Raw genomic sequence first — 115,343 nt, forward strand, 5'->3', positions numbered from 1 at the left:
TGTACGTTGTGGGTCGAAAAATTACCAGTTGTTTCTTTTTGGCCATCTCAGCCAAAAAGCAATCAAATAAACTCTGCGTCCTTTGCGTCTCTGCGGTGAGTACAAAGTTTAAATATCGATAGAATTCATTCAGCCCTGAAACGCTTCAGCCTTCAGCCTAACGACCTGTTTTCCTTCACCGCCCAGCCTGTCCCGCATCGCGGGGCTTCGCTCGAGGCGCAGAGAGCGCAAAGAGGGTTAATTTCTTAATTTCTGAGGGGGAAATTAAATGAAAAAACATGAATTAAACCGATACCATTCATCCAGTGCTAAATACCTAATGCCTAAAGCCTAAAAGCCTGTTATTTGCCACGGACTGATTAGCTGATAGCTGACAGGCTTTTGAATCATAGAATCGATAACATTTTGTTATCTTATGATGTTTTATCAATTATCGATTGGATGAATGTTTCAAGGTCTTTAATGTCCTTTTGGGCAACTTGATGAATCAAATTCAGGTTCAGCTTTCCGTATTCGTGAACAATCAAGTTTCTCAGGCCTATGGCTTTTACCATTTTTTCAGACAGATCGTTTTCCAGCAATCCATTCTCTTCGAGCATGTAAAACATTTCATTGCTGCTGCCGGGAACGCCATAGCCTTCATCGCTCACAATATGGGCGGCAATGTCGATGCAGTTCTGGATTGCCATCTGGAGATTGAAAATGACGATTTCCTGGCAATCGATATCGGATATAAAGGCCTCGACGTCGACATCTAGTTTTTCTTTGATCCTTTTGCAATGACGTTTAACAGTGCTGGCTTTTGCATAAATCAGTTCTTTGTCAACCATGGTGACCTTCCTCTATGATTTTACGGCGAAATCCAGATTGGGTCATTTTCAAGTAATAGCCAAAATCTGATATCATGGCATAACGATTCATCCTGAATCGCCTGAATGCGTCTTCGTCATTAATACAAATAACAATGCCCTTGCTGAAAACCTGTTTGAGAAGCAACTCGCCGGCGGTGTTCAATACCACCGTATGAACTTCTTTTCGAAGCAGCCGTCCCAAACCAGTCATGTATTGGCTTTGCAATTCGAATGCCTGCTGTAAAAAGCGGTGACGCAGAACGATACCCACATCTACATCGCTGTAGTGTCGCTCTTTTCCGCTGGCATGGGACCCGTAGAGGTAAATGGCGACAACCTCTTCACGGCTTTTGAAGTAGGAACCGATTTTTTCCTGAAGATCGGTCATTGATTTTTTTTCACCGCCCGCGTCGCTCGAGGCGCAGAGAGCGCAAAGAGGGTTAATTTTTAATTTCTGAGGGGGAAATTAAATGAAAGAACTTTAAAAACGGATTGTTCCTTATTTTCGCGCAAAGCCCGCATAAAAGTCGGCATCTCTGCGTTCTTTGCGTCTCTGCGGTGAGTACAAGGTTTAAAAATATCGATAGAATTCATTCAGCCCTAAAACGCTTCAGCTTTCAGCCGAACGACCTGTTTTCCTTCACCGCCCAGCCTGTCCCGCATCGCGGGGCTTCGCTCGAGACGCGGAGAACGCTGAGGTTTTGGGACACGGACCCAAAAGACTAATTTTGAATTAATGGGCCGATAACAACCTTCATTCACAACTTACAATTCATCGTTAAAAATAGGCCGTTACTCATTCTCGACCCAATTTTCAATCTTTAATCCATTCACCCGGCCGAATTCCCTTTGATTGTTGGTAACCAATGTCAGGTTCAGGCTCAGGGCATGGGCAGCGATAAACAGGTCATTGCCTCCAATGATCAGGCCTCTTTTTTCCAAGTCAGAACGGACATCACCGTATGCCATGGCAGCATCCTTATCAAAAGGTAAGACGTCGATAAGCTCACTCAATGCGTTTAACCGCCTGAGGTTTGCTTCTACATGCTGGCTTTTTTTGGCCCCGTTGATTAATTCGGCAAAAGTGATGACGGACATAACAACCATGCCGGGCTGGACCTTTTCGAGTCGTTTCAAGACAGAGATTGGTTTGCGTTTAATCGTGTAAATGCAAATATCCGTGTCCAGCATGACCGTCATAGGGGTTCCCGGTCTTGAATTGATGGTTGACAACGCCCTTGAACCATGAAGTCATCAGACATTTCGGTTAGCAGTTCGAAGGCTCTTGCCAGATTCTGCGGTTTGCGCTTTAAAATAATTTCATCACCCCGACGAAAAATCTGCACCTCCGAAGAATCAAACTGATAGGCCTTGGGTAGCCGAACCGCCTGGGAATTGCCGCTCCTGAATATTTTTGCGGTATCCATCTGTGCCTCCTGACGCCGAGCGCCTAAGTATATACATAATTGTATATACTTTTCGGGGGTTGTCAATTATTAATCAATCTCAATTTCCTTAATTTAAAATTCACAATTCATCATTCAAAATTGCTCTCTCTGCGTCTCTCTGCGGTGAATAAAATCGATAGAATTCATCCAACCCCAATAGCCTTCAGCCTATGGCCTAAAAACCTTTTTTTTGCCACCGACACACACTGACCTACAAGGACGAGTTCAGGGTAGCCTGCGGCTGAAAAAAACCGATAGAATTCATCCAGTGCTAAAAACCTAACGCCTACAGCCTTCTACCTGCTTCTATCGAAGCATGCCCACATTGACATCCGACTATAATCTGATTATTATAGCAATAATTATCAGAATTATGGAGGTTAATAATGATTCGTTCGACAGACTATCTTTCGGCAACGACCCTTTCAAAAAAAACATCAGCCACCTTAGACGCCCTTGCAAATGGGGATACGGATAAACTAATAATTTTGAAAAACAATACCCCAAAAGCCGTGCTGCTCTCCATGGAAAGCTACGAGGCCATGGAGCAAGAAATGGAAGACCTTCGGCTAATGGCTCTGGCCATGGCCCGGCTGGATAGCTTTAATGAGAAAAAGGCTTTGTCTCATGACTTCATTCTGGAAAAATTCGGCGCATGACATGGTCCATTCTCTATCATCATGGCGTTGAAGAGGATCTTGAGAGCATTGGTCCGTCTGCCGCACGACGCGTCGTGAAGGCCATCGATACAAAACTGACCGAACAGCCAATGCAGTTTGGGGCTCCTTTGTCGGGGAATCTTTCCGATTTCCGCAAACTGCGTGTCGGAGACTATCGCGTGGTTTATCAGGTGCATGAAAAAAGAGTTTTGGTTTACGTATTGGCAGTCGGTCCCCGGAGGGACAAGGAAATTTATCGCATGGCGGTTAAACGAAAATAAACGGAAGTTTTGGCGATAGGTCATAGGCAATAGGCTATTGGTTTGAAGAAAACCGAAATATCCATCCAGTCCTAATATCCTTCAGCCTACAGCCTAGCAACCTGCTTTTCTCCCATAGCTCCGCATGGCCAATTACATGGGTTTGGAAATGGTATAGATGACCTCGCATTCGGACAAGGATGAATGCAGGCCACATGCCAAAATATAACAATTTAAATATCATATGATTATGAAACCTTAATGATGGCATGCGTGTTATTCCGCTTTTTGGATGTTTGCCATGCCAAGAAAATGACGCAAATGGTTTAAAGTGCTGTCTGATTTTAAACTTTCTAAAAAAAATTAAAAAATAGAATCAGTGACTTTCTCTGCGGCTCTGGGAAAAATTATTTCATCTCGCTCACTTCGTTAGAGGGCGCTGAGGCGCGGAGGGGGTTTGATTTCTGAGAGGGAAATCAAACAAAATAGGATTCTATCGGTTTTAGGTCTTTTGGGCGAAGCCCGTTAAAAACGTCCTCTTTGTGTGCTCTGCGCCTCCGCAAAAAACATTATTTTTATCTCGCTCACTTCGTTAGAGGGCGCTGAGGCGCGGAGGGGGTTTGATTTCTGAGGGGAAAATCAAACATAAAAGGTATATATCCGTTTTAAGATCTTTTCGGGCGAAGCCCGTTAAAAACGTCCTCTTTGTGTGCTCTGCGCCTCCGCAAAAAACATTATTTTTATCTCGCCCGCTGCGCTCGAGGGCGCTGAGGCGCGGAGGGGGTTTGATTTCTGAGAGGGAAATCAAACAAAATAGGATTCTATCGGTTTTAGGTCTTTTGGGCGAAGCCCGTTAAAAAACGTCCTCTTTGTGTGCTCTGCGCCTCCGCGAGAAACATTATTTTTATCTCGCCCGCTGCGCTCGAGGCCGCAGAGACGCTGAGGGGTTGATTTCTGAGAGGGAAATCAAACAAAATAGGATTCTATCCGTTTTAAATCTTTTTGGGCGAAGCCCTTAAAACATGACTTTCCCTGTGAGCTCTGCGACTCTGCGTGAAACTTGTTTTTATTTTTGATTTACGATTCTGGAGATGCCTTCTTTTAACAATGTTTCATTAAAGTTGATCAATAGCCCGAGGGGTTTTCCGGATAATCGCAAATAGGTCAGCAATTGCTTTTTGTGCACCGACTTGACCATTTCAACGGACTTCAGTTCCACAACGATAGTTTTTTCTACAAGTATATCAATTCTGAAACCATCGTCTGTAATGATCTGATCTCGATAAACAACAGGCAACGGAACTTCTGTTTCGCATTTTAAGCCAAGAGCATCGAGTTCTATTGCCATGCATTTTTGATATACCGACTCCAACAACCCTGGCCCTAAAGCACTGTGTACGTTAATTGCCGCTTTGATGACTTGTGATGAAAGGGCATTGAGTTCAGTCATATTAGGCATTTATCTGAGCATAGCCCGCAAAAAAATCCCCTCTGTGTGCTCTGCGACTCTGCGAGAGACAATTTTTTATCTCGCCCGCTGCGCTCGAGGACTCAGAGACGCGGAGGGGTTGATTTCTGAGAGGGAAATCAAACAAAATAGGATTCTATCGGTTTTAGATCTTTTGGGCGTAGCCCGTTAAAAAACGTCCTCTTTGTGTGCTCTGCGACTCTGCGAGAGACATTTTTTCATCTCACCCGCTTCGCTCGAGGGCGCTGAGGCGCGGAGGGGGTTTGATTTCTGAGGGGAAAATCAAACATAAAAGGTATATATCCGTTTTAGATCTTTTGGGCGTAGCCCTTAAAAAAACGTCCTCTCTGTGTGCTCTGCGACTCTGCGAGAGACATTTTTTTATCTCGCCCGCTGCGCTCGAGGGCGCTGAGGCGCGGAGGGGGTTTGATTTCTGAGGGGAAAATCAAACATAAAAGGTATATATCCGTTTTAGATCTTTTGGGCGTAGCCCTTAAAAAAACGTCCTCTCTGTGTGCTCTGCGACTCTGCGGTGAAAAATTTTAAACAACCGTTCCGGTCAACCTTGCCATTGGCATTTTTAGGAAGCGCCCTGACGAAGCGCAATTCAGCCGGCATTTTATATTTGGGGAGCATCGACGCGCAATTTTCCATGATCGCCTCCGGAGAGGTATCGCCGTTCAGCGGCACGACCAGGGCGGCCAGCCGTTTACCAAGCAGGTCGTCATCGACACCCACCACCGACGCCTCAACGGCCAGTCCGGTGGCCAGCAGGGCGTCTTCTACCTCCTGGGGATTGATGCGGTGTCCGCCGACCTTGATCAGGTTGTCCTTGCGGCCTTGCAGAAAGATAAAGCCGTCCGCGTCCTTAAACCCAACATCACCGGTATGATATCCGTTTCCGTCCAGGGCTTGTGACGAGGCTGCCGGATCCCGCCAATATCCCTGCATGATATTGGGCCCACTGGCGACCACTTCGCCTTTGGCCCCCTGGGGTAATTCAAAGCCCTGATCGTCGAGGATTTTAACCGTCACGCCGGGGATGCCTTTGCCGATCGAATCGATTTTCTGCTCGAAGCGGTCGGGATCCAGCCAGGTCAGGCGGGCCGAGGCCTCGGTAGCACCGTACATGATGCAGATTCGGGTGTGACCGGGCAGCGTTTCCCGCAGGGCTGTCTTGACTGACCGGGCCATGTGGCCGCCGGCCTGGGTCACCATGCGCAGATGGCTGAGTCGCGGCCTGCTTTTTTTCAATGGCGATCGGTGCAGCAGGTAGGCGTAAGTGGACGGCACGCCGGAAAAAACGGTCACCCTTTCTTCGATCATCTGGTTGATCACCGTTGCCGGAAAGGCAAATTTATTGTTGATCACCAACGTTCCACCGGCAGCGACGATGGTGTTGAGCAGGGATTTGCCCATGACATAAAAGAACGGCAGCACCACCATCTGGATGTCGCTGTCTGTCAATTGCAGGTATTCGCAGATGGAATGGGTATTGGCGACAATGTTGCCGTGGGTGAGCATGACGCCTTTGGGTTTTCCGGTGGAGCCGGAGGTGTAAATGATGCTTCCCAAGTCAGAACTTGATACAGAAACAGCTTCCAACTCAATATCGTTACTGTTTGTTGGTTGTGGGTTGTTGGTTGTGGGTTGAATTGGTTCGTTGCGTTTGTTGAGTTCCTGGATTGCAGATTCTGAATTCTGACTTCTGAATTCTGAATTCTTGTTCCAATTATTGTTTGATTGGTTTGTGGTTTGTGGTTTGTGGTTTGTGGTTTGCTGAAATGAATAAACGTCTATTCCACAATTATCCCAATCAAATTTAGGATTGTGGATGATCAGGGTATCCAGGTTGGGGACACTGAGATCAGATGCCTGGAGCAGGCGTTCAAAACGTGCTGATGTAATAATTGCGGCGGGTTCGAGTTCGGCCAGCAATGGGATAAGACCATCGGGCTTGAGATCGGTGCCGAGCGGCACGGCGACGGCACCGGCTTTGAGGATGCCGTAGTAGGCGGTGACGTACTCGACACTGTTTTCCATCAGGATGACCACCCGGTCGCCCTTTTCTACACGCCGGCCCACGAGGAACGAGGCCAGTCGATCGGAATCCTTGTTCACCTGCCGGTAGGTGGCACGGGTCTTCTCGTGGATAATGGCCACCTTGTCGGGGTGACGGGCTGCGGAATTCTCTAAGAAATGATGGATTAGATTATTTTCCATTCACATACACAGGAATCAATCTCTCGCCCGCTACGCTCGAGAGCACAGAGGCGCTGAGTTGGGTTTGATTTCTGAGTGGGAAATCAAACAGGAAAGAATTTAAATCGTTTAAGAGCTCTTCGGGCGTAGCCAGCAAAAATGACCTTCTCTGTGATCTCTGCGACTCTGCGAGAAACATTTTTTTATCTCGCCCACTGCGTTCGAGGGCACAGAGACGCGGAGGGGATTTGATTTCTGAGTGGGAAATCAAAAATATTAGGATTTAGGCCGTTTAGATCTTCCGGGCGAAGCCCGTAAAAAACGTCCTCTCTGTGTGCTCTGCGTCTCTGCGAGAGGCTTCTTTTTTAAGCCATTTTTTGTTCTAAATAGGCAGTGACATTGTTGATGGAATCGAGGTTTTCAGGAATCAGTTCTTCGTCATCTACCTGAATTTCATAAGTCTCTTCGAGGAAGGTGACCAACTCGAGGACACCGGTGGAATCGATGATGCCCTCCTCCAGAAACGACGTGTCGTCCTTCAGGCCGTTGGCGTTGCCGAAGAGGAAGTTTTCGATGATGAATTCTCTGATTTTGCTTTGTACATCTGCCATTTGTTAGATCCCTTTTCGTTCAAAGTGTATAGTTGTTCATTTTCGTTTATCTCGCCCGCTGCGCTCGAGGGCGCAGAGGCGCTGAGGGATTTGATTTCTGAGACGGAAATCAAATGAAGAACATCGGAAATGTTATCTGTATCTGCTTTTTGGGCGGAGCCCACTAAAAACTATTGTTCCTCTCTGGGTGCTCTGCGTCTCTGCGAGAGGCATGATCGTTTTATCTCGCCCGCTACGCTCAAGTTTGATGAGGCGTGGAGCTGGTTTGATTTCTGAGGAGAAAATCAAACATAAAAGGAATGGATCCGTTTCTGATCTTTTCGGGCGAAGCCCGTAAAACATGACTTTCTCTGCGAAAAACTTGTTTTTATCTTTGATTTACGATTCTGGTTATGCCTTCTTTTAACAATGTTTCATTAAAGTTAATCAGCAAACCAAGTGGTTTTCCGGATATTCGCAAATAAGTCAGCAACTGCTTTTTGTGCACCGATTTGACCATTTCAACGGACTTAAGTTCAACGATAATGGTATTTTCAACAAGTATATCAATTCGGTGGCCATCATCGGTAATCTCTTGATCCCGATAAGTGATTGGTAGCGGGACTTCTGTTTCGTTTTTTAAGTTCATGGCATCAAGTTCTATTGCCATACACTTTTGATATACCGACTCCAACAACCCTGGCCCTAAAGCACTGTGTACGTTAATTGCCGCTTTGATGACTTGTGATGAAAGGGCATTGAGTTCAGTCATATTAGGTATTTATCTGGGCGAAGCCCGTAATAAACGTCCTCTCTGTGATCTCTGCGTCTCTGCGAGAAACATTTTTTATCTCTCGCCCGCTGCGCTCGAGGCCACAGAGACGCGGAGGGGTTGATTTCTGTAAAGCGAAATCAAACGAAAAGGAATGAAGTCCGTTTTAGATCTTTCGGGTGAAGCCCGCAAAAAACGTCCTCTTTGCGTGCTCTGCGACTCTGTGAAAAACACATTTTTTTATCTCGCCCGCTACGCTCGAGGCCACAGAGACGCGGAGGGGTTGATTTCTGAGTGGGAAATCAAAAAAAAACAGGATTCTATCCGTTTTAGATCTTTTCGGGCATAGCCCGTTTAAACACATCCTCTCTGTGTGCTCTGCGACTCTGCGAGAGACATTTTTTTCATCTCGCCCGCTGCGCTCGAGGGCTCAGAGACGCGGAGGGGATTTGATTTCTGAGTGGGAAATCAAAAATATTAGGATTTAGGCCGTTTTAGATCTTCCGGGCGAAGCCCGCAAAAAACGTCCTCTCTGTGTGCTCTGCGTCTCGAGCGAAGCGGGCGGTGAACCCTTATTTTATCTCTGGCACCTCTTCGATCAGTTGCGGTGATAAGTGCAGATACCGCGTCGTTGTGCGCTTGGTATCGATATCATCGTACACCCGCTGGACCTGATCCGGCGTCAGTCCTAATGTCTCGGCAATATCTGCTGGGCTGTAGCCATTGTTTTTGCCATACAGGCACAGGTCCATCCGGTCGTAGGGCAGTGAAAAATAGAACTCATCCTGCCCCTGGGGCATGGAATAGGTGTCTGTAGTCGGCGGCCGGTTGCGGATTTTCTCGGGCACCCCCAGGTAGGCGGCCATCTGGTAAACCTGGGTTTTGTAAAGGTGGGCAATGGGTTTGATGTCGGCGGCGCCGTCGCCGAGTTTGACAAAAAAACCCTGGTCGTACTCCAGGCGGTTGGGCGTGCCCACGACGGCATAATTGAACCGATCCGCGTAATAGTACTCGTACATCTTGCGCGTGCGCTGCTTGAAATTGGTGGCGGCAACGATTTCCAGGTAGGCCTTCAACGGCAGCCGCTTCTGTACCTGCGTGCCGTCCGGCTTCTGGGCAACAATGGAAAACAGGTTGAAGCCCTTGGATTCCATCACGTTGGGGATCACGATCTTGGACTTCCAACCGTCGCCGTATTCGGGAATGGCCTGGCGAACCGCATCGTCGTATCGCTGATAAAACCCCACGGCCTGAAGCACCCCGGAAATGTCTTCGTGAAACCATTTGACACCGAAGGTGTCGGCAACCGACTTGCTGAGATCAAGGGTCTCGTCCGAAGAATGCCGCTCGGGCATCAACAGGGTGACCACCCGGTCGGGCCCCAATGCCCTGGCTGCCAGGCCCACGGACACGCTGCTGTCGATCCCCCCGGACAAGGCGACAACCAACCCGCGGCGTTTGAGCTGTTTGGTCATCAGGGTCCGGATCTGACCACAGATCTTGTCCGCCTCTTTTTCCGTATCAAGATTCAAGATGCCTTTTGAAAAGGGTTGTTTCACGCTTGATTCCTTATCGTGGTGTGGGTTGATTGTTGATTGTCGAGGGTTGATTGTTGTGGGTCGTTTGCTGAAAAAAGGCGTCAAGTCGGATGCTTCTGTAAAATCGGTAGAATTCATACAGCCCTAAAACGCTTCAGCCTACAGCCTTCTACCTGCTTTTCTTCACCGCCCAGTTTATCCCGAGAATCGGGGTATGCCGGAAGAGAATTATACGGCAGGCGATGGGCCAGGGGCGATAGGCAATGGGTATCTGGCTATAATTGCTAACCTCAGTTTTTTTTTGATCGGGCCTTTATCAGGCTGCCGAGCATCCTTCCTATTGTGACAGCTTTTTCATCAAAATCTTGAAAACCGTCCTCCTTCAGATAATCAATCTGGTTCGCAATATCCAATTGGGTCCTTAATTCTGCAAGCGACCCCTTGGCCATGTAAAAAAATCGGATCGCATCCTTATCTGTATCACGTTCATCACCCTCGGCAATATTGCTTGGCACACTCACAGCCGACCGTCTCAATTGATCGGTCAAACCATAATCCCTTTTAAAACTACCATGTGTGGTAATCTTATAGACGTCAATTGCCAGATCTCTGGCTTTTTGCCACACAAATAGTTCTTTAAATCCCTTCCCCATTCTGTCGCTTATAGCCTCATACCAATTGCCTATTGCCCATCGCCTATAGCCTATAGCCAGATATTATCTTTCATTTAACACCGGCTGCCTTCCAATACTGATGTAAGAGAAGCCCATATCCTTCATGAAGGATCGCGAAAAGAGGTTTCTTCCATCGAAAATGACCGGTTCCTTGAGCATCTTTTTTATTCGGTTGAAATCCGGGTTGCGAAACTGGTTCCAATCGGTCACCACGGCAAGGGCATCGGCGCCATCGACGGGGTCGTACTGGTTGTCCATTACGGTCACCGAGGCATTGTCCTGAAGGATCTTTCTGGCATTGCCACCGGCCACGGGGTCGTAGGCCTTGACAGTCATCCCGGCATCGGTGAGGGATTGAATGACATCCAGGGCCGCCGACTCGCGCATGTCGTCGGTGTTGGCCTTGAAGGCCAGTCCCCACAAGGCGATGGTTTTACCTTCGACACCGCCCTTTTCCTGAAAGTGTTTTTTGATTTTTTCCGCCAGCATGCCTTTCTGGCGATTGTTGACCGCGTCCACGGCTTCCACAAGGCTTGGGGTACATCCATAGGCTTTGGCCGTATCGATCAGTGCGCGCACATCTTTTGGGAAGCAGGATCCGCCATAGCCCACCCCCGGATAAATAAAGTGGTATCCGATGCGCCGGTCGGAGCCGATGCCGGCGCGCACCTCCCGCACATCCGCACCCACCGTTTCACAGATATTGGCCACCTCGTTCATGAAGGAGATCTTGGTGGCCAGCATGCAGTTGGCAGCGTACTTGGTCATCTCGGCACTGCGGATGCCCATGACGATCATCTTGTCCCGGCTTCGGGCAAAGGGGGCATAGAGCGTTTCCAGTAGCTTGGCGGTCCTCACGTTATCCGTGCCCACGATCACGCGATCCGGCTTCAAAAAGTCGTTGACGGCATCTCCCTCCTTGAGAAACTCCGGATTCGAGACCACATCGAATTCAACGGTTACGCCTCTTTGTTTGACCTGTGACTGGATAATCTCATTGACCCGGTCGGCCGTGCCCACCGGCACAGTCGACTTGTTGATGATGATCTTGTAGTCGGAAATAAGCCGGCCGATCTGGGTGGCCACCTCGTCCACATAGGACAGGTCGCACGATCCATCCGGGTTTGACGGGGTTCCCACACAGCTGAAGACAAACAGGGCTTCATCCATGCCCTCTGCCAGATCGGTACTGAAGCGCAACCGCCCTTCTTCGACATTGCGGGCGACCAGGGGCTCCAGTCCGGGTTCAAAGATATGAATGTTGCCGGCCTTCAAATTATCGATGATGTCCGGGTTGACATCGATGCAGACCACATCGTTTCCCATTTCCGCAAGGCATGCGGCGGCTACGAGGCCGACGTAACCGGTTCCGACGATACAGATGTTCATGGAAAATCCTCTGGATTTTAGCCTATTAGGCTGTAGGAGGTTAGGCTGTAGCAACAGAGAGGCTGCAGGTTTTTAGACTGTAGGCTTTTAGATAGTAGACTATAGGGTTGTAGCCTATTTAGCTTGGGTTTTTTCGTAGTGATCGGATTAATCCACCGAGAACTTTTTGTGCCTCTATCATTTTATCCTCAATTCTCGATGAAATAGATTTATTAACGTATCCTAATCGATTGGCTAACCCAAATTGGTAGTGTAACTCTCTGAGAGAACCGAAAGCTATTTCAAGGAAACGAAGATATTCGACTTGGCTCTCACGAGCACAGCCCTCGACAATATTAGAAGGCACCGAAACAGCCGCTCTACGCATCTGGAATGTCAATCCATAAATTTCCTCTTTAGGAAAGTTACGTGTTGCTCGATAAATCTCAATAGCCAACTCGTCAGCGAGGTCAAACGCTCGGAGTTTTGTATGATCCCTCAATCCCTCAATACCCCTCCTACAGCCTAAATCCCTTCAGCCTTAATCCTATAGCCTACAGTCTCTCTTTTGCTACAGCCTTTCAATTGCTATCGCCTCCACATACTCCCCACACGTCACAAACCGGCAATCCCTGAAATCGCTTAGCATGCGCTCGATCTTACTTGCCGTGGATGCCAGGTTGACATAATGGCGGAATTTCAACAACGTCGGGGCGTTCTCGACCCGTGGCTGCCCGGGGTCGATTTCCCACGGGTGGAGGTAGAAACTGTAGGTGCCATCCATTTTTAAGATGCGCTGAATTCCTTTTCTGAAAACCAAATAAGGGATCAACCTGAAATAGCCGCCGCCGCCGAAGGGGAAAACGACAGGCTGTAGGCTATGGGCTATAGGCTTTAGGCAAAGGTTGCTGACTGGGATTTCGTAGAAACCATCCGATATCCGGAAAGCGATGCCTGCTTTACGGTACCCGCAGGTGGAAAGTTTGCCGTACCGGCCGTGTTTATCGAAGGAGTTGTAGCTGGCATCGTACAGGTAGCCGGCGTCTTCGATGACCTTGAGGATGTCGTTGTTGATCGAGAAACTGGGGGCCCGGTAGCCCTGAACCGGGCCGCCGATGATATCTTCGAGACGTTCCTTGCTATCGGTGAGATCTTTTTTCAGCGATTCGGCGCTCTCAGCGGTGCACAGGTGATGGTTGTTACCATGGGAGGCGACTTCGTGCCCACGCGAATGGATCTCACGGATCAGGCCGGGAAGCTTTTTGGCAATCCATCCAAGAACAAAAAAAGTGGCATGGACCGAGGGTTCATGGGGTGAATTGGTTTGTTGTTTTGATTCGTTAAAAACGTTGTCTGCGCCAGTTTCCCATTTTTCGGATTCTGACTCCTGACTCCTGACTCCTGAATTCTTGGTCCAAATATTGGTTACCCTTGAATCCCTGGATCCTTGAATCCTTGAACCCTCTTTACCCTCGTCCAACAGATCCAGCAGCCGATGGGTGTTTCTTTCCACCCTCAGTTCCCGTTCATTCCAGGTATCGAACGGAATCGACGTCTTGAAGTTTTCCACCTGGAACCAGTCTTCCACGTCGACGGTGAGAAGGAAACATTTTTGGGATTTGGCAGTCAATATGGGAATCCGGAATTCATAAACAACGTCTAATGATTTTGCACCGCAGAGACTTGATGTTGTTTGTTGGTTAAATTGGTTCTATTGGTTGATTGGTTTTCAGCCACGATCCTTACGCAACAACTATCTTTAAACCACAGCAATAAGGTATAGGGTTGTATAAGTAACAAGAAAAGAGATGATAGCAATACGTTCTGATGTTTCACCTAACACTTACTACCTTCCACCTACCACCTAAAACCGATACGGCTGAGGCGGGGCAAGCGTAAACATCAGCGATGCCCGATTTTCCACATAATCGTCCACATCAATAGACGAATCGACCATCCGGTAGGTGTATCCGGCCCTCATACTCAGCCAGCGCAGCAGTTGAAACGACAGACCGCAACCGGCCCGGAGGACATCCTCGCTTCTACTGGGCGTCGTGCTGAGGTAATCACGATTGCCGTAAACGCCTTCCACATCTCCTGTCAGCCGCTGCGTGAAGGCATAATCCGCGGAAAGTCCGGCTTCATAGTACTCGTAGACACCCAGATTTTCAGCTGTTACGGAGGTATAGTTGTATCCCCCTTCACCGGTAAAGCTGATGGACCCGCGCTGGAACCGTTTCGTGAGACTGATGTTGACCGGCGTCACCGACTCGCTGTCCCCATCATCCACGTCCAGATAAACATAATGAAGCCCCGCACTCAGATCCATGGTCGGGCCGATCGCGTAATCGATGCCCACAGCGCCGTCGTATACGTCGTAATCCACCTCGCTGTCCTCATCAGCCCGGTGCAGGGTCTGCTCATAGGCCAAATAACCGGTCAGGCGAGGATTAAAACGGTGGTTTCCCCGGAGGCGGCCGACAATTTCAGAGTAGTCGTCCACCCCATCATCGTAGCGGCCTTGATAGTAGTCCGCCCCGGCATCCAGCCCCCATCGTACATTGAACCAGTATGTCGCACCGGCACCGCCGCCATAATACTGACTGTCTTCAATGGTCGGGTCATCGTTTTCCAAAGAGCTGTACAGCCCCTCCGCGTACAGGGTATTGTCCGCACCGAACTGATGGTCGATCCTGGCGCTGGTGGAATTGCGCGTGTAGGGATTGCGGCTGCGCCGGATGGTCAAATCATCGTTATCGATCGGATCTTCGGTGTACAGAAAGGCATGGGTCAGGGACAACCGCGTATTGCGGCCGGACTGCCACCACCCGTCCGCCGTCGCGGCATGGCTCCAGTATGCATCATACGAATCGTCGTAGTAATCGACATGGGAAGCATCATAGCTCAGGGCCAAGCCCGCCGTTCTGCCGGAAAGATCGATGGTAATACCTGGCGTAATCGTAGTGATGGTGTCGGATTCCGTATCTGCGAAATCATCTGAAACGAGCCGCACGTTATCGGTGTATTCGACGCCGGCGCTCAACCGCGGCGTGATTTCCATCGCTGCATGCAGATAGGTCGTTGAGCAAAGCGACAAGGCCACTGCCAACACAATTCCGGATGTCTTTTTCATCGCAGCTTTTCCTTTGCATTGATTGTTGTGTGTTGTTTAACCTACAATTTATAATTTAGGTTTTTAGGCTGAAGCTGTTTAGGATGAAATGATGTCGTGCCGATTTTAGGTTTTTTATCTCGCCCACTTCGTTAGAGAGCGCAGAGGCGCGGAGTTGGATTTGATTTCTGAGAGGGAAATCAAACAAAATAGAATTGGATCTTTTTTTCTGTTCCTGGGCGCAGCCCAATTAAAAACTCGGTTTCTCTGTGATCTCTGCGACTCTGCGAGAGACATTTTTTTATCTCGCCCACTTCGTTAGAGAGCGCAGAGGCGCGGAGTTGGATTTGATTTCTGAGAGGGAAATCAAACAAAATAGAATTGGATCTTTTTTTCTGTTCCTGGGCGCAGCCCAATTAAAAACTCGGTTTCTCTGTGATCTCTGCGACTCTGCGAGAGACATTTTTTTATCTCGCCCACTTCGTTAGAGAGCGCAGAGGCGCGGAGTTGGATTTGATTTCTGAGAGGGAAATCAAACAAAATAGAATTGGATCTTTTTTTCTGTTCCTGGGCGCAGCCCACTTAAAAACTTGGTCTCTCTGTGATCTCTGCGACTCTGCGAGAGACATTTTTTTATCTCGCCCACTTCATTAGAGAGCGCAGAGGCGCGGAGTTGGATTTGATTTCTGAGAGGAAAATCAAACAAAATAAAATTGGATCTTTTTTTCTGTTCCTGGGCGCAGCCCACTTAAAAACTCGGTCTCTCTGTGATCTCTGCGACTCTGCGAGAGACATTTTTTTATCTCGCCCACTTCGTTAGAGAGCGCAGAGGCGCGGAGTTGGATTTGATTTCTGAGAGGAAAATCAAACAAAATAGAATTGGATCTTTTTTTCTGTTCCTGGGCGCAGCCCACTTAAAAACTTGGTCTCTCTGTGATCTCTGCGACTCTGCGAGAGACATTTTTTTATCTCGCCCACTTCGTTAGAGAGCGCAGAGGCGCGGAGTTGGATTTGATTTCTGAGAGGAAAATCAAACAAAATAGAATTGGATCTTTTTTTCTGTTCCTGGGCGCAGCCCACTTAAAAACTTGGTCTCTCTGTGATCTCTGCGACTCTGCGAGAGACATTTTTTGTCTTCCGCCTGCCTTCCTGCTTCTACGGCACAACAATGGTATCGTCGGCCTTGATTTCTACATTCTGGCTGAAATCCTTGCCTTTGACGATATCCTTGTAGTCAATCCGAATGACGGTTTCCTTGCCCTGATTGCGGCGAAAAAGGATGATCTCTTTCTTTGATGCCCATTCGGTAAACCCTCCGGCAAGCGTGAAGGCCTGGAGAACGGTCAGGTTCTTCGTGAGCGGGTATTCTCCCGTATTGACCACCTCGCCGAGAATATAAAACCGTTTGCTTGCCGCACTGCGAACGGTAACCGTCACATGCGGTTCGGCAACGAACTCCTTCAACCCGGCCTGAATGTCCAGCTTTAACTGGGTGGGTGTTTTCCCGGCGGCCATGACATCATCCAACAGGGGAAAGGATATGTTCCCGTCCAGCCTGACGATGATCTCCTCCCTGGAAAAATCAGGTTCTTTCCAGGTGACGATCTCGAGGATGTCCCCGTTGCCGATGAGATAAGATTGGGGTGGCGATTGGGAGAAGCAGAGTTGGGGGAGCGTGAGTATAAATATGGCAATCACGAATGTTAATCTTAGCATTTTGCGCATATTAATCTCCAACATTAATTTTGAATTTTTAGTTTTGAATTTTGAATTGCGGATGCTGGCCGTCTAATAGTGAAAGAATACTTAACCGGCACCTCGGCCTTTTGATGTTTTTACAATGGATGTGATGATGCGAATTATTTCCTCAGATTCATTGAGACGTTCCAAAATACAGCTAACATTTCCTAATTTTGTATCCCTTAAGAGTCTTAGCCAATAGTTCGTTTCCCGTGCCTCTTTCGATGCGATGGACATCTTGGATATGAAATCCTTGCGACTCTGGGCAGCAAGGGCCTCTTCCACATTGGCCCCGATACTGGTTCCGGAACGCACGATCTGTTTTGAAAGAACGAATTCGTTTTGTTTTAGCAACTCCTTGTACAAATGAACAATCTGGATAGCAAAGAGATATGATTTATCCTTGATTATATTCGGTTTTTCATTCATTGGATGCTTGAATCAGGCTCGACCCTCAATTCAAAATTCAAAATTATCAATTCAAAATTGATTACGATAGTAATCTTGGTACCATTCCACAAACTTCCCGATCCCATCCGGCACGGACGTCTCCGGCTTAAACCCCACATCATGGATCAGGTCGTCGACATCCGCATAGGTGGCGGGAACATCTCCGGGCTGAAGGTCCATGAAATTTTTTACCGCCTCTTTGCCCAGTGCCGTTTCGATGGCCTGGATGAAATCCATCAGTTCAACCGGGTTGTTGTTCCCGATGTTGTAGATCTTGTACTTGGCGTATGATGTTCCCGGATCCGGAGCGTCGCCGGTCCACTTCGGGTTGGGATCAGGAATATTTTCCATGACCCGAACCACCCCTTCGACGATATCGTCGATGTAGGTGAAGTCTCGCTTCATTTTTCCATGATTGAACACATCGATGGGTTTGCCTTCGAGAATGGCCCTGGTGAAGAGGAACAGGGCCATATCCGGTCGCCCCCAGGGGCCGTAAACCGTGAAAAACCGCAGCCCGGTACAGGGCAGGTCGAACAGATGGCTGTAAGTGTGGGCCATCAGCTCATTGGACTTTTTTGACGCCGCATACAGGGACACCGGGTGGTCCACGTTGTGGTGAACGGAAAAGGGCATGTTGGTGTTGGCCCCGTAAACCGAACTGGAGGAGGCAAATACGAGATGCTTGACGTCATGATACCGGCAGCATTCCAGAATATTGACGAATCCGACCAGGTTCGATTCGACATAGGCCTGCGGATTGGTCAGTGAGTACCGCACCCCCGCCTGAGCTGCCAGGTTGACAACCACATCCACACGGTTTTCCTTGAAAATCTGTTCCAGCCCCTCTCTGTCCGCCAGATCGGTTTTATAAAAGCTGAACAGGGGGTAGGCTTTCAGTATGTTCAGCCGCTCCTGCTTGAGCTGCGGATCATAGTAATCGTTGAGATTGTCTACCCCGAGAACATGGTGCCCGGCATCGAGAAGTCTTTTTGAAAGGTGGAAGCCGATGAAACCGGCGGCGCCGGTGATTAATGCGCACTGGTAATTGAATTGCATGGGGAAACCTTCAGTTTAAATAGTTGAATTGGCTGATGATAAGAAATGGTTATGATAATTTTGAATTTTTAGTTTTGAATTTTGAATTGTGGATGATGGCCGTTTAATAGTCGAAAAAAGCTAAGCGACAGTGAACATTTACAATCCATCATTCAAAATGCAAAATCTTCAATTCAAAATTGCTTTTCGCTACCTTCATTCAAAATGCAAAATCATCAATTCAAAATTGGATCGGCCATCGGCCGATCCACATAGCTCCGCCTGGTGGCATACAAGACCGAAATCTTGTTAACCACTTGTTAATATGTTTTTTTATATAACCGAGAGACAAAAACCGGAGTCTAATCTAATAGTTTTTAATGCACAATTTTTAATTGTGAGTTGCGGATCAAAAACAGTGTCTGATTACTTTCTTATTAATTCAAAATTTAAAATTATCAATTCAAAATTGCCCTACCTTGCCCCTTCTCCGAACAACACCGTCTTCACCGTACGCATAATCACCATCATGTCCATCAGGATGGACATGTTCTTGATGTAAAACAGGTCGTAATTCAGCTTCTCCTTGGCGTCTTCGACTGAGGCGCCGTAGGGGTAGCTGACCTGAGCCCATCCGGTGACACCGGGCTTGACCGAGAATCGCTCCGCATAGTAGGGAATCGCCTCTTCCAGTTCCTTGACGAAAAACTCCCGTTCAGGCCGCGGACCGACAAAACTCATTTCGCCTTTAATTACATTGAACAGCTGGGGGAACTCATCGATTCGCCACTTGCGGATGAACTTACCAATCCGCGTTACCCGGCTGTCGTTGGACTGGGCCCAGACCGGTCCGCTTTTCTTTTCCGCATCCTGGACCATGGATCGGAACTTGTGGACCATGTATGGTTTACGGTCCTCGCCCACGCGTTCCTGGGAAAAGAACACCGGCCCCTTCGAATCCAGCTTGATCAGGATGGCCACTGCAATCAGCACAGGTGCCAGCAGAATCAGCATGATGAAGGACAGAATCAAATCGCCGGTTCTTTTTAATACTTTCCGCAGCCAGGATTTTCTGAATCCTTCCGAGAAGATAAGCCAGCTGGGGTTGATTTTCTCGACAATCAATTTGCCGGTAAGCATCTCGTAAAAGCTGGTACCCTCTATGACCTCGATACCGTCAACACGGCACTGCAGCAGTTGCCGGATGGGAAAACCCTGCCGCCGCTCCTCGATGGCGACGACGATTTTGTCGATATTCAATGCCTTCGCGTTTTTACACAGATCGCTATAATCATTTCTGCAGATATTGACCGGCGTCTGGACCAGACACTCGCCATCGTACTCTTTTCCGTTAACGACAGCCGCCACCCGATAACCGCAATCCTTTTTGTCGAGTATCTCTTTGGCGATGTTCTTGGCCAGGTCACCGGATCCCAGCAGGACGATCTTCTTGTCGAAGAGTCCATGGTTAAGGACATGGGTGTAAGCTATCCGCCAGATCACGATGAAGCCCACGACAAAACAGATGCTGACGATGAATATTCCCCTGCCGATAATGCACACAGGGAATAAAAAATACACCAGAGCAAGGAATATCGCCGAGGCTCCCAGGGCCTGAAGCAGACGGATTAACAGTTCCTGATAGGAATTCGTCACGTTCAGATCATAAAGGTCATTATAATAAAGGCATAGCTGACAGACTGAAGCGATCAGGAGTGTCTTCAATACCAGCGCCTGGCTGTTAACAATAAATTCATTGCCGATGAGCAGCCAGCTGGCAATGATGACCGATAAGAATATGAACAGCCCCTCGCCGACGACAAAGAGTGCGTTTCGAACCGGATAGTATTGTTTGAAAAGTCGGAGCATAAGTGGAAAACTAATTTTGAATTTTTAGTTTTTAATGTTGAATTATAATCGGCACAAAAACCTTGATTAATAATTAATCATTCAACATTCAAAATTGATTTTTCTAATATTTTTTATACTTCTTATACTTCCCGTACCCATACCGTTCCGTGGTCGGTATCCGGTAGCCATTCATGACCACGCCGAGCACCTTCTCCCGGCCCAGTTGCTCCAACAGGTCCTTGATTGTATCTTTTGGTGTCACTCCGTATCTGACGACCAGAATAATTCCGTCGATGTATTTGGCCAATGCAGTGGTTTCCGCCGTCAACTGGGGCGGCGGTGAATCGACGATAATGTAGCGGTCGCTGTATCGGTTTTTAGCCTCTTTGAGCAGCTCCTTCATGGCCTGGCTGGACAACAGTTCCGATGGATTCTGCGGCGTCGGCCCGCCCGGCAGGATGGTCAGTTTGTCGACCACCGTTTTCTTGAGCAGGGATTCCAATGGCTTGTTATGGGCCAGATAGTCGCTCAGGCCCGCCACTCCCAGGCTGAACCCGAAACGCGAATGAATGCTCGGCCGTCTCATATCGCAGTCCATCAGAAGCACATGTTCTTCGATCCCCTGGGCAATGCTGATGGCAAGATTGGCAGCCACAAAGGACTTGCCGTCTCCCGGGATTGCGCTGGTCACCATGATGGACCGGGGCGGTTCTCCGGTCTTGGGAAAAAGGATGTTGGTTCGTAAAATTTTAAAGATTTCGGCCTCGACACTGGACGGGTCATGGTAGGTCACCAGGTGCGGATCGATCCGTCCGGCAGCATTCGGTTCCATCCCGGCAACGGTCGCGGGTGTTATGACCTTTATTGAATTGCCGCCAGCCTGATCGTCGACAGGTGTTGATCGGACGGCAGGCGCAACTTTCAGGCCCTTTGAACGTCCTGATTTTTCAAGGGCGTCGTGAATTTTTCCCATAAAAAGTCCTAACCATTTACAAGTTTTCTAACCAGTTCAAGCGTCGGCTCCACCCCTTTTTGGGTCAGGGCTGCAAAGCCGGCAAAAAGGATGAACGACATGAATCCGAAAGCGGTACAGGAGGCGTATTCAAACCGCCTGAGGATGCGGGATTTTCGGCTGATAATCTGGGGAACCGTACACAGCACCGGCAATTCCAAATCCTCTTCGATGTCCTCCGGGCGCTTGAAAGAGCTGTCCATATATTCCAGGAGAAAAATGATGCCGCCGCCAATGGCCAGTCCCGCACCGACAACCATGATGAACAGTTTCTGCATATCCGGTTTAACCGGTTTTTGCGGCATTTTGGCCGGGTCCAGGATTCTGAATTGTTCGCCTTTTTGTTTGCGTTCCATGTTTACCGCAATCTCTGCCTCCAGTTTTCGGGCAAGCAATGAATCATAGGTGGTCTGGATGTTCTGATAGTCCCTTCTCAGGGAAAGCAGTTCCTGTTCCCTTTTCGGGGTGTTTTCTACCCGCTTCTGATAGGTGCTGATTTGGCGTTTCGTATCTTCCACATCTGCCTGGAGCCGCCTCATTTCCTGGGTGATTTCTGCGTACTGGGTGCGATATTCAGGCGAAAGCGACACCGGTTGACGCCTTTCAGAATCAATTGTGGGGACATCACCGGGTTCGCTCTGCGCATCCGCTTGAGCCTGTTTTTCCATCTCAGCGATCCGCGCCTTCAACCGCACCACATCCGGGTGCCGCGCGGTATACCGGCTGAGAAGGCTTTCCAGCTGGGCTCTCATCTGGTCCACATCATTGGTCTCCTGCTGGCTGTCCTGACCGATGATAACCGTAGTGGATTGATCCCTCGACGTCGCCGCTTCGTTCTGCAACGTGACCAGCCGGATCTTGGCTTCACTGAGGTTTTGCTGGCTCTCACCCAGGTGTTCCTGCAAGCGGTCAAGGATTCTGAGGTTCGAATCCAACTGTTCAGGCAGTTCGCCCATATAAGATTCGCGGTAACGCTTCAACTGGGCTTCAACTTCTTCCAGACGGTGTTTCATGCTCTGGAGTTCCGCATCCAGAAAATCACTCGTACCGACCGCCTGGGCTTCCCGCACCCTCAGATTCTCATCGATGAAATAAGAGGCAAGCGCATTGGTCACTTTCATTACCGTTTGCGGGCTTTTACCCTGGAAGGTCAGCGAAAAGGAGTCCGTTCCGCGTCGCCTGTCGCTGGAGACATTGACCGATATTCTTTTTCGAAGGTTGTTGACCTTGTCCTCCATGTACATGGAGCTGCTGTCCGGATCTGTAAACAGCTTGAATTCAGTGATGATGTTTTCAAGGTTGGTCCGGCTCAACACCTGCTGGGACAAGGTGCTGATCCGTTCACTGGGGTCCGATTCCACAATGGACTGCACATAATTTTGCGGAACCCGCTGGGGTTGAATCAAAATCAGCGTGCTGGCTTCAAAAATTTTAGGAAGCGTTATTGACAGATAGATACCCGCAACCATGGCCAGCGCAAACGGAATCATAACGATCCAGCGGCGTTTGATGACCAGGTCGATGATATATTTGGGATCCATGGGTATGGGTTGGGAGGCCATATGTTTTTCCTTGAAAAACAATTTTGAATTCTAAATTTTTAATTATGAATTAAGGCATTTTATCGTTTTGAGATAGACAGAATACATTAATTCAAAATTCATCATTCAAAATTAAAAATTGGTTCGTTAATAGTCGGGGTGTTACCTGTTTAATTTTAAGGCTATTCGATCCACTTCATCAAACCAACTGGTATTCCTTCACCTTGTTCAGCATCGATTTGTAGCTGATATTCAGCAACCCTGCCGCTTTTTTGCAATTGCCGTTGGTTTGCGCCAGGGCCGCCTTTAAAAATTTTTTCTCGACCTGGATGACATATCGGTTTTTAGCCATCTTTAGCGAGACACCCCGGTTCTTCTCCAAAAAATCGTGGACTTCATCCGTATCGATGAGGCAATGGTGCAAAGGGTTGCCATCTCTTTTCATACCGGCATTGGCCATAAAGGGCGGCAAACTGGACCAACTGGTTTTGTCGGTAACCAGCAGATCCTGAACGGTGCGTTTAAGTTCGGACACGTTGCCCGGCCAGTGGTAACCCGTAAAAGATTCCACGATTTCATCCGGCAGCCGGAAGATACCGCCATTGAACCGGATGCCGTATCGGGCGGCAAAATACTCGGCCAAGGCACGTATATCCGCCGAATGTCCTCTGAGTGCCGGAACCGTCACTTTCAACACACTCAACCGATGGTAGAGGTCTTTTCTGAATGCGCCCTTTTCGGCCAGCGATTCAAGATCGCTTCCGGCAAGCGTTACAAATGGGGCGAAACCGTTGGCCTTCCTTTCGCAAATCCCATTCCCGTTGAACGTCTCCATGACCGACAACAATTGTGATTGAAGCGGCAATGGCAAATTTTCAATGTTTTCGATCACACGGACGCGGCCGCTTGCCGCATCGGGAGTGGCGGCGTCACCCCACGCGCATGTTTTTTGAATCCACTGCCCTGAAAGCTGACTGGCGTCAATAAAATCAATGGGCGCTGCTTTGGCAGCGGAACAACGATGGACCGCTCTGGCCATCAGCCGTTTGCCAACCCCTCGCTCCCCCTGAATAAGCACCGGATCTTTGGCCTGCCCGAGCAGAGGCAACTCCCGCATGATTTTTCTGCGTTCCGCCGATCCGGCAACCAAAACAGGGTGGTCACAAGCCTGTTTCGTGGCAGCCAGCAGTGAGATAGTATCCTGAAATGATTGGTCATCGGCAGGATAGCGTAAAAAAAACAGATTTACCAGCCAGTTGTTGTGGATGAAAGCTTCCACTTCTCTTTTTTTTGAAAGAACGATAACGGGAATATTTTTTCTGATTGCCTTGGCAACATTCACAAAATCCGATGCGATGTCGAAACAATCCGATCTTAACACTGCAAAAGATGGGCGGATATGATAAATATTTTCCAGGCACACCCATTTATCCCTGAAACAAATCGGCAACACACCGCAGAGTGAAAGACGATTGCGGATATCGTCCCTCCCTGTCTGGTCTTTATCCAGAACCACCGCGGTTGTTGGCAGCATTTTAATAATTCGCTTTTATTTAAAAAAATTAATGTTAGTTAAAAAAGACCATCCAGATTACCCGGCCGAAAGCCAGTTTCAACTTAAAAAACCGCTCTGACAGAAAATTCGAAAGCCTAACATTCAAATGAAGTGCCAAAAAATGCAGCCTTTTGAGATTAATGGTTTTTTTGTTATTAAAATTTTTATATGGCTGTTTTTAAACATTTTTTATTGTTTCGGGAGGAATATCCGAAAAGGCGGTTCGACGTATCTGTTTTTCAAAGATCCGTGAGAAAGTGGACTTGTATTACATATTATGAAAACTTTTTCCACTTTTGAAATAAAATTTATGAAAAAAATAGAAAAGCGCCTTGATGTCTTGATATCGGCAGGGAGAGGAGATTATTGAGGGAAAAATATTTATGGATTCGTAAAAACAGCGACTTTAAAGGAAGCGATAATCAAAAAAAGTCGTTTTTCGTTGGAGCCGCTTCCCTATCCGCGATGCAATGGGATAATCGCGGCTGGAAGCCGCTCCTACGCCTTTGATGTCAGACTTCAAACTCCTGGATTCTGGATTCTGCCCCCTCGCCCCTCGCCCCTCGCCCCTCGCCCCTCGCCCCTCGCCCCTCGCCCCTCCAACCTCCAACCTCCAACCTCCTCAATTCTGAAACAACGAAAAACAAAAATGGCCTTTCTCGGGTGAAAATGTGGTAAAAACTTGCCATTTCCCATGCATTCATATATAGCAGGGATCAATTAGGAAATTATCCTTCCCTATCTTTTCGAAAAACATAAGAGGCTGAAATGAAAAAGCCTTATAAACTTTTAATCATTGATGACGCCGAAGAAATCCTTACTGCGTTGACGAATTTTTTCACACAGAAAAAATACCACGTCACCTCTGCGGCCAACGGCCTGGAGGGGTTGAAACATATTGAAGCCGAAGATGCCGATTTCGACCTGATCATAACCGATCTGGTGCTGCCAAACATCAGCGGGGTGGCCATCATATCCATCGTGAAAAAAAGATTTCCGGATACACCGGTGATTGCCATCACCGGCTGGGGGGAGCACCCGGAGTCGCTGGCCAAAGAGGCCCATGCCGATTATGTGCTGGAGAAGCCGTTTAAACTGCCTGAGCTGGAACAACTGGTCAAGAAACTGATGAATCAATGAGTGACAAGTCAAAATCAAAAATGGGTCCACCCATTGTCGGTGTAAGCAAAAACATCGAGCGGGTTCGCGAACTGATTGAGCATGTGGCGCACACCGGGTTGAACACGGTTGTTTTTGGGGAAAGCGGCGTGGGCAAGGAGGTCGTTGCCCAGAACCTGTACCAGAAATCACCCCGCCTGGGTAAGCCTTTCATCAAGATCAACTGTGCCGCGCTGCCGGAAGGCCTGCTTGAAAGCGAGCTTTTCGGCTACGAGCGCGGCGCCTTCACCGGTGCGGAGCAACGGAAAAAAGGCAAGTTTCAGCTGGCCCACAGCGGGGTGCTGCTTCTGGATGAAATTGGCGACATGTCCCTTCCCCTCCAGGCAAAATTGCTGCACGTGCTGCAAAGCGGTGGTGAATTTTCACCGTTGGGGTCCGAAAAAGAGGTCCGGGCCGACACCTGGGTGATCGCCGCAACCAATCACGATCTTAAAAAGGATATCGAAGACGGAAAATTTCGGGAAGATCTCTATTACCGGCTCAATATCATTAAAACCTAAACGAGGCGATTTTGGTTTTGAACAGAAGTATTCTGGTAAAACATGGTAGAGAAATCGGGTTCTGCTGAGAATTTGATACTATTTCTGCAGACAAGCTATCCTGACCGAATTTGTTGTGGTCATATGCGCATTTTAGCCTGTTTTAGCGCACACCTCTCCACCGGTTTTACTCCAAATTTTATTTTCCCTGCGGGTTATTCGATAACCGGCGCTTTGCGGCACCGTTCAAACAACTCCGGCAAGCGTAGGTTTTCCAGGCAGGTCCTAGTCACCTTTAAGACCGTTTGCTCACTGTGGAAAACGATTTTACCGGCGATATCGATCAGCCGTCTACGCACCGTGGAGGCATAGGAACCAATCGATAATACCGGCGCACTGACATCTTCTTTAAACGACTCGAGCAGAAAATGACCGACCAGCATCATATAATACCAGGCTGCATTGGGGGCGAATCGTTTGAAAGGCAGTTGTTCGTGACCGAAATCCTTCAACGCCCGGTTGGCCAATTCGTCGCTGCCGCGTTCATGATAGCAGGCGACGAGCCCATTGGTGGTCAGATATTCCACCGCTCCGGCGTTTTCCAGCATACCGTCGATCGCCTGACCTTGACCGATGTTGGTGACGATGATGGTGTCAGGCCGAAATCCCGGAAGGTAAAGCTGTTTGCTGTTATCGTGCATCAACCGACAAAAAATCGCGCGGCGGAATTGTTTCCAGTTGCCTTGCCGGATACCGAACTCGGCGTATTTCCAGGCTTTCTTCTTTCCGGATTCGAACCGTTTCCATTTGGACGCATCCCAGTTGTCCGCCATTTGCTTGATGTCTTTATACACTTTGCCGCCGCAGACATAACCGACATGAAGCCTTTCGCAAAGCTCGAAGATTTTCTGGTCGAAAAACCCGCTGTCCATGCGGATGATAATCGGCACATCCCCACGGTAGTCGCATCTGATTTTAAGAACCATGTGCCGGATCATATTCAGGACCGTATCGCCATGATTGGAATGTTTGTCCCCACTGCGAAACACCGCATCGACAATCAAACGTCCCCAATTCATTTGCAGGGGTTGAAAGCCCTTTTTCTTCTTGTAGGTGGGCTTCACGCCGTGCCGGCATTTTGCATCGTCATTGTCCATGACCATCGTATCGATACCCAATTCGATCACATCGGGTTGCGTAATCCGCAGACGCCAGATGAAAAGGGCCTGCAAAAGGCGCCGGAACAAAAACACGCGAGTCCAGGCGAATGCTTTGAAAAAACGTTTGATTTGATGAGAAGAGGCCATGTCTTCAGTTGGCGTCTCTATGCTGCCGGCATAGCCCTCATCGCGAGAAATCTGGTCGAAATATGCCAGGCGCCGACTGGTCCCATCGGCGAAAAAGCAGAGCACTTGTTTGAAAAGTTCTGTAATGGCAAGGCCTTTTCGGTTCTTGCGGATGGATCCAAACCAGCGGTCGAACCAGCCAAAAACCTGAATGCCGTGCATATACGCCACGAACAGGGCCAGCCCGGCTCTTCCGGTCAACCGGTCGGACGTCGTTTCGATGCGTTGGATTTTGAGTTCACTTTGTCGGTAGTTTTTGCTATGCTTACTCATAGAGTCCTTTACCTATTGGGTGTGTTTACGCTTGTTGTAAACATGGTGGTTTTTAACAAGTATTATAACACATTATCCAATTTTAGAGGACTCTTTTTTTGTGAAAATCGCGTATTTTAGGTAAAATCTATCTGGCACCGCTGCGGGACCGGCCCGAGGATATTCCGCCGCTCATTGAGTTCTACATCAAAGAATACACGTCCATGCTCAACAACCGGCACCTCGAAAAACCGGGCGCCAAGGTGATCGACCGACTGTGCCAGTACAGTTGGCCGGGCAACGTCCGTGAGCTTCAAAACGTCCTCAAACGAATGCTGGTGTTAGGGGATTGCGACCAGATCACGGACGAGCTGTTCAACAGCGAACGGCTCGCTCCGTCCGACAACGGTCAAACGGATGAACTGAACCACAATGCATCGCTGGTCAAGATACTTGACCTGCAGGGTAAAAACTCACCGGACAACCAGACCTTTTCACTGAAAACGGCAAAAAAGAATGCGGTGGAGATGGTTGAACGGGAAATTATTTCGCACGTCCTCGACCGAACCGACTGGAACCGGAGCAAGGCATCCAAGATACTGAAAATCAGCTACAAGACACTGCTTTATAAAATCAGTGACCTGGGTATTATTCCACCGGGAAAATGATGGTGAAGGATTCGAGGATTCATGGGGTCGGGGGTTTCTCCTTCAGTGACCTTATCGTAAAAGAATTCAGAAGTCAGAAGCCAGGATTCAGCACAAAGGATTCGCCTTCTGCTCAGGTCTTGATTTAAAGGTGACGGAGCGCAGTGACATCCTTTTTTTATTCTGGCTCCTGGATTCTGGATTCTGACTCCTTAATTAAAAATTCAACCTTTTCCCTTTCACCCCCATCACCACCCTGAATCCCAAACCCGGGCCGTAAAGTTCGGGATCGAAACGAAATCGCCGGCTGCAGCGTGCGCTCCACGCAGCCAGATGCCAGCTGCCCCCGCGAATCACACCCGGTCTGTCCCGCCGCTGGTGCATACCGGGTCCTTTCTACCATGACGCCGGTAGGCTTCGGGATGGTAGATAGCCCGGCACCACTCCCACACGTTTCCACTCATGTCGTACAGCCCCAAACCATTGGGTGCCCTGCGGCCCACCGGTGCGGTTCCCCCGGTGCTGTTGTCCTCGAAACAGGCCACCGCCGCCGGGTCCTTTCCGCCGGCATACAATTCGTCCCGTCCGCCGCTGCGGGCGGCATATTCCCACTGCGCTTCCGAGGGCAGGTCGAAATGCACGCCGTGGTCCGCGGCTGCGTTGATTTTTTCAATAAATGCATGCACATCGGCCAGGGTCACCTGTTCCACCGGATGGTCGTCCCCGGCAACATTGGACGGATTCTCCGCCATCAGACATTTCCATTGGGCCTGGGTCACCGGGCAAGTGGCCATAAAAAAATCTGATAGCATCACCTCATGGACCGGTTTTTCATCCTCGACGCCTTGGTTGAACGTATCCCCCATTGAATTTGATATCATTCAATTCCATGGTATGGTCACGCCTCATTTTTTACTCGATTGGCTGCAGGTTCAACCCATTGCCGTATCATCTATACCATATTCACAGCCCCACCGAAGCTGTTGAACATCGGGTAATGATAATTATCATTGAATTATCCGGTGAACTGATCAACACCGGGAACACCAACAACCCCATCGAGACCCGAAAGGGTCACGAATGCATATAAATACCGGAGGATAACGCCATGGCTGACAAAAAAGACCATCGTAAAGACTGTGTCGACGCATGTGACAAGAAGTTCATCGAGTGTGTGGAAAACGGGCGGCAGGACTGCCTGGATCGATTTGGAAGTTGTTCTTCTGCCTGCAAGATATGACCCGGCTTCGCGGGAGGTTGATAGACGGCAGGCTGTGGGCTGTAGGCTATTAGCATCAAAATAAAATCATCCTGCTGTTTCTCTCTGTGTGCTCTGCGACTCTGCGAGAGATTGTTTTTTATCAAACGACCAAGCGAAGCGATCGCCGCATTCGACGTTCGATGTTCATAAAAATACCGATTGAACGTCTCGCCGGACCGGCCCGAACCTCTTCGGGTCGCTCGGGCATAGCCCGAGGTTTAATTTACTGCAATCAGCGAAAAACGTCGCCTGAATAAAGGCGGCGTTTTTTTTTGGCACACGGAGAAAAGGACCCTGCCCCCAAAAGAACCAAGCATTGTTTTGCCCTTGAAAAGGGAGGCAGGCACCTGGTTGATTGTCACTCAAGCAAAAAGAATTCAGAAGTCAGCGGTACCGCCAACCGCTGGCCGGTTTGAACACCGATGAAACGCTCTGTCGGATACGTCTCTACGTGTCCGTCCTGACCTTCACCGGGAACGGTTTGACAGGCGAATGCCCAATATCGAACAAGGAACCGCAGAATGATGAAGGAAGGAATGCTGTCCTTTATAATTGATATCGTGAAACAATACCTTCCCTGGATATTCGACATTGGATATTCTTCGGTTTGATTTTACATCCGTATTGCAGACCGGGTTGCGCTGCAGCGCCTTACCTGACAAATTGAAAGAGAGGAAGTTTCATAAACGGAGTAATGAGCCAATGGCGAATCCTTCTTCTGGATGCTGAATTCTGGCTCCTGGATTCTTCTTTTCCCATGCCTTCAGGCACAGCCATCGGCCCTTGACCTGGTCAAAAGGGTTCGCTTTTTCAGGCACAATAAAGTCAATCTGGCAGAAGACGATGATTGAAAACGTTCCCTCGCCCCTTTGGGGAGAGGGACAGGGTGAGGGGAATCAGATGGCGATCATGTTGAGAATCCGTTTCAATATCGCCTCGGTTTCCGTCAGCACTTCATGGTTCCAGAACCGCATGACCCTGTACCCCTTGGATTCAAGATAAGCGGTGCGAACCTCATCTTTTTCAGCCTGCAACCGATGCTGCCCGCCGTCCACTTCAATCACAAGTTGACGATCAATACAGACAAAGTCACAGATATAGGGGCCGACTGGGTGCGGCCGCCGGAACTTGCAGCCCGCGAGCGACCGATTGCGCAGAAGCTGCCACAGGCGGCGTTCAGCGTCCGTTTGTGTTTTACGAAGTTGTCTGGCGTTGTTTTTAGTTGAGTTCATTGCCTTTTTAATATCACCCCTCACCCCGGCCCTCTCCCCTCAAGGGGCGAGGGAGCGATACCAGCATCCCCGCAATTTTTACGAGGGCATCAGTTTTAATCTCCCTTCAACAACCCACCGGACCAGCCAACACAACCAATTCAACCAACCGACGCTTCTCATTCGACCACCTGACGGCAGCCGGTTTCGCGCGTGAACAGGAGCAAAATGAATGAAACCGCGATCCAGGCCAGCATCAATGAAAAACCGCTGTGGTAGGCGGCGACGCTGTATACGCGAACACCATCCGCTAAAGTTCCCGACCACATCCGGTCCAGCACCAGCCCGACAGCCGGCTGCAGGGCCATGGGCCCCGTCATCACCCCCATGTTGATCACGCCCGCTACCGTTCCCGACAAATGGGCGGGTACCGATTCCTTTGCGAAAGCGAAGCTGATTATCATGCATCCCGATGAAAATCCGGTGATCAGCATGACCGGGATCAGCATCGTCAGGGGGATGTCGGTTGCCAGAAGGATGACTGCCCAGCCGGCCACCGAAACCCCGCAGCCGGTCAGGTAAAGCGTTTTACGGTTGCCCATCCGATCGGACAGCCACCCGAAAAAAGGACCGCCGACCGCCCAGGCAACCAGCAGGGCCGACGTCAGGGTGGAAGCCGTGGCGGTCGACAGCCCATGGAGCGTAGTCAGATAGGGCACCCCCCACAGTCCGGAAAAGGTGAGTACGCACCCCACAATCCCACCCGGAATGACGAACAGCAGCCAGGTGTTGCGGTAGGCAAGCACCTGAGCGATCCCACCGACCATACCGGTTTCGGGCCGTGACGCCGAAACCGCCCCGACCGTTGACAGATCGCGATATCCCTTTTCCCGGGGCGTGTCCCTGACAAAAATCCAGGTACCGGTTCCGACGACCAGGGTGGCGACCGCAGAGAAGAGGACGACGCTGCGCCAGCCATACAGGTCCACCAGGCAGCGCAGCGGCGGTCCGGCGGATACGGCCCCGACAATGCCGAAAAAAAGCGCCAGCCCCGATACCAGCGCAAAGCGGCGGGGCGGGAACCAGTTGCCGGCCAATTTGAGAATCCCGACGAAGGCGACGGCAACCGACCCGCCAATCAGCAGCCGTCCGGCAGCCGCCCAGGCGATGTCCGGCGCCATGGCAAACATCACGGCGCCCACGGCGGCGACCATGCTTCCCAGGGTGAGCAGCCGGCGCGGTCCCCACCGGTCCGCGAGGATGCCCGTGGGAATCTGCATGGCCACATAACTGTAGAAATAAAATGCAGACAGGTTGCCCAGCGCAGCGGCACTGATCTGGAAGTCGCGCATCAACTCGCTGACGATCACCGCGGGTGCCACCCGGTGAAAGAATCCCAGCAGATAGAAGACCGCACCAAAGCTCCAGACAAACAGGCCGGCGGCCATGGAGGGGGGCACAGCGTCCTGCGGGTTTTGGGGGGTTGCTGGGTTCATTGAGTTTGTCGGGCTGGTTGGGTTGGCTTGGTTATAATTCTGAATTTTTAGTTTTGAATTTTTAATTGTTGAGCGGTTTCCCTTCCTAAATTCAAAATTAATCATTCAACATTCAAAATTACCCTCCCCTCCGGCACCCCGTCCGCTGAAATACGCGCAATCGCCACCTGCTGAAAGGTATTGAAAAATTCATCCGGTCCATCGATGTGCACGGGGATATAGTTTTCCGAAAAACCTTTCAGGCGTCCATCATTCCTGTCCCGGGCCTCTTCCACCAGCACCGATACCGTTCGGCCGACATGGCGCCCGTAAAAATGGCGGCGCTTGTCCGCTCCCAGCCGCCGCATCGCTTCGCACCGCTTTTTAATCACCGGCGAGGGGATCTGGTCTTTAAAGGTGAATGCCGGGGTCCCTTCCCGTGCCGAAAAGGGAAACACGTGCAGATAGGCTACGGGCAGCGAGCGGATCAGGCCAAGGGTGTTTTCAAATGCCTCATCCGTTTCGCCGGGGAAACCGATGAGGGTGTCCACCCCAATAGCGGCATCGGGCACCCGGCCGACGATGGAAAGGACCAGGTCCTTGAAAAAATCCCGGGTATAGGGCCGGTGCATCCGTTTTAAAATGCCGTCGTCACCGCTTTGAAGGGAGATATGAAAGTGGGGACAGAGCCGGCCGCGGACATCACCCTCCGTTGTTGCCAGACCGATAATATCGTCGGACAGCTCCGCCGGTTCGATGGAACTGACACGAACCCGGTCGATGGCACCGGCATCCCGGATTCGGCACAGCAGATCATACAACCCGGCCGCCGGTTTCAAATCCTGGCCGTAGCAGCCGATATGGATGCCGGTCAGCACCACCTCCCGGTACCCCAGCCGCCCCAGTTGTTCGATCTGCGCCAGGACCCGGTCCATGGGCAGGCTGCGGCTCCTTCCGCGTGCATGGGGCACGATGCAATAGGTGCAAAAGGCGTTGCAGCCGTCCTGAATCTTGAGGAACGGGCGGGTACGGCCGCCATGGGCGATTCCGGGCAACAGGTCGAACTGATCGACACCGGCGATGTCCGGACAAACGGCCGGCACAGCCTTTACCGGATGTTCAGGCAACCCGGAAAGAATCTGCCGGGGAATATCGCACTTGTCACGATTGCCGACAATCAGATCCACGCCGTCGATGGCGGCCAGCTCCGCCGGGGCAGTCTGGGCATGGCAGCCGGTGACCACGATGCGGGCCCCGGGATTGGCACGGATGGCCTGACGAACCGCCTGGCGGCTCTGCATGGCGGCTTTTCGTGTCACCGTGCAGGTATTGACAATGACCACGTCGGCCTGGCCGCCGTCACCGGAGGCGAAACCCTGGTCCGACGCCAGCAACGCGTTGCGAATGGCCTCCGACTCGCACTGGTTGACCTTGCAGCCAAGGGTTCGAATAAGGATTTTTTTCATAATTTATTATGTAGCATGGTATTTTGGACCAGGTCAGAAGTCGTAAATCAGCAAACTAATTTTGAATTTTTAGTTTTGAATTTTAAATTATTAAACGATATCTGTACCTTAATTAAAAATTTATAATTCAACATTCAAAATTATATATCTTCAGCCCAAACCGCTATTCAGCGGCAATCCACCCACCACCCAGCACCTCATCCCCCCGGTAAAAAACAGCCCCCTGCCCCGGTGTCACGGCCGCCTGGGGCTGATCGAACCGAACCACGGCGCCATCCCGTCCATCAGGCGACACGGCCGCGGCCACGGCCCGGTGACGGTATCGGATGCGTACATGGGCACGGAAGGCCTCCTCGGGTGCCCTGGCAATCCAGTTGATATCCCTGACCCGGCAGCTGTTGGTAGCCAGTTCATCCCTGGTTCCCACCACCAGGCGGTTTTGCCGGGCGTCGATTCGAACCACGTACCAGGCCTGGCTGGCCGGGCAGTTGATGCCCCGACGCTGGCCCACGGTATAGCGGTGCAGTCCGTGGTGGGTTCCGATCCGGTGACCGGCCGTGTCCACAATATCCCCCGCCTGCGGGCGAACCCCGCCGGCCTGAATCAGAAAATCGGCATAGGTGACATCCTTGATGAAGCAGACATCCTGGCTCTCTTTACGGGAGACCGGCTGCAGCCCTTTTTCGGCCGCCAGGGCCCTGACCCGGTCTTTGGTCCAGGTCCCCAAGGGAAAACAGGCCCGGGCCAGCTGGTCCTGCGTCAGGCGGGAGAGAAAATAGGATTGGTCCTTGCTTTCGTCAATGCCCCGGCGCAGCCGATACCGTCCCTGCCGATCTGCGTCCACCCGCGCATAATGACCGGTGGCCAGATGCGAGGCACCCAATTGACGCGCCTTTTCCAGCAGAACGCCAAATTTGATCAAAGGGTTGCACACCAGGCACGGATTAGGCGTTTCTCCGTCCTGATAGGCGGCAGCAAAATAATCAACGACCATTGTTTTGAACTGGGATTTCAGATCGATAACGGCGACCGGGATGTCCAGCGGCCTGAAAACCGCCTGGATCTCTTCGGATCCCGGTCCGGCGGGTTTTTCGAAACCGGTGAGGAAATGGATGCCGAAGACTTCGACCCCCTGCCGTTGGACCAGGTCGGCGCAAACCAGAGAATCGATGCCCCCGGAAACGGCAATGGCAACGGGCCCTGTCATTCAAAAAACAGTTGATCGGTGGGACGCACTTCCATGGCCCGGGGCGGGCAAGCGGTGACGCACAATTCGCAGACGCTGCACTTCTGCTGGTCGAATTCCACTTCCATCTCCGGTCGTTTGACGGACAGGGCGCCGGTGGGACACACGGCGGTACAGGATCCGCAGTGGGTGCATTTACTTTCGTTTCGCTTGATTTCCCGGGAGGCGTTCTGCACGTCCACCCCCTGGCGCTTCAGGTAGTTGACCCCCTCTTTGAAGTTCTTCCTGCTGCCGGAGACCTCCAGCACCATGAAGCCCTCCTTGCGGGGAAGAATCCCGGCATTGAGGATGTTGAACATCAGATCGTATTCCCGGGCCAGGCTGCAGACCAGCGGTTTCTGAACTTCCGTAACGGGAAACCGCAGTTTGAGTATTTTCGAATACACCGATCGTCTCCGTATATGTGCGTGGCGGTCCACTGAAATAAGGGGCGCTCACGCGTGTTCCAACCAAGAATATTTACTTTTTCCCTCAGGCTGTGTAATCTAATTTTTTAAAGATACGAAGTCAACCTTGATGAACGCCCATAAGGCTGTATTTCAGACGGTTTCGTAAAAAGCCCGTGATCAGGACTTGCAGCCCGCGGCAGCGAAAGCGTTTCCCGTCGCAGACGACGGGTTAGCCGAGCGCACGATAATAGATCATCATCCTTGCGGCAAACATTCATGTTCCATCCCGAAAAATGAGGTGGACTTAAGGGACTCCGCAGTGACGTGGGATAAAGCATAACGCAGATATCGGGTTTTTTCGGAACCGTCAATGAACCGCTTCGCATACCGCACCACCGGACTGGCCATAAAAACCATCGCCGGTCTGACCCGTGCACGCCTGAACATCCACGGCATGGAGAACATTCCGCACGGCCCCACCATTTTCGTCGTCAACCACTTCACCCGGATCGAAACCTTCCTGTTGCCCTACCACCTGCACCGGCTGACCGGAACACCAGTGTGGGCCCTGGCTGCGGCAGAGTTGTTTGTGGGTAAATTCGGGCGGTACCTCGAACAACTGGGCGCTGTTTCGACCCAGCAACCGGACCGTGACCGGTTGATGGTCAAAACCCTGCTCACGGCCGAGGCCTGCTGGATCGTTTTTCCCGAAGGCCGGATGGTCAAAAACAAAAAAATCATGGAGAAGGGCCGCTTCATGATCTCCTACGCCGGCGGCAAACACCCGCCCCACACCGGGGCCGCCACCCTGGCCCTGCGGACGGAATTTTACCGCCAGCGCATCGCAGGCCTGGCCCACAGCAACCCCGGGGAGGCCCGGCGACTGGCCGGCCTGTTCAAACTGCCCTCCGTGGACAGCATCAGCCGGCAACCCACCTGCATCGTGCCGGTCAACCTGACCTACTACCCGCTACGTGCCCGTGACAACGCCTTGAGCCGCCTGGCCGGCCACATGGTGGAAGACCTGCCGGATCGTGTGGCCGAGGAGATCATGACCGAAGGGGCCATGCTGCTGTCCGGGGTGGACATCGACATGCGCTTCGGCGACCCCATCGAAGTCACCGGGTGCCTTTCCTGCCAGACCGTCCAAAGTGATATCCGTTCATCCTCCCCCATCGGATTCGATGATCTGATCCCCTCGCGCAAGTTCATGCGGCGGGAGGCCCTGAAAATCATGCGGCGTTACATGGCTGCGATCTACCGGCTGACCACGGTCAACCACGATCACCTCTTTGCGTCCTGCCTGAAAAAAACACCGGTCAGCCGCATCAAGAAAGCCAATCTGAAACGCCGTGTGTTCCTGGCGTCACAGAGCGATGCAGGTTCGGGAAACGTTTATTTCCATAACAGTTTGGACAGGGACCAGGTGCACCTGCTCACCGACGACCGATTCCACAAATTCAGTGAATTCATGGACTTTGCCGAAGAAAAAAAGGTGGTCGCATCCTATGGCGCGATTCTGGAAAAGGATGCGGCCCGCATGGCAACGGTATTCGACTTTCATCGATCCCGGATCGACAACCCCATTGCGGTAATCGCCAATGAAGTGGAGCCGCTGACCCGGCTTCAGCGCCGCATTTCCCGCCTTTGCTGGCTGCCCGGATTCTGGCTGAAGCGCAAGGTCGCCCGGTTGCTGATCAAACGTGCATTGGATGATTTCAATCGCGATTTTGACACCTTTTTCGTCTCCGGAACATCCAAAGCCCGGGATGTGAGCCGCCCCTTCCTGATCAAGGGAGACCGCCGCCGGGTCGGTGTGGTGCTGGCCCATGGTTACATGGCCGCCCCGGCAGAAGTGCGGGGGCTGGCCGAGTATTTAGGCAAAATGGGGTTCTGGGTTTACGCACCCCGCCTGAAGGGACACGGCACCGCACCGGAGGACCTGGCCGGCTGCACATTCCAGGACTGGATCGATTCCATGGATGCCGGGTATGCGGTGGTCAGCAACCTGTGCCGCCGAGTGATCGCCGGGGGGTTTTCCACCGGCGCCGGCCTGGCCCTGGACCTTGCCCAGCGGGTGCCCGGGGTGGACGGCGTTTTTGCCGTCTCCACACCGCTGCGCCTTCAGGACCTGGCCGCCCGATTCGTTCCCGCCGTGGATGCGTGGAACCGTTTCATGGCACGGTTCAACATCGACGAGGCCCAAAAGACGTTTGTGGACAACCATCCGGAGAATCCGCATATCAATTATTTAAAGAACCCCATCTCCGGCGTTCGGGAACTGGAGCGGCTCATGTCGTCGCTGGAACCGCGCCTGCCGCAGATTACGGCGCCGGCCCTGGTCGTCCAGTCCAGGGAGGACCCGGTGGTCAATCCCAAGGGAACCGAGAAGATCTTCAGCCTGCTGGGGTCGACGGACAAACAGATGGTGCTGTTCAATTTTCAGCGCCACGGCATCCTGCTGGGCGAAGGCGCCGACCGGGTATACCGGACCATCGGCGACTTCTGTGAGCATATTCGAGAAAACTCCCGGTCGCCGGCCCCAACGGATAACGAAAAACAGGGAAATGATGGTAGAGGAAAGCAATTGAACGAGAAGTCAGGAGTCAGAAGCCAAGAGCCAGAAGGTCAATGACGTCGCTGCGCTCAAACCAATTTAAAAGAAAGCCTGAGCCAAAGGTGAATCCTTCTTCTGGATTCTGGATTCTGACCCCTGACTTCTGTTTTCTGACTCCTGACTTCTGAATTTTAAGGCATCACTTGCAGAACAGCCCGAAATGGATGTTATCGGTTTTCCTATGGGCTATCACCCATGAGCTAAGAGCTGAGACATGAACTGGATTGCCTGGACCATACTTTTTTTTCTGTCGGCCGATTTTCTGCTCCACCTGCTGGCCGATCGGCTGAACCTCGGCGCGATTTCTGATCGGATACCGCTGCCGTTCGAAGGCCGCTTCGATCCGCAGACATACCGGCAGTCCCAGGCCTACCTGCGCGCCAATACCCGTTTCGGGCAGACGACCGCTGCCGTTGATCTCCTGGTGCTGCTGGCCTTCTGGTTTGGCGGCGGTTTTGCCATCGTGGACGACTGGACCCGGTCACTCGGATGGGGGCCACTGGCCACCGGACTGGCCTACATCGGCCTTTTATCCGGGCTGAAAACCCTCGTGGACCAGCCCTTCCGTCTTTATGCCACCTTCGTCATCGAACAGCGTTTCGGATTCAATACAACCACCATCACCACCTGGGTGAAAGACCGGTTGAAGGGCCTTTTTCTGATCATCCTGCTGGGTGTGCCTCTGCTGTCAGGGGTCCTGGCTTTTTTCCATCACACCGGAACCACCGCCTGGATATGGTGCTGGGGGCTGGTCACCGCCTTCATGATCGTGGTCCAGTTTGTCGCGCCCACCTGGATCATGCCCCTTTTCAACCGCTTCGAGCCGTTGACCGACGGTGAACTCAAGGCGGCCATTATGGCATACGCCCGCTCCATCGGTTTTTCCCTGAACAACATCCAGGTCATGGACGGCTCCAGGCGCTCCTCCAAATCCAACGCATTCTTCACGGGATTTGGCCGCCATCGCCGCATCGTGCTTTTCGACACCCTGATTGCCCGGCATACCACCGACGAACTGGTGGCCGTGCTGGCCCATGAAATGGGCCATTACCAGATGCGACACATTTGGAAAATGATGGCGGCGGGTATCCTGCAAACCGGTGTACTGCTTTATTTCATGTCTCTGATAATCGGCACGCCGGCGCTGTTCGAGGCGTTTTTCGTCACGCACCCATCGATCCATGCCGGGCTGGTTTTCTTCGGCCTGCTTTACGCACCCGTGGATTTCTTCCTGGGTCTGCTCGTCCAGCATATTTCCCGCCGGCATGAGTTTGCGGCAGACCATTTTGCGGCCACCACCACCGGAGGCTCCCGCTCCATGGTGGAAGCCCTGAAGAAGCTCAGCGTTCACAACCTGTCCAACCTGACGCCCCACCCGCTGCATGTCTTTTTGAATTACTCCCATCCACCGGTGCTCGATCGGATCGCGGCACTGGAGGGCGGAAAGTCGGAGGACGGGAATTGAGGGATTGGGGGATTGAGAACAAATTTTGAATTCTTAATTTTGAATTTTTAATTGTTTTCAGATCGATTTTGAAACCTTAATTCAAAATTTCATCCAAGCCGCCTGAATACAAAAATTGAGGGCAAATTTTTAATTCTCAGTTTTAAATTTTTAATTGTTTTCAGATCGATTTTAAAACCTTAATTCAAAATTCAAAATTATCAATTCAAAATTCCATCTATCCAGCCTCCACCACAAATAAAAAACCGGTTCGATGCCAAGGGCACCAAGCCGGTTTTTGATTTTTATCTTGAAAGGATCTATCTGTGATCCTGAATCAGCATGGTAGACGGGTCAAGCAGCTGATCCCTGGTTTCCGCATCCCCGGGGCCGCCCTTCAGGCAGCGGATGTGAATCTTTTTTCCTTCGGGCTGAAGCTGGATGGCGGCGTCGAACAGGTCGGCAACCCCGGCCAGCTGAACCGGCATGCCGTCTTCACCGGGTGCTTCATGCCGGTGGGTCGTCACCGTAAACCACAGGTGAAGGCGGTGGTTCTCGGAAAAGGTTTTCAGGGTCTCCAGCGGCGTTCTCAGGCTTTCATCAAAGGGCAGTCCGTCGATGATCACCATATGGGGGTTGAAGATCTGCTGTTCCGTCAGATCCTTGACCCGCTCTTCCAGTTTGGGCACACTGAAGCCTTCCACCTTGAAGGTCATGATGAACCGGTTCATCTGGATGGATTCCCACAACTCCTTGATCTGCCGCACATGGTACTGATGGGCCAGGCTGTTGAGCACCTCCTGGTACCACAGGTTCACCTTGTCCACCGGATCGTTCAGGCTCACATGGAGGACATTTTTCTGCTGCAGCATGGTGTTGAGGGCCACCTGAACGATCAGGGCGGTCTTACCCACACCGGCACGGGCCAGCACGGCCCCGAAACCGCCCTGGGGGACAATGGCTTCGTTTTCGTGGCCCATCAGCCTCAGCGGGTTTCTGAGGATCAGGTCGTTTTTGAGCATATCCAGGTTCCTCTCTTTCAAATTGATGACCCTTGCCCTGGTGCGCCCCTGAGTCGTTGTTGCTGGGTGCTCTTTAAAAAGAGGCCCCTTTTGGGCGGATAAGGCCGGGAATGCGTATGGTTGCAAACGTGCCCGTCTGCGGGCAATTCTCCACTCGTCCGTATCTTCTGTGCGACTCACCGAATCCATTTCACTCCTTCATCGAAAAAGGTGATGCAGGAATTTCGTGATCAGGCGACGTTCTTTTTCTCTTCCTGACGCTTCTTGGCGATCTCTTCCGAAATGCTCTGGGGAACCTGACGGTAGGTGGCAAATTCCATGGTGAACTGGGCTTTCCCCTGGGTCAGGGAGCGCAGCACCGTCGAGTACCCGAACATCTCGGCCAGGGGGACCTGGGATTCGATGACGCACATGGGCCCCTCTTCCTGGGAGCCGACGATCATGCCGCGGCGCTGGTTCAGCGACCCCATGACGCCGCCCTGGAATTCGGTGGGCGTCTCCACGGCCACCTTCATGATCGGCTCGTGTATGACCGGCGCGGCCTTCATGTACCCCTCCAGGAAAGCACCCCGGGCGGCGGCCTGGAAGGCCATGTCCGACGAGTCCACGCTGTGGGCGGCGCCGTCGTCGATCACCACCTTGACCCCGGTGACCGGAAACTCCATCTTGGGCCCCTTGGCCAGGCAGTTTTTAAAACCCTTCTCACAAGCCGGGATATACGGCGTCGGGATGGAACCGCCGGTCACCTTGTTTTCAAAAACAAAATCCTCGCCCTCAACCGGCTCCATGTACCCGGCCACCCGGCCGAACTGGCCCGAACCGCCGGTCTGCTTCTTGTGGGTGTAGTTGAATTCGGCCCGGCGGGTAATGGTTTCCCGATAGGCGACCCGGGGCGCACCGGTGGTGACTTCGGCTTTGTACTCCCGGCGCATGCGTTCGATATACACTTCCAGGTGAAGCTCACCCATGCCGGATATGATCGTATCCCCGGTCTCTTCGCTCACATAGGTCTGGAAGGTGGGATCCTCCTTGGAAAAACGGTTCAGGGCCTTGGACATGTTGATTTCCGCCTTGTTGTCCTTGGGGACGATCGCCAGGGAAATCACCGGCTCCGGCACGTACATGGAGGTCATGGTCAGGTTGACGCCGGGATCGGTGAAGGTGTCGCCCGAGGCACAGTCCACGCCGAACAGGGCACCGATATAACCGGCGGAAATTTCGGTGATGTCTTCCATCTGGTTGGCATGCATGCGCACCAGGCGGCCGATCTTGACCTTTCTGCCGGTGCGCACATTCACCACCGTATCACCCTTGGCCAACCGGCCCTGGTAGACACGGATATAGGTGAGCTGGCCGTATTGACCGTCTTCCAGCTTGAAGGCCAGCGCCACGGTCGGCTTGCCGGAGTCGGACGTCAGCGTGATGGCGTCCTCGTCATGATCCAGATCCAGCGCCTGGTTGCTCACATCCGCCGGGCAGGGCAGCAATTGGGTGACCGCATCCAGCAGCGGCTGAACCGCCTTGTTCTTGTAGGCGGACCCCATGAAAACAGGCGTGATCTGTCGCTCCAGCGTCCCTTTTCGCACCGCGTCGAGGAGCATTTCTTCAGAAACCGGCGCCTCTTCGAGGACCGCTTCGGTCAGTTCGTCGGAGAACAGGGAGGCGGCGTCGATGAGGGCTTCCCGTTTTTCCGCGGCCAGCGCCGCCAGCGCTTCCGGGATTTCCTCCGTCCGGATCGTCTGGCCGTTGTCGCCGTCAAAGTAAAGGGCCTTCATGGTCACCAGGTCGACGACACCGTCATGATCGGCTTCGAGCCCGATGGGGATCTGCATGGCCACCGCATTGTGACCCAGCTTTTCCTTGAGCTGCCCGACTACGCGAAACGGATTGGCGCCGCTGCGGTCGCACTTGTTGATGAAGGCGATGCAGGGGACCTTGTAGCGCTTCATCTGCTGATCGACGGTGATGGACTGGCTTTGTACGCCGCCCACCGAGCAGAGAACGAGAATGGCGCCATCCAGTACGCGCAGGCTGCGTTCCACCTCGATGGTAAAATCCACATGGCCCGGCGTATCGATGATATTGATCTCATGTTTTTTCCACTCGCAGTAGGTGGCGGCGGAGGCAATGGTGATGCCGCGCTCTTTCTCGAGTTCCATGGAGTCCATGGTCGCCCCCACCCCGTCTTTTCCCTTGACGTCATGGATGGCGTGGATCCGCTCGGTATAGAACAGGATCCGCTCGGTAAGGGTGGTTTTTCCTGAATCGATATGGGCGCTGATGCCGATGTTTCTGATTTTGTCGATACGTGTTGCCATGATGTCCTCTGATTGTGAGCGCAGTGCGCGACCGGATGAAGCGCTCCAACGTTATGAATAAGGTGAAATAAAAAAAAGATCCCGCATTTGGCAATGACCGCACCAGATGGGGGACCTTCAACTACCGATCAGCTTGCTGGTGCGCTAATATAGTGTTGTTTCAAGGGATGTCAATAAAAATTATTCGTCCTAACCGGTTTCTCACATTCGACGTCTCGACACGATCGGTTGTTTCCGGGTCGGCGATGCAGCCCAAACGGCTGAATTGCCGTAAATCCGTTCATCGCTGACAGCGACGGCAACCACGTGTTGACGAACAAGGTAAAACCTGTCTATGGATAGTCTGTGTCTTATATAAGTTAAAAAGAACCGCAGAGTTTTCAATACCCATCAAAAACAATGTCAACAGTCTCGGTATGGACAAATTAGCGGCGGAAAACAAGGCCCTACGGGAAAAGCTGCGGCTTTTGGAGAAGGAAAAGGAATCCTGGCGAAAAACCCAGTTCATCGCCAATGCGGCCGATCAACTGCTCACCATGATCGATCGGAACTACCGGTACGAGAACGTCAACCGGGCCTATTGCCGGGCCCGGGGTCAGCGGCATGAAGATGTCGTCGGCAAATGCGTTGCCGACGTCTGGGGAAAGACGCAGTTCGAATCGATCATCAAACCCAAACTCGACAATTGTTTTTCAGGCAATGTGACCAGTTCCGAGGATTGGTTCAAATTCGACGGCAGGGAGCTGCGCTGTTTTCAGGTCACCTACAATCCTTACCGGAACGACAGCGGCAAAATTACCCACGCCGTCGTGGTTACCCACGACATCACGGCCCGGAAGCATGCCGAAGCCGGGATGAAAAGGGCCAACGACCGCCTCGAAAGGCGGGTTCAAATGCGCACGGAAGCGCTGGAGTCGGCCAACAATCAGCTGCGCAATGAGATAGAAGAACGCAATCGGGTGGAAAAAGCCCTTCGGGAAAGTGAGGATCGATACCGATCCGTTTCCCGGGACATGCCGGCGATGGTGTGCCGTTACCTGCCCGACGGCAACCTCACATTTGCCAACATCAGGTTCAAGAAACACTTCCAGGTTTCCGACGAGGCCCTGCTGGCCACCAATATCCTCACGTTTTTTTCCGATGCCGAAGGTCAGCGGATGAAAAAAAGACTGCAGCTGCTGCACCCGCAAAGGCCCATGGTCACATACGAACAGTGCACCCGGACAAAAACCGGAGAGACGCTGTGGCGGCAGTGGACGGACCGCGCCCTGTTCGACGAAATGGGCAACCCCATGGAGTACCAGAGCGTCAGCATCGATATCACCGAAAAAAAAAATGTGGAGAGCAAGCTCCAGCAGGCGCAGAAAATGGAGGCCATCGGCACCCTGGCCGGCGGCATTGCCCACGACTTCAACAACCTGCTCATGGGAATCCAGGGGAACATCTCCCTGATGTATCTGGATGTCAACAGCTGGCATCCGCTGTACGACAACATCCGCAGCATCGAGCAACTGGTGGACAGCGGCGCCAATCTGACCCGCCAGCTGCTGGGATTTGCCCGCGGCGGCAAATACGTGGTCAAGCCGGTGAACCTGAATACTGTGGTCGCCAAAACCGCATCCCTTTTCGGCAGGACCCGCAAATCCATTCGCATCCATGAGAACTATGAAACCGATGTCCGGATGGTTTCCGCCGACCGGGGTCAGATCGAACAGGTGCTGATCAACCTTTACCTCAACGCCTGGCAGGCCATGTCCGAAAAAGGGGACCTGTATCTCGAGACCCAGAATGTCACCATCGACGAAAAATTCGTCAAACCCTTTGAAATCAATTACGGCGATTATGTAAGGGTATCGGTGACCGACACGGGAAAAGGAATTGACCCGGCCATTTCCCATCGGATATTCGAACCCTTTTTCACCACCAAGGAGTTTGGCTGTGGCTCGGGCCTTGGCCTCGCCTCGGTGTTCGGCATCGTCAAGAATCATGACGGGATTGTCGATTTTGAAAGCCATCCCGGCCGCGGCACCACCTTCAGCGTCTACCTGCCCGTCTCCCGGGAAACCAGCAAGGCACCCGCGCCTCCGCCGGAGGGTATCTTGAAAGGCCCGGAAACCATTTTACTGGTGGACGACGAGCCCTATATCCTGGATGTCGGGGTAAAGATGCTCAAAAAAATGGGCTACACCGTTCTCAAGGCCTGCTGCGGAGAGGATGCGGTTCGCGTGTTCACCGAAGCCCACCAGCAGATCGACCTGGTGATCCTCGACATGATCATGCCGGATATCGGCGGCGGAGAGGTCTTTGACCGGCTGCGTGTGGTCAAGCCGTCGATCAAGGTGCTGCTGGCCAGCGGGTACAGCATGGGCGATGCCGCAGTCATCATCGAACGGGGATGCAACGGATTCATTCAAAAGCCCTTTGGCATGGAAAAGCTGTCCCACGCCATCCGTGAAGTGATCGACAACGGCCACCACCAGCCGGCGGTCTGAACGGCAAAACCGATTTTGGGCGTGTTGATTCAAAATTTGAAATTCATCATTCTAAATTTCGCCTCGTCGCCACCATGACCGTCCATCCCCACCCCCCGGCAGTGCCATCGCCGTCGGCCACCCTGATCCTGGCCCGGCAACAGGATGCCGGCCTGGAAGTCTATCTGCTGCGCCGCAGCGCAGCCAGCAGGTTTATGCCGGGGGTCTATGTCTTTCCCGGCGGCAACATGGACGCCGACGACAGGGATACGGCTTTCTGGCGAAAGCATGTGGATCTTGACGCAGACCAACTGGCCCGGATTCTGGACGGCCGCGTGGAAAAGATGCTCCCCTTCGCGGTGACGGCCATCAGGGAGACCTGGGAGGAAGCCGGGCTGCTGCTGGCCGACCCCATGAACCATCGTCCCTGTGACCGGGATAGAGAAAACGGCGGCCGGCCCTTTTCCAGCATCATCAGGGCCAACGGCCTTCGACTGGCCGTATCCAGATTAGGCTGCCGGCATCACTGGGTCACCCCGGAACTGATGCCAAAACGCTTCGACACCTTTTTTTTCGTGGCCCCGGTTGAAAAGGGTCAGCAATGCCGCCCGGACAACCACGAAACGGTTCACGGCACCTGGATCAATCCGAGAAAAGCCCTGGCGGAAAACCAGCGGGGCAGCCTGCCCCTGAGCCCCCCCACACTGGTGACCCTGCACCAGATGCTGCCTTTCGGCGATCTGGACGGGTTGATGACGGAAACCCGCAGCCGATCATGGCCGGTGCCGATCACGCCCCGCTTGTGGCTGCTGGAGGACAGCGCCCTGATTCTCGAACCCTGGGACCCGGAGTACGGCCGGGAAACCGTGTCCGTAAACGTTGATCGCCTGGAAACGGATGTCCTGCCGGTGGGAGCGCCATTTTCACGGCTATGGCACCACCGGGGTCGCTCGCTGCCGGTGAGATGCAGGGGGGAAGGCTGACGGGTTATGTTTGAATTGAAAATTTTGAATTTTGAATTAAGGTCGTCCGGGCGATCAAAAATTTAAAACTCAAAATTCATCATTCAAAATTGGTGGTGTTGTTCAAAGGCGCTTCAGGCTGATTTTTCCATCACTGGCGGCAGTTACCTGGAAGTCGTCATCACCCAAGCGAAAGCCCTTGCGGGCCTGTCGCTCCTCGATCTGGTGGGGGTAGCCGTAATGCGGGTCCAGTTCGAGGATGAACAGATCCATGTGAAGGGTGCCGCTGTGGCTGCCACGGTAGACGATGCGGGCGTTGCCTGCCCGGGCGCCATGATTTTTGGCAATGATGACGCGACCGTTTTTTTCCAGCACCCGATCCGGGAACTCAGCGGTCGCACCGGGGGATGACTGCCAGTAATAGTCCGGGTCCAATGCCCCGGCCCACAGGTACCAGACACATCCGAAAAAAAAGAGGCCGCAGGTCAGGAAGAAAACCACCGCCGGCCATTTGTGTTCATCGAAATTATTCACGGAGCAACCACCTTTCACAACAAAATTTGTTCCTCTTTCCAGAGAGGAACAAATCAAGGTATGCCCCTGAGCCATCTTTTTCAAGAAAAATCTGAACCAGTGCCCTGAATCCGCCATTGGGGCATTAGCCTGCGGAGGCGACCGATGCTGCGTGTTTTCCAGACCGATATCTCAGACCCGGCGCAATTCGTCGTCACCCTGGAACTGGTGCCCGGCCGCGAATCAACCGGGCGTTCGGTGGACACGGTGATGGGCATTGCCAAAGATGCCTTTGCCGACGGGCGCATTTCGGCAGTCTCCATTACGGACAACCCCGGCGGCAACCCGTCGTTGAGCCCCGATGCCATCGGCTACCGGATTTTTTCAATCGGCATGGATGTCATCGTTCACTTTACCTGCCGGGACATGAACCGCGTGGGCATGGAAAGCCGGGCCCTGCAGCTGGCCATGATGGGCATGAAAAATATCCTTGCCCTGACCGGCGATTATTCCGGCAAGGGATTCGGCGGGCAGGGGGCGCCGGTGTTCGACCTGGATTCCGTCAATCTGCAGATCATGCTCATGCTGATCAGCCGGCGCATGGCGGCCGCCGGCGACCCGGACGGGTTTTTCACCGGCTGCGCGGTCTCTCCGTTCAAGCACACGGAAGGCGAATGCGTGGCCCAGTACGCCAAGATGAGCCGGAAAGTAGCGGCAGGCGCGCAGTTCATCATTACCCAGTTGGGTTACGACGCCCGCAAGTTTCACGAGCTGATCGGTATTCAACGGCACATGTCGCTCCAGGTCCCTACACTGGGCTCGGTTTACGTCCTCACGCCCAACGCGGCACGCATCATGAACCGCGGCCGGGTTCCCGGTGCCGTGGTCAGCGACCCGCTCCTTGGTGCCGTACAGCGGGAATGGCAGGACAGGCGCCAGGGGAAACAAGCCGCCATCGAGCGGGCCGCCCGCCTGGGGGTGGTCATGCAGGGCCTGGGGTATCGGGGCATTCACCTCGGCGGCATCCACCACGATTTTTCGGCCGTGGGAATGATTTTAGACCGTATGGAGCAGATCAGGGAGCACTGGCAGGCGTTTCTGCCCCAGTTCAATTTTCCACACCCCGGCGGTTTTTATGCATTCCGCGAGAAACCGCCCCAGGCGGCCACCGTTCCCCGTTTCGGCCTGCACCCCCGGCCGGTGCCGGTCCTCGACCGGGCGCTCTATCCACTGATGCGGCATTCCCACGGCCTGTTTTTCAATTTTGATTCCCCGGCAGCCCCCTTTTTTAAAACCATCTGTAAAACCCTGGACAGCGGTTTGGTCGGCCGGCTGTTCATGCACCTGGCCGAACATCCCGTCAAGCGCATGCTGCTCGGATGCCAGCAATGCGGCGACTGCGCGATTCAGCACGTGGGGTTCCTGTGCCCCGAATCCGGATGCCCCAAACACACCCGCAACGGTGCCTGCGGCGGCAGCCGTGACGGCATGTGCGAGGTCAATCCGGACCGGCAATGTGTCTGGTACCGTGCCCACAGCCGGCTGGCAGCCCACGGGAACATCAAGTCCCTGTGCGAGGGGTGCGTCCCCCCGCGCATGTGGGAACTGAACCACACCTCCTCCTGGCTCAATTTTCATCTGGGGCGGGATCACCAGAGCAACGGCAGCGAGATTGCCGGATTTTGCCGCCAGGCCACCTGCCGGTTGCTGGCGGAGGAGTGAGAAATCAATTATGAACGTCATCGCAGACCTGTGCATCGTGCCCATCGGCGCAGGCGTATCCGTCTCGCCTTACATCGCCGCCTGTCAGCGGATTCTGACCGACGCCGGACTGGATATCCGGCTGCATGCTTACGGCACCAACATCGAAGGTGAATGGGAGGCCGTGTTTTCCGCCATTCGTCGCTGTCATGAACAGATCCACCGCATGGGGGCGCCACGGATCACCACCACTTTGAAATTCGGCACCCGCACCGACCGGGAGCAGCACATGGCCGACAAGGTGGAAAGTGTCGTCACCAAGCTCCATCAAGATGGACCGGAAGATTTTTTTTCGGAAATTCGCCGATCCTCCGGGTAGCTTAACAGTCGCCTGAGCCGGCGGTCGTATCCGCTTCGCCGGTCCCAGTTGGTTCGCTGTTCACGGGCAAACGGCACCGAAACCAGAAACCGCCGATCACGCACCCGGCGCCTGCCACCGTTGTCGGTGATCTCAATGGCCGTCAGAATTTTATCCATCCGTCACCTCCCCTGCCAGTGATCTCGAATCGGGCAAAACGGCGGGCCAGGAAGAACGCGCGAAGAGAGGACCGAATGACGGGGACAGGAACGAATACGAAAAGAGGACATCAGGGACAGAAGCGATTGGTATGGGCTGCCATCTCAGATAATAGTCGACCGGGCCGTATCTGTCAAAACGATTTCTGCTTTGGGTTGGCAAGCCCCCGGAACCAGAACCGGTACCCCTCACCCCAGCGTTGCAAACGCCTGTGCGCTTCAGCGCTGCGGCGACAAGGGTGACGCCGTCGTGTTTTATTACTGCGAACCCTTGGCAACAAAGGCGATGGCGTGCTCAGGTGTGCCCGTAAGGGCAAAAAAATAAAAAGCTCGGACAGGTTCCTTGAACAAACCGACGGTCAAGCCCTGCCCAAAACACAATAAGCACCATAACCTTTTGCATTCATAGTATTTTATTTCTTAACCAAATCTTTTTTATGAAACGGTGGGGGTTAAAAAATATGTCCGGTAACGGCATACCGCATGCGAAGCCATCCATCAGCGGAGATCCGGCAGCGGGTGAAGCAAGCAGCAGATGCCCCGCCGCAGGCAGGCTATAAAAAACGGCCGACGCCAGTCGAGAAAAAAGAAGGTCGCGCCGGACCGGTAACAATCTCCTGGCGTAGGATCGGCAGGCATCGCCTCCGGTTTCCAACGCCTCCGAAACCGCGGATGCGGCTTGCTGACCACTGATGACGGCATGGTACACCCCTTCCCCCAGTAACGGGTCGACCAGCCCGGCGGCATCCCCGACCAGAAGAATCCGGCCGTGGCCGGGGCGATATCGCCATCCGCCGAGTCCCAGGTGAAACCCGGCCACATGCATCGGCAACGGCCCGCCAATCCTCGCAGATGCATAGTCGAGCAAGTCCTGACGGGTAATCCTGACATCCGCCCTCGATGTATAGAGTCCAACATTGAGGTGCCCCGCTTTGGGAAAGACCCACCCATATCCGCCGGGTACCCGGCTGAAATCGAAACCCAGGCACCGCTCCCGGGTCGGGATCGATTCCACGATACCTTCAACGCCAAGGCCGGCCCGAATCTCCGGAAACCGCCCCGTCAGTTGCCGGACCCGGCTGTGAACACCGTCGGCACCGATTAAAAATCGGCAACGAATCCGGCCCCCATCGGTAACCAATGAAACGCCCCGAACCGTTTCCGCAACGTGATGGATGCGTCCCACGACCGCGAACCGGACGCCGGCCGCCATGGTCTGCCGAAGGCAATAATGATCGAAAGCCGATCGCTCGACCATATGGCAAACGGGATCGACACCGGAAAGCTGTCGCCGGTTGCGCATCCGGCAACTGATGGACAGGCTGCTCACCGTTTTGCGGATGACCGGATCAATCGGATACCGAAGGGCACGAACCGCCTTAACCGTCAGCCCGCCGGCACAGATTTTCCTGCGCGGGAATTCGGTCCGGTCCAACAAGAGCACCCGAGCACCCCTGATCGCCAGGTCATAGGCGGCGGCACACCCGCCCGGCCCGGCGCCGACGATCAGCACATCCGCCTTTCGTGAATCGGCTGGCCGGTCGACGAACGGGTCAGGGCACATGGTCGCTCCGCCTTGACTTAATCGTGGTCAAAAAAGCACCGCGAACTACCCGCGGGTAGTACAATGCCGGATAGTCGTTCAGGCGTTCCGGATCCATATGGTTGGTGGCGTAGGTGATGGCCAGGCCGTTCCCGGTCAGGAAACAATGGGGTTTGGCGGCATAGATCAGCACGCCTGGGATGGTTTTTTCCGGCGGCAGGTAAAACCGGGTCAAGGCCCCCCAGGGGCCCTGGGGAGAGGCTGCGGTTCTGAACCCCAGGTCGGCGGCACCGAAACCAATGGTCTGAATCTGTACGTAGCGATTGAGATGCGGTTCGTGGCAGACGCCGAATTCGCTCTGCGCATCGGCGAACAGAACGGCCGGCCCTGCCTGCATCCGGTTTTCCGCGAGCCAACCCGCATCGTCTCCGCACCACCACTGTGGATCCCGCAGGTCTCCGGCAGCGGCATTATTTTCCGGCCAGCGCGCCAGATAGGCGCGCTGGCCGGAAGCGTCGCAGCCATAGGCATAGACAAATCCGTCCCGGGCCAGGATGCCGCCGGTGCCCGGTATGATGCCAAACCGGGTCGGATCCCGTTTGGCCCGGAAGCTCCGCCACCGGTCCGGCGTTTCATCCGGATTGTCGACCATCACCGCCTGCCATCCGGTCAAGGCAAACCCCAATGGGTTGGGGGCGGTGTTGACCGCGGCAAGAAAAATAAGCAGGCGCGTGCCGATGCGAATCCCGTCACCGGGCCAGTACCACGTCGCGCCCCGTTCAGGAAAAAACGACGCCGGCTCGGCATGCTGCGCCCGTTTCCAGAAAAAAGCCATGCTGGCCCCTGCCGGGTCATATCCCTTCTGGATGCCGATACTGTTGCGGATCATCCCGGCCTGCCGGCGGCTGCCCTGCCCTTGGGCGTCCACCAGCGTGTCCCCGAACAGCCAGAGAACCCGGCCCTTCCCCAGGTCAACGCTATGGGCATCATCGGCGCCCATCCACCGGCCATCCTGACGGAAGAGACGCTCGGCCGCCGGCCATGGGCGCACCGATAAACGCGGGGTCGGTTCATCCGCAGCCGGGCCATCACTTCCCGCACAGGCGGTGCACACCGCCATCATGAACGACAGGAACAGGGCCCGCAGCCTTCCTGCCGGAATCATGGCCCGCCCGCCTGCAGTCATGATCAGGGCGCCGCCGCCCGGGGCGTCAAGGTCAGCACGGATCGTGCGTGCCCGTTGATCTCGCGATCACTGAACCACCAGTACATCTTGCGGCCGTCCATGAATGCCGCCACCTGGTCCTTGGCATGGGGGTGGAACACCCGACCGGCCACCCCGCCGGAGATCACCGCCAGCACCTTGTCCTCGTCGGCCAGGTCGGCAACCATGCGCAGGGCTGCGGAGACGCTTACCGAATACGGGTCATCGTATTCATATCTTCCCCGGTAGAGCGCCTCCACGGACCCGGATGCCGGATGCGTCCCTGCGCCCAGAAACCCCTTGCCGAATCCGTTTCGACGAATGGGACTGACGAACGTGTGCCGGTGCACGTTTCCCCACTGCCAGCGGTCCGGATGGCTTCCCAGGGAGGCCGACAGGCCGGCCTGAGCGTCCCTGGCCGCCCGGACCAGGATATCCCGCCTGGTTTCGACCCTCCCCTCGGTGGTCGTGTCATCGAACCAGTGGGCCAGGGCGTTGGTCAGCACCATCTGCTGAAACCGCTCCTGCCAGAAATACCAGACCTTGAGCATCTTTGCGGCCAGGTCGTCTCCCAGTTCATCGGCGAAGGTCAGCCAGGCGAAGCGTTCGTAGACGGCATGAAACACGGTGGCGCCCACGGCGTCGATGTCGTCATGCCGGTCCCACTGGTCCAGTATCTCGGCCAGTTCCCGGGTTTCCGGGCTGCCGTTCAGAACCGCTGCAATGTAGGGCACCAGTTTTTCGGCCATCAGGTTGCGGGTATCCCGCTGGTAATGCCAGTGATCGTCGACGCTTTTCTGTCCGGGGGCGTCCATCAGCGCCCTGAGCCGCCGGTATCGATAGGAGGGAGACTGGTAGGACGAGTAGTAATAGGGATAATCGTGCGTTACCGTGTGATGGTTGCAGGTGCCCACCCATCCCTTGTCCGGGTTGTAGGCGTGGGGCATCTGTTCGAAAGGCACAAAGCCGCGCCAGTTGTCACTGCTGTCGGTCACCGCCAGGGGAACGGTTCCGTCTCCGGCGGAACGAACGGGCAGCCGGCCCGAGACGTGCCAGCCGATGTTGCCGTCCGTATCGGCAAAAACGAAATTCAGCATGATGACATTGGCCCGGGCCAGCGCACGCCGGATGTCGGCCACATTCCGCGCGCTGATCATCCCGGTGACCCCGATGGCCGGGGCCATGGTTTCAAGGGGCGCCCACCTGAGGCTCATCACCGTGTCCGTTTCCAATCCCTTGAGCACATCGGATACCACCGGCCCCCGGCGGGTGTATCGCAGGGTCAACGATTCTTCCCTGAACCCTGATTCAGCATGCTTGTCCCGGATCCTCATGGTTTCCCGGACAACGGTAAACGGAATGGAGCGATCGCCCTCCAGGTAGTGCCCGGGGTTTTCCGGATCAACCGTTTCCACATACAGGTCCTGCATGTCGCCGTAGGCATTGGTAATTCCGACGGCAACATGCCGGTTGCGAAAAATCGGCATCAACGGCAGCCCCGGGATGTGAACACCGACGACCCGGCTGTCCGGCGTGAAGAGCCCGGCCGGATACCATGGGCCGGGAAGGATGCGGGTTTCCAGGTGGGGATCATTGCAGACGACCGGCATGCCGCCGGCGGACATCCGGGGACCGGCCACCCAGTTGTTGCTGCCCACTTCGAGGGGGCCCGCATCGAGAAAGCCCAGCAGGGCCGCATCTGTCCGGATATTGCTTGAAGCCGTCGGAGAAGCGGACAGCTTAGCCGGGGGGGGGGGCTCATCATCCGGGTTGATGTTCAACGGGAAAATTTCTCTGGCCCGCGCTTCCCCGAGCCGTTCCACGAGCATCTGGGCGACAATCTCGGTCTTCAGGTTGGCCGACGTATCCCAGCTCATGTAATACAGAATGGCCAGGCTGTCGGCAATCGACCACGGTTCCGGTGCCAGACCGGCCAGTTTGAATTCAAGCGGAAAAGAGTCCTGGCCGGTCCTGATGTAGGCATTGATGCCGTCCACATAATTCTGGAATAACCGACGGGGTTCCGGGGCCAGTATCCTGGCATGGGCGATGGCCTGCCGGTGCAGGCCGAGGGTCCGGTGCCGGATGTCCAGTTTTCTGGCTTTCTCTCCGGCCAGTTCGCAGATTCGGCCTTCGGCAAAAAGCCGTGTCAGGGTCATCTGGAACAACCGGTCCTGGGCGGTGACATACCCCAGGGCCCGCATGGCATCATCCATTGTATCGGCATGGATATAGGCCATGCCCTTATCATCCCGAACCACTTTTACGGGGGCATCGATGCCCGCCAGGACCAGGCTGCCCCCGGTCGGGTAACGGTTGAGTCCGGCACATCCGGCAAACACAGACAAGCTGAGCATCAGCGGCAACCAAAACCGGGCCATCAGGCGCATGGGGTCCTCCTGAAAAATCTGGGTGAATGGGGATGGAAAAACGCGGCGTTCTGCTTTTTCAATAATCCGTCAGGAACGGTAAAACTGCCGGATATAATCCTCGTAATAGGAAAAGGACCAGTGCCGGTGCTGCAGCAGGTCGGCAGCCGCCTGGCCGTCTCCGGCACGGATCAGTTCAACCAGCTGGCCATGTTCCCGGCAGTTGTGACGCTCCCATTCCCGAATGTAGCGCCGGCGGGGAAAATCGTACAGCCGCTGCTTGAAGGGCAGGACGATTTTTTTAATCTGCCGGTTGTCGGACAGGTCCAGAAAAAGGTTGTGAAAGGCAATGTTGGCCTCTAAAAATTCAGCATAATGACCGTCAAAATCGTCTTGTTCGATCAAGGCCGTCATGCCGTTGTTGATCGCCGTCATGGCATCGAGGCGATCGTCTGTGAACCGGTCGCAGACCGCCGCGATCACGGAGGCTTCCAGGGCCCCCACGATGCCATAGGCGTCGGCGACGTCCTGGAGGGTCAACCGGTTCATCAACACCCCCCGCCGGGGCAGGATGGTGACAAATCCTTCGCACTCCAGCTGGATAATCGCATCGCGAAGCGGCGTTTTGCTGATCCCCAGCCGCTCACTCAGTTCATTGAGCCGGATATATTCGTCGGGAACGATCCTGCCGCTTTGCATTTCAGCGCGAAGATACCGGTAGACCTGCTCCCGCAATGATCGCAGCTCAAAAGGGGTGGCCGCTTTTTTATCTGTTGGCGCAAGCACTTGTTTTTCTCATCCAAACACCGTTTCAATGCCTTTTTTCGTGGCATCGACCATCCGGTCGACCTCTTCTCTGGTGATGACCAGGGCCGGGGCATAGTACAATGTGGTGTTGAGTCCGGGCAGGCTGCTGTTGGTGCGGCCGAGCAGCACGCCCCGGGCCTTGACGGCATCCACCACCGCGGCCATCTGCGCCTCGCTGGGGGGCGCCTTGCCCTGCCTGTCGGTGACCAGTTCCACACCGCAGAACAGGCCTTTGCCGCGGACGTCCCCCACGACGGGAAGCGCCAGCAGTTCCCGGAGCCGTCCGAGCAGATAGTCGCCCATCACCCGGCTGTTTTCAACCAGGCCTTCGGCTTCCATGATGCGGATATTCTCCAGGGATGCCGCCATGACCCCGGCACAACCGCCATAGGTGGAAATATCCCGGAAAAAATGCATGCGCCTGTCCGGGTCGGCCGGATCGTTGAGAAAAAGGTCGTAGATGTGCTGTTTGACCACCGTGGCGGAGACGGGTTCATAGGCGCTGGCCATGCCTTTGGCCAGGGTGACCATGTCCGGATCCACGTCGAAATGCTGGTATCCGAAGAACTTGCCGGTTCGTCCGAAGCCGGCCACGACTTCGTCGATCACCAGGAAGACCCCGTATCGACTGCATATCTCCTGGAGTATGGGGAAATACTCATCGACGGGGATAATAATGCCGCCGCCGGCGGTAATGGGCTCCACGATCAACCCGCCCACGCTGTCCGGGCCCTCCTTGAGGATGATGTCCTCCACGGACCGGGCACACTGGATGTCGCAGTCCGGGTAGGTTCTGCCAAAGGGGCAGCGATAGCACAGGCAGTGGGGAATCTGGACGAACCCCTCCGGGAAAGGCCCGAAATCCTTTTTGCGCTCGGCCTGGCCTGAGGAAGCCAGCACGGCAATGGTGGTGCCATGGTAGTCCCGGTCGCGGTACAGAATCTTGTATTTGCCCCTGCGCGACGGATCGATGGTTGATGCCTGGCGGATGATCTTGTAACTTTTTTCGTTGGCCTCGGATCCGCTGTTGGAAAAATACACCTTTCCCATTGTCGTCATCATTTCCAGCAGCTTGCCGGAAAGCTTGATGGAAGGAATCGTGCCGACGCTGCCGGCGAAGTAGGCCATCTGCTTCATCTGGGCGGCCACGGCATCGGCAATGCTGTCCCGGCCGTACCCCACATTGACGCACCACACGCCGCCGGAGGTGGCATCCAGGTATTCCCGTCCCCGGATATCCGTAACCGTCAATCCCTTGCCGGACACGATGATCATCTGCTCCTGGGTCTGGAAACAGGCGTGGGGTTTGATGTGGTGCCACAGGTGATTCCTGTCGCCACCGATCATTTCATCCACACCGTAGTCTAAAACGTGCGACAATCGATCGTCCATCGGACACTCCTTTTTAACGGGTTGGTATCATCCGGTTGGGGTAACGCCGGTCGTATCGCAGGCTGCACATCTGATATATCAGATATCACCATAGAAAAGCAAGCCGCTGTCATCACCTGACCGGTGGCCGCTGGTTTTGGCATTTGACATCCCGGTGGATCTTGGGATACCAATCAGTGAATTGTGTCGTTAGGGATGCGGCCTTTTTCGGGCCGCATCCAAACTGCCATCTGCCTGTTCCAAGGACAAACAACCGATGACGTCAATAAATTCAAAAAACGTACTTAAAAAAGCCATTATCAACTGCCTGGCCGGCATCCCTATTTTTGCCGAACTGGATTCCGACGAATTGAACACGGTGGCGGACCACCTGCATGTATCCCGCCTCGAATCCGGAGATATCGTCTTCAGCGAAGGGGATCCGGGCGATGAAGTCTGTTTCGTGGTGGACGGCACCCTCGATGTGTTGAAACGCTATAATGGGAAAGTCGAAAAAAAAATCGCCATCAAAGCCCCGGGCGGCTCCATCGGAGAAATGGGCGTCATCGGCAATTTTTCCCGCACCGCCACGGTCAAAGCACAAACCGATGCCACCCTCCTCACGCTGACACGCAACCGGTTCGACCAGATCTGCAATGGGCACCCGAAAATAGGCGTTAAAATTCTAAGGGCCATCGCCCAATTGCTGAGCCTGCATCTGAGAGACACCTCCCAGGAACTGCTGGAACGCATCTCGCCGCGCAATTGATATTCATCCATCCGGCCAGGCGACACGCGGACGCCCCGATTTCAGGCGCCGATGCCACCGGTCTCCGATACAGCAGCAAGGCCGACGTTTCCTGAGCCGGCATCGTGATCAAATTATTTCTTGACTTTATACCGGCCCCGTCTTAATGGGTGACCCATTATACTTATTTACCATCGAGACGTTCGCCATACCATCGCACTACGGATGAAAACCATGTTTAAAAAAACCACCCAGCAACGGATTTTCGAGGACCTGGTCTCTCAGATCGAAGGGGCCATTCTCGACGGAAGCCTGAAAACCGGGGATCGGCTGCCGTCGCAACGGGACATGGTGGATATGTTCCAGACCAGCCGGGGGCCCCTTCGGGAGGCGTTGCGCGTGCTGGAGCAAAAGGGCCTCCTGGACATCAAGCGCGGCGTTCGCGGCGGGGCGGTGGTCAAGCGGCCGGGCATGACCCCGGTGGCGGAAAGCCTGGGCCTTTTGGTACGCCATCGAAAAATCACCCTGGCCGAACTCTCCGAATTCAGGGAGGGCGTGGAAGGCAACGTGGCGGCCATTGCCGCCCAGCGGGCCGGGTCGGCGGATATCCGCCGGCTCAAGGAATTGCTGGCCCAGTCCAAAAAACATGTCGACGCCGGTGTCGCGGCCTGGGAGCTGTTCTGCCAGGTGGACAACCGCATTCATGTGGCCATCGCCAAAGCCGCCGGCAACCGGGTTTACGAATTTGTCCTGCGCATGGTCCACGACAACATCCAGCAGTACTATGAGGTGCACCCCCTCAAGGATCCGAAGTTCATGGATGAAAACTACCAGGATCTGTGCGACATCGTAAAAGCGCTGGAAAAACAGCAGGCCACGGCCGTGCGCACACTCATGCAAAGCCACGTGCGCCGCTTCAACCGCTATATGAACAGCCAACAGCCATCCGGCAAGCCATCGGATCCAAAAGGAGGAACACCATGAAGACCCAGGATTATCTCGATCTCGAAAACGAATACGGCGCCCACAACTACAAACCCCTGGACGTGGTCCTGACCCGGGGGGAAGGCGTCTGGGTATGGGATGTGGACGGAAAGAAGTACCTGGACTGCCTGGCGGCCTACAGCGCGGTCAACCAGGGCCACTGCCACCCGGAGATCATGAAGACCATGATGGACCAGGCCCGGAAGCTGACCCTCACCTCGCGGGCTTTCCGCAACGATCAGCTGGGCTATTTTTACAAGGAGATCTGCGAATTGACCCGCTCCCACAAGGTGCTTCCCATGAACAGCGGCGCCGAAGCGGTGGAAACCGTCATCAAGGCGGTCAGAAAATGGAGCTACCAGGTCAAGGGCATCCCCGAGGATAAGGCGGAAATTATCGTCTGCGCCAACAATTTTCATGGCCGCACCATCACCATTGTGGGGTTTTCCACCGACCCCACGGCCCGCAGCGGGTTCGGCCCGTTCACCCCGGGCTTCAAGATCATCCCCTTTGGCGATGCCGACGCCCTGGAGGCGGCCATCACCCCCAACACCGCCGGTTTTCTGGTAGAACCCATCCAGGGCGAAGCCGGGGTCATCATTCCGCCGGACGGCTATCTCAAGGCCGCCCGGGAAATCTGCGACCGGCACAACGTGGTGCTGATTCTCGATGAAATCCAGACCGGCCTGGGACGCACCGGCCGCCTGCTGGCCGAGGCGCACGAAGGCATCGAGGCCGACCTCACCCTGGTGGGAAAAGCCTTGTCGGGCGGATTCTACCCGGTATCGGCCGTCCTTTCCAACAAGGAGGTCATGGATGTGCTGCAACCCGGCGAGCACGGCTCGACGTTTGGCGGCAACCCGCTGGCCTGCGCCATCGCCCGCACCGCCATGCGGGTGCTCATGGAAGAAAAGATGATTGAAAATGCCGATGAAATGGGCAATTATTTCCTGGCCGGCCTCAAAAAAATTCAAAACCCGCTGGTCAAGGAAGTCCGCGGCCGCGGACTGATGATTGCCATGGAGCTGGTTCCCGAAGCCGGCGGCGCCCGCCAATTCTGTTATCAACTGGCCGACAGGGGTATTCTTTGCAAGGAAACCCATGAGAATACCATCCGGTTTGCCCCGCCCCTGGTCATCAGTAAGGAAGATGTGGACTGGGCCCTGGAACAGATCGATGGTATTTTTTAGGAGGACAACCCGTGAAACGTGATTTTCTGCATGTTACCGATTTCACCGCTGACGAAATCCACGACACTTTTGCCCTGGCCAGGGAGGTCAAGGCGCGCTTCAAAGGGCGGGAGGATTACAAACCGTTCAAGGACCACACGATGGCCATGATCTTCGCCAAGCCGTCGGCCCGCACCCGCATTTCCTTTGAAACCGGATTTTTCCGGATGGGGGGCCACGCCCTGTACCTGGGGCCGTCGGACATCTCCATCGGCAAGCGCGAGGCGGTCAAGGACATCGCCCGGGTGGTGGCCCGCTACAACGACGTGATCATGGCGCGTCTGTTCGCCCACGAGCACGTGGTCGAGCTGGCCGAATACGCATCGGTTCCCGTCGTCAACGGCCTGACCGACTACAACCACCCCTGCCAGATCATGGCGGACATGTTCACCATCCTGGAGCACCGCGGGCACCTCAACGACCTGAAGGTGGTCTACGTGGGCGACGGCAACAACATTGTCCACTCCTGGCTGCGCCTGGCCCAACTGCTGCCCTTCCACTTTGTCTGTGCCTGCCCGGACGACTACGAGCCCGATGCGCAGACCATCGCCGACGCCCGGCAGGCCGGTCTGTCCGAAATAGAGATCAGCCATGAGCCGCTGAAGGCCGTCAAGGATGCCGACATTGTCTACACGGACGTGTGGGCCTCCATGGGGCAAAAGGATGAGGCCGAGGCACGCAAAGCCCGCTTCAAGGGGTTTCAGGTCAACGACCAAATGATGGCCGCGACCGGCAGGGAAAGCCTGTTCATGCACTGCCTGCCGGCCGAGCGCGGGGTAGAAACCACCGATTCGGTGCTCGAGTCCAAGGCGTCGATCATCTTCGACGAGGCCGAAAACCGCATGCACGCCCAAAATGCCATCCTCCTGAAGGTCTGCGGGAAAGCCTGACGGGCCCAAAAAATTCAGGAGACTGGAGTCAGGAGTCAGAAGACTGAAGAACATTGAGTTCACTTCGCTCCGTCGAATCGGAAAAATAGATATGAGCCGAAGGCGAATCCTCCTTCTGGATTCTGACTCCTGGCGTCTTGTGCAGCAACTGACGCCGAACCCGTATTTCGTATCGGATCTTGATAAAATGACCAAGCAACACCCCCAAAAAAAGCCCGTGCTGCTGGTGGCCCTGGGCGGCAACGCCCTGATCCGGAAAGGGCAGGTCGGAACCGTGGAGGAGCAGTTTGCGAACCTCAGGATCCCGATGGCCGAAATCGCCCGGCTATCGCAGGATTACCGGATCATCATCACCCACGGCAACGGCCCCCAGGTGGGCAACCTGCTGCTTCAACAGGAATGCTGCGATACGGTGCCCCGGCTGCCGCTCGAAATCCTCGTGGCCCAGACCCAGGGGCAGATCGGCTATATGATCGAATCCACCCTGGACGAAGCCCTCATGGCCATGGGCATCAACAGTCAGCCGCTGGTAAGCCTGATCAGCTATGTGGTGGTCGATGAAACCGACAAGGCCTTCAAATCCCCGTCCAAGCCCGTAGGACCGGTGTTTACCCGGGAAAAGGCCGCCACCCTGCCCTACCCAACGGTCGAAACGCCCAAAGGCTACCGGCGCGTGGTGGTGTCCCCCAAACCGGTGACCATCGTCGAAAAACGGGAAATCAGAACGTTGATCGATTCGGGATTTATCGTGGTCTGCTGCGGCGGCGGTGGCATTCCCGTGGTCCGCGCCGGGCGGACCTTTGACGGGGTGGATGCCGTGATCGACAAGGACCTGGCCAGTGCCCGCCTGGCCGAAGAAACCGGGGTGGACCTGTTCGTCATGGCCACGGATGTGGACGGGGTGGCCTTGAATTACGGCCAACCCGACGAACACTACCTGACCTCGTTGGATCTCGAGGCGGCGGCCAGGCACATTCTCGACGGCCATTTCTCGGCCGGTGCCATGCTGCCCAAAGTGGAGGCGGCCATGCAGTTCCTCGGCAGCGGCGGGAAACGGGCGGTGATCACCCGAGTCGACCGCATCGCCGATGCCGTTTCCGGAAAAGCAGGAACTGAATTCATAATTGAATCAGGTTATTAATATATAATTCCTCAACTGTCTGATTTATTTTCCAGATTGAGTATGGCAAGGTACAATCATTCCCCATTAATCAATCACCATCAACAACAAGGATGTCCCCATGGCTGATTTTACCCTGGACCACGTGATCGAGTCCCAGCAGTTCGACCGGAACCTGCTGGAGGTGGTTTTCCGGACCGCCGACCGGATGAAGGCGGACCTTTACGGTGAGCGCCGCCTGGCCAAGTCCCTGGAGGGAAGGATCATGGCCTCCCTGTTTTACGAACCCTCCACCCGAACCCGTTTTTCATTTGAAAGCGCCATGTTGCGCCTGGGTGGATCGGTGATAACGACGGAGAATGCCCGCGAGTTCTCCAGCGCCGCCAAAGGCGAGAGCCTCGCGGACTCCACCCGCATCATGAACGGCTACGCCGACGTGATCGTCATGCGCCACAACGAGGCCGGCAGTGCGGCGCATGCGGCGGAAATCTCCTGCATCCCGGTGATCAACGCCGGCGATGGCGCGGGACAGCACCCCACCCAGGCCCTGCTGGACATGTACACCATCGTGGATTCCTTTTCGGGCGCCGGCGGCCTGAAGATTGCCATGGTCGGCGACCTCCGCTACGGTCGGACGGTACGTTCCCTTTCTTACCTGCTCACCAAATACGAAGACGTGGAAATCATATTCGTGTCCCCACCGGTGTGCAAAATGGAGGGCGACATCAAGGCCTACCTGGACAGAAACAACGTCCCGTGGCGGGAAGAGACCGACCTGGCCGCCGTCGCCCCGGAGGTGGACTGCATTTACATGACCCGTATCCAGAAGGAACGGTTTCACAACCCCGAAGACTACCAGACGGCCGCCGGCAAATATATCCTTTCCCCGCAGCGGGTTCAGACCATGAAACCCGGTGCCATCATCATGCACCCGCTGCCCCGTGTGGACGAAATCCCCAAGGAAGTGGACGACGATCCCCGGGCACGCTATTTTCAACAGGCGCAAAACGGCCTTTACATTCGCATGGCCCTGCTGTACCTGCTGTTAAAAAAAGAGTAGCACGCATCCATCCACAAACGGCATCTTTTGGCCCGGGCCGGTCACGGTCCCGAAATCCTCGACGCAGCGCTGCTACGCCTCGGGTCTCAATACCGTTGTGGCCTTGGCCTGAACCAAAATCTGCCGTTTGTGGACGGACACGCCTGAGGCCAACTGGCTGTTTACTTATCCAGCGCTGGCTGCTCATCTTTTTTAACCTGCCGTTTTTCATGCCCCCGACATTTACACCATATATAGTATCACACATTATACAACCACCCCCTAAATTGTGCTTTCCGCTTTACAACCCGCGGCCATGGTGGTAATTAATGGCCAACGTCCGCCTCACCAGCGGCCGTTTCCCTGAATTTGACGACCATAAGGCAACCCTTCACCGTTTCGCCCCCGGGCGCAACAGCTGTTGCAATCGTTCGTCCGGCGTCAACCACCGGGCAGGCGATCAGGAGCAGGCAGCGATGAAATTAAAAAAACTGGATATTATCGGGTTCAAGTCTTTTTTCGAAAAGGCCAGCATCGCCTTCCCGCCGGGCATCTGCGCGGTGGTGGGACCCAACGGCTGCGGTAAGAGCAACGTGGTGGACGCCCTTCGCTGGGTCATGGGCGAACAGAGCATCAAACAACTTCGCGGCAAGGACAAGCAGGATATCATTTTTTCCGGGGCCAGCGGCAAACCGCCCCTGAACATGGCCGAGGTCTCCCTGACCCTGGTCAATGACAACGGCAGTATGCCTGAAGAATACAGGGACTTCAGCGAGGTCATGGTGACCCGTCGTCTCTATCGAAGCGGCGAAACCGGCTACCTGATCAACAAGCAGCCCTGCCGGCTCAAGGACATTCATAACATCTTCATGGGCAGCGGTGTGGGTGCCCGCACCTATGCCGTGATTCAGCAGGGAAACATCGGCGCCATCACCGATGCCGGACCCGACGAACGGCGGGTATTCATCGAGGAAGCGGCCGGCGTCACCCGCTACAAGATGCGCAAGACCGAGGCCCTGCGGAAGGTCAACGCCACCAACCAGAATCTGCTGCGGGTCAAGGATATCATCACCGAAATCGATCGCCAGATGTCCGGCCTCAAGCGCCAGGCGCGGAAGGCCGAACGGTTCAAAAGCTTGAAAGCGCAGGCCCGCCGGATCGACATCCGGCTTCTGCGCCACCACGATGCCGACCTGGGCCGGCAGATGGACGAGGCCGGCACCCTGCTCAAATCCCTGAAAGACGAGGACATCGGCCAGACGACCCGACTCAAAAAAATCGATGCGGCCATCGAGGCGATCAAACTGCGGCGGTCTGAAAAAGACCGGGACATCGCCACCCGCAAATCCCGGAAGTTCGAGATTCAGCGCAAGATCGACCGCATGGAGGCCGACCTGGCGCATATGAAGACCGATCGGGAGCGGCTGGTATGCGAAGTTGCCGAACTCGAGGCCGCCAGGACGGATCTGGAGGCCAAGAACAGCACCATCGTCTCGGAAATTGACCAGGTTCAGGTGCAGCACGAGCAACTGCAGTCCCAAATCAGCGAAACAAAGGCGACCATAGCGCAGGAAAACGCCGATTCATCCACCCTGCGCGGGCGCATCGACAGCTTGAACCGGACACTTGAAACCGGCAAGAGCGATCTGATGAAAATGGTGGCCGAGGAAGCCCGGGTCAAAAACACCCACCAGAACGCCGCCAACAACCGCGACAACCTCAAACGACGGCTCAGGCGCACCGACGAAGAGGCGGCCCTGGCCGACAAGACCGTCCGGGAGGCCGGCAGCCGCCGCGAAACGGCCGATGCCGAACTGGCCCAGGTCAAAAATGACATCCGGGAGCTGGAGGACCGGATCGCGTCGTTGAAGGCTGAACTGGACGCCGCCATCGCCTCGCTGTCCGCCCAGGTCAAAACCTCCCAGACCCTGGAAATGGAGCGCAACAAGGCTCGCAGCAGCCTGAGCACCCTGAAAAAAATGGAAGCGAACCTGGACTGGTACAAGGACGGCGTCAAGGCCGTTCTCAACGCCGCCGGGCAGGAGACACCGCCCTCGGCAGCGCCTGCCCCCCCCACCGGTATCGTCGGTCTGCTGGCCGACGTCATCGAACCGGCCCCCACCTATGAAACCGCCGTCGAAGCGGCACTGGGCGAGGCCCTGCAGTATATCCTGGTTCAGGACCAGCCATCCGGTGCCGGCGCCATCGGCTACCTCCGGCAGGCCCAGGCCGGACGGTGCGGGTTCATTCCTGTGGGCGCCGTGCGGGCCGTGGACGATCGGTCGGAAAAGCGCCCCGAAACCGGCCGTCTCCTGTTGAATCACGTCCGTATAAAGGACGGCTTCGAACCGGTAGCCGGCGCCCTGCTCGGACACGTGGCGGTGGTCGATACCCTGGATGAGGCCCGGGAGCTGTTCAACCGCAATGGCCGGGTGCAGACGGTGGTCACCCGAGGCGGCGACCTGCTGTCCCACCAGGGGGTGATGGTCGGTGGCAGCGCGGACAAATTGTCGGGTATCCTGGCCAAGAAGCAGGAAATCAAAACCCTGGCCGGGGAGTGCGACCGTCTGGACCGCCAAGTGACGGAGGCCCACAAGGTCCAGACGGAAATGGAAGTCCGGGTCCGCGGCCTCGAAAAGCAGCTGCAGGAAACCATTACCGAAAAAAACCACGCCGCCCAGGATGCCATGGAGGCGGAAAAAGCCCTTTACCGGGCCGACGAAGACCTGAAAAATGCGCGGCGGCATCTGGAGATTGTCCGGCTGGAGCAGGAACAGCTCATGGGCGAAGAGATGGACCTGGACGAAGAGATCGAGCGAACCAACGCGCTGCTTGAGACCATCGCCGCCAATGTCAGCGAGGCTCAGGAGCAGGTGGCACGTGCATCGGCCCAGATCGAGGACACCGCCTCGCGTCTGGAAGCCTTCAACCAGCGTATCGTGGACCTGAAACTCAAACTCACCTCGGCCGGCGCCAATCTGGACAACTGCACCGGAACGCTTCGCCGCCTGAAGGACTTCCAGTCGGACGGAATCCGGCGCCTCGAGCAGCTCTCCCGGGACATCGCCGCCAAAACAGAAAAAATCGAAGGAACCGGCAAGCGCAGCGACATCGTCATGCGTGACCTGGCCGCCCACTACGAGGCCCTCAAGGAACTGGACGCCCGCTTGAGCACGGACGAACGGGAGTTTGGTGACATCGACGCCCGGCTCAAAGAAAATGATGCCCGGATTTCCCGAATCCAGGACCAGCGCGAGTCGCTTCATCAGAAAATTCGCATGCTGGAAATGGATTTGGCCGAACGGCGGATCAAGCGCGAAAACCTGGAGAACCGGTGCCAGGAATATTACCACTGCACCATCGCAGCGCTCGAGAACACCGAAGACCGGCCGGAAGACGGTGCCGAAGCCAGTCCCGAGGAACTGGAAAAAAACCTTGCCACCATCCGCCAGAAGATCGTAAACATCGGAGACGTCAACCTGGAGGCCATACGGGAATTCGAGGAACAAAGGGAGCGCTACGACTTTCTGAGCGAACAGCGCGATGACCTGGTCAACGCCATCGACGGGCTGCACAAGGTCATCCGCAAGATCAACCGCATCACCCAGGAGCGCTTTCTGGACACCTTCAACCGCATCAATGAAAAACTCCAGGAAGTGTTTCCCCGGTTGTTTGAGGGCGGCAGTGCGCGGCTGGAATTGACCAATCCCGGCGAACCGCTGGAAACCGGCGTTGAGTTCATGGTTCACCCGCCGGGCAAAAAACTCACCCGCATGAGCCTGCTCTCCGGCGGCGAAAAAGCCCTGTCGGCCATCAGCTTCATCTTTTCCATCTTTTTGCTCAGACCGGCATCTTTTTGCCTCATGGACGAGATCGATGCCCCGCTGGACGACGCCAACGTCACGCGCTTCAACAACCTGATGAAGGTGATCGGCGAAAAATCCCAGATCATCATGATTACCCACAACAAGAACAGCATGGAATTTGCCGACACCCTGTTCGGCATCACCATGGAACAAAAGGGGCTGTCCAAGGTGGTATCGGTAAACCTGGACGGTGAAAACAAGAAAAAAGAACTGACCGCCGCCTGATAGCAAACGGCGTCTGCAACGCAGCATCGAAGGGTATCCATGGCATTCAACTGGTTTAAAAAGAAAAAAGACAAAACGGAGGCGGCCGAAAGTCCGGCTGTGCCTGTCGAGGAGGCCGTCGAGGCAGTCCCGGCGGATGAGACTGCCGAAGCGGACGCATCGGCCGGCCCGGCATCGGCTGCGCCGGCCGCGGCGGACCCGGAGGTCCTTGAGGACCGCACGCAGGGGCCATCGGCGGACGAGGCGCCCGAACCGGCACAGGCCGATCATGCACCCGCTGAAAAAACGGGCAAAGGCCTGTTCGCGCGACTCAAATCGGGACTGTCCAAAACCCGCCAAATCCTGACCACGGATATCGACGACCTGTTTCTCGGCAAAAAACTGGTTGATGACGACATGATCGAGGACCTGGAAGAGCTGTTGATTACCGCAGACATGGGCGTCGGGACCACCATGGAGATCATGGAAAAAATTGCCGGAAAACGGTCACGCATCGCCGGCGCCGGGGAATTGAAAAAGGTGTTGAAAGAAGAAATTCTGGCCTATTTCGATGCCCTGCCCGCGCCGGCGCCCGCAGCTGCGGCCAAGCCCCACGTGGTCATGGTGGTGGGCGTCAACGGCGTGGGCAAGACCACGACCATCGGCAAACTGGCGGCCCACGAGTCCCGCAAGGGGAAAAAAGTGCTGATCGCCGCCGCCGACACCTTCCGGGCGGCCGCCGTTGAACAGATTGCCATCTGGGCCGAACGGGCCGGTGCGGACATCGTGCGCCACAAGGACAATGCCGACCCGGCCGCCGTGGCCTACGACGGCATCGATGCCGCCATCTCCAGGGGAACGGACATCGTCTTCGTCGACACCGCCGGCCGCCTGCATACCAAAGTCAACCTGATGGAAGAGATCAAAAAGATCCGGCGCACCCTGGTCAAGCGCCTGCCCGACGCGCCCCATGAAGTGCTGCTCGTGCTCGACGCCACCACCGGCCAGAATGCCCTGTCACAGGCCAAACTGTTCGACGAGGCGCTGGGTGTCACCGGCATCGCACTGACCAAGCTGGACGGTACGGCCAAAGGCGGCATCGTGGTGAGCATCTGCAGCGGCCTGAACATTCCGCTCAAATACATCGGTGTGGGAGAGGGTGTGGAAGACCTCCAGGCGTTCGATCCGGAAAAATTCGTAGCGGCGTTGTTCTAAAGGGGTAGGGTTCAAGGGGTCGAGGAGTCGATAATTCAAGTGAAATGAGTGGCAGGAGGACAGGCTGAAAACGCCTGACGGCCAGGTCGGAACAAATGCTGTAATTTTCTATCAGCTATATCGCCCCCCGAATTCAATACGCCCAATGAATGATGTCCCTTGAACCCCTTGGCCCCTCGAACCCTCGAATCCTTGAACCCTATTATCCTATACACCGGCCATCTGGCCCGTCTTTCGATAAAACTGAAGGCCGATTATCCCCGACTTTTTGATCTGATTGGCCGCTTCAAAGGCCTGCAGGGTTTTCAAGGCATCGGCATCGATTCCCGGAACCGCCACCACCGGACAGATGTATTGTTCCCGTCGATTCGCCAACCCGGTCCCGTGAAGATCAGTCATGGTCAGGATGCCCAGCAGGCTGTACTGGCTGTCCGCTCCTGCCAGCACCGCCACAACCGAGGGATCGCACCTGATGTTGTTCAGGTAGAGATCCAGCGGGTTGCGGGTCCAGCGGGTGCTGAACACCCAGCGGCTGAGTTTTTTGGGATACCCGCTGAGTTGCCATTGCCTGGCCCGGCGGTTATTGACCACGGCCACGGCGGAAAAGTCGCAGGCCCGGCCGCCGTCCATGGTGGTATGCCGGTTATAACTCAGGTATCTCAGATTCTGCGTGGGTTTCGGCATGCCGCCGATGACCAGCACCTCTCTGAGCAGCGGAACGTTCGGCGTCACGACCCGCGTTACCGCCTGGATGAGGTCGTCGAGAAAATTATTTTTCATATCCTGCCACCTCCCCCGGTTCAGGCCATTTTCACGATTCAATTCAATTTCCAGAGGCGTTAACGCCCGTATGTGTTAACTGACATTTCCCCTGGCCATCCGTCAACGCTTTTTATGGCCGATCGGGAACACCCTCACCTTTTTTATGCGGTTTATCAAAGGGCGGCGGGCATTGAATGCGGCCCTTGCCGGCGGATAAAATCAATCACCTGCCGGGCATACATCTGCGGGTAATGTTCGAAAATATTGTGCCCGCACTTGGGAAACACCAGCAACTCCCCCCGGGTCAGATGGCGGTAAAAAGCCACCCCCTGTTCCACGTCAAAAAAGTAGCCCCGGTCCGGATACATCACCAGGGTCGGGCAGGCCACCTGGGAAATGACCGGCCGGAGATCGAAAAACCCCTTCTCACCGTAGCACCCGCCCCCTTGGGCGCAGATTTCGTAAAAGATCCGCCCCCGGTCCCTGCCATGCCAGTGGATGTATTTTTTCTTCAGTTCCGGATCCAGGTCGTCAAAGGCGGCCGGCAGTTTCCGGCGGTTGAACGCTTCAATGGGAATGATGCTGTGACACATGGTGCTGGCCGCCACAAGGGTCATGACCCGCCCGGGATAACGAACGGCGCAGTCCGCACCGACGACGCCGCCTTCGCACTGGCCGACGATGTGAAAACGGTCGATCCCCAGCCGGTCCACCAATTCGGCCATGGCGGACACACTTTTTTCACGAAACCCCGCATCCACATAGTCGCCGGCAAAGTCGGCACCACCGTCCGACCGGCCGTATCCGCACCGGTCGTACACCAGTACCCGAAAACCGGCCGCCACCAGCATGGGCCGGATCTCATCCCACATCATGCCGCAGGAAAACCCGTTGTGCAGCAGCACGACGGTCTGCCCTTCCCCGTGGAGTTCATAGTAGGTGTCCAGACCATTTATTTTCAGTGTTGGCATCATGCATTTCCCCGCAAAGCGTTACGGTTTGAATCATATTTCCAATATTAGTCCCACCGGACAGTGATCCGATCCAAAGATATCGTTGTCGATGAACGCGTCTTTCAACCATCCCTTCCGGATGATGTCCTCGGAAACGAAAAAGTAGTCGATGCGCCACCCGGCGTTGGTTTTGCGTGCATTGAAGCGATAAGACCACCATGAGTATTTCACCGTGTCGGGATATCGGTGACGGAACGTGTCGACGTAGCCCATGCCGACGATGCGGTCCAGCCACCGGCGTTCGACGGGCAGGAAACCGGAGCGTTTGGAATTGGGCCCGGGGTGCTTCAGGTCGATCTCGTTATGGGCCGTGTTGAAATCACCGGTGACAACCAGGCTTTTACCCTGTTTACGAAGCGCCTCGGCGTAGTCGAAAAAGGCCTGGTAGAAATCCAGCTTGTATTCGAGGCGCTCGTCGCTCATCTGGCCGTTGGGGAAATAGACGTTAAAAAATGTGAAGGCATCGAATTCCAATTCCAGGATGCGACCTTCATCGTCGAACCGGGGGATGCCGATGCCGTGGCGCACCGCATTGGGGGCCATGCGCGAATAGGCGGCCACGCCGCTGTAGCCTTTCTTCACCGTGGAAAAGGAGAACGCCGCCTGGTAGCCGTCGAGTTCCTTCATGGCCCGGGTCAGCTGAGGCTCCTGGAGCTTGGTTTCCTGAAGGCCGACGATGTCCGCATCCAGGCTGCCGATGGATGCCAGGAAATCTTTTTTCATGACGGCCCGGTAGCCGTTGACGTTCCAGGAGACCAGCTTGATGGTTTGTCTGGGCAAGGTTGCCTCCTCCTCGTCTCCATTTAAAAATTGCATCTTGCGGCCCAGGCCGGCGTTCTCGCCCTTTCCCAATCCTCGACGTAGCACCGCTGCGCCTGCGGCTGTGAAAACGGCTGCGGCCTTGGCCTGTCGTAAATCCCGCATCGCGGGGAACCACAATCACCCAATTTTGAATGGCAACGATTGTCTTTTTAATTTAGTTAAAAGATAAATTTAATTTAATCAAACGGTTATTGTAAACAGTGTAAGGTTATTCATTACTTTTCTTTGTCTGCATTTATCATCCGGCCGATCAACCGGTCAGCGGTGGCGGTCCACCCCGATTTGCGGGCACATGTCGGCGACCGGGCAGCGGCTGCAAAAAGGGGAAACGGGCCGGCACAGTACCTGGCCGAAAGCCACCAGCAGTTCATTGTAGCGCACCCAGTGCCGCCTGGGCAGCTTCTTTCTCAGGGCCAGTTCGGTCTTGTCCGCATTTTTGGTCTTCACGTAGCCGATGCGGTTGCTGATCCGGTGCACGTGGGTATCCACGCAGATGGCAGGGATTTTGAATCCCTCCACGAGGACCAGGTTGGCGGTCTTGCGGCCCACGCCGGGCAGGGCGGTGAGTTCCTCCAGGGTATCCGGCACCTTGCCCCCGTAACGGTCCAGCAGCAGGCGGCTGATGGCCAGCAAACGCCTGGCCTTGGTCGGATAAAACCCCACCGGATAGATCAGCCGTTCGATTTCCTGCGGCGTCAGCGCAACCATCGTTTCCGGGGTTCGGGCCGCACGCAGCAATCGTCGGGCCGCGACGCCGGTCACTTCGTCCTTGGTGCGCAGGGAAAGCAGGGTGGAAACCAGCACCTCAAAGGGGGTGGCGCCCCGGTTGGCGATGAAGGTGATGATGGGGGGGTCCCACTGGCGATAATTGGATTCGATGGTGGCCACAAAACGGTCGATATCGAGGATGCGCTTTCGGGTCATGGCAATCGGTTCTTTCCGGATTCATGGGAGAGACGGTGCATCAGGCAAGAACGGCAACGCAGTGGCATCATACACTCCCGGCCCCGCCAGGTAAAGGCCCAAGGATCGGCGTTTTTGTAAAGCAAAAAACGCATATAAAACTTTACATTGACATTTACATATTGCCTTTTATAATAAAAACCACGCAACCATCGAGACATGGAGGGGCAAAATGACACCCGAACTGACACCGGGACAGAAACGGCTTTTCGACTATCTGAAAACCGCCATTGAAGGCACCGGGACCGCTCCCAGTCTGCGCCAGGCGGCCGGAGACCTGGGGGTCAGCCATGCCGCCGTCTCCCAGGGGTTGAAGCTGCTGGAACAAAAAGGGGTGGTCAAACGCCAGGGCCGCTACAGCCGCACCCTTCACCTGATCGGCCCCACCGGTGAAACGGCGGCGGCCCAGCGATGGATCGAGGTGCCGGTGGTCGGCCGGGTGACCGCGGGCCTGCCCCTGTACGCCCAGCAGGAGTGGGAAGGCAGCCTGGTGCTGGACAGTGCCCTGTACCGGGGCCGGCACCTTTTCGCCCTTCGGGTCCAGGGGGATTCCATGCAGGGGGCAGGCATCCTGGACGGGGATATGGCCGTATGCACGCCGCGCCAGTACGCCGAAAACAACGAAATCGTGGTGGCCCTGATCCACGGGGAGGACGCCACGGTAAAACGGTTTTTTCTCCACCGGGACCACGTGGAACTGCGGCCGGAAAACCCCGATTTTCCGGTCATGCGCTACCGTTTCGACGAGGTGCTGGTTCAGGGACGGGTGATCGGGATCCAACGGGGATTAACGGGTATCCGATGACGCCTCACAAAAAGTCGAAAAATATTTTTTTAATAGGGTGTTAAGTTTTACATGTTAAGTGGTCAAGTTAAGGATTTGTATCGATCCCCATCCTTTGCTTAACACTTGATCCTAATACCAATAATTATTGACCGATCGAGAAATAGTGCCCATACATAACAGAAATAACACGTCCCCTTCCATTCTGGTCGGAACCAGCGGGTACGCCTACAGCGAGTGGGTGGATGCCGGCTTCTACCCGCCGGGCACCGGCACGGCCCGGATGCTGGCCCATTACGCCGGTGTCTTCCCGGTCAGCGAGATCAACTACACCTGGTACCAGATGCCCAAGGCACCGGCCATGGACCGCATGCGCCGCAGGGCACCGGAAGGGTTTCGCTTTGCCGCCAAGCTGACCCGCACCCTGACCCATGAGGTCGACGCCAACGGATGGCCGGCCCAGGCCGCCCGCTACCGGGAGGGCATCGCGCCGTTGGTGCAGTCGGGCCAGCTGCTGGCCGTGCTGGTTCAGCTGCCGCCTTTTTTCCGGCGCACCCCCCCAAACCGCACCTACCTGGCCCGGCTCCTGGACGCCCTTGCCGGCCTGCCCCTGGCCGTGGAGTTCCGGCATGCCTCCTGGGCCACGGACCGGGTGTTCGCCGGTCTCCACGCACGCCGGGTGGCCCTGGCCTGCGTGGACGCCCCGGAGCTAAATGACCTGTTCCCGCCGCTGGCCGTGGTCACCAGCCCGGACCTGTTCTACATCCGCTTTCACGGCCGCAATATCAACGGCTGGCGGTCGGCCAGCATGCAAAAACAGTTCGATTACGACTACAGCGACGACGAACTGGCCCAGTGGTCCCGGACCCGCATCCCCGAAATGGCCCGACAGGCGAAAACCGGCATCATTTTTTTCAACAACCACGTCCGCGGTCAGGCGCCGAAGAATGCGCGTGCGCTGATGGCGCAGCTGGCGGAAGAAGATGGATGAGGGATGACGCGTAACGCAGATATCGAATTTTTCACGAAACCGTCAGCTATGGAACGATCCATCATTCACATCAACGTCGCCGACTTCGCCGTGGCCGTGGAGCAGGTACTGGACCGCCGGCTCGTCGGCCGGCCGGTGATCATCGCCCCGCAAGGGGCCGCCCGGGCCGCGGTGGTCGACATGAGCGAAACGGCCTTCCAGGCCGGGGTGCGAAAGCACATGCCCCTGAACCGGGCCCTTCGCCGCTGCCGGGACGCCCGGGTGCTGCCGCCGCGCCCGGATCGTTACGGCCAGGCCATGGCCCGGATGCTCGATGCCGCCCTCCCCTGCTCTCCCCTGATCGAACCGGGCGACGGGGACGGGCACCTGTTCGTGGACGTCACCGGCAGCAGCCGCCTGCTGGGGCCGCCGGTGGACGTGGCCTGGCGGCTGGGCCGCCGGATCCGGCGGGACCTGGGGCTGGCGCCCATCTGGTCGCTGGCCACCAGCAAGCTGATCGCCAAAACCGCCACCCGGCTGGTCAAACCCCTGGGCGAATACATCGTGGAGCCGGGCGACGAAGCGGCATTTCTGGCGCCCCTGCCCCTCTTTCTGGTGCCCGGCATCGAACGTGCCGACCTGGATCGATTTAACGACTTCAACATCACCCGGGTCTTTCAGGCCAACGGGCTCACCGCCGATCAGATGCAGATCCTTTTGGGCCACGGGGGAGACGTTGTCCGCGACCGGCTTCACGGCATCGACCCGTCGCCTGTTCGCCCCGTGGACCAGCCGACGCCGCGGGTCGTCGGCTGCCGGGAATTCGGCGACGACACCAACCATCGCCCCCAGGTGGAAGGCAGCCTGTACCGTCTGGTGGAACAGGCCGGCCGGCAGCTGCGATGCCAGTCCCTGGCCGCCCGTCGGATCGGTCTGGTTCTGGAATACACCGACGGCGTCCGCCGGGTCCGCCAGACCCGTGCCAAACCGGCCACGGCCAATGATTTTTCGCTGTTCACCCATGCCCGGCGGTTGCTGATCCTGGCATGGACCCGCCGGGTCCGGCTGCGGTGCATGACCCTGGTCTGCGACCGCCTGACTTACCCGCCGGCCCAGCGCCTGCTGTTCGCGTCGGAGCGCGACATCGCCGAAAAGCAGGACCGGCTGGTGGCGGCCATGGATCGGATCCGCCGCCGCTTCGGCACCGGTGCACTGGCCATGGGACGGACACTGGCGGCGTAGGCCGGAGGCGGGACGGCAGACGAGGGACGATAACGCGAACGTGTGAGAACGAAAGGTGCAAGAACAATAACGGGCGTGGGACGCATTCGATCCTCCCCCGTCGGAGCGAAGCGGTCTTCCATCGTCCATCGGTTCACGGCATCCCTAGCGATCTTAACAATCTAAACGATAACAACGGATAAAACCATGGCCCAAAAACACCCCTATCGCCTGGGCATCGACCTGGGCGGCACCAAGATCGAAACCATCCTGCTGGATCCGGCGGGCCGCAGCCTGCTGCGGAAACGCGTGGCCACCCCGCGTGATCCGGAGGGAGCCGCCGAATACGAAAAAATCCGGCGTGCCGTGCACACCCTGATCCGGCAAACCCTGGAAAAGGTGCCCCGGGATCGGGCCTGCACCATTGGCGTGGGCATTCCCGGCACGATCAACAATCGAACCGGCCGGGTCCAGAACGCCAACACCACCGGGCTCATCGGGCACGCCTTCCAGCAGAACCTGGAGCGGCTGCTGGATCGTCCCATCGCCATGGAAAACGACGCCAACTGCTTCACCCTGGCCGAAGCCCGGCAGGGCGCCGCCAAAGGATATGGTCTGGTATTCGGCATCATCCTGGGCACCGGCTGCGGTGGCGGCATCAGCGTGGACGGCCGCATCCACACCGGCCGGCACCGCATCGGCGGCGAGTGGGGTCATTTCTCCGTGGACCCGGCGGGGACCCGCTGCTACTGCGGCAACCGGGGCTGCGTGGAAACCAAAATCAGCGGGGGCGGGGTGGCCCGATCCTTTTTCGTGCACACCGGCCGGCGGCTCACCCTGGAGCAGATCACCGACGGTTACCGGCAGGGCGATACCCAGTGTACGGCCGCTTTCAAACAGTTCCTGGACGATTTCGGCCGCTGCCTGGGAGGCCTGATCTCGGTCCTGGATCCCGATGCGGTCGTGCTGGGCGGCGGGGTCTCCAACATCGACGAACTCTACACCCTGGGAGTGGAACAGGTGCGCCGCTACGCCTTCCACGAACGGGTGGAGACGCCGATCCTGAAACATCAACTGGGCGATTCGGCCGGCGTGATCGGCGCCGCCTGGATCGGGAAATGAATTAGCTGGCAGCTCGTAGCTGATAGCTCATAGAAAAGGTATTCCATCGATTTTACAGAAGAATAAGCCGTACTCCGTCATTTGGCATTTTTATCGCTGCCAGACACCAATGACGGTTCCAACACCTGTCAGCCATCAGCTATGAGCGATCAGCTAATTCCCCTCACCGTCCGCTCCCATTACTCCCTCATGCAGGGCACCGATTCGCCGGCAGCCATCTGCCGGGCGGCCCGGCGCATGGGATACGACCGCCTGGCCCTCACGGACACGGACAACCTCTACGGCCTGTGGCCGTTTCTGCATGCCTGCCGCGAGGAGGGGATCACCCCCATCGTGGGCGCCGAAATCACCGACCCGAACCACAACCACCGCGCCGTCTGCCTGGCCAGGGATGCGGCCGGCTACGCCAACCTGTGCCGACTGATCACCCGGCGACACCGGGACCCGGCATTCGAACTGGCCGTCGCCCTGCCCGGCCTGGCTGACGGCCTGCTGGTGCTGGTCAACCAGGCCGGCCTGCTGGCAGCCTGGCACCGGGCCGGGGTTCACACGGCCGCGGCCCTGCCCCGGCACCCCCCATCCCCGTTCCACCCATTGGTCCGGACGGCCCGGCGGCTGGGCATCCCCGTGGTGGCCACGCCGGGCAGTTTCTTTCTGGAGCCGGACGGGTTTGCCGTGCACCGTCTGTTGCGGGCCATCGCCGGCAATACGGCCCTGTCCCGGCTGCCCCCCGGCGACACCGCGCCGTCCGATGCCTGGCTGGCCACGCCGGGGGAATATTGCCGGCGGTTCAACGGTTGCCGGGAAGCTGTAGAAAATACCATGGGCCTGGCCGACGAATTACGGTTCACCGGCCCCGGTTTCGGCCTGGTCATGCCGCCGTGGCGGGATAAAAATGGCCGCAGTGCCGACGACTGCCTGCGCCTGGCGGCCTATGCCGGCGCCCGGAAGCGTTACGGCGGTGAACTTGGCGAGGCCGTGGTGGAGCGACTGGAGCACGAGCTGGCCGTCATCGCCCGCATGGGGTTTTCGGCTTATTTCCTGGTGGTGAAAGAGATCGTCTCGCAGAGCCCGCGGACCTGCGGCCGGGGATCGGCGGCCGCCTCCCTGGTGGCCTACAGCCTGGGTATCACCAACGTCTGCCCGGTAAAGCACAACCTCTACTTCGGCCGGTTCCTCAACCCCGGGAGAAGCGACCCGCCGGACATCGACGTGGATTTTGCCTGGGACGAGCGGGACCCGGTCATCGACGGGGTGCTCGACCGTTTTGCCGGTCATGCGGCCATGGTTGCCAGCCACATCCGGTTCCAGCCGCGCATGGCCCTGCGGGAAACGGCCAGGGTGTTCGGCATGCCCAATGGCGAAATCGGCCGGATCACCCGGCGCCTGCCCGGGTTCTGGCACCGGGGGGAACTGGATGCCGGCCTGCTGGAAGGTCTGCGAAAGCGCCCGGAAACCCGCCTCCTGGACTTCGTCGAACCCTGGCCGCAGATCATGGCCCTGGCCCAGCGGATCATCGGAATCCCGCGCCACCTGTCCGTGCACCCCGGCGGCGTGGTCGTCACCCCGGCTCCCATGGACGGCTATGTCCCCGTGGAGAGGGCCCCCAAGGGGGTGCCCGTCATCCAGTGGGACAAGGACGGCGCCGAGGACGCCGGCCTGGTGAAGATCGACCTTCTGGGCAACCGCAGCCTGGGGGTGATCCGGGACGCCGTGGCCAACGTGGCGGCCAACGGCACCACTTTTGATGAGAACCGATGGGAGCCCGAGGATGATCCGGCCACCCGGGAAACCGTGGCCCTGGGCCGCACCATGGGCTGTTTTTACATCGAAAGCCCGGCCATGCGGCTGCTGCACCGGAAAGCCGGCAGCGGTGATTTCGATCATCTGGTGATCCACTCCTCCATCATCCGGCCGGCGGCCAACGTTTACATCCAGGAGTACCTGCGTCGCCTGCACGGCGGCAGCTGGGACCCCATCCACCCCCTGCTGGCCGACGTGCTGGACGAAACCTTCGGTATCATGGTTTACCAGGAGGATGTCTCCCGGGCGGCCGTGGCCCTGGCCGGGTTCTCCGATGCCGAGGCCGACGGCCTGCGCAAAATCATCGCCAAAAAGGACCGGCGGCGGCAATTGGCCGATTTCCGCGAGCGTTTCATGGCCGGGGCCGCTGGCCGGGGCGTATCGACGGACCAGGCCGACGCCGTCTGGCAGATGATGATGAGTTTTTCCGGGTACTCTTTCTGCAAGCCCCACAGCGCCTCCTACGCCCGGGTGTCCTTCCAGGCGGCGTTTCTCAAAACCCACCACCCGGCCGAGTTCATGGCCGCTGTCATCAGCAACCGGGGGGGGTTCTACAGCACCTTTGCCTACGTGTCCGAAGCCCGGCGCATGGGGCTGGCCGTCGACCCGCCGGACGTCGCCACCAGCCGGATCCGATGGACGGGCGACGGCCGGCGCCTGCGGGTGGGCCTGATGGCCGTCGGCGGACTGAGCGAGGCCACCATGGCGACCATTATGGCATGCCGGCAGCGGTCGGAATTCAGGGACCTGACCGATTTTCTGGACCGTGTGCATCCGGATGAAGATGAAGCCCGGGCATTGATTCACTGCGGCGCCCTGGACGCGCTGGACACCCATCGTTCACGGACCCGCCTGCTGTGGACCCTGGCCGGATGGCAGGCAAACCGGCGGCGGTCAAGGGGACAGGTGGACCTGTTCTCATCGCGACCTCTCGCGGGGCCTGAAACACCCCCCGCATTTCCACCGGAGGATGCCGCCACGCGCCTGCGCCGGGAATTCGCCGTCCTGGGATTCCTGTGCCGCCGGCATCCCATCACCCGGTTTGCCCATGTCATCAAGGCCCTGGACACGGTGAAGGCCGACCGGCTTCCGGGCCTGGTGGGCCGGCGGGTGCGCCTGGCCGCCTGGCTGATCACCGGCAAGGTGGTCCACACCCGCCACGGGGACCCCATGGAATTTCTGACGTTCGAGGATGAAACCGGCATCGTGGAAACCACCTTCTTCCCTGAGGCCTACCGGCGCTTCTGCCACACCATCGACCGGAACCGGCCTTACCTGCTGGCGGGAAAGGTGGAGGCGAACTGGGGTGCCGTGACCCTTACCGTGGATCATGCCCAGATGATACGGCGAAGGGGAAAACCGCCCTGAGCCACGGTCGTCGATGGAAAGGGTCGGCGCATGCAGCCCGTTTCGACAAGGCGCATCCCGGTGAAAAGCCATCGTGGACGCCAATTTGACATGCACTTTTTTATGCCTACCCTAAGATTACATCAAGTGTGGATGCCTATCAGTAAAGACGTGGTGCGAACGGCTCTGAGACAAACCATGCTGCCAATAGCAGGAACGCCGAAAATGATTTTTTGGGCCTGATAAGCCCGGAAGCGGTTCGGATGCGGTCGTTTATGGTTCATTGCCTGTTCGTACATACGGAACACGTCTTCCCCGTCGCGTTAACGGCCACCACCGCTTCACTCCGGTAAACCCCTGAAAATCCACATGCAGCCCATTCAAAAAGGGTTAGTATGCCCGGTTTACGGGCGCCCATGATCTATGACACCATGTCAGCGGCGGGGGCCCGGACGGATACCTTTCAATGAATATCATCGTCTGCGTGTGGCGGAGCGGAAATGAAAAACAATCCAAATAAAAAAAGAGGGCCAAAGCCTCGCGTGGAATTGACGGCCAGGGATCTTGAGCGTCTATTCGAAATTCATGGCACGGATTCAGCGGCGGCACTGGCAAAGCATACGGGCCTGACCTACATGCTGGTCTACAATATTGTCCATGGACGGGTGAACTCCGTCAGCAGCCGGAATTACCAGACACTTTTCGACTGTCCGGCCCCACCGCGTGAACCGTTGAAGGTGGACGGTGCGGCCTTCAGGGCCATGGCTGACATGTGGCTGGTCCTCAATGACGGAATCAGCAGGGCCGACCTTTACAGGGATCTGTTTGGATTGCCCCCCGGCCGGAGGGTCGACCACCGGATTTTCAATGGCCGGATCAATACCATCGACGCCCGGCTTGAGCATGCCATGCGCCGGAAATTTGCGGATGCGGGCGTGGACCGGCAGTTGCTCGACCGGTGGCTGGACGAGTTCGAAGAGGTGCCCCGCGACGAACGGGTCCCTTACGAGCGCATACGGCCGGTGCTGCGCTATCTGGAAGAACGCCTGGGCATACGCCCCACGTCGTTGTTGAATCAATCCGTCGCCAGATATGAGACCGGTATGCTCAAACGGGTTTCCCGGCGCGTCTATGATCGGGCCATGGCACTGAAACGGGAAACGGAAAAGGCCCTGGCAGGCCAAGGCCAAAAGGACATGGACAAGATCAAGGAGGCCGTTGTCGGGGGAAAATCCGGTTATACCCTCTATGCCGATATCAGGGAGGAGTTACACTTTCTTCGCAGGCATGCCAAAAAAAGCGCCAAACGTTATCTGGGAAGAGGCCTCTGGACCTATGAAACCGGAAAGGCCAAGCGGATCCGCAGTTGGCGGGCCCGTATGATCCAGGCGGACTGCGACCGGTTTATCCGTGAATCGCCGTCAACCCCCCTTTCCGACCTGCCGCCGTCCCGGCAGCAGGCGGGGGTTCGCACCCTGATTGACGTCCTGCTGGCCCGCACGGCCCAATTGCTTTCCGGGCAGGATGGCGTCGATTTCGAGAAACGAATCCTGACGCCGTCCCATCGGCGGGATGAATACAACAACCAGTATCATGGATTCACGCCGTTTGACATGGCCTCCAGCGTATTGGGGATGAATCGCAGAGCCTTCGATTTGATGGTCGCCAGAAACTGCGAGATTTTCAGGTCCGTGGGCAAATTCACGCAACGCTGGTATCTCTCCGACCTGTACCTGAGAGAGCTTTCAAGGCGAAAAAATTTCGATCTGATTTCAGCCAAATACGAGTTGATGGCCAAAACAATGGGACGGTCGCGGCAGGCCGGGACATGCATGAACTAGCCGGCAGGAAGGACCCCGGAATGTATCGGCCTGCTCGAGTGGACACGTTTCATTTTTTGTCCGGGCCCTATCAACTCGGGCGCCCCCCAGGGTTGCCGGTGATCGCAACCGCTTTGCGCTGGAGGCCCTTGAAGATCATTGGAGAAAATGCGCTGATGGCCGGCACCGGGGAGAGGGAATTCCGGTCACGACAGACGATCTTCGAGGCTGCCTCCGGCAGTTTGCCATACCACGATATGCGTTGTGACGATTTCTGTGAAACCTCTCCGGAGGACGAGGAGTCAAACCAATTCAATGGACGCTAAAAGCCGTGCCGCTGATTAAATCGTCAGGCCGGGGCAAACAAAAGGGAAAAATGCAGATCTTGACCTGGGCGGAAGATGGCGCGGTGCGCGTGGACATCGATGACTTCTGGCTCCCGTCGAACAACCCCGATTCCGAGTTGTGGTTCATGGATTGACGTTCGCCGCAACATATTGCCCCAACCAATCCGGGGAAGCCTACTTCGAGGCCCGTTTCACCGCGCGCTGAAGGGCAGCGGTGATTTTCTTGGCCGGCCAGGCCGTCACCGACCAGCCGATGGCCATGATCATCAGCCAGACCATGGCTTCCCCGCCCTGGCTCAGGTCCCGGCCCCGGGTCACCAGGGGGCCGAGCAAAACGGCGCAGATAAAACCGGCGGCAATGCGCCACGTGTCGGCTGAAAAAAGCAGGTAGAAAAAAACATAGGATATCGTAAACGGACGTTTTTGCATGTTCACTCCTCTGGCAACCATCGGATCTGATACGGCCGTTGCATAAAAGCTTTTCGCGGCTGCGTCAAGTGCGGCGAAGCAAAACGACGGGCCGTGAATTCCGGCCGGCTGCCCCCCTCCAGGGTCTGAATCTGGATTGACACCCTGGTGCTTTTCACCTATTAAGTGTCCATTCAGGGGCTCGTCAACCGGGAAAAACAATGGACTTAACGACAAGTTTAAACATACTGGGTCTGGATCCGACGGCGGATGAAGCGTCCGCCAAGCACGCCTACAAGGCGCAGGTACGTCGCTGGCATCCGGATCAGTTTCCCGAAGGGTCGCCCACCAAGGCCGGGGCGGAAGAGCAGCTGAAGCAGATCAATATCGCCTACGCCCGGGTCAAGGCACACCTGGCCTTCGTGCGTCCCGAGCCCAAGGCTGCCCCACCCCCGCCCCGCCAGCCGCAGGGCAGTGCCCCTCAAAACGATAATCCCGGCCAAAAACCCGAAAAGCGCTCCTGGGTCGATCATCTGTTCGACACCCTGAACGCCTTTGGGGGAAATCATGACGCCAAACGCGACCCGGCACCTGCAGACGCATCTCATGCCAGCCGTCGAAAAACCTTCGGGCAGGTTCTCGATGAAATGGCCGGCGGCAACATTTCCTCCCGACCGGGACGCCCGGGACGCCGGTCGAGAAAACCGGGTGCGGTCCCGTCTCGCAGCGCAGGCGGCTATGGGGGCTGCCGCCGCCGTGGCGGCACCGTGGGTGCTGTTGGCGGAGCGGAACGCCCGGGGCCGGTCAGACCGGTTCACCGGGTTCGGGGAATCGGCAGAAGCCGATAAGGTGTGTCGGCCCGTTTTTCAGAGCCCCTCATTCTTCCGATCGAAAAGATTCCAGCAAGGCCGCCAGCAGCCGCCACACCCTCTCCACGGACGGCAGGTACAGCCGTTCCGACGGCGAATGGGGATTTTCCATGGTGGGCCCCAGGGAAATCATATCCATGCCCGGGCACCGATCGCCGATCACGGCGCACTCCAGGCCCGCATGCATGATCTGAACAATGGGCGCGGCATCGAATAACTCCCGATAAAGCGCCGTGCAGCGCTTGAGCAGCGGCGATTCCCGGTTCATCGGCCATGACGGATAACCGGCGCCGGTATGTACGGTGGCACCGGAAAGACGCCCCGCCGCCTCGACCGTCCGGCATATGTCGTCCATCCGGGAAGGCACGGAACTTCGCTGGTTGGAGACCACCACCAGGGCATCGTTTTTTATCTCCACCATGGACAGGTTGGCGGACGTCCGAACCAGCAGCGGGAAATCTTCGGCCATTTCAACCGGGCCACTGGGCAGCGCTGCCAGCAGGTCCACCACCGTGGCCGTATCGTTTTCCGTGACGCCGCGGCCATCCTCAGCCGGCGGCCCTTTTTTTTCGATGTGAATGGTCACCCCGGGATCGGTCGTCCGGTACTCCCGTTCGATCGTCAGGGCCAGTGAACCGATTTCTCCCGCCAGCGCATCGATCCGGTCCCGACCACAGGCCACCACGGCGTCACAGGCACGGGGAATCACATTCCTGCCGGTGCCCCCCTTCAGGGAAGCCAGTCGTATCGGCGCCGCCGCAGCACCGGCGCTCAGCAGCCGGGCCATGACCTTGTTGGCATTGGCGCGGTGTTTGGCGATGTCGATGCCACTGTGCCCGCCTCGCATGCCCCGGGCGGACACGCCCAGCAGCTCGTATCCGCCGTCTATGGCCTGAAGATCCAGTTGTCGATCGATGGTGGTGTTTCGCCCCCCCGCGCACCCGACCACAAAAACACCTTCATCCTCCGAATCCAGGTTGACGAGGATTTTACCCCTCAGGAGGGAAGGCGTCATGTTCAGCACGCCGGTCAGGCCGGTCTCCTCCTCCACGGTAAAAAACAGTTCCAGAGCCGGGTGGGAGATGTCCGGATCATCCACCAGCGCAAGGGCAATGGCAATGGCAATCCCGTTGTCTGCTCCCAGGGTGGTCTCGCGGGCGCTGAGCCAGGAGCCCTCCCGGACCATACGGATCGGGTCTTTGGAAAAGTCGTGACCGGAGCCGGCCCGTTTTTCACAGACCATGTCCATGTGTCCCTGAAGAATGACGATGGGCGCCTGCTCGAACCCGTCTGAGGGCGGCACCCGCACCACCAGGTTGCCGGCGCTGTCTGTTTGCGCCTCCAGATCCCTGGACGCGGCCCACTGCCGAAGCCACCGGGAAACCTGCTGTTCCTGCTTCGAACAGCGGGGAATCCGGTTAATCCGTTCAAAAACATCGATGACCCTGCGGGTTGCCCTGTCCATGGATTTGTCTCCTTGGGTACTCGCCCCGTAATAACCGCCCTCATCAGGCTCCGGGGGCATGGACGCCTGTTTTTGGAAAAAAGGAGGTCAAGATTGAAAAAAAAAGGCCGATACGCACTACAGGACAACAACGACCTCACCTTTAGGGCCCAGGGACATCCGTGAACACCAAGCTACTGATGATCATTTCGTTTTTGTTTTATCTGTCCTGGAGGAAAGCTTCGGACAGCTTCCTTTTGTTCTGTGCGCTTTTTGCGGCCGGTCTGTGCGTTTGCGTAATGATCTACCGGATGGAAAACACCCGCATCGCAGCCGATGACGATGCCGACTGAGCCATTACGGCGAACGCATGTCAGCGGCGCTTTTCCAGGCAGTCCAGAGCGGCCCGGCAGTTGCCCGGTGCGGTCACCAGAAGGTGTTCGTCGATCCGTTCTCCGTTGAGATAGTCGTTGAGGTAAAACTTTTCGCCGCTGGCTTTATAGAGCCTCCCGCCGGCAGCCTCGACAATCATCCGGGTGGCAGCCAGGTCCTGGAAGGACTCGTTGGCCGTCACCGCCGCATCCGCTCTCCCCATGGCCACGTAACACAGGTGTGCGCCGGTACATCCCAGATTCCTGATCTTTCCCGGAAACCGGGAAACGTAGTGCTGGTGAAATCTCGAAAAGGTGAACATCAGGCTTTCATCGTCAAGGGGGCGGTCATCGGTCATCCGGATCCGGTTCTCTCCCCAGAAAGCCTTTCCTCCGGCCCGGGCATGAAACAGGTCCCCGGTGGCCGGCATGTAAAAAGCGCCGAACACCGGCCAGAAATTTTCCAAGAGCGCCAGAGACATTCCCCAGATGGGAATGCCGGCCTGGTAATTATCCACCCCGTCGATGGGGTCGAAGATCCACATGTATCGCCGGCTGTCATGGGTGTAGGCGGTATCCGGCGTTTTGCTGGTAAACATCCGGTGGTCCGGATACTGGTTGTCCACCGCCTGCCGGAAACGTTTGTTGATCTGCAGCTCGGCCTGCGTGACCAGTCCTTCATCGAACTTGGCCGGCCCCCGGCCCTTGCCATAGCTGTCCATTGCCGCCTGGCCGGCATCACGGATGGCGTTGATGGCAAACGCCGTCAAGGCTTCGATCCCATGGATTGGCTCCTGCTTCATGTCACCTCCTGGTTGTTGAGAAAACGGTTTCCCTGGTGAACAGACAGGGGAGGAACAAAAATAAAACCGACGCATTGTTCTGAATAAGGTATGGTTCTATTGATGGCGAGAGGCATAAAAAATCGTCATGCAACGAAGCTGCCGGCAAACAGCTGGCAATGGCTACAGGTGACCATCCAGATGTTAAGACAAAGAAAACAAAGCAGGTGGGAAACATCTTGGCAGCCCCGGTTTCCGGCTGGGGAAAACGGGGCGATGCCGGCTATTTTTTTTTCGACGAGGCGTACCCGTCAGCATACCATCCGCCGCCTTTCAGTTCGAAGCTGCACGCGGAAAGTATCTTCTTGGCTTTACCGTGGCATTTGGGGCACTCGACCGTTTTGGTATCCATCCGCACCAGCTCTTCGGTAATATGACCACATTTGCACTGGAACTCATAAACCGGCATCACTTTATCCTTTCTGGGTCGGGCACATGCCGCAGGCGCCCTGGGCGCCTGCCATGGTCCGCTTTTTTTTTGCAACTTAGTTCCGTTTTCCGATCATGTCAAGGCCCGATCACGACAGCCTTTCCGGCATCCGTGCGCCATGAAAACCGGCGGTCCCGGACCCTATGTCCGAGTCCGCCGATTGCATGGCGCGATCACGGCTGTCATTCCCGTTCGATCTTCAGCACCAGGTATCCGGCGTTGCGCCGTTTGACCAGCAGTTGAACGGTGTCACTGTCATCGTTCTTTTTCATCAGCCGGACAAAGCCCTTCCGGTCTTTCACGGCATTTCGATTGATCTCCTTGATAATATCGCCGGGACGCAGATCGGCCGCCTGGGCCAGGCTCTCGTCCTTCACATCCGTGACCAGCACGCCGTTTTCTTTAGCGTCGATGCCGAAGCGCCGGGCAATGTCCGAATCCAGATCGGTCACTTCGATGCCCAGCTCATCGTTTCCCCGACTCCGCGAGGCGACGATTTTCTCATCATCGTCCCGCTTGGCCAGCGTCACCGTCAGGCTTTTTTCCCGCCCGTCGCGTATCAGTTCGAGCCTGGTCTTGCTGCCCACCGGCGTGTTGGCGATCTTGGCGGACAGCTCCCGTCCGGTCGATACGCTTTTCCCGTCCACGGACAGAATGATGTCGTTGACTTTGACCCCGGCGTTGTCCGCCGGATCGCCTTCGAAGACCTGGGTGACCAGGACACCCTTTTCAGCCTTGAGGTCGTAGTACTCCGCCAGTTCCGGAGTCAGGTCCTGAATACCCACGCCCAGCCAGCCACGGGTGACTTCTCCATTGTCCTTGAGCTGGTCGATAATTCCTTTGGCCATGTTGATGGGAATGGCAAAGCCGATGCCTTGCCCGCTGGCGATAATGGCCGTATTGATACCCACCACCTCGCCATCCATATTGAGCAGCGGACCGCCGCTGTTGCCCGGGTTGATGGAAGCGTCGGTCTGGATAAAATCATCATAGGGTCCCGAACCGATGATGCGGCCCTTGGCACTGACGATACCTGCCGTGACGGTCTGCTCCAGGCCGAAAGGACTCCCGATGGCCACCACCCAGGTCCCCACTTTCAGTCGTTCGGAATTCCCAAGTTCGAGGGGTTTGAGATTTTTGGCCCCTTTGATGCGAATCAGGGCCAGGTCTGTCTTGGGATCACGCCCCACCATTTCTGCATCGAATTCCTTGTCATCCGACAGGATCACCTTGATCTGATCGGCATCCTCGATCACGTGATTGTTGGTAACAATAAACCCGTCGCCATCGATAATAAATCCGGAGCCCAGGCTGCGCTGCTTGAAATCCCGCTGGTGGCCATCTCCCTGGAACGGACCGAAAAATTCATCAAAGGGGTTTTGCTTGCCGCCGAAGGGGTTGCCGAAAAAATGCCGGAAAACAGGGCTGCCGCCTTTGATGGTTTTCACGGTTCGAATGTTTACCACTCCGGGTCTGGCGGCTTCGGCCAGTTCGCTGAAACTTTCCGGCGCGGAGAAGGCGTACGCCGTTCGAGTCCCCGGTGTGCCCGTGGATATCAATGCTGCCGCACCCAACACCCCTAAAAAAAGGAAAAACGTCTGAACCGCTTTTTTGATCTCGATCATATCCGACCTCCTTTTGAATCCTGAAAAGATTTCACGCACAAGGCATGGAACACGTGAACGATTTTAATGCGACCAACATAAACCGGCAGGCTTACGGCAAGATGACGGAAAGATTACCGATTGGTAATCATTGATGGCCGGTTAAAAGTCGCATTTCAGGCGGCTCCGTAAAAAGCCCCATGTCAAAACTTGCGAATCCAATGTAATGAAAAACACTTATGCATTCCCCGGGGACGTGGGATGGATCGTGACACCGATAGGGGACGGTTGGCGGGGCTGTCAAAGACTGGGCACCTGCCCATCTGTTCCGGCATTGGGCATTGGGGGTCAAGAGCGGTTGTCGGCGGGCGCGGCAGCCAGTTGTTCCTTCAGTGCCATGCCGATCTGCTCCATGCGGTAGGGTTTTTTGATGTACCGGCCGGCCCCCAGGCGCTGGGCCTCCAGCACACGCTGTGACTCGGAAAAGCCACTGGCGATAATGGCCTTCTGGCCTGGAGCGATGGCCAGAATCTGGCGATAGGTTTCCAGGCCGTCCATCTCGGGATCCATGATCATGTCCAGGACCAGGATATCCACCGCGGCCCTGCGGATGAAATCAACCGCGTCCTGTCCGCTGGCAACCGTATCAACCCGGTAATTCAAGCGGTTGAGCATGAATGCAGCCATGTCGCGCTGTTCTTTGATGTCATCCACCACCAGAACGGATTCGCCCGCGCCGCGGTATCGATCGAGGGGCAGGACCTCAGCCTCGGCTTCCAGATCCTGCCGGGAAACAGGAAAATAGAGGTCGAATACGGTCCCCCGGCCTTCCACACTGCGGGCGTCAATGAAACCATGGTGATCTTTCACGGTACCCCACACCACTGCCATTCCCAGACCGGTTCCGCTCCGGCCCATTTTTTTCTTGGTATAAAAGGGCTCAAAAACGCGTTCCAGGTTTCGCATCGGAATTCCGATACCGGTATCCGCCACCCGGAGGCGTACATATTCGCCTTCGGGAACGGTCTCGAATCCGTGCATCGGGCGGTCCATATAGCAGTTGCGGGTGCTGATGGTAATTTCCCCGACATGGGGAATGGCTTCAGCAGCATTGGTGACCAGGTTCATAACGGTTTTTCCAAGATGCACCGCGGAGCCGACAATATTGAACACCGTCGGCTCCAGATCCGCCCTTATCGTCACTTGAAAATGAACCGATTTGAGTTTGGCCAGTTCAGGGCTGTCCAGGTAGTCCCGGACGATGCGGTTCAGACTGACCACGTCGTTAACCGGCACCCCCCGCCGCGCCAGGGCCAGCATATCCTGAACAATGGCCGCGGCCTTCTCACCCGAGTTTTTGATGGTTTCAACGATGGTTCGCGCATCGCTGCCTTCGGGAATGTCCAAGAGCAGCAGTTCCGGGTAGCCCACCAGCCCCGACAGGATATTGTTCAGATCGTGGGCCACCCCCCCTGCGAGTGTGCCGATCGCCTCCATTTTCTGTGCCCGTTGAAGACGCGATTCCATTTCTTTCATGGCCGTGATATCCGTAGCGACCTGAAGTTGTGCAATACGGCCGTCTTCCCACACGATGGCCCGGGCATAGATGATGTACCAGCGGCCGTTGACCGGATTTTTTTCCTCCCAGGAACGGCCTTCCCCGGGTCGGCCGTTTTCGTCCACCAGCATGTGCGCCTTGCATTGCTGGCAGGGCTGCTCCTGCCCCATGACCGCCTGATGGCAGACCTGCCCCACGATATCGTCGCCATAGTTTTTTTTCATGTGCCGGTTGGCCAGCAGAATGCGCCTGCTTTCCATATCCGACAGGTGGATATCGGCATCAATGCTGTCGAGTATCGTTTCGAGCTGCTCGTGGCTGGCGCGGACCCGTCCCTCGGCCTGCTTTCTCTCGCGGATCTCTTTGTTCAGATCCCGGTTGATTCGCTGGAGCGCAGCAGTGCGCGCTTCCACCCGTTTTTCCAGGTTGCGGTTGATCTGCTCTGTCTTCTCTTTTTCCTTTTCCAACAGGTAATTCAGGAAAAAACTTTTGCGCTGGTGGATCTCGATGGAGTAGCAAATCAGCATCCCCAGCAGATTGATCCCCAGAAAATGGGCGCCGTAAATCAGTTGAATCACATCACTGGCATCCATAAGCCACATCATGGCTGCCTGGTAGCCGCCGACCACGAAAAAACCGGCAATCGAAGCGGTCACGAATCGGGCATGAATAAAGGTATATCCGAAAAAAACGCAAAAAATGGTACCGACTCCGTAAAAGTAGGATTCGGGCGCGGGCGTGATCACCACCATGGCTATGTAGGCAACGCCGGTGACTATGATATAGAAGGCATTGATCGGCTGCCAAAACCGCCGGTAAACATCGGTGTAGGAAAAAATCAACCCCACGAGAAACACGGGGCACACCATCACATAGCGAATGAACCACAACTGGAATTTCTGTTCCGGAAACACATAGGCGTCCAGGATGCCGAAAATGCTGAAAAAGAGAATTGCGTAGAGCTTGCACCGTCGCACATGATCCAGGGAATTGGAAAAGTAGGCGCGCCTGAAGGGCTTTTCCAGGGTTTGGTCCCGCCCCGTAAAATCCAGGGTCAACGGATTCAGGCTGACCTGGATCATGCTGTAGGGGATGGCAACATCGATTTTATTCTTGGCCAGGTTCATCGATCACCGCCGGGTATGGGTAAATCAAACGGCATGCAGGCAGCAGGGACAAGCCGGATTCAGGATATGGATTCGATTCATTTCAACGTCTTGCCATCGGGGGGCAGGCACAGGGTAAACGTACTTCCTTTTCCTAGTGTGCTCTCGGCATTAATTTCTCCGCCATGGGCAGTGGCAATTGCCCTGGCCAGACTCAATCCCAGCCCGTAACCTCCGGTTGCCCGGCTCTGGTCGCATCGAAAAAACCGGGCGAAAATTCTGGGCAGATCCCCGGCGCCGATCCCGATACCATCATCTTTTACGAAAATGTTAATCTTTTCAATACCTTTATCATGAACGCCACGAATGTCAATGTTGCCCGGCGCCGGTGTATACTTGATGGCATTGTCAACGAGGTTGGCCATCGCCCGTTGAAGCATCTTCAGGTCTCCCTGCACCATCAACGTCTCAGGAACGTCGCAGGTCAGGGCAAGCCCTTTGTCTTCAGCCAGGGGGCCAAAAAGCGCCACCGCCCCCCGGACCACGTCTGCCAGGTTCACCGGTTCCAGGGCGTCGCCACCGGCACCGGCGTCGGTTTTGGAGATGAACAGCATGGTATTGATCATATCCAGGAGCCGATCGCACTCTTCGATGGTGTTGCCGGCCAGGGTCAGGTCCCCCCCGCCGTCCGGGGCGCCGGAGATACTGAGTTCAGCCATCCCGCGAATTCGGGCCACCGGACTTTTCAGGTCATGGGCAATATTGTCACCCATCTCACGGATCCCGACGACCAGTTTTTCGATACGGTCCAGCATCTGGTTGAAGGTCAGTGCCAGCTGGTCGATCTCCTCGTGGCGTGCCATGATCGGTACCCGCCGGCCAAGTTCGGATTCGGAAATCTGCTGCGCCGTCCGGGTAACCGCTTCGACGCCGGAAAGGGCCCGCCTGGCCATGAACCAGCCGACCAGCACTGCCGTCAGAATCAACACGGACATGGTGACCAGAAAGATCTTCTTAAAGATGCCGATAAAGGCCGTATCGTTTTCCATGGAATAGCCCAGCTGGGCCACGACCCCCCTGCCGATGATACCATATACGATGCGCACCCGATCGGGGCGGCCGGGAATCGCCAGGGTTTCATAAACCCGCGAATGGCCCTTCACCAGCCGGTTGACGGCACGCCTGTTGATCCCGATCTCCTTCCAATAGGACATATTGGATGAAGAAAAAGCGACCCCGCTGGCATACAACAGGCGAAAGAAGATTTTCTTCTCACCAGCCGCCTGGGATTCCAGGAGCGCAGCGGCCTTGACCTCCTCAAGCCCCTGGATGTTGTAAATGGCGCCGAATTCAGAGATCTTTTCGGAAAGCCGGCTGTCCAGCCGCTGTCTCAGATGGGTGGAGATCAACACATAAAAGAAAACAAACGCCATGCATGACAGCAATGAGAAAATAACCCCGTACCACAGGGTTAAACGGAAGGAAAGAGTTCGGGGCAGTTTAAGCATTCCGGCGAAGGGCATACCCCACCCCGCGGACCGTATGGATCAGTTTTTCGTTGCTCCCCTTGTCCACCTTGTCGCGGAGCCGGCAGATCCGCGCCTCAACGACATTGGTCTGCGGATCGAAATGGTAATCCCAGACGTGCTCCATGATCATGGTCTTGGACACCACCCGGCCGGCGTTTCGCATGAGGTATTCCAGAAGGGAGTACTCCAGCGGCTGCAGATCGATCTTTACCCCGCCGCGGCGAACTTCGCGGGTCAGCATGTCGATGGTCAGATCGCCACAGGTCAGTCGGGTGGGCTCCTTGGCGCCGCTGGCACGCCGGATCAACGCCTGAACCCGGGCCAGCAGTTCCGAGAAGGCAAAGGGTTTGCTCAGATAGTCGTCACCGCCCGTTTGCAGTCCCCTGACCCGATCATCGATGGCACTTTTGGCGCTGAGAATAATCACCGGTGTCATAACCTTTTCCCGACGCATCCGCCCGATGAGAGACAGGCCGTCCAATCCGGGCAGCATGATGTCCACCACGGCGGCATCGTAGGGTTCGGTAAGCGCAAGGTCCAGCCCGGACGTTCCGTCCGGGGCGTGGTCGACCGCAAAGCCCTCGGCCTTGAACCCTTTTTTGACAAAGGAGGCTATTTTTTCGTCGTCTTCAATCAATAACAGTCGCATCGCGTTTTCCCATGTCGCTTCGCCCCGGAAACCAGTGCCGGTTTGGCCGGCCCCGGTATATTCGGCGCTGAAACAGCGGTTATCGGCACGTGTTTCCGGACGGCAACCCGCCCCACGGGGGCGTCTCTCCGTTGGCCCGGCCTTGATGCCCTGCAACCGGTTGCAACCCGGTGTCAAGAGGCGGCTGCTGACCAGACCGGGAGCAGTCCCAGTCGCGTTTTCCGGATGCCGGCATGCAATGAGAGTATAAACGTGTCTTTGCCCCTTGGCAAGCCGGGTATCGACAAAAATAGCATAAATGCAGGGTCTTATATCTACCCAGCAATTTTCTTGACAAAAGCGCCGGCCACTGAGACAGTGGTGCCCGTCCGAAGACGGTTAATTTACACGACATCCTGGCCACGCTTGAAATTTTATCTGCCGACGGTCAACCCGATGCCGGCGATTCAGTTTCCTCCCGGCCCGGATAGCGGCACCAGTTTGGCGTTTACGGACGGGATCCTTCACAACGACAGTTCAAACGGTGAAAAAATGAAGAAAAAACGGGTGGCCCTTCGATGGGAAGGGGCGTTTCTTGAGTTGTGCATGGGACGCATCACGGCGGACCAGCAAAATCATATGGATGCCCACGGCGCCGGCCTGAGCCGGGATGTCCAGTCCCTGTGGTACGAAAACCCGGAATTGTTGCGGTCGGTTTTCCAAGCGGACAACTGGTGGTCCGTGGATGACCTGGATCATGCCATGGGGCTCGTTTTTGCCGACCGGCCCACCCTCGATAAAGCACTGGCAACCATCGGCTTTGAAATCGACGGCACACCGGTATCCGTCGACCCCGATTCGCTGCAGCTGAGTTTTTATGCCCCTGAACCCATCGATCAACTGAAAAAGGATGACCGGGTCGTCTGCCATGGCATCCGCCGCCAGGCCGTATTGCACTTGGAGGCCGAAATTGCGCCACCCTTCGACCCGTCGGTGGTCGCCCTGTCCTTTCAGCACTATGCGGACTATGGCCACATCCTGATCGATATAGATATCGACGGACATGACGACGTCCGCTTCACCTGGGGGGACACGACCTATTTACCTCCCCGATTCCTGGGAAAGGAACATTTCGATGACACTTCAAGATAGGCTTAAAACAGATCTGAAATCGGCCATGAAGGCACGTGACGAGGCCAGAAAAGATACGCTCAGGGTCATCATGGGAGAAATGGCCCGCCTGGACCAGAAACAGTTTTCCGATGACGAAATCATCAAAATACTCAAAAAGCTGATTAAATCGGAAAAAGAGATGCTTGAAAAAAGCGGGCGGGGGGAAGAGACATCCGCCTTTATCGAAATTATCGAGGCCTACCTGCCTCAAATGGTTTCGGAAGATGAAATCCGCCGGTGGATCACCGCCAATATCGATTTTTCCGATTTCAAGAATAAAATGCAGGCCATGGGCCCCATCATGGCCCACTTTGGTGCGTCGGTCGACGGCAACGTCGTCAAGCAGGTGCTTCAACGGTTTTCCGTCTGACTCGGAAGGGTTGGATCAGCGTCGAAAAACAGGCCCGGGAAGGGCTTCCTGCCGGTGCCGTTGAACCATATCATATTGTCTAACCGGCCAGAATACCCACCACCGCGCCGGTCATACAGGTGGCCAGGGTGCCGGCAACGACCGACCGCAGGCCCAGGGAGACGATCTCGCTGCGCCGGCCCGGGGCCATGGTGCCCAGCCCGCCGATCATGATCCCCAGACTGCCGGGATTCGCAAACCCGCACATGGCGTAAGTCATGATCAGCATGCTGCGGTCGCTCAGTGTACCCGGCTGCAGCCGGCTGAGTTCCAGGTAGGCCAGGAATTCATTCAGGATGGTTTTGACGCCCATGAGGCCGCCGGCGGCCGGCGCCTCCTGCCAGGGCACCCCCATGAGCCAGGCCAACGGCGCCATGATCCGCCCCAGCACCCGCTGGAGAGTGATGGCCTGCCCCCCGATGTCGGGTAACAGCCCCAACAGCGTATTGGCCAGATGAACCAGGGCCACCAGCACAATCAGCATGGCGATGATGTTGATCAGCAGTTCGACGCCCTGGAGGGTACCCCGGGTGACGGCATCCATGCTGCCGGCGTCCGGCTGGTCCACCACCAGTTCGCCGCCGGTGGGTGAGGCGGTTTCGGGAACCATGACTTTGGCCACGGTGACCGCGGCCGGAACGCTGATGATGGAAGCGGTGAGGATATGGCCCATGACACCGGGAATGACGTCGCCCAGAATACTGGCGTAGAGCACCATCACGGTACCGGCGATGGTGGCCATACCCGCCGTCATGAGGGCAAACAGCTCGCTGCGGGTCATCTTCTCCAGGTACGGCCGCACAAAAAGCGGGGATTCGACCATGCCCACAAACACGTTGGCCGACACCCCCAATCCCTCGGCACCGCCCAGCCCCATGGTTTTTCGAAGACACCAGGAAAATCCACTGACCACCAGGGGAAGAACGCGCCAGTGAAACAACAGTGCGGACAAGGCGCTGATCACCAGAACCAGCGGCAGGGCCCGGAACGCCAGGATGAAGGAAGCACCTGGAAAGGCCTCGGCAAAGGGCAGCGCAGCGCCTCCGAGGAAACCGAACACAAACGAGGTGCCGGCCGTGGTGGCCGCCTCAAGGGCCATGACCCCGTCGTTCAGGATCATGAAAAATTGCCTGAAAACAGGCAGCCTCAGCAGGATCAGGCCCGTAACCAACTGGACGCCGATACCCGTTGCAATCAGTTTCAACGAAACCTGTCTGCGATGTTCCCCCATCAGCCACGCCAGAAGGAGAAACGCCGCCAGTCCGGCTACTCCCTGAAAAACCATGATATCTGTCCCCGGCCGCCCGATGGGACCGCAGCGGGATAAACACCCCGGAGGAGCCGTCATCCCTGCCGATGCCCTTACGTCACGGCGCCGCCTTGAGGGCCTGCCCGAAAACAAGGGGTGGGAGCTTGCATGGGCGGTTGAACACCCCTATCCGTTGTCCTGAACCAGTACCTTCGCGATCTGTATGTCATAGGCCCGGTTGGGATCGAAGCCACCGCGTTTATCGTACAGCACCCGGGCCTGCTGAATCGCACCATAGGGAACCCAGCCATGATCGTTCCAGATACTCGGGTCGTCCTCGTTTTTCATCCTGAATTCAACCTCCCCGCTCTTTTCGCGCACATACATGCGCACCCGTTTGTTTTCAGGGAAGGGATAGTAATAGATTCCGACTTTATCTTTCATGCCGCTGTTTGTCCTCCGGTATTGGGGAGCCGCTTTGGACCGGGCTTTCGTAATGCAGGCGCCCTCATCCGGGAAGCCCGCAGTCAAGGTTACGAGACGGACGGTCATGGACGCCGCCTAAAAAAGGTTGTTTTCCTTCAACACCGCCGCCGCCTGGCCGCCTATGCGGGTGACCCGGGTCAGGGCCTGGGTCAGGTGAAAGGTGGTTTCCTGCGGGACTCCGGAATTGATCATCACCAGTGCCATGTTGATTTTCTGACCGATCTCGTGCCAGCGGCGGTCATTGGTAACGCTGCCGGCCAGGTCCGATTCGTCGGCGACCATGTGGGCCAGGGTTTGAAGCAGGAGAACCCCCTGCTGCCGCCCCGGGCCCTCCATGGCGGCCACCTGGTCGGCAATCTGACAGATCCAGATCAATCCCGACTTCACCTTCTCACTCTGGGCGTACGCCGAGACGGCCCGTTTGATGTCGCCGGTGCGATCCCCCTGTCTTTCCCTGGCTCGATTATCCTTCACCACAGGCGCCTGCCTTTTTGACGGTTGGAGATGTTCTAACGAATATTTTATTTTTTTCAAAGTTTTTTCTTTTACAAATCAGGGTTCTGGGATAACTTTTTGAATTGTGTCCGTCTGCAATCAGGCCAGCGGGCCATTCATGGACGGGCACATCCCCCCCATTATCGATTGTCAGCCAGCACGGGAGTCATCCGGATGGACACGCAGAACCGATTGAAACACCTTGCCCTGCCGGCAAAGGAATACCCGCCCGATTACCGGGGTCGGCTTGCCGTCGAAACCCCTGCCGCCGGCCACCGGCCCGCCCGGGATGTCCTCAAGGAACGGGATCTTCAGCTTTCTGCCATTATTCAGGCATTTGACGGTTTCGTTTACGTGAGCACCAAGGACTACCGCGTGGAGTTCATGAACCAGCGGCTGATCCAGCGAACGGGTTATGACGGCACGGGCCATCGCTGCTACAAGGTGCTGCACAACCTGGACGAGGTGTGTCCCTGGTGCTGCAATGACCGGATATTCAAGGGCGAAACCGTTCGCTGGGAGATTAAGAGCCCCAAAGACCAGCGATGGTATTATGTGATCGACACCCCTTTGTTTCGTCGGGACGGGACCATTTCCAAATTCGGCATGATCGTTGACATTCATGAGCGCAAGGAAGCTGAACAGGAGCTGGAACGGCACCGCCGCAACCTGGAGGAACGGGTTCGCTCGCGGACACGTGACCTCACGCTGATCAACGAACACCTGCTCAATGAAATCGAGGACCGCAAGAAGATTGAAAAAACGTTAAGAGAAAGCCAGGAACGGCATCGCATCATATTCGACGGATCGCGGGATGCTATTTTCATCAGCGCGGCGGATGGGGCCATCCTGATTTTTAACCGCAGCGCCTCCCAGTTGACCGGATACGGGCCGGATGAACTCAAGCGGCTTAAACTCTTCGATCTGTATGCCAGGGTCGACCCCGAGCGACACAGTGACTACTTCAAACGGATCTGGTCTGGTCAATCCATCTCCGGCGAGGCCAGAATTGCCAGAAAAGACGGCCGCACCATCTATACGGAATTCAGCAGCCGCAAGATCGTGATCGCAGGCAAAGCCTGCGCCCACACCATAGCAAGGGATGTAACCGCCCGCAAAAAATCCGAAGCCGCCCTGCGTCGCAGCGAAGCCAAATACCGGGAACTGGTGCAAAATACCAACAGCATCATCATTCGATACGATCCCTTGGGGCACATCACCTTCTTCAATGAATATGCCCGGAGATTTTTCGGCTTTCCCGAGAAGGAGATCATTGGACGAAATATTCTGGGCAGCATCATTCCATGGCGTTCATCCGCCGGCCGGGACTATCGCTCCCTGATGATGGACTTCCTGAAATACCCGGAACGATACCCCACCAATGAAATCGAGAATGTCCGTCGCAATGGCTCGCGCGCCTGGATTGCCTGGACCAACAAACCCGTCCGCGACAAAACCGGCCGAATCAATGAGATCCTGAGCGTCGGCATCGATGTCACCCAGCGCAAACAGGCCCAGGACCAGGTACAGTCGCTCACCCATCAATTAATCAAAGCCCAGGAAAATGAGCGTTTGAAGATATCCAGGGACCTGCATGACCACATTGCCCAGGATCTGTCCACCCTGAAAATCAGCCTGGAAACCCTGTTCAAGGACCAGCCGGCAGCCATCACCAGCAAGGTTTCCCAGCTATCCGGCCTTCTGCAGCGGTCCATTGCCTCGGTCAGGGATATGGCCTATGACCTGCGCCCCCCCGGCCTGGACCAGCTGGGCCTGGTAAGAACCCTTTACCTGTATTGTGAGGATTTTTCCAAATCCAACGGCGTGGAAATTGATTTCGCGGCAGCCGGTGTGGATGAGCTTGACCTGGAATATGAAACGGAAATCAACATCTACCGGTTGATCCAGGAAGCCCTGAACAACATCAAACGGCATGCCGGTGCCGACCGGGCGACGATCCGGCTGGTCGCGTCTTCGCCGGATATCGTTATCCGCATCAAAGACAATGGCAAAGGCTTTGATGTGAATGACCGGCGAAGACGGGCATTGAAAGAAAAGCGAATGGGCCTGCAAAGCATGGTGGAACGGGTGGGTCTTCTGGGTGGAAAAATCAACATCCAGTCCAGACCCGCAAAAGGCACCTATATTCTGATAGAAATCCCATTGAAGGAGAAAGCCAGTGGCTTCCAAGAAGAGCATTCTGATCGTCGATGACCACCCGCTGTTCAGAGAAGGCCTGAAAGCCATCATTGCCGGCGACCCCAACTTTGTGGTCGAAGGCGAAGCCGGAAACGCACGCGATGGGTACGCCATGGCCAAAAAGATCAAGCCGGACGTGGCCCTGGTGGACATTTCGCTTCCCGATGAAAGCGGCATGCAGATCACCCGCCGGATCCGGGAGGCGCTCCCGGACACGCGGGTGATGATCGTCAGCATGCATTCGAAAATCGACTACATTGTGGAAGCGTTTCAAGCCGGTGCAACCGGGTACGTCGTCAAGGAATCCGCCGCCGGCAGGCTGGTCCAGGGGCTTCACTCCGTCACTGCAGGGGAGTATTTCCTGGACAGTTCTATTTCTCACGAAGTGGTGTCTCGGCTGATGAAATCGCCGGTTCGTGAGGCGCGGGTCAGCGATACGGACTATGGCCGGCTCACCCCCAGAGAACAGGAAATTATGCGACTGCTCGCCGAGGGCCATCCCAAATCGGAAATCGCCGACCAGCTTTGCATCAGCATAAAAACCGTCGAGAACCACCGGTCCAACATCATGAAAAAACTTGATCTGCACTCCGCCATGGACCTGGTGCGATATGCCGCCAAATTGGGGCTCATCGATATCGACCTTTGGAAAGAGTGACTCGTATCATCATCGACGCCGGGTCAGCCGCCCGCCGCCTCAAAGGACAACAAGGATTGAGCCCCCGGCAAGTCCTCAACCCGACGTCAATGCGAATCGTGCGTTCCCCCGCCCGAAGCACTCATCCCGGCGTCGCCAATAGGGTTCCCCTTCTCACCCCCCCCGCCTTTCCCGCACCCGGGATTTTCTCCCGGGATATGGTAAAAAATCCTAAAAAAATGAAGAAGCTGCCCTATAGACTTTTTGTTTTAAGCCGATATTATGGGTAACCAGAGAAGAGCCGGTGGCTAACGGGGTGGCATACCGGTTCATTTTGTGAGGATATCCGAAAAATATCCAGTGGACAGTCGACAGGTAGGTTACAACGGGTACCATCTTCTTTTAAATTCAAAAAATGGCAGGAAGATTGCCATGAAAGGAGAATAAGATGATATCTTCTCCATGCAAAACCTGTGAAAGAAGGAACGACCCGAAGGATGAATGTCTGAAAAACTGCAAAATCCTGCACGACGTTCAGGAATTTCATCTGATGACCGCAAAAAATATCTGTTACAGTGCCATCGATTGCACCGAGGAAAGCCGTTATCAAATCAAATCGCCCTCTTCTGCCGCCATGAGCCCGTATTAGCGCATCCGCCGGCCGCCGGTCAACGACGGTTCTCTGCACGTTGCGTCGGTCGCAGCCGGGAATTTGGCGAACGGTCCGTGCAGCAGGGATTGCCGGCAGTCTACCCGCAGCCATGCCGGTCATGGCGTCGACGCGTTTCAATCGTATCCGCCCGGCGGACAAACCCGGGTCATTGAAACGGCTCCTGTCCATGGCCGGTGCCGATCAGCGATTAAACATGTTAACACCAACCCCAAAAGAGCCACCGAAGATGGATCAGCATCGATCTTCCGTTCCAGAGAACCAGGTGCCTTATCGTTCCAGTGACCGATCCGGCGAGATGCCCCGGGCCAACTCCCCCGGAAAAAAGACCCCACGTGGCGGGCAGGTCGATGTTATCGCCATGGTCCGGAGTCTGCAGAGAACGGCGGGCATGACGGATTGTTTCCGAAGGGGCAATGCCGACTGTGACATGATCGACTGCGACTGGCGGGCGCATTGCCTGGGAACGCCGTCCGATCAGCCCCCCAACGGAACGCGGCCAAAAAAATAACAGCAAAGCGGCCAAGGTTGGATCCGGTGCCCGGCGGCGCATGATTGCACCGGCATCGCCCCTGTCAGACGGCGGATGACCAGAACCGGTGGAGGCGTGCGGCCAGTTGCCGTTCTGATCGAACGACTGCGGCGGACCAGTGAACGGGCAGCAGCTGCTGGTAGCCGGGGCTGAAAAATCGCCGGTCCACCAGCAAAATGGCACCACGATCCGTATGGGTCCGGATCACCCGACCGGCGGCCTGAAGCACCCGGTTGATGCCCGGATACCGGTATGCAAAGTCGAATCCAGCCCCCTGTCCATCGAAATACCGGCGAATCAGGTCCCTTTCCGGGCAGATGGCCGGCAATCCCACCCCCACAATGACGGCCCCGCTGAGCCGGTCGCCCACCAGATCGATCCCCTCTCCGAAAATCCCCCCCATGACGGCAAAACCGACCAGGGTCCGGTCGTTTTCTGCCGAAAAGCGCTCGAGAAACCGCGCCCGGCCGGCGTCATCCATTTCGCGGTCCTGCACCAGAACCTGGACGCCGTCCTCGGTTCCCTCAAATTGGCCGGCAACCATGTTCATGTATTCATAGGAGGGAAAAAAACACAGGTAGTTGCCTTTTCTGGAGCGGATAAACGTCCGCACCAATGCCCTGATGCGGTCCACACTCTGTTCCCGCTGGGCATAGTAGGTCGATATGCCCGTGGCGATGAGGACCTCCAGGTGCCGACGCGGGAAGGGAGACGGAACGGCCAGTCTGACAGCGGTCGGCTCGCATCCGAACAGGTCCTGAAAATAGGTTGCCGGCATCAGGGTGGCGGAAAAGAAAATGGTCGCCCGGGAGCGTTTCAATGCCCGTTTCAAGTGCCCGGAAGGGTCCAGGCAGAACAACTTGACCTGCAGGTCCCTGCCCGCCACCTGTCGGCAGGTGACGTAGCTGTCATCATACTGATCCCATACCCGCAAAAATCCACTGGTCCCGAAATAACGGTCCATGACGATGTCCCGATACGAGGCCGGCTGATTCCTGGCCAGCCAGCGTTCCGATACGCGTAAAAAGGCTCGCAGCAGGGGTTCCAGGCCATCGGGAAGCCGGGCCTCGGATTGAAAGCCACCGGCTTCCCGCGCGCCTTTTCCGGCATGGCGCATCCAGGTGTTGATCTTTCCCGCCGCCCGATACACCGCCGGCAGGTGAGATTTCACCGCCCGCCGGAGCTCGAGGAATTCGGATTTTCTCAATCGGGCGGAAAACATCTCACGGGAGCGATCCACCAGGTTGTGCGCCTCGTCCACCAGAAAGGCATACGCGCCGTGTTCCTCATCGAAGAACCGCTTCAGGTAAACACGGGGGTCGAAGGCGTAGTTATAGTCGCAGACAATGCAATCCGCCCACCGGGAAAGCTCCAGGGAGAATTCGAAAGGACAGACCCAATGGGACCGGGCCACGGTCTCGATGGCATCGCGGTCCAGATTGTCCAGGACAAAGGCGTCATCCATGGCGGCCTGCAGCCGATCGAAATGCCCGCGCGCATAGGCGCACACATCCGGGTTGCAGGTGGCATCGGGACAAAAACAGATTCGGTCCTTGGCGGTCAGGGAGACCCTTTTCAATCGAAGCCCCCTTTCCTGGAGAATAGACAGGGCCTTGAGGGCGGAAGCCTTGCCGGTGTTGCGGGCGGTGAGAAAAAAAATCCGATCGATGTGGCCCTCCCCCATGGTCTTGATCGCCGGAAACAGCGCGGCCATGGTCTTGCCGATTCCGGTGGAAGCCTGGATGAGCGCCTGGCCGCCGTCGCGGATGGCCCGGTAAACGGCCACCGCCATGGGCCGCTGGCCGGTTCGATAAGCGGGAAAGGGAAAATCCAGGGCAAGGATGCCGGCATCCCTGAGTTGACGCCACCGGGCGAGGGTCACGGCCCACTTCAGATAGCGGTCGACCAGCTGTTGAAAAAAAGATTCCAGCCGGTCAGCGGTCATCCGCTCGACCAGTTCCAGGGTGTCGCCGCTGTCCAGGTGATAATAAGTCAGTCGCGTGGTCACGGCCGGTATCCCCTGCTCCTTTGCCAGCAGGTAGGCGTAGACCTTGACCTGGCCCCAATGGCAGGGATCGGTGGCCTTTTCGATGGATTCCAGGTCCCGGGTGGTGGATTTGATCTCCTCGACGATGGTGCCGCCCTCATTGTCGAGAACACCATCGATGCGGCCGCCGACCTCCAGGATCAGATCCGCCGTTTCAACATCCAATGAAACCGGCACCTCGGCACGATACCCCTCGGGCCGCTGGCGCTGAATTTTCTGGTGGGCGCGAATGCCCTCGAGGGGGCGCCCGGGAGCGGCAAAACGCATATCCAGGTCGCCGGCTCGCAGTACAACGTCCACCAGGGTTCTGACAGCGATTTTATGCCGCTCTTTCAACAGGGCCGCCTCTTGTTTACGGTTCTCCTTGCCAATGACGCAAAGGCGCACTAGTGTAGAGGTCGAAACGGTTTTGGTCAAGCCGGAAGACCAGGAGCGTCCTGCGGCCGGCCATCGGTTAAAAAAGGGAGGTAAAATGGAATCACGCGTATTGGGAAGAACCACGATCCGCCTTTCCCCGATCATCATGGGCACCTGGCAGACCGGCAAAGCCATGTGGGCCGGGATCGATGACAAGGAGAGCGAGAAAGCCGTCCGGGCGGCCATGGATGCCGGCATCACCACCTTCGACACCGCAGAGGTCTATGGAAACGGACACTCGGAAAAAGTGCTGGGCAAGGCCATCGGCACCCGGCGGGGCGAGGCCGTGATCATGTCCAAGGTGTTTTCCAATCATCTGAAATACGACCAGGTCGTCGGTGCCTGCAACCGCTCCCTGAAAAACCTGGGAACCGACTACCTGGACCATTATCAGATTCACTGGCCCCCGGGCTCATTTGGCGGCAAGAAGGTTCCCCTGGAAGAGACCATGCGGGCACTGACGGACCTCAAAGACCAGGGGAAAATACGCGCCATCGGCGTATCCAACTTCTCTCTCGACCAGCTTAAAACCATCTGCGAAATAGGTCCCGTCGAAAGTCTCCAGCCGCCCTATTCGCTGCTGTGGCGACATGTGGAAACCGGGACCCTGGCCTGGTGCCAGCAAAATCACGTGACCATCCTGGCCTACTCGCCCATGGCACAGGGACTGCTAACCGGCAAGTTCGGTCCGGCCCACCAGTTTGAAAAAGGGGACCACCGCAGCAGCAATCGTCTGTTCCACGACGACGTCTATCCGCACGTCCAGCAGGCATTGGACGCCCTTCGCCCCATCGCCGAGGCTAAAGGCATCAGCATGGCCCAGCTGGCCCTGGCCTGGGTGATCGCCAAGCCCGGCGTCTGCGCCATCGCCGGAGCCCGCAACGCCAGACAGGCGGTCGACAACGCCCAGGCGGCAGAGGTCCTGCTCACGGATGCGGAACTGGCGGAGATGGATCGCATCAGTCGCCCGGTCACCGGTCTGATCGATGAGAATCCGGTGCAGTGGAAATGGTAGAAAGGACATCCATGGTCGACGGGCGCTCCTCCCGGAAAAAAGCCCTGCTGTGCCCGGGCTGCCGCAGGCTGGTGAGTGCCGACGAGACGACATGCCCCTTTTGCGGGTTGCCGAAACCGGGTTCCCGGTGGAAAAACACGGTTTTCACCCGGGTATTCGACAGCGGCGACCGGCTCGTCAATGCCATCATTGCAGCCAATGCCGTCATGTTCGTGCTCTCCCTGCTGATCAGCAGCCGAGGATTTCAGCTGTCGGGGAACCCGATGACCTTTCTCTCGCCGGACAGCCAGGGGCTCCTCCGGCTGGGGGCCACGGGCGCCATTCCCATCGATCGGCTGCACCACTGGTGGACACTGGGTTCCGCGTCCTTTCTTCACGGCGGAATCCTTCATATCGTGTTCAACATGCTGGCACTTCGCCAGATTGCCCCCCTGGTCATTCGTGAGTACGGCACCCATCGCATGGTGGTGATTTACACGCTAAGTGGTGTGGGCGGGTTTCTGCTTTCTTATCTGGCCGGGGTCAACTTCACCATCGGCGCGTCCTCGGCCGTTTGCGGTCTCATCGGGGCGGCGCTGTATTTCGGAAAAAGTCGCGGCGGCATCTATGGGCGGGCCATATACCGCCAGGTGGGTGGCTGGGCCCTGGGAATCGTCCTGTTCGGGCTGGTGGTGCCGGGAATCAACAACTGGGCACACGGGGGCGGCATGGCCGCCGGCATGCTTCTGGGGCTGCTCACCGGATACCACGAGCGCAAACGGGCAAACCGGCTTCACCGCCTTCTGGGGGTAATGTGCATGGCCGGCACCGCCCTCATTCTTTTATGGGCGGTATTCACGGGACTGGTCTCCCGAATATAGACGTTGGAGAGTGTTCATCCAGAAATAGGCAAATTGGGTCGAGATCAAGGCGCGCGAAAAATTTTACCGCAGGCATATGGCTGATATTCCGAGGATTAAATTTTGAGCGCAACGCAGATATCGAACAAATTGGCCTTTATGGGTGGGCACTAGGGGTGACCGATTGCTCCCTGTTGCGGCCAGAAGGCACGGGCCATCCGTGCGGTTTCTTCCGGTGCGCTGAAGGTGGCCATATCGCCCAGCATCACCTCGAAACCGGTGTGGTCGCTTCGGGTCCAGGGGGCATAGTTGGCGCGCACCAGCATAACGGCCCGCAACTCCAGGGCGGATTGCGGCGTTTCCATTGAGAACAGGCCGAAATTATACCCGTTGCGGTGCAGGCTGCGATACAGCTTTTGAATCCGGATCATGCCGTCGGCCAGGCAGCCCCATTCGCTTTCATCCAGGGTCAGCAGGGAGGTCCTGCCGGGATACACGGCCCAGACCTCGAAAAACCCTTCCGGCGCAAAGGCGGCCATCCATTCCCACGGCCCGGTACTGCCGATATACCGATCACCCGTCTCGATCTCCTGGGCCGCATAATCGCCCAGCATCCCCCCTTGCGACCCGCGCTGGTAATCACGGGCCCTGTCGACCAGAAACCGTTGGTGGTTGGCGCCGATCCGGTCGGCATGGATCTGCAGGTGGGGATGCACCATCGATCCGCCCGCCGATGGCAGGTGGTTTTGCGTGATGGCCATGAACGTCGCGACGGGATCGTGCCGTTGGACCCGCCTCAGATAATCGGCGCAATTGATCAGGCAGTCCGTGTAGGTGCCTGTTGCCGCCGTACCGATCTCAACGAAGTGGGTGTTGTCGAACAGGCTCACCGCGGAATAGGGGCCGTAAGGAAACAGGTTGGGAAACAAAAGCGAATCTCCCCGGGTCATCCGTCCATCCGGGTGGAGTTGAGAAATCATCCGGGGGGTGCGCACCAGCACCTGGGGCCGGCAAAATGGACAGTGCGCCGTTTCCCCGGCATCCGGCGGCGCCGCCGGCAACCGGTCCGCCCCCGCCTCTTTTTCATCTGCCCGGCTGAAGGCAATTCGACTGGTGCGGCCGGAAATGGGGTTCCTGCGGATCTGAATGATACGATCGGCGGGCCCGCCGGAAGGCGCCAGAAGGCGGGCCCGGACGTTGTCAATCGTGAACCGGTCGGCCGAAACCGAAGTTGTCTTCACGGCATGCTCCCGGGATAATAGGTTGCACGGAACGCAGACATCGGGCCAGACGATTAATCGTATATGCCCCCATACCTATCACATGGCCGGCGTGACTTCAAACCACCCCATCCCGCACAGCAGGCAAGTGCATGCAATGTTAAAAGAATACAGCCCGGCAGGCCATGGTGGTCATCACGACGGATCAGGGGCGCCGGGGCAGCACCCGACCGGCACAGATGACGGCCATCCGGTCTCATGGGCCACCATGTCCTTTTTGCGGGTTTGCCGGCTATTGATTTTTTGCGCCACCCATACTAAATCTATTTTGTTGTAGTGATCGGCGACATCCAAAGGAGGCCAAAATGGTTAAAGCGCCATTGAAGTACCACCTGATCAACCCAGTCAAAATCAAAACCGACCAGTCGGACCTGGATTTCATGGCCGCCCAGTCCATGGCCGATGAAAAGGTTAAATCATTGTGTCCGGATCCCATGCTGGTTTCATGGTATAACGCCACAACCGGAGAATCGTATCCGGACGTTGACTGCGCTGGTGCCGGCACGCCCGGGTGGCTTAACCATGCGAAATCCCGCAATTGCGATATGACCGTTGACATAAATGACGAGCAGTTCGTGTTCATATACCGGACGCAGCCATAGCCCCGCCACCTTTTTATTTCCGGTACCGAAAGATTGATGCCCCCGTAAAAATCGGCATTTCAGACGGATTTGCTGAAAAACCGGGATCAAGGCCCGCGGTCCGGGATAGCGAGCATTTCTCCCGTCTGTGAGCGAACTGGCAATCGATCATCATCCTTACGGCGGACATTCAGAGAACGCCCGATCCCGAAGAATGAGGCCTGCTGACGGTGTGCCGTCAGTCACGGGGGATGAAGCCTGACGCAGGTCATCGGCTTTCTTACCAATCCGTCAGAGGAGTCCCGATTATAGGGAGAAAGGAACACCATGAGCGAAAACGCATTTCAGGATGCCTACCCCGATGAATTGAGCCACTGCTATGGATGCGGGCGGCTGAATGCCGACGGGCTGCAGTTGAAAAGTTATTGGGACGGAGATGAGACCGTTGCCAGATTTAGGCCGCGCCCCAGCCACATGGCCATACCCGGCTATGTCTATGGCGGCCTGCTGGCCTCTTTAATTGACTGCCACGGTACCGGTTCGGCATCGGCCGCCGCCAGCCGTGCCCGTCCCGACGAGGCGCCGCTCCGTTTCGTCACCGCGTCGTTGCATGTGGACTACCTGCGCCCGACACCCATTGATGCCGAACTGGAAATCCGGGGGGTGATCAAGGAACTGAAGGAAAAAAAAGTGGTGGTTGCGGAAACCGTTTCGGCCAACGGGGAAATATGTGCCAGAGGCGAGGTGGTGGCGGTTCGGATGCCGGAACACATGTTTCGCTGATGGCCTGCACCCGTTGACAAAAGCAGGATGCGGCTTTTTCCGGAGAAGGGTTGCCCGGGCAGGCGCCCCCGGTTCATTGCAGGGACCAAACGGCGCCGCCCCGGCTTGAGGGATTTTTCACCAAGGGAACCTGAATGCACATGTTTTCACTGGACCGCTTTCATCAGGCCTACGACACGGTCACCCAGCCGGTAACGATCAACGGCCAGCCACTGGAACTGCTGACCCCTGCGTCCATCGACCGGTTCATCGACCCGGCCGACACGATGCAGAATTTTCCTTTATGGGCCAAGATCTGGGAGGCCTCTATCCTCCTGGCAAGCCACCTTTCCGGTCTGCCGCCGAACCCGCTCAAAACCATGCTGGAAATCGGGTCCGGATTAGGGCTGGTGGGCATTGCCGCCGCCAAAGCGGGCCATTGCATCACCATGAGCGAGTGCAATCCCGACGCCTTGAATTTTGCACGGGCCAATGCCCTGGTCAACGGCTGCCCATCGCTATCCATAGAAAGGCTGGACTGGCAGGCCCCGCAACTGGAGAACCGGTTCGACTATATCGTAGGCTCCGAAATCGTCTACCAGTCCGAAACCATCGATTACCTCGAAGCCCTGTTCGACCGTTATCTCAACCCGGGGGGAACCATCATTCTGGCCGAGGCGGTGCGCGGCACCGGCGTCGATTTCTGGGAGCGGATGCGCCACCGCTACGAAGTAAAGGCGCGACGGCAGGCCCTTCGCTCCGACGAGGGCACCCGGCATCTGGTTCTGTTTTGCCTGCAGCCCAAGGCCGCGGAAAGCTGACAGCCAATGGCCAGAGGCGACCAACTCAGCCGTCAGTGGAAAATCATCCACACCCTTATCGCATCCACGGCGGGTAAAACCGTTCCCGACCTGGCGGACGAGCTGGGCTGCACCCCGCGAACGGTTTACCGCGATCTGGAGGCGCTTCAGGCCGGCGGGTTTCCCATCACCACGGAAACCCGTGACAACCGGAGTTTCTGGCTGATCCTCAACGCCAACCGCCAGCAGGTCCCCCTGGCATTCAGCATCCCGGAACTGATGGCCCTGTACTTCGGCAAGGACATGCTGAGGACCTACCGGGGAACCGTCTTTTACGACGCCATCGAATCCCTGTTGTCCAAAATCAAGGCCACCTTGCCCCCCCCATACATCGACTACCTGGACCGGGTCCGGAACCGGGTCGATGCCGGCCCGGCCCCCAGAAAGGACTACACCCCCTTCGGAGCCATTATTGCAGATCTCAACCGGGCGATCATCGAAGAGAAAAAAATCCGCATGGCCTACTTTTCCATGAGCCGCCGGAAGGAAAGCCGCCGGACGGTTCACCCCTATCGACTTCGCCATATGGAGGACACCCTATACCTGATCGGCTACTGCAGCCTTCGAAAAGGGGTGCGGACATTTGCCGTGGATCGGATCCAAAGCGTCTCCGTGACCGATGAAGGGTTTCATATCCCTGCGGAATTCGACGTGCAGGCCTTTATGCAGGACAGCTTCGGCATCTACGAGGGTCCGCCGGTGACGGTGAAAATCCGCTTTTTGAAATCCGTGGCCGGCTACGTTCGCGAACGCATCTGGCACCGGAGCCAGCACCTTTCGGAACAGGCGGACGGGTCCGTGATTTTCACCGCCACCGTGGCCGGCATCGAGGAAATCAGCCACTGGGTCCTGCGGTGGGGTGCCGGGGCGCAGGTACTGGCCCCGGACGATCTTTGCCGGGCCATCAGCCGTCATGCGACAGCCATGGCGGCTCACTATCAGGGGGGAACCGGCGATATAAACCGCAGAAAACCGGCAAGCGGCAGGCCCCATGGAAGATCGGACGAATGACCCTTTTCCGGTTACGACAGCCGGTCGTCACCCAAAGGGATGGAACAACGGAACAGGCGGCGGAGGTGCCATGCAGGATCTGAAAATCGCACTGATTCAAGCGGATCTGGTATGGGAAGATCCAGAGGCCAACCTTCACCGCTTCCGGGAAAAGATCGATCGGGTTCCTGCCGGCGTTCACCTCATCGTGCTGCCGGAGATGTTCTCCACAGGATTCTCCATGTCCCCCGCGCGCCTTGCCCATCAAGTGGACGGACAGACGGTAGGCTGGATGAAAGACCGTTCACGGGAAACCGGGGCCCACCTCACCGGCAGCCTGATCATCGAAGAAAAAGGCCATTTTTACAACCGCCTGTTCTGGGTCACGCCCGACGGCGGCGAATACCGTTACGATAAAAAACATCTGTTCCGCTACGCCGGCGAGGAAAAGGTGTATTCACCCGGTGACGGGCATCTGCTGGTGAGATGCCACGGCTGGAAAATCCGCCCGTTCATCTGCTATGATCTTCGATTTCCCATCTGGACCCGCAATCTCAACAATGCCTATGATGCTGCCATCTTTGTCGCCAACTGGCCCCGGCGCCGTGCCTCCCACTGGAAGACGCTGCTGAAGGCCCGGGCCATCGAAAACCAGTGTTACGTAGCCGGTGTGAACCGGGTGGGCGTGGACGGCAACGGTTATACCTACAGCGGGGATACCTGCATCATCGACCCCACGGGCCGGTTGGTGGCCGGTATGAGCCACAAGGAGGCGATGGTTGCCGACATCTTTTCCGCTGAGGCATTGAACGGCTGCCGAAAGAACTTTCCGGCCTGGATGGATGCCGATGACCACATGGTAATCCGGTGACCCGCGCCATCCGGACGGCCGGCTTAACCCCTCGAGATCGGGGATGGTCAAGTCCCTAAAATCATCCGCCAAACGGGTTTCGACCGGTTAAGTAACCGTCATCTATCGAAAGAGATACTGGCCGAGTTTGCCGTAGTGATCGGTGGTTTTAAACGCCAGACCGATAATATTGGACTGGATGCGCTGGACGATGCCTTCCTCTCGAATCTTGGAGTGTTCCTTGTCATCGAGGGTGAACTCGATGACAAGCTTGTCCCCTATCTCGAATTCGGGCATGCTGTTTACGGAGAATTGAATGCCGGACTGGGAGATATCACGGATTTTGATCAGCCCTTTTGCCGGACGATCGCCTGAGCCCTGAAAAAAAAACATCCCTATCAGGTTCACCGGCTTTCGGAAATGACGACGGCGCTCCACCAGCACCCGGTACACATTTCCACATCTGCATTTGCATTTGAGCCGAATCGCCGACCGGGTTCGGGCAAAGTCACTCAAGTCCTTGATCACCCCCCTGTCACACGCCGGACAGGTGAACGTCCCCTCCTCCCGATCGTTTAGAAAAACGCGTGCGATGGTCTTTTCAGCCGGCTGGCCGGCGGCTGTATCGGATCTTTGTTTGATACCGGCGTTCTGAACCATGAACCTCGCCTATCTGTTCTTCGGATTGACATCGTCAGGACTGAAAACGAAAGCAGAGGAGCGCCATGGCAGGAATTCTCCGCTCGTATTCAAGGCACCAACGGTTGCATGCGGGCATTACCCATATTCGTCGATGCGGCACGCCAACTGGGCGGAAAAGACAAGCGATGCGGCTCGATCTTTGATCGTTTACGTTCCTGAGGTGATTATCGCCATGTTAACGAAGGACTTTAGGCACGTAAATGCCGATTTAATAATAGATGGGTTCAGTCTCGTTTTCCGGCAGCAGGCGAGAAAACCTTTTCATATTCGATGTCGGAAGGCAGGTTTGGCTGGGCTGCAGCCTGGGTGGCAAGCTGGTCGCAGCGTTCGTTCCCGGGGTTCCCCGCATGCCCTTTCACCCAGACGAACATCACGTCATGCCGCTCGCATAGCGACAGCAGGCGCTCCCACAAATCGATGTTCAGGGCTTTATCGCCGGTGCTCTTGCGCCAGTCATTGCGCCGCCACTTTTTTGCCCACCCCTTGGTGATACCATCCACCACATATCGGGAGTCGCTGTAAATGGCCACGGCCGAGGGTGTTTCGAGTTGCTCGAGACCAATGATGCAGGCCAGCAGTTCCATGCGGTTATTGGTTGTTTTGCGAAACCCCCCGGAAAATTCCCGGCGTTCCTCAGGCGACGGAATGACCACGCCATAGCCGCCGGGTCCGGGATTACCCAGACTAGAACCGTCGGTGTAAATGACGATTCGACCTTCAAGGGAAACCGCCGGCGCAGGGGGGCGCCTGGATGTCGGCCGCTTGCCTGTTTGCTTGGGGCACCCGGCGCCTTTTTTTATGTCCGCCTGCCGCTCCCGGATAAACGCCCGCGCCTCCTCGATTGTCGGAAAGCCCTTGTAGCGGGCGCCCTGAAACCCTTTGACCTGGGCCTGAGCGCCGGTATTCCCGAACCATTGGGTGTAAACGCCCGGGCTTCTGCCGACGGCAACCGCGTAGTATTTTTTCTCAGCCATATATTGTTCGTACCCACCCCGCTGCAAACCACGGGAGATCGTTATGCTCATATCCAAGTGGCGTCATTCACCCATCCTGCCTTTTGTGGGCAGGACCTATATCCAACATGGCCGGTGTTTGGCAATGCCCTATTTTCCAAATCCGATCATCTGACGGGTAGTACCACACGTTAAAAAAATTACCATATAAGCGGGATAAACACCAACAGTCAAGGCAGATACCTGCACTTACCTTTTCCGCTTGCCGAATAGCCATATCGCTATCAACCCATACAGGCAGAGGATACCCACGCTGATCAAAAACGCATAGAGAATGGATCCCGACCAGTTATATATGATGGGGAAAAAAAAGGCATTGACCATGGCAACGATCAATATATGGAGGAGCAGCGGTGGGCCTGAGAAAAAACCGGTCATTTGGGATTCCTGTTGGATTGAAGAAGCACCCGACTATTGTACCTGACGTGTCGACCAAATCAAGACCTGTCTTGGACCTTTAATGCCCGCGACGCTGTTCATCAGACCCCATTCCCCAATCCATCACCAAGCCTGGTTGCTGAATGCGTTAACAAGGGGATGGTGTATTCCGGCGGCGGGTCGTCGAAAACGGAATCATCGCCCTGTTGTTGACAGCATTTCCGGTGTCAGGTTAGAATTGAAATTATTGATACAGGAAGAAAAGAATGGGTATGTTAAACCCTTCACAGACGTTCAGAATGGAAATGGAATAATTAACGCCGAAGCATCCATTGAACGCACCGACGGTTCTCCCCCCTTCGCACAATGTGCCGGCTGACTGAACCCGCAACCAGCCCAACGCCCGTCTGAACAACCGCGACTCCCTGTGACCGTTCTTCGGCTCAGGAGGTGTCAGCTTTTTTTACAGGCTGTGAAAAATTCCGCCTTCACCGTCAGACGCTATCCGGTCGCCCGGCATCGGTGACGAACACCGTGGCTTCACGTCGGTCCCTGCCGTGTTGGCCGCATTATTATCGTTTCAACCGTCGCCCGGTCAGTAACGTCCACCTTAAGGTACCTGAGCGGTCACGCCCTTTTCCAATAGCCAGACGGTTATTCAGGCAGCCACCGGATAGGCCTGGAAGGTGAATTTATGGTTTTCGGTTTGCATGGTCATTTTACAGGGAGGTTTTTCTATGGCCCTGAACCTGTTCAAATCGGAAGGCAACTCCGACGACCACAAAGAGATTCCACGTGAATTGGGCATCCTGCCCCTGAACGACCTCGTGGCCTACCCTTACATGGTCCTGCCGTTGGCCGTGGCCGTCCCGAACCTGATGAAACTGGTTGAAGACGTCATTGACGGCAATCATCTGGTGGGCCTGCTCACCAGCAAGAAGCCCCGTGTCGCAGAACCCGTACCCGGTCAGCTCCACGAGGTGGGCACGGTGGCCCGCATCCATCGGGCGATAAAACTATCCGATAACCACTTCCATGTGATCGTTCAGGGCATCGAGCGCTTCCGTGTTAAATTCTGGCAGCGAACCGAGTCCTATCTGGTTGCCCGCATCGAGCTGAGTCCCGAACGGATAGAGGAGGGCGTTGAACTGGATGCCCTGAAACGTCGCCTGCAGATCCTGGCCCGGGAAGTGGTCACTCTGATGCCCAATCTCTCCGAGGACGCCGGCAGTTACCTGGAAAGCATCGAAGATCCCCGCTATCTGGCCTATCTCGTCGCCGCCAATTCCAGGATCAAAGTGCCCACCAGCCAGAAGATACTGGAGATCGATGATCTCAACGACAAACTGCGCGCCCTGATTTCCCTGCTGACCCGTGAAAAGGAGGTCCTCTCCCTGGACCATAAAATCCAGGCCGAAACCCACGAAGAGATGGGCAAGGCCCAGCGCGACTACTACCTGCGCCAGCAGATCAAGGCCATTCAGAAGGAGTTGGGGGAAGACGGCGAGGCCGGCAATCAAACAGCCGAATACGAAAAAAAACTCGCAAAGGCGGCCCTTCCCAGGGAAGCCCACGAAGAGGCCCGCCGGGAACTCATCCGCCTGAAGGGCATGCACCCCAGTTCCGCGGAACATGCGGTAATCAAGACTTATCTCGACTGGCTGATGGACCTGCCCTGGCACACCCTGAGCGACGACCGCCTGGATGTCACCCATGCCCGGGTCATCCTCGATGAAGACCACCACGACCTGGACGACGTCAAGAACCGGCTCATCGAATACCTGGCCGTCAAAAAACTTGTCAAGGAACGCGGAAATCCCTCGAAGCCGGATGAACCGGATGGGGGCATCCAGGGAACAGGCACCCTGCTTTGCCTGGTAGGCCCGCCCGGCGTCGGCAAAACCAGCCTCGGCCAGAGTATCGCCAGGGCCCTGGGGCGGCGGTTCACCCGCATGAGCCTCGGGGGCATGCGTGACGAAGCGGAAATCCGTGGACACCGGCGCACCTACATCGGCGCCATGCCCGGACGAATCATCCAGGCAATCAAGCGGGCCGGCACCCGCAACCCCGTCTTCATGCTCGATGAAATCGACAAGGTGGGCAGCGACTGGCGGGGGGACCCCGGCAGTGCGCTGCTGGAAGTTCTGGACCCGGCCCAGAACCACGCCTTTCGGGACCACTATCTCGATGTGGACTTCGACCTCAGCGAAGTGATGTTCATTACTACCGCCAACCAGCTGGAAACCATCCTGCCCCCGTTGCGGGACCGCATGGAGACCATTGCCCTGGACGGCTATACGGAACACGAGAAACTGCATATTGCCGACAGGCACCTGCTGCCCCGGCAGATCAAAGCCAACGGGCTGCTCCCGGAAGAGATCACCTTCAGCACACCGGCCCTGACCAGCATCATTCGGGACTACACCCGGGAGGCTGGCGTTCGCAATCTGGAACGCCAGATCGGCGCTGTTTGCCGCAAAACGGCTGTGAACATCTCCACCGGGCAGCGGGGGCCGGTTGAAATCACGCCGGACAGGGTCCGGCAGCTGCTTAAAAAACCATTGTTCGAATCGGAACTGTCCGAAGCCATTGATATCCCGGGTATTGTCACGGGGCTGTCCGTCACCGCCTATGGAGGAGAAATCCTGTTTATCGAAGCCACACGCATGCCCGGCAAGGGGGAACTGACCATCACCGGACACCTGGGTGACGTGATGATGGAGAGCGCACGGATCGCCCACAGCTATGTGCGTTCCAAAGCGGTTGACCTGGGAATCGAAACCAGGCGTTTCAAAGACACGGATATCCACCTGCACGTCCCGGCGGGCGCCATCCCCAAAGACGGCCCGTCCGCCGGTCTGGCCATGGTGCTGGCCATGACCAGTATTTACACGGGGAAGCCGGTGAGAAGCGATGCGGGGGTGACCGGTGAAGTGACCCTGCGGGGACGCGTACTGCCTGTGGGCGGCATCAAAATCAAGGTGCTGGCCGCTCACCGGGCCGGCCTGCGCACGGTCATTCTGCCCCGGCGAAACGATCGCGACCTGGATGAACTACCGCAGGAGGTGCGTCGGGAAATGACGGTGCGGCTGGTGGAGCGGGTCGAAGATGCTTTTGCCCTGTCCCTTCTCTCCGAGGGAAAACATACGGCAGGCACCCGGGAAAGGATGCCCGCCCTGGGATGATTCCACATGGAGAAAAGCCATCAGCAAAGGATTGTCGAGGCCATGATGAATCCAGGCTTCTACCCCCATCCGGTGGCGTCTGTCGGGCGGCGGGAAACCCATATCTCCACGGTGTTTTTGACCGGCGCGTTCGTTTACAAAATTAAAAAACCGGTGGATCTGGGGTTTCTCGATTTTACGACTCTTGAAAAGCGGATGCACTACTGCCGACAGGAAATTACCCTGAATCGCCGCCTGTCCGACATGGTCTATATCGACATGATTCCCATCACCCTCCAAGGCGACAGGTATGGGCTGGACGGGCCTGGAGAAACAGTGGAGTACACGGTAAAAATGCACCAGCTCTCCGAAACCGATTCAATACGGCAGCGCCTGCAAAGCGGGACCCTGAACGACGGCCATGTCGAGGAGCTGGTTCGGCTGCTGACCGGCTTTTACGCCCTGGCCCCGAAAAGACGCGAAACGGACCCACCCGCGTCCCTGGCCTGGGAGGAGAATCTGCAGCTGGCCGAGAGATTTGCCGGCAGGTGGATCGATCGGCGGCAATTCGAGTTCGTCCGAACCGCCTCGCGGTCCTTTTTCCGCAGACATCAACGCCTGTTTCACCGCCGCCGAATGGAAGGGAAGATCAAGGATGGCCACGGTGATCTGAGAACCGATCATATTTACTTCACCAAGAAGGGCATCCAAATCATCGACTGCATCGAATTCAACGACCGGTTGCGCGTTCTGGATATTATCAGCGACCTTGCGTTTCTGGTCATGGACCTGGAATACAACCGTTTCCCGCAGACGGCAAGGTCGCTGATCCGGTGGTATCTGAAACAGACCGGCGATATGGGCGCCCTTTCCCTGCTGGCCTTCTACTGCTGCTACCGGGCCATGGTGCGCTGCAAAGTGAGCTGCTTCAGTATCCGGAAGTACGGCAGTCGCCGTGCGGATCCCGGCATGATTGCGGCTGCCGGTCGCTATCTGACCATGGCCCATGAATATGCCGCTGCCTTCAACCGGCCGTTTCTGTGGATCTGTTGCGGCCTGCCCGGCTCGGGAAAAAGCACTATCGCCCGTACGCTGGCATCGGTCCTTGACGCCGATGTGATAGGCTCGGATGTGATCCGCAAGCAATTGTTCGCCGGTTCTTTCGGGCCTGCCGCCGGCGGCGCCTATCAAGATGGCATGTACTCGGCCTATGCCACCGGCATTACCTACGAACGGCTGTTCGCGCTGGCCCGAGAAGACCTCAAGAAAGGAAACAGCATAATCATCGATGCCACCTTCAGCCGGGCATCCCGCCGGACCCAGGCGGTTCGCATGGCCGCGAGCCTTGAGGCCATGCCGGTTTTTGTGGAGTGCGGAGCCAAAGAACCGACCCTTGCAGCCCGGCTGCTGAAACGCGAGACCAGGCCGTCGGTGTCGGATGCCCGGCTGATTCACCTGGAAGCCTTTAAAAAACGCTTCGAACCGCTTTCCCGAATCGCCGACGCAATCTATATTCCTGTGGACACCGAAAATTCCCCG

Annotated in this window: 98 protein-coding genes (1 of these 98 only partly in view); 41 read left to right on the plus strand and 57 right to left on the minus strand. The window is 56.2% G+C overall.

Features of this window, described 5'->3' with window-relative positions:
• Positions 1-413 precede the first annotated feature (413 nt).
• From hepT to DSCA_RS06095, 4 genes are all read right to left on the minus strand, one after another.
• Complete coding sequence (gene hepT, locus DSCA_RS06080; protein ID WP_155315580.1) at positions 414-830, minus strand: type VII toxin-antitoxin system HepT family RNase toxin; 417 nt, start codon at positions 828-830, stop codon at positions 414-416.
• Positions 823-1,239 carry a type VII toxin-antitoxin system MntA family adenylyltransferase antitoxin gene (mntA, locus tag DSCA_RS06085; protein ID WP_155315581.1) on the minus strand — a complete coding sequence of 139 codons (417 nt, stop codon included), beginning with the start codon at positions 1,237-1,239 and terminating at the stop codon, positions 823-825. The genes hepT and mntA overlap by 8 nt, the downstream gene beginning before the upstream one ends.
• A gap of 404 nt (positions 1,240-1,643) precedes the next feature.
• Positions 1,644-2,051, minus strand: a complete 408-nt coding sequence (vapC, locus tag DSCA_RS06090) for a type II toxin-antitoxin system tRNA(fMet)-specific endonuclease VapC (protein ID WP_197904751.1) — start codon at positions 2,049-2,051, stop codon at positions 1,644-1,646.
• On the minus strand, positions 2,048-2,278 hold the full coding sequence (locus DSCA_RS06095) for an antitoxin (RefSeq protein WP_155315582.1): 231 nt from the start codon (positions 2,276-2,278) through the stop codon (positions 2,048-2,050). Before DSCA_RS06095 ends, vapC begins: the two co-directional genes overlap by 4 nt.
• A 407-nt stretch (positions 2,279-2,685) precedes the next feature.
• On the opposite strand from DSCA_RS06095, the gene DSCA_RS06100 reads away from it, so the two are divergent.
• Together DSCA_RS06100 and DSCA_RS06105 are read left to right on the plus strand one after the other, a co-directional pair.
• A complete protein-coding gene (locus DSCA_RS06100) occupies positions 2,686-2,958 on the plus strand; it encodes a type II toxin-antitoxin system Phd/YefM family antitoxin (protein WP_231716389.1) in 273 nt (90 codons plus the stop codon).
• Positions 2,955-3,239 (plus strand): type II toxin-antitoxin system RelE family toxin, encoded by a 285-nt coding sequence (locus DSCA_RS06105; protein WP_155315583.1) that lies wholly within the window; start codon positions 2,955-2,957, stop codon positions 3,237-3,239. Before DSCA_RS06100 ends, DSCA_RS06105 begins: the two co-directional genes overlap by 4 nt.
• A gap of 1,045 nt (positions 3,240-4,284) precedes the next feature.
• Here the strand turns inward: DSCA_RS06105 and DSCA_RS06110 are convergent.
• The 17 genes from DSCA_RS06110 to DSCA_RS06190 form a co-directional block, all read right to left on the minus strand.
• Positions 4,285-4,668 carry a GxxExxY protein gene (locus DSCA_RS06110; RefSeq protein WP_155315584.1) on the minus strand — a complete coding sequence of 128 codons (384 nt, stop codon included), beginning with the start codon at positions 4,666-4,668 and terminating at the stop codon, positions 4,285-4,287.
• A 489-nt stretch (positions 4,669-5,157) separates the two neighbouring features.
• Positions 5,158-6,909, minus strand: coding sequence for a class I adenylate-forming enzyme family protein (locus tag DSCA_RS06115; RefSeq protein ID WP_155315585.1), 1,752 nt, complete (start codon positions 6,907-6,909; stop codon positions 5,158-5,160).
• A 344-nt stretch (positions 6,910-7,253) separates the two neighbouring features.
• Entirely contained in the window at positions 7,254-7,499 is a 246-nt protein-coding gene (locus DSCA_RS06120; RefSeq protein WP_155315586.1) for an acyl carrier protein, read from the minus strand.
• 367 nt (positions 7,500-7,866) lie between these two features.
• Complete coding sequence (locus DSCA_RS06125; RefSeq protein WP_155315587.1) at positions 7,867-8,250, minus strand: GxxExxY protein; 384 nt, start codon at positions 8,248-8,250, stop codon at positions 7,867-7,869.
• Positions 8,251-8,822: 572 nt separating this feature from the next.
• Complete coding sequence (gene nadE, locus DSCA_RS06130) at positions 8,823-9,809, minus strand: NAD(+) synthase (RefSeq protein ID WP_231716390.1); 987 nt, start codon at positions 9,807-9,809, stop codon at positions 8,823-8,825.
• Between the two features lie 269 nt (positions 9,810-10,078).
• Positions 10,079-10,441 carry a four helix bundle protein gene (locus DSCA_RS06135; protein WP_155315589.1) on the minus strand — a complete coding sequence of 121 codons (363 nt, stop codon included), beginning with the start codon at positions 10,439-10,441 and terminating at the stop codon, positions 10,079-10,081.
• A 63-nt stretch (positions 10,442-10,504) separates the two neighbouring features.
• A complete protein-coding gene (locus tag DSCA_RS06140) occupies positions 10,505-11,851 on the minus strand; it encodes a UDP-glucose dehydrogenase family protein (RefSeq protein ID WP_155315590.1) in 1,347 nt (448 codons plus the stop codon).
• 118 nt (positions 11,852-11,969) lie between these two features.
• Positions 11,970-12,332 (minus strand): four helix bundle protein, encoded by a 363-nt coding sequence (locus DSCA_RS06145; RefSeq protein ID WP_155315591.1) that lies wholly within the window; start codon positions 12,330-12,332, stop codon positions 11,970-11,972.
• Between the two features lie 69 nt (positions 12,333-12,401).
• The gene (locus DSCA_RS06150) at positions 12,402-13,310 is read right to left on the minus strand and encodes a polysaccharide deacetylase family protein (RefSeq protein ID WP_155320328.1); all 909 of its coding nucleotides are present in this window, start codon (positions 13,308-13,310) and stop codon (positions 12,402-12,404) included.
• A gap of 384 nt (positions 13,311-13,694) precedes the next feature.
• Positions 13,695-14,963: an outer membrane beta-barrel protein gene (locus DSCA_RS06155; RefSeq protein ID WP_155315592.1), complete on the minus strand. Its 1,269-nt coding sequence runs from the start codon at positions 14,961-14,963 to the stop codon at positions 13,695-13,697.
• A gap of 1,134 nt (positions 14,964-16,097) precedes the next feature.
• Positions 16,098-16,667 (minus strand): polysaccharide biosynthesis/export family protein, encoded by a 570-nt coding sequence (locus DSCA_RS06160; RefSeq protein ID WP_231716392.1) that lies wholly within the window; start codon positions 16,665-16,667, stop codon positions 16,098-16,100.
• An 81-nt stretch (positions 16,668-16,748) separates the two neighbouring features.
• Positions 16,749-17,111: a four helix bundle protein gene (locus DSCA_RS06165; RefSeq protein ID WP_155315594.1), complete on the minus strand. Its 363-nt coding sequence runs from the start codon at positions 17,109-17,111 to the stop codon at positions 16,749-16,751.
• Between the two features lie 51 nt (positions 17,112-17,162).
• A complete protein-coding gene (locus tag DSCA_RS06170) occupies positions 17,163-18,191 on the minus strand; it encodes an NAD-dependent epimerase (protein ID WP_155315595.1) in 1,029 nt (342 codons plus the stop codon).
• Positions 18,192-18,644: 453 nt separating this feature from the next.
• A complete protein-coding gene (locus DSCA_RS06175) occupies positions 18,645-20,039 on the minus strand; it encodes a TIGR03013 family XrtA/PEP-CTERM system glycosyltransferase (protein ID WP_155315596.1) in 1,395 nt (464 codons plus the stop codon).
• 103 nt (positions 20,040-20,142) lie between these two features.
• Positions 20,143-20,853 (minus strand): CpsD/CapB family tyrosine-protein kinase, encoded by a 711-nt coding sequence (locus DSCA_RS06180; RefSeq protein WP_231716393.1) that lies wholly within the window; start codon positions 20,851-20,853, stop codon positions 20,143-20,145.
• 149 nt (positions 20,854-21,002) lie between these two features.
• The gene (locus DSCA_RS06185) at positions 21,003-22,595 is read right to left on the minus strand and encodes an XrtA system polysaccharide chain length determinant (RefSeq protein ID WP_155315598.1); all 1,593 of its coding nucleotides are present in this window, start codon (positions 22,593-22,595) and stop codon (positions 21,003-21,005) included.
• A 178-nt stretch (positions 22,596-22,773) separates the two neighbouring features.
• The gene (locus DSCA_RS06190; protein ID WP_167527633.1) at positions 22,774-24,090 is read right to left on the minus strand and encodes a sigma 54-interacting transcriptional regulator; all 1,317 of its coding nucleotides are present in this window, start codon (positions 24,088-24,090) and stop codon (positions 22,774-22,776) included.
• Positions 24,091-24,897: 807 nt separating this feature from the next.
• Between DSCA_RS06190 and DSCA_RS06195 the strand changes: the two genes are divergently transcribed.
• Both DSCA_RS06195 and DSCA_RS06200 read left to right on the plus strand, forming a co-directional pair.
• Positions 24,898-25,269 (plus strand): response regulator, encoded by a 372-nt coding sequence (locus tag DSCA_RS06195; RefSeq protein WP_155315600.1) that lies wholly within the window; start codon positions 24,898-24,900, stop codon positions 25,267-25,269.
• Complete coding sequence (locus DSCA_RS06200; RefSeq protein ID WP_231716394.1) at positions 25,266-25,808, plus strand: sigma-54 factor interaction domain-containing protein; 543 nt, start codon at positions 25,266-25,268, stop codon at positions 25,806-25,808. The genes DSCA_RS06195 and DSCA_RS06200 overlap by 4 nt, the downstream gene beginning before the upstream one ends.
• Positions 25,809-26,002: 194 nt before the next feature.
• Here the strand turns inward: DSCA_RS06200 and DSCA_RS06205 are convergent, their stop codons facing one another.
• On the minus strand, positions 26,003-27,406 hold the full coding sequence (locus DSCA_RS06205) for an IS1380 family transposase (protein WP_155314716.1): 1,404 nt from the start codon (positions 27,404-27,406) through the stop codon (positions 26,003-26,005).
• Positions 27,407-27,546: 140 nt separating this feature from the next.
• Between DSCA_RS06205 and DSCA_RS06210 the strand changes: the two genes are divergently transcribed.
• Positions 27,547-28,053, plus strand: coding sequence for an AAA-type ATPase lid domain-containing protein (locus DSCA_RS06210; RefSeq protein ID WP_456236727.1), 507 nt, complete (start codon positions 27,547-27,549; stop codon positions 28,051-28,053).
• Positions 28,054-28,385: 332 nt separating this feature from the next.
• Here the strand turns inward: DSCA_RS06210 and DSCA_RS06220 are convergent, their stop codons facing one another.
• Positions 28,386-28,913, minus strand: coding sequence for a formylglycine-generating enzyme family protein (locus tag DSCA_RS06220; RefSeq protein ID WP_155315603.1), 528 nt, complete (start codon positions 28,911-28,913; stop codon positions 28,386-28,388).
• 227 nt (positions 28,914-29,140) lie between these two features.
• On the opposite strand from DSCA_RS06220, the gene DSCA_RS32905 reads away from it, so the two are divergent.
• Positions 29,141-29,272 (plus strand): hypothetical protein, encoded by a 132-nt coding sequence (locus DSCA_RS32905; RefSeq protein ID WP_269434650.1) that lies wholly within the window; start codon positions 29,141-29,143, stop codon positions 29,270-29,272.
• A gap of 917 nt (positions 29,273-30,189) precedes the next feature.
• On the opposite strand, the gene DSCA_RS06225 is transcribed toward DSCA_RS32905, so the two are convergent.
• The 5 genes from DSCA_RS06225 to DSCA_RS06245 form a co-directional block, all read right to left on the minus strand.
• Complete coding sequence (locus DSCA_RS06225; protein WP_155315604.1) at positions 30,190-30,525, minus strand: endonuclease domain-containing protein; 336 nt, start codon at positions 30,523-30,525, stop codon at positions 30,190-30,192.
• Between the two features lie 158 nt (positions 30,526-30,683).
• Entirely contained in the window at positions 30,684-32,000 is a 1,317-nt protein-coding gene (locus DSCA_RS06230; RefSeq protein ID WP_167527634.1) for an MFS transporter, read from the minus strand.
• Positions 32,001-32,101: 101 nt separating this feature from the next.
• The gene (mtaB, locus tag DSCA_RS06235; RefSeq protein ID WP_155315606.1) at positions 32,102-33,445 is read right to left on the minus strand and encodes a tRNA (N(6)-L-threonylcarbamoyladenosine(37)-C(2))-methylthiotransferase MtaB; all 1,344 of its coding nucleotides are present in this window, start codon (positions 33,443-33,445) and stop codon (positions 32,102-32,104) included.
• A gap of 163 nt (positions 33,446-33,608) precedes the next feature.
• Entirely contained in the window at positions 33,609-34,652 is a 1,044-nt protein-coding gene (gene mnmA, locus DSCA_RS06240) for a tRNA 2-thiouridine(34) synthase MnmA (protein ID WP_155315607.1), read from the minus strand.
• Positions 34,649-35,077 (minus strand): NIL domain-containing protein, encoded by a 429-nt coding sequence (locus DSCA_RS06245; protein WP_155315608.1) that lies wholly within the window; start codon positions 35,075-35,077, stop codon positions 34,649-34,651. Before DSCA_RS06245 ends, mnmA begins: the two co-directional genes overlap by 4 nt.
• A gap of 373 nt (positions 35,078-35,450) precedes the next feature.
• Between DSCA_RS06245 and DSCA_RS06250 the strand changes: the two genes are divergently transcribed.
• Both DSCA_RS06250 and DSCA_RS06255 read left to right on the plus strand, forming a co-directional pair.
• Positions 35,451-37,715 (plus strand): alpha/beta fold hydrolase, encoded by a 2,265-nt coding sequence (locus DSCA_RS06250; protein ID WP_155315609.1) that lies wholly within the window; start codon positions 35,451-35,453, stop codon positions 37,713-37,715.
• A gap of 196 nt (positions 37,716-37,911) precedes the next feature.
• Entirely contained in the window at positions 37,912-39,162 is a 1,251-nt protein-coding gene (locus DSCA_RS06255; RefSeq protein WP_155315610.1) for a M48 family metallopeptidase, read from the plus strand.
• Positions 39,163-39,461: 299 nt separating this feature from the next.
• Here DSCA_RS06255 and DSCA_RS06260 read toward each other — a convergent pair whose 3' ends face one another.
• On the minus strand, positions 39,462-40,163 hold the full coding sequence (locus DSCA_RS06260; protein ID WP_155315611.1) for an AAA family ATPase: 702 nt from the start codon (positions 40,161-40,163) through the stop codon (positions 39,462-39,464).
• A 230-nt stretch (positions 40,164-40,393) separates the two neighbouring features.
• On the minus strand, positions 40,394-42,481 hold the full coding sequence (gene fusA, locus DSCA_RS06265) for an elongation factor G (RefSeq protein ID WP_155315612.1): 2,088 nt from the start codon (positions 42,479-42,481) through the stop codon (positions 40,394-40,396).
• Between the two features lie 416 nt (positions 42,482-42,897).
• Between fusA and DSCA_RS06270 the strand changes: the two genes are divergently transcribed.
• Together DSCA_RS06270 and DSCA_RS06275 are read left to right on the plus strand one after the other, a co-directional pair.
• Complete coding sequence (locus DSCA_RS06270) at positions 42,898-44,973, plus strand: PAS domain S-box protein (protein ID WP_155315613.1); 2,076 nt, start codon at positions 42,898-42,900, stop codon at positions 44,971-44,973.
• 74 nt (positions 44,974-45,047) lie between these two features.
• Entirely contained in the window at positions 45,048-45,935 is an 888-nt protein-coding gene (locus tag DSCA_RS06275) for an NUDIX hydrolase (protein WP_155315614.1), read from the plus strand.
• 102 nt (positions 45,936-46,037) lie between these two features.
• Here the strand turns inward: DSCA_RS06275 and DSCA_RS06280 are convergent, their stop codons facing one another.
• Positions 46,038-46,448, minus strand: coding sequence for a hypothetical protein (locus DSCA_RS06280; RefSeq protein WP_155315615.1), 411 nt, complete (start codon positions 46,446-46,448; stop codon positions 46,038-46,040).
• Positions 46,449-46,592: 144 nt separating this feature from the next.
• Here DSCA_RS06280 and DSCA_RS06285 point away from each other — a divergent pair, with 144 nt between their 5' ends.
• Both DSCA_RS06285 and DSCA_RS06290 read left to right on the plus strand, forming a co-directional pair.
• Complete coding sequence (locus DSCA_RS06285; protein WP_155315616.1) at positions 46,593-48,149, plus strand: methylenetetrahydrofolate reductase C-terminal domain-containing protein; 1,557 nt, start codon at positions 46,593-46,595, stop codon at positions 48,147-48,149.
• A gap of 10 nt (positions 48,150-48,159) precedes the next feature.
• Entirely contained in the window at positions 48,160-48,507 is a 348-nt protein-coding gene (locus tag DSCA_RS06290) for an MTH1187 family thiamine-binding protein (protein WP_155315617.1), read from the plus strand.
• Here DSCA_RS06290 and DSCA_RS06295 read toward each other — a convergent pair.
• The 6 genes from DSCA_RS06295 to DSCA_RS06320 all read right to left on the minus strand — a co-directional run bounded on the left by DSCA_RS06295 (position 48,456) and on the right by DSCA_RS06320 (position 56,019).
• On the minus strand, positions 48,456-48,665 hold the full coding sequence (locus DSCA_RS06295) for a hypothetical protein (RefSeq protein ID WP_155315618.1): 210 nt from the start codon (positions 48,663-48,665) through the stop codon (positions 48,456-48,458). The two genes, DSCA_RS06290 and DSCA_RS06295, sit on opposite strands and share 52 nt — an antisense overlap.
• Before the next feature lie 442 nt (positions 48,666-49,107).
• Positions 49,108-50,268 (minus strand): NAD(P)/FAD-dependent oxidoreductase, encoded by a 1,161-nt coding sequence (locus DSCA_RS06300; protein ID WP_155315619.1) that lies wholly within the window; start codon positions 50,266-50,268, stop codon positions 49,108-49,110.
• Positions 50,258-51,433 (minus strand): DUF4185 domain-containing protein, encoded by a 1,176-nt coding sequence (locus DSCA_RS06305; RefSeq protein ID WP_155315620.1) that lies wholly within the window; start codon positions 51,431-51,433, stop codon positions 50,258-50,260. The genes DSCA_RS06300 and DSCA_RS06305 overlap by 11 nt, the downstream gene beginning before the upstream one ends.
• Before the next feature lie 2 nt (positions 51,434-51,435).
• Positions 51,436-53,841 (minus strand): penicillin acylase family protein, encoded by a 2,406-nt coding sequence (locus DSCA_RS06310; protein WP_197904752.1) that lies wholly within the window; start codon positions 53,839-53,841, stop codon positions 51,436-51,438.
• 69 nt (positions 53,842-53,910) lie between these two features.
• Entirely contained in the window at positions 53,911-54,606 is a 696-nt protein-coding gene (locus DSCA_RS06315; RefSeq protein WP_197904753.1) for a GntR family transcriptional regulator, read from the minus strand.
• A 9-nt stretch (positions 54,607-54,615) separates the two neighbouring features.
• Positions 54,616-56,019, minus strand: a complete 1,404-nt coding sequence (locus DSCA_RS06320) for an aminotransferase class III-fold pyridoxal phosphate-dependent enzyme (RefSeq protein WP_231716395.1) — start codon at positions 56,017-56,019, stop codon at positions 54,616-54,618.
• 256 nt (positions 56,020-56,275) lie between these two features.
• On the opposite strand from DSCA_RS06320, the gene DSCA_RS06325 reads away from it, so the two are divergent.
• From DSCA_RS06325 to ftsY, 8 genes are all read left to right on the plus strand, one after another.
• Complete coding sequence (locus tag DSCA_RS06325) at positions 56,276-56,767, plus strand: cyclic nucleotide-binding domain-containing protein (RefSeq protein WP_155315621.1); 492 nt, start codon at positions 56,276-56,278, stop codon at positions 56,765-56,767.
• 213 nt (positions 56,768-56,980) lie between these two features.
• Positions 56,981-57,730 (plus strand): FadR/GntR family transcriptional regulator, encoded by a 750-nt coding sequence (locus DSCA_RS06330; RefSeq protein WP_167527635.1) that lies wholly within the window; start codon positions 56,981-56,983, stop codon positions 57,728-57,730.
• The gene (gene rocD / locus DSCA_RS06335) at positions 57,727-58,920 is read left to right on the plus strand and encodes an ornithine--oxo-acid transaminase (protein WP_155315623.1); all 1,194 of its coding nucleotides are present in this window, start codon (positions 57,727-57,729) and stop codon (positions 58,918-58,920) included. Before DSCA_RS06330 ends, rocD begins: the two co-directional genes overlap by 4 nt.
• A gap of 11 nt (positions 58,921-58,931) precedes the next feature.
• Positions 58,932-59,849, plus strand: a complete 918-nt coding sequence (argF, locus tag DSCA_RS06340) for an ornithine carbamoyltransferase (RefSeq protein WP_155315624.1) — start codon at positions 58,932-58,934, stop codon at positions 59,847-59,849.
• A gap of 187 nt (positions 59,850-60,036) precedes the next feature.
• Positions 60,037-60,990, plus strand: a complete 954-nt coding sequence (locus tag DSCA_RS06345) for a carbamate kinase (RefSeq protein WP_155315625.1) — start codon at positions 60,037-60,039, stop codon at positions 60,988-60,990.
• Positions 60,991-61,090: 100 nt separating this feature from the next.
• On the plus strand, positions 61,091-62,029 hold the full coding sequence (pyrB, locus tag DSCA_RS06350) for an aspartate carbamoyltransferase (RefSeq protein WP_155315626.1): 939 nt from the start codon (positions 61,091-61,093) through the stop codon (positions 62,027-62,029).
• A gap of 455 nt (positions 62,030-62,484) precedes the next feature.
• Positions 62,485-66,099, plus strand: coding sequence for a chromosome segregation protein SMC (smc, locus tag DSCA_RS06355; protein WP_167527636.1), 3,615 nt, complete (start codon positions 62,485-62,487; stop codon positions 66,097-66,099).
• Positions 66,100-66,138: 39 nt separating this feature from the next.
• Positions 66,139-67,293: a signal recognition particle-docking protein FtsY gene (gene ftsY / locus DSCA_RS06360; protein ID WP_155315628.1), complete on the plus strand. Its 1,155-nt coding sequence runs from the start codon at positions 66,139-66,141 to the stop codon at positions 67,291-67,293.
• Positions 67,294-67,500: 207 nt separating this feature from the next.
• On the opposite strand, the gene DSCA_RS06365 is transcribed toward ftsY, so the two are convergent.
• The 4 genes from DSCA_RS06365 to DSCA_RS06380 all read right to left on the minus strand — a co-directional run bounded on the left by DSCA_RS06365 (position 67,501) and on the right by DSCA_RS06380 (position 70,814).
• A complete protein-coding gene (locus tag DSCA_RS06365) occupies positions 67,501-68,073 on the minus strand; it encodes a hypothetical protein (protein WP_155315629.1) in 573 nt (190 codons plus the stop codon).
• A gap of 155 nt (positions 68,074-68,228) precedes the next feature.
• Positions 68,229-69,029 carry an alpha/beta fold hydrolase gene (locus tag DSCA_RS06370; RefSeq protein WP_155315630.1) on the minus strand — a complete coding sequence of 267 codons (801 nt, stop codon included), beginning with the start codon at positions 69,027-69,029 and terminating at the stop codon, positions 68,229-68,231.
• A gap of 30 nt (positions 69,030-69,059) precedes the next feature.
• Entirely contained in the window at positions 69,060-69,848 is a 789-nt protein-coding gene (locus tag DSCA_RS06375; RefSeq protein WP_231716396.1) for an exodeoxyribonuclease III, read from the minus strand.
• Positions 69,849-70,148: 300 nt separating this feature from the next.
• A complete protein-coding gene (locus DSCA_RS06380; RefSeq protein WP_155315631.1) occupies positions 70,149-70,814 on the minus strand; it encodes an endonuclease III domain-containing protein in 666 nt (221 codons plus the stop codon).
• A gap of 211 nt (positions 70,815-71,025) precedes the next feature.
• Between DSCA_RS06380 and lexA the strand changes: the two genes are divergently transcribed.
• From lexA to DSCA_RS06410, 6 genes are all read left to right on the plus strand, one after another.
• On the plus strand, positions 71,026-71,658 hold the full coding sequence (lexA, locus tag DSCA_RS06385) for a transcriptional repressor LexA (protein ID WP_155315632.1): 633 nt from the start codon (positions 71,026-71,028) through the stop codon (positions 71,656-71,658).
• A gap of 145 nt (positions 71,659-71,803) precedes the next feature.
• A complete protein-coding gene (locus DSCA_RS06390; RefSeq protein ID WP_231716397.1) occupies positions 71,804-72,628 on the plus strand; it encodes a DUF72 domain-containing protein in 825 nt (274 codons plus the stop codon).
• Between the two features lie 3 nt (positions 72,629-72,631).
• A complete protein-coding gene (locus DSCA_RS06395) occupies positions 72,632-73,849 on the plus strand; it encodes a DNA polymerase Y family protein (protein WP_155315633.1) in 1,218 nt (405 codons plus the stop codon).
• Positions 73,850-74,035: 186 nt separating this feature from the next.
• Positions 74,036-74,950 carry an ROK family protein gene (locus tag DSCA_RS06400; RefSeq protein WP_155315634.1) on the plus strand — a complete coding sequence of 305 codons (915 nt, stop codon included), beginning with the start codon at positions 74,036-74,038 and terminating at the stop codon, positions 74,948-74,950.
• 141 nt (positions 74,951-75,091) lie between these two features.
• Entirely contained in the window at positions 75,092-78,121 is a 3,030-nt protein-coding gene (locus DSCA_RS06405) for a DNA polymerase III subunit alpha (RefSeq protein ID WP_155315635.1), read from the plus strand.
• Between the two features lie 479 nt (positions 78,122-78,600).
• Positions 78,601-79,941: a hypothetical protein gene (locus DSCA_RS06410; protein WP_155315636.1), complete on the plus strand. Its 1,341-nt coding sequence runs from the start codon at positions 78,601-78,603 to the stop codon at positions 79,939-79,941.
• A gap of 500 nt (positions 79,942-80,441) precedes the next feature.
• On the opposite strand, the gene DSCA_RS06415 is transcribed toward DSCA_RS06410, so the two are convergent.
• Positions 80,442-80,696: a hypothetical protein gene (locus DSCA_RS06415; RefSeq protein ID WP_155315637.1), complete on the minus strand. Its 255-nt coding sequence runs from the start codon at positions 80,694-80,696 to the stop codon at positions 80,442-80,444.
• Positions 80,697-80,896: 200 nt separating this feature from the next.
• Here DSCA_RS06415 and DSCA_RS06420 point away from each other — a divergent pair, with 200 nt between their 5' ends.
• Complete coding sequence (locus DSCA_RS06420) at positions 80,897-81,523, plus strand: J domain-containing protein (protein WP_155315638.1); 627 nt, start codon at positions 80,897-80,899, stop codon at positions 81,521-81,523.
• Between the two features lie 28 nt (positions 81,524-81,551).
• Here the strand turns inward: DSCA_RS06420 and DSCA_RS06425 are convergent, their stop codons facing one another.
• Positions 81,552-83,009: an aminoacyl-histidine dipeptidase gene (locus DSCA_RS06425; protein WP_167527637.1), complete on the minus strand. Its 1,458-nt coding sequence runs from the start codon at positions 83,007-83,009 to the stop codon at positions 81,552-81,554.
• Between the two features lie 161 nt (positions 83,010-83,170).
• On the opposite strand from DSCA_RS06425, the gene DSCA_RS06430 reads away from it, so the two are divergent.
• Positions 83,171-83,341: a hypothetical protein gene (locus DSCA_RS06430; protein WP_155315640.1), complete on the plus strand. Its 171-nt coding sequence runs from the start codon at positions 83,171-83,173 to the stop codon at positions 83,339-83,341.
• A gap of 20 nt (positions 83,342-83,361) precedes the next feature.
• Here the strand turns inward: DSCA_RS06430 and DSCA_RS06435 are convergent, their stop codons facing one another.
• The 6 genes from DSCA_RS06435 to DSCA_RS06460 form a co-directional block, all read right to left on the minus strand.
• Positions 83,362-84,162, minus strand: coding sequence for an inositol monophosphatase family protein (locus DSCA_RS06435; RefSeq protein WP_155315641.1), 801 nt, complete (start codon positions 84,160-84,162; stop codon positions 83,362-83,364).
• Between the two features lie 262 nt (positions 84,163-84,424).
• Complete coding sequence (locus tag DSCA_RS06440; protein WP_155315642.1) at positions 84,425-84,610, minus strand: FmdB family zinc ribbon protein; 186 nt, start codon at positions 84,608-84,610, stop codon at positions 84,425-84,427.
• Positions 84,611-84,813: 203 nt separating this feature from the next.
• Positions 84,814-86,256, minus strand: a complete 1,443-nt coding sequence (locus DSCA_RS06445) for a DegQ family serine endoprotease (protein ID WP_155315643.1) — start codon at positions 86,254-86,256, stop codon at positions 84,814-84,816.
• Positions 86,257-86,583: 327 nt separating this feature from the next.
• A complete protein-coding gene (locus DSCA_RS06450) occupies positions 86,584-88,920 on the minus strand; it encodes an ATP-binding protein (protein WP_155315644.1) in 2,337 nt (778 codons plus the stop codon).
• A gap of 77 nt (positions 88,921-88,997) precedes the next feature.
• Positions 88,998-90,332, minus strand: coding sequence for a sensor histidine kinase (locus DSCA_RS06455; protein WP_231716398.1), 1,335 nt, complete (start codon positions 90,330-90,332; stop codon positions 88,998-89,000).
• 67 nt (positions 90,333-90,399) lie between these two features.
• The gene (locus tag DSCA_RS06460) at positions 90,400-91,077 is read right to left on the minus strand and encodes a response regulator transcription factor (RefSeq protein ID WP_155315646.1); all 678 of its coding nucleotides are present in this window, start codon (positions 91,075-91,077) and stop codon (positions 90,400-90,402) included.
• Positions 91,078-91,608: 531 nt separating this feature from the next.
• On the opposite strand from DSCA_RS06460, the gene DSCA_RS06465 reads away from it, so the two are divergent.
• Both DSCA_RS06465 and DSCA_RS06470 read left to right on the plus strand, forming a co-directional pair.
• Positions 91,609-92,208, plus strand: a complete 600-nt coding sequence (locus DSCA_RS06465; protein ID WP_155315647.1) for a hypothetical protein — start codon at positions 91,609-91,611, stop codon at positions 92,206-92,208.
• The gene (locus DSCA_RS06470; RefSeq protein WP_155315648.1) at positions 92,192-92,599 is read left to right on the plus strand and encodes a GatB/YqeY domain-containing protein; all 408 of its coding nucleotides are present in this window, start codon (positions 92,192-92,194) and stop codon (positions 92,597-92,599) included. The genes DSCA_RS06465 and DSCA_RS06470 overlap by 17 nt, the downstream gene beginning before the upstream one ends.
• 79 nt (positions 92,600-92,678) lie before the next feature.
• Here the strand turns inward: DSCA_RS06470 and DSCA_RS06475 are convergent, their stop codons facing one another.
• From DSCA_RS06475 to DSCA_RS06485, 3 genes are all read right to left on the minus strand, one after another.
• Positions 92,679-93,923, minus strand: coding sequence for a NupC/NupG family nucleoside CNT transporter (locus DSCA_RS06475; protein WP_155315649.1), 1,245 nt, complete (start codon positions 93,921-93,923; stop codon positions 92,679-92,681).
• Between the two features lie 150 nt (positions 93,924-94,073).
• Positions 94,074-94,331: a hypothetical protein gene (locus DSCA_RS06480; protein WP_155315650.1), complete on the minus strand. Its 258-nt coding sequence runs from the start codon at positions 94,329-94,331 to the stop codon at positions 94,074-94,076.
• Positions 94,332-94,448: 117 nt separating this feature from the next.
• Entirely contained in the window at positions 94,449-94,847 is a 399-nt protein-coding gene (locus DSCA_RS06485; protein WP_155315651.1) for a hypothetical protein, read from the minus strand.
• A 195-nt stretch (positions 94,848-95,042) separates the two neighbouring features.
• Here DSCA_RS06485 and DSCA_RS06490 point away from each other — a divergent pair, with 195 nt between their 5' ends.
• Positions 95,043-97,082 carry a PAS domain-containing sensor histidine kinase gene (locus tag DSCA_RS06490; protein WP_155315652.1) on the plus strand — a complete coding sequence of 680 codons (2,040 nt, stop codon included), beginning with the start codon at positions 95,043-95,045 and terminating at the stop codon, positions 97,080-97,082.
• Complete coding sequence (locus tag DSCA_RS06495; protein WP_155315653.1) at positions 97,048-97,725, plus strand: response regulator; 678 nt, start codon at positions 97,048-97,050, stop codon at positions 97,723-97,725. Before DSCA_RS06490 ends, DSCA_RS06495 begins: the two co-directional genes overlap by 35 nt.
• Before the next feature lie 259 nt (positions 97,726-97,984).
• Here the strand turns inward: DSCA_RS06495 and DSCA_RS06500 are convergent, their stop codons facing one another.
• Positions 97,985-98,494 carry a hypothetical protein gene (locus DSCA_RS06500; RefSeq protein ID WP_155315654.1) on the minus strand — a complete coding sequence of 170 codons (510 nt, stop codon included), beginning with the start codon at positions 98,492-98,494 and terminating at the stop codon, positions 97,985-97,987.
• 455 nt (positions 98,495-98,949) lie between these two features.
• Positions 98,950-101,289, minus strand: a complete 2,340-nt coding sequence (locus tag DSCA_RS06505) for a helicase C-terminal domain-containing protein (RefSeq protein ID WP_167527638.1) — start codon at positions 101,287-101,289, stop codon at positions 98,950-98,952.
• 136 nt (positions 101,290-101,425) lie between these two features.
• Between DSCA_RS06505 and DSCA_RS06510 the strand changes: the two genes are divergently transcribed.
• Both DSCA_RS06510 and DSCA_RS06515 read left to right on the plus strand, forming a co-directional pair.
• Positions 101,426-102,385, plus strand: a complete 960-nt coding sequence (locus DSCA_RS06510) for an aldo/keto reductase (protein ID WP_155315656.1) — start codon at positions 101,426-101,428, stop codon at positions 102,383-102,385.
• Positions 102,379-103,245, plus strand: coding sequence for a rhomboid family intramembrane serine protease (locus tag DSCA_RS06515; RefSeq protein ID WP_231716399.1), 867 nt, complete (start codon positions 102,379-102,381; stop codon positions 103,243-103,245). The genes DSCA_RS06510 and DSCA_RS06515 overlap by 7 nt, the downstream gene beginning before the upstream one ends.
• Before the next feature lie 149 nt (positions 103,246-103,394).
• Here DSCA_RS06515 and DSCA_RS06520 read toward each other — a convergent pair whose 3' ends face one another.
• Entirely contained in the window at positions 103,395-104,465 is a 1,071-nt protein-coding gene (locus DSCA_RS06520) for a galactose-1-phosphate uridylyltransferase (protein WP_231716400.1), read from the minus strand.
• A 344-nt stretch (positions 104,466-104,809) separates the two neighbouring features.
• Here DSCA_RS06520 and DSCA_RS06525 point away from each other — a divergent pair, with 344 nt between their 5' ends.
• The 5 genes from DSCA_RS06525 (at position 104,810) to DSCA_RS06545 (ending at position 108,568) form a co-directional block, all read left to right on the plus strand.
• Positions 104,810-105,106 (plus strand): AF1514 family protein, encoded by a 297-nt coding sequence (locus tag DSCA_RS06525; protein ID WP_155315657.1) that lies wholly within the window; start codon positions 104,810-104,812, stop codon positions 105,104-105,106.
• Between the two features lie 306 nt (positions 105,107-105,412).
• Positions 105,413-105,868: a PaaI family thioesterase gene (locus DSCA_RS06530; RefSeq protein WP_155315658.1), complete on the plus strand. Its 456-nt coding sequence runs from the start codon at positions 105,413-105,415 to the stop codon at positions 105,866-105,868.
• A gap of 134 nt (positions 105,869-106,002) precedes the next feature.
• Complete coding sequence (locus DSCA_RS06535; protein ID WP_155315659.1) at positions 106,003-106,668, plus strand: class I SAM-dependent methyltransferase; 666 nt, start codon at positions 106,003-106,005, stop codon at positions 106,666-106,668.
• A 6-nt stretch (positions 106,669-106,674) separates the two neighbouring features.
• Entirely contained in the window at positions 106,675-107,718 is a 1,044-nt protein-coding gene (locus tag DSCA_RS06540; protein WP_155315660.1) for a helix-turn-helix transcriptional regulator, read from the plus strand.
• A gap of 70 nt (positions 107,719-107,788) precedes the next feature.
• The gene (locus tag DSCA_RS06545) at positions 107,789-108,568 is read left to right on the plus strand and encodes an amidohydrolase (RefSeq protein ID WP_155315661.1); all 780 of its coding nucleotides are present in this window, start codon (positions 107,789-107,791) and stop codon (positions 108,566-108,568) included.
• 102 nt (positions 108,569-108,670) lie between these two features.
• Here DSCA_RS06545 and DSCA_RS06550 read toward each other — a convergent pair whose 3' ends face one another.
• Together DSCA_RS06550 and rnhA are read right to left on the minus strand one after the other, a co-directional pair.
• A complete protein-coding gene (locus tag DSCA_RS06550) occupies positions 108,671-109,207 on the minus strand; it encodes a PilZ domain-containing protein (protein WP_155315662.1) in 537 nt (178 codons plus the stop codon).
• 266 nt (positions 109,208-109,473) lie between these two features.
• Positions 109,474-110,223: a ribonuclease HI gene (gene rnhA / locus DSCA_RS06555; protein ID WP_155315663.1), complete on the minus strand. Its 750-nt coding sequence runs from the start codon at positions 110,221-110,223 to the stop codon at positions 109,474-109,476.
• A 1,154-nt stretch (positions 110,224-111,377) separates the two neighbouring features.
• Here rnhA and lon point away from each other — a divergent pair.
• Entirely contained in the window at positions 111,378-113,825 is a 2,448-nt protein-coding gene (lon, locus tag DSCA_RS06560) for an endopeptidase La (protein WP_155315664.1), read from the plus strand.
• A 6-nt stretch (positions 113,826-113,831) separates the two neighbouring features.
• On the plus strand, positions 113,832-115,343 hold the 5' portion of the coding sequence (locus DSCA_RS06565) for a bifunctional aminoglycoside phosphotransferase/ATP-binding protein (RefSeq protein ID WP_155315665.1). 78 nt of this gene lie beyond the right edge of the window; 1,512 of the gene's 1,590 nt are visible here — the first part of the coding sequence; its start codon is at positions 113,832-113,834; the stop codon falls past the right edge of the window.

Origin of the sequence: Desulfosarcina alkanivorans, assembly GCF_009688945.1 — a bacterium.
In the GTDB taxonomy this organism is placed as follows: Bacteria; Desulfobacterota; Desulfobacteria; order Desulfobacterales; family Desulfosarcinaceae; genus Desulfosarcina; species Desulfosarcina alkanivorans.

Coding starts and splice junctions, on each gene's coding strand:
- hepT (WP_155315580.1), bottom strand. CDS start 830: ATGGTTGACAAAGAACTGATTTATGCAAAAGCCAGCACTGTTAAACGT.
- mntA (WP_155315581.1), bottom strand. CDS start 1,239: ATGACCGATCTTCAGGAAAAAATCGGTTCCTACTTCAAAAGCCGTGAA.
- vapC (WP_197904751.1), bottom strand. CDS start 2,051: ATGACGGTCATGCTGGACACGGATATTTGCATTTACACGATTAAACGC.
- DSCA_RS06095 (WP_155315582.1), bottom strand. CDS start 2,278: ATGGATACCGCAAAAATATTCAGGAGCGGCAATTCCCAGGCGGTTCGG.
- DSCA_RS06100 (WP_231716389.1), top strand. CDS start 2,686: ATGATTCGTTCGACAGACTATCTTTCGGCAACGACCCTTTCAAAAAAA.
- DSCA_RS06105 (WP_155315583.1), top strand. CDS start 2,955: ATGACATGGTCCATTCTCTATCATCATGGCGTTGAAGAGGATCTTGAG.
- DSCA_RS06110 (WP_155315584.1), bottom strand. CDS start 4,668: ATGACTGAACTCAATGCCCTTTCATCACAAGTCATCAAAGCGGCAATT.
- DSCA_RS06115 (WP_155315585.1), bottom strand. CDS start 6,909: ATGGAAAATAATCTAATCCATCATTTCTTAGAGAATTCCGCAGCCCGT.
- DSCA_RS06120 (WP_155315586.1), bottom strand. CDS start 7,499: ATGGCAGATGTACAAAGCAAAATCAGAGAATTCATCATCGAAAACTTC.
- DSCA_RS06125 (WP_155315587.1), bottom strand. CDS start 8,250: ATGACTGAACTCAATGCCCTTTCATCACAAGTCATCAAAGCGGCAATT.
- DSCA_RS06135 (WP_155315589.1), bottom strand. CDS start 10,441: ATGGGGAAGGGATTTAAAGAACTATTTGTGTGGCAAAAAGCCAGAGAT.
- DSCA_RS06140 (WP_155315590.1), bottom strand. CDS start 11,851: ATGAACATCTGTATCGTCGGAACCGGTTACGTCGGCCTCGTAGCCGCC.
- DSCA_RS06155 (WP_155315592.1), bottom strand. CDS start 14,963: ATGAAAAAGACATCCGGAATTGTGTTGGCAGTGGCCTTGTCGCTTTGC.
- DSCA_RS06160 (WP_231716392.1), bottom strand. CDS start 16,667: ATGCGCAAAATGCTAAGATTAACATTCGTGATTGCCATATTTATACTC.
- DSCA_RS06165 (WP_155315594.1), bottom strand. CDS start 17,111: ATGAATGAAAAACCGAATATAATCAAGGATAAATCATATCTCTTTGCT.
- DSCA_RS06170 (WP_155315595.1), bottom strand. CDS start 18,191: ATGCAATTCAATTACCAGTGCGCATTAATCACCGGCGCCGCCGGTTTC.
- DSCA_RS06175 (WP_155315596.1), bottom strand. CDS start 20,039: ATGCTCCGACTTTTCAAACAATACTATCCGGTTCGAAACGCACTCTTT.
- DSCA_RS06180 (WP_231716393.1), bottom strand. CDS start 20,853: ATGGAACCGAATGCTGCCGGACGGATCGATCCGCACCTGGTGACCTAC.
- DSCA_RS06185 (WP_155315598.1), bottom strand. CDS start 22,595: ATGGCCTCCCAACCCATACCCATGGATCCCAAATATATCATCGACCTG.
- DSCA_RS06195 (WP_155315600.1), top strand. CDS start 24,898: ATGAAAAAGCCTTATAAACTTTTAATCATTGATGACGCCGAAGAAATC.
- DSCA_RS06200 (WP_231716394.1), top strand. CDS start 25,266: ATGAGTGACAAGTCAAAATCAAAAATGGGTCCACCCATTGTCGGTGTA.
- DSCA_RS06205 (WP_155314716.1), bottom strand. CDS start 27,406: ATGAGTAAGCATAGCAAAAACTACCGACAAAGTGAACTCAAAATCCAA.
- DSCA_RS06220 (WP_155315603.1), bottom strand. CDS start 28,913: ATGATATCAAATTCAATGGGGGATACGTTCAACCAAGGCGTCGAGGAT.
- DSCA_RS32905 (WP_269434650.1), top strand. CDS start 29,141: ATGGCTGACAAAAAAGACCATCGTAAAGACTGTGTCGACGCATGTGAC.
- DSCA_RS06225 (WP_155315604.1), bottom strand. CDS start 30,525: ATGAACTCAACTAAAAACAACGCCAGACAACTTCGTAAAACACAAACG.
- DSCA_RS06230 (WP_167527634.1), bottom strand. CDS start 32,000: ATGAACCCAGCAACCCCCCAAAACCCGCAGGACGCTGTGCCCCCCTCC.
- mtaB (WP_155315606.1), bottom strand. CDS start 33,445: ATGAAAAAAATCCTTATTCGAACCCTTGGCTGCAAGGTCAACCAGTGC.
- mnmA (WP_155315607.1), bottom strand. CDS start 34,652: ATGACAGGGCCCGTTGCCATTGCCGTTTCCGGGGGCATCGATTCTCTG.
- DSCA_RS06250 (WP_155315609.1), top strand. CDS start 35,451: ATGAACCGCTTCGCATACCGCACCACCGGACTGGCCATAAAAACCATC.
- DSCA_RS06255 (WP_155315610.1), top strand. CDS start 37,912: ATGAACTGGATTGCCTGGACCATACTTTTTTTTCTGTCGGCCGATTTT.
- DSCA_RS06260 (WP_155315611.1), bottom strand. CDS start 40,163: ATGCTCAAAAACGACCTGATCCTCAGAAACCCGCTGAGGCTGATGGGC.
- fusA (WP_155315612.1), bottom strand. CDS start 42,481: ATGGCAACACGTATCGACAAAATCAGAAACATCGGCATCAGCGCCCAT.
- DSCA_RS06270 (WP_155315613.1), top strand. CDS start 42,898: ATGGACAAATTAGCGGCGGAAAACAAGGCCCTACGGGAAAAGCTGCGG.
- DSCA_RS06275 (WP_155315614.1), top strand. CDS start 45,048: ATGACCGTCCATCCCCACCCCCCGGCAGTGCCATCGCCGTCGGCCACC.
- DSCA_RS06285 (WP_155315616.1), top strand. CDS start 46,593: ATGCTGCGTGTTTTCCAGACCGATATCTCAGACCCGGCGCAATTCGTC.
- DSCA_RS06290 (WP_155315617.1), top strand. CDS start 48,160: ATGAACGTCATCGCAGACCTGTGCATCGTGCCCATCGGCGCAGGCGTA.
- DSCA_RS06295 (WP_155315618.1), bottom strand. CDS start 48,665: ATGGATAAAATTCTGACGGCCATTGAGATCACCGACAACGGTGGCAGG.
- DSCA_RS06300 (WP_155315619.1), bottom strand. CDS start 50,268: ATGTGCCCTGACCCGTTCGTCGACCGGCCAGCCGATTCACGAAAGGCG.
- DSCA_RS06305 (WP_155315620.1), bottom strand. CDS start 51,433: ATGACTGCAGGCGGGCGGGCCATGATTCCGGCAGGAAGGCTGCGGGCC.
- DSCA_RS06310 (WP_197904752.1), bottom strand. CDS start 53,841: ATGCGCCTGATGGCCCGGTTTTGGTTGCCGCTGATGCTCAGCTTGTCT.
- DSCA_RS06320 (WP_231716395.1), bottom strand. CDS start 56,019: ATGGACGATCGATTGTCGCACGTTTTAGACTACGGTGTGGATGAAATG.
- DSCA_RS06325 (WP_155315621.1), top strand. CDS start 56,276: ATGACGTCAATAAATTCAAAAAACGTACTTAAAAAAGCCATTATCAAC.
- DSCA_RS06330 (WP_167527635.1), top strand. CDS start 56,981: ATGTTTAAAAAAACCACCCAGCAACGGATTTTCGAGGACCTGGTCTCT.
- rocD (WP_155315623.1), top strand. CDS start 57,727: ATGAAGACCCAGGATTATCTCGATCTCGAAAACGAATACGGCGCCCAC.
- DSCA_RS06345 (WP_155315625.1), top strand. CDS start 60,037: ATGACCAAGCAACACCCCCAAAAAAAGCCCGTGCTGCTGGTGGCCCTG.
- pyrB (WP_155315626.1), top strand. CDS start 61,091: ATGGCTGATTTTACCCTGGACCACGTGATCGAGTCCCAGCAGTTCGAC.
- smc (WP_167527636.1), top strand. CDS start 62,485: ATGAAATTAAAAAAACTGGATATTATCGGGTTCAAGTCTTTTTTCGAA.
- ftsY (WP_155315628.1), top strand. CDS start 66,139: ATGGCATTCAACTGGTTTAAAAAGAAAAAAGACAAAACGGAGGCGGCC.
- DSCA_RS06365 (WP_155315629.1), bottom strand. CDS start 68,073: ATGAAAAATAATTTTCTCGACGACCTCATCCAGGCGGTAACGCGGGTC.
- DSCA_RS06370 (WP_155315630.1), bottom strand. CDS start 69,029: ATGATGCCAACACTGAAAATAAATGGTCTGGACACCTACTATGAACTC.
- DSCA_RS06380 (WP_155315631.1), bottom strand. CDS start 70,814: ATGACCCGAAAGCGCATCCTCGATATCGACCGTTTTGTGGCCACCATC.
- lexA (WP_155315632.1), top strand. CDS start 71,026: ATGACACCCGAACTGACACCGGGACAGAAACGGCTTTTCGACTATCTG.
- DSCA_RS06395 (WP_155315633.1), top strand. CDS start 72,632: ATGACGCGTAACGCAGATATCGAATTTTTCACGAAACCGTCAGCTATG.
- DSCA_RS06400 (WP_155315634.1), top strand. CDS start 74,036: ATGGCCCAAAAACACCCCTATCGCCTGGGCATCGACCTGGGCGGCACC.
- DSCA_RS06405 (WP_155315635.1), top strand. CDS start 75,092: ATGAGCGATCAGCTAATTCCCCTCACCGTCCGCTCCCATTACTCCCTC.
- DSCA_RS06410 (WP_155315636.1), top strand. CDS start 78,601: ATGAAAAACAATCCAAATAAAAAAAGAGGGCCAAAGCCTCGCGTGGAA.
- DSCA_RS06415 (WP_155315637.1), bottom strand. CDS start 80,696: ATGCAAAAACGTCCGTTTACGATATCCTATGTTTTTTTCTACCTGCTT.
- DSCA_RS06420 (WP_155315638.1), top strand. CDS start 80,897: ATGGACTTAACGACAAGTTTAAACATACTGGGTCTGGATCCGACGGCG.
- DSCA_RS06425 (WP_167527637.1), bottom strand. CDS start 83,009: ATGGACAGGGCAACCCGCAGGGTCATCGATGTTTTTGAACGGATTAAC.
- DSCA_RS06435 (WP_155315641.1), bottom strand. CDS start 84,162: ATGAAGCAGGAGCCAATCCATGGGATCGAAGCCTTGACGGCGTTTGCC.
- DSCA_RS06440 (WP_155315642.1), bottom strand. CDS start 84,610: ATGCCGGTTTATGAGTTCCAGTGCAAATGTGGTCATATTACCGAAGAG.
- DSCA_RS06445 (WP_155315643.1), bottom strand. CDS start 86,256: ATGATCGAGATCAAAAAAGCGGTTCAGACGTTTTTCCTTTTTTTAGGG.
- DSCA_RS06450 (WP_155315644.1), bottom strand. CDS start 88,920: ATGAACCTGGCCAAGAATAAAATCGATGTTGCCATCCCCTACAGCATG.
- DSCA_RS06455 (WP_231716398.1), bottom strand. CDS start 90,332: ATGGCGTTTGTTTTCTTTTATGTGTTGATCTCCACCCATCTGAGACAG.
- DSCA_RS06460 (WP_155315646.1), bottom strand. CDS start 91,077: ATGCGACTGTTATTGATTGAAGACGACGAAAAAATAGCCTCCTTTGTC.
- DSCA_RS06465 (WP_155315647.1), top strand. CDS start 91,609: ATGAAGAAAAAACGGGTGGCCCTTCGATGGGAAGGGGCGTTTCTTGAG.
- DSCA_RS06470 (WP_155315648.1), top strand. CDS start 92,192: ATGACACTTCAAGATAGGCTTAAAACAGATCTGAAATCGGCCATGAAG.
- DSCA_RS06475 (WP_155315649.1), bottom strand. CDS start 93,923: ATGGTTTTTCAGGGAGTAGCCGGACTGGCGGCGTTTCTCCTTCTGGCG.
- DSCA_RS06480 (WP_155315650.1), bottom strand. CDS start 94,331: ATGAAAGATAAAGTCGGAATCTATTACTATCCCTTCCCTGAAAACAAA.
- DSCA_RS06490 (WP_155315652.1), top strand. CDS start 95,043: ATGGACACGCAGAACCGATTGAAACACCTTGCCCTGCCGGCAAAGGAA.
- DSCA_RS06510 (WP_155315656.1), top strand. CDS start 101,426: ATGGAATCACGCGTATTGGGAAGAACCACGATCCGCCTTTCCCCGATC.
- DSCA_RS06515 (WP_231716399.1), top strand. CDS start 102,379: ATGGTAGAAAGGACATCCATGGTCGACGGGCGCTCCTCCCGGAAAAAA.
- DSCA_RS06525 (WP_155315657.1), top strand. CDS start 104,810: ATGGTTAAAGCGCCATTGAAGTACCACCTGATCAACCCAGTCAAAATC.
- DSCA_RS06530 (WP_155315658.1), top strand. CDS start 105,413: ATGAGCGAAAACGCATTTCAGGATGCCTACCCCGATGAATTGAGCCAC.
- DSCA_RS06535 (WP_155315659.1), top strand. CDS start 106,003: ATGCACATGTTTTCACTGGACCGCTTTCATCAGGCCTACGACACGGTC.
- DSCA_RS06540 (WP_155315660.1), top strand. CDS start 106,675: ATGGCCAGAGGCGACCAACTCAGCCGTCAGTGGAAAATCATCCACACC.
- DSCA_RS06545 (WP_155315661.1), top strand. CDS start 107,789: ATGCAGGATCTGAAAATCGCACTGATTCAAGCGGATCTGGTATGGGAA.
- DSCA_RS06550 (WP_155315662.1), bottom strand. CDS start 109,207: ATGGTTCAGAACGCCGGTATCAAACAAAGATCCGATACAGCCGCCGGC.
- rnhA (WP_155315663.1), bottom strand. CDS start 110,223: ATGGCTGAGAAAAAATACTACGCGGTTGCCGTCGGCAGAAGCCCGGGC.
- lon (WP_155315664.1), top strand. CDS start 111,378: ATGGCCCTGAACCTGTTCAAATCGGAAGGCAACTCCGACGACCACAAA.